Annotated in this window: 92 protein-coding genes (1 of these 92 running past the window's edge); 26 read left to right on the plus strand and 66 right to left on the minus strand. The window is 68.6% G+C overall.

The genetic code is table 11. From position 1 onward, the window contains the following. Positions 1-258: 258 nt before the first annotated feature. The 6 genes from cdd to RIC11_RS13435 form a co-directional block, all read right to left on the minus strand. Positions 259-654, minus strand: coding sequence for a cytidine deaminase (gene cdd / locus RIC11_RS13410; protein WP_350212090.1), 396 nt, complete (start codon positions 652-654; stop codon positions 259-261). A 33-nt stretch (positions 655-687) separates the two neighbouring features. Next, positions 688-1,974 (minus strand): thymidine phosphorylase, encoded by a 1,287-nt coding sequence (locus tag RIC11_RS13415; protein ID WP_502879393.1) that lies wholly within the window; start codon positions 1,972-1,974, stop codon positions 688-690. A gap of 79 nt (positions 1,975-2,053) precedes the next feature. Continuing rightward, on the minus strand, positions 2,054-2,899 hold the full coding sequence (locus RIC11_RS13420) for a purine-nucleoside phosphorylase (protein WP_350212094.1): 846 nt from the start codon (positions 2,897-2,899) through the stop codon (positions 2,054-2,056). A gap of 130 nt (positions 2,900-3,029) precedes the next feature. Continuing rightward, positions 3,030-3,878 (minus strand): purine-nucleoside phosphorylase, encoded by an 849-nt coding sequence (locus tag RIC11_RS13425; RefSeq protein ID WP_350212096.1) that lies wholly within the window; start codon positions 3,876-3,878, stop codon positions 3,030-3,032. 82 nt (positions 3,879-3,960) lie between these two features. Beyond that, positions 3,961-4,662, minus strand: coding sequence for a deoxyribose-phosphate aldolase (deoC, locus tag RIC11_RS13430; protein WP_350212098.1), 702 nt, complete (start codon positions 4,660-4,662; stop codon positions 3,961-3,963). A 33-nt stretch (positions 4,663-4,695) separates the two neighbouring features. Then, a complete protein-coding gene (locus RIC11_RS13435) occupies positions 4,696-5,742 on the minus strand; it encodes an endonuclease/exonuclease/phosphatase family protein (RefSeq protein WP_350212100.1) in 1,047 nt (348 codons plus the stop codon). 251 nt (positions 5,743-5,993) lie between these two features. On the opposite strand from RIC11_RS13435, the gene RIC11_RS13440 reads away from it, so the two are divergent. From RIC11_RS13440 to RIC11_RS13500, 13 genes are all read left to right on the plus strand, one after another. Continuing rightward, on the plus strand, positions 5,994-6,761 hold the full coding sequence (locus RIC11_RS13440) for a hypothetical protein (RefSeq protein WP_350212101.1): 768 nt from the start codon (positions 5,994-5,996) through the stop codon (positions 6,759-6,761). A gap of 205 nt (positions 6,762-6,966) precedes the next feature. Next, positions 6,967-8,613 carry a GspE/PulE family protein gene (locus RIC11_RS13445; protein ID WP_350212103.1) on the plus strand — a complete coding sequence of 549 codons (1,647 nt, stop codon included), beginning with the start codon at positions 6,967-6,969 and terminating at the stop codon, positions 8,611-8,613. A gap of 31 nt (positions 8,614-8,644) precedes the next feature. Continuing rightward, positions 8,645-8,929, plus strand: coding sequence for a four helix bundle protein (locus tag RIC11_RS13450; RefSeq protein ID WP_350212105.1), 285 nt, complete (start codon positions 8,645-8,647; stop codon positions 8,927-8,929). Between the two features lie 106 nt (positions 8,930-9,035). Beyond that, complete coding sequence (locus RIC11_RS13455) at positions 9,036-10,241, plus strand: type II secretion system F family protein (protein ID WP_350212107.1); 1,206 nt, start codon at positions 9,036-9,038, stop codon at positions 10,239-10,241. 110 nt (positions 10,242-10,351) lie between these two features. Further along, positions 10,352-10,774 (plus strand): type II secretion system major pseudopilin GspG, encoded by a 423-nt coding sequence (gspG, locus tag RIC11_RS13460; RefSeq protein ID WP_350212109.1) that lies wholly within the window; start codon positions 10,352-10,354, stop codon positions 10,772-10,774. Then, positions 10,752-11,318: a pilus assembly FimT family protein gene (locus tag RIC11_RS13465; protein ID WP_350212111.1), complete on the plus strand. Its 567-nt coding sequence runs from the start codon at positions 10,752-10,754 to the stop codon at positions 11,316-11,318. Before gspG ends, RIC11_RS13465 begins: the two co-directional genes overlap by 23 nt. After that, positions 11,315-11,749 (plus strand): prepilin-type N-terminal cleavage/methylation domain-containing protein, encoded by a 435-nt coding sequence (locus RIC11_RS13470; RefSeq protein WP_350212113.1) that lies wholly within the window; start codon positions 11,315-11,317, stop codon positions 11,747-11,749. Before RIC11_RS13465 ends, RIC11_RS13470 begins: the two co-directional genes overlap by 4 nt. Then, complete coding sequence (locus tag RIC11_RS13475; RefSeq protein ID WP_350212115.1) at positions 11,746-12,606, plus strand: hypothetical protein; 861 nt, start codon at positions 11,746-11,748, stop codon at positions 12,604-12,606. The genes RIC11_RS13470 and RIC11_RS13475 overlap by 4 nt, the downstream gene beginning before the upstream one ends. Then, a complete protein-coding gene (locus RIC11_RS13480) occupies positions 12,606-14,246 on the plus strand; it encodes a type II secretion system minor pseudopilin (RefSeq protein WP_350212116.1) in 1,641 nt (546 codons plus the stop codon). The genes RIC11_RS13475 and RIC11_RS13480 overlap by 1 nt, the downstream gene beginning before the upstream one ends. A gap of 86 nt (positions 14,247-14,332) precedes the next feature. After that, positions 14,333-15,781 carry a hypothetical protein gene (locus tag RIC11_RS13485; RefSeq protein WP_350212118.1) on the plus strand — a complete coding sequence of 483 codons (1,449 nt, stop codon included), beginning with the start codon at positions 14,333-14,335 and terminating at the stop codon, positions 15,779-15,781. Next, positions 15,778-16,746, plus strand: coding sequence for a hypothetical protein (locus RIC11_RS13490; RefSeq protein WP_350212120.1), 969 nt, complete (start codon positions 15,778-15,780; stop codon positions 16,744-16,746). The genes RIC11_RS13485 and RIC11_RS13490 overlap by 4 nt, the downstream gene beginning before the upstream one ends. Before the next feature lie 201 nt (positions 16,747-16,947). Next, positions 16,948-20,361 carry a secretin N-terminal domain-containing protein gene (locus tag RIC11_RS13495; protein ID WP_350212122.1) on the plus strand — a complete coding sequence of 1,138 codons (3,414 nt, stop codon included), beginning with the start codon at positions 16,948-16,950 and terminating at the stop codon, positions 20,359-20,361. Between the two features lie 24 nt (positions 20,362-20,385). Further along, positions 20,386-21,159 carry a hypothetical protein gene (locus RIC11_RS13500; RefSeq protein WP_350212124.1) on the plus strand — a complete coding sequence of 258 codons (774 nt, stop codon included), beginning with the start codon at positions 20,386-20,388 and terminating at the stop codon, positions 21,157-21,159. A 12-nt stretch (positions 21,160-21,171) separates the two neighbouring features. Here the strand turns inward: RIC11_RS13500 and RIC11_RS13505 are convergent, their stop codons facing one another. Continuing rightward, positions 21,172-21,948: a BON domain-containing protein gene (locus tag RIC11_RS13505; RefSeq protein WP_350212126.1), complete on the minus strand. Its 777-nt coding sequence runs from the start codon at positions 21,946-21,948 to the stop codon at positions 21,172-21,174. Positions 21,949-22,068: 120 nt separating this feature from the next. Here RIC11_RS13505 and RIC11_RS13510 point away from each other — a divergent pair, with 120 nt between their 5' ends. Continuing rightward, the gene (locus tag RIC11_RS13510) at positions 22,069-24,042 is read left to right on the plus strand and encodes a hypothetical protein (protein WP_350212128.1); all 1,974 of its coding nucleotides are present in this window, start codon (positions 22,069-22,071) and stop codon (positions 24,040-24,042) included. On the opposite strand, the gene RIC11_RS13515 is transcribed toward RIC11_RS13510, so the two are convergent. From RIC11_RS13515 to RIC11_RS13555, 9 genes are all read right to left on the minus strand, one after another. Beyond that, positions 24,020-27,232 (minus strand): hypothetical protein, encoded by a 3,213-nt coding sequence (locus tag RIC11_RS13515; RefSeq protein WP_350212129.1) that lies wholly within the window; start codon positions 27,230-27,232, stop codon positions 24,020-24,022. The two genes, RIC11_RS13510 and RIC11_RS13515, sit on opposite strands and share 23 nt — an antisense overlap. A 50-nt stretch (positions 27,233-27,282) precedes the next feature. After that, on the minus strand, positions 27,283-28,398 hold the full coding sequence (locus RIC11_RS13520) for a substrate-binding domain-containing protein (protein WP_350212131.1): 1,116 nt from the start codon (positions 28,396-28,398) through the stop codon (positions 27,283-27,285). A 47-nt stretch (positions 28,399-28,445) separates the two neighbouring features. After that, positions 28,446-30,488, minus strand: coding sequence for a glycoside hydrolase family 97 protein (locus RIC11_RS13525; protein ID WP_350212133.1), 2,043 nt, complete (start codon positions 30,486-30,488; stop codon positions 28,446-28,448). A gap of 47 nt (positions 30,489-30,535) precedes the next feature. Beyond that, a complete protein-coding gene (locus RIC11_RS13530) occupies positions 30,536-31,606 on the minus strand; it encodes a DUF1559 family PulG-like putative transporter (protein ID WP_350212135.1) in 1,071 nt (356 codons plus the stop codon). Between the two features lie 166 nt (positions 31,607-31,772). Next, positions 31,773-33,668 carry a hypothetical protein gene (locus tag RIC11_RS13535; RefSeq protein WP_350212137.1) on the minus strand — a complete coding sequence of 632 codons (1,896 nt, stop codon included), beginning with the start codon at positions 33,666-33,668 and terminating at the stop codon, positions 31,773-31,775. Positions 33,669-33,758: 90 nt separating this feature from the next. Continuing rightward, complete coding sequence (locus RIC11_RS13540) at positions 33,759-34,880, minus strand: hypothetical protein (RefSeq protein ID WP_350212139.1); 1,122 nt, start codon at positions 34,878-34,880, stop codon at positions 33,759-33,761. 196 nt (positions 34,881-35,076) lie between these two features. Beyond that, positions 35,077-35,943, minus strand: a complete 867-nt coding sequence (locus RIC11_RS13545) for a PEP-CTERM sorting domain-containing protein (protein WP_350212141.1) — start codon at positions 35,941-35,943, stop codon at positions 35,077-35,079. A gap of 188 nt (positions 35,944-36,131) precedes the next feature. Next, complete coding sequence (locus tag RIC11_RS13550; RefSeq protein ID WP_350212143.1) at positions 36,132-37,931, minus strand: FecR domain-containing protein; 1,800 nt, start codon at positions 37,929-37,931, stop codon at positions 36,132-36,134. Between the two features lie 74 nt (positions 37,932-38,005). Beyond that, positions 38,006-38,524, minus strand: a complete 519-nt coding sequence (locus RIC11_RS13555) for a sigma-70 family RNA polymerase sigma factor (protein ID WP_350212275.1) — start codon at positions 38,522-38,524, stop codon at positions 38,006-38,008. 518 nt (positions 38,525-39,042) lie between these two features. Between RIC11_RS13555 and RIC11_RS13560 the strand changes: the two genes are divergently transcribed. Then, the gene (locus RIC11_RS13560) at positions 39,043-40,140 is read left to right on the plus strand and encodes a sugar kinase (protein ID WP_350212145.1); all 1,098 of its coding nucleotides are present in this window, start codon (positions 39,043-39,045) and stop codon (positions 40,138-40,140) included. Positions 40,141-40,149: 9 nt separating this feature from the next. On the opposite strand, the gene RIC11_RS13565 is transcribed toward RIC11_RS13560, so the two are convergent. The 3 genes from RIC11_RS13565 to RIC11_RS13575 all read right to left on the minus strand — a co-directional run bounded on the left by RIC11_RS13565 (position 40,150) and on the right by RIC11_RS13575 (position 42,729). Continuing rightward, positions 40,150-41,622, minus strand: a complete 1,473-nt coding sequence (locus tag RIC11_RS13565) for a TolC family protein (RefSeq protein WP_350212147.1) — start codon at positions 41,620-41,622, stop codon at positions 40,150-40,152. Positions 41,623-41,782: 160 nt separating this feature from the next. Further along, positions 41,783-42,121 (minus strand): hypothetical protein, encoded by a 339-nt coding sequence (locus tag RIC11_RS13570; RefSeq protein WP_350212149.1) that lies wholly within the window; start codon positions 42,119-42,121, stop codon positions 41,783-41,785. 188 nt (positions 42,122-42,309) lie between these two features. After that, positions 42,310-42,729 carry a hypothetical protein gene (locus tag RIC11_RS13575; protein ID WP_350212151.1) on the minus strand — a complete coding sequence of 140 codons (420 nt, stop codon included), beginning with the start codon at positions 42,727-42,729 and terminating at the stop codon, positions 42,310-42,312. A gap of 347 nt (positions 42,730-43,076) precedes the next feature. On the opposite strand from RIC11_RS13575, the gene RIC11_RS13580 reads away from it, so the two are divergent. Beyond that, positions 43,077-43,988: a polysaccharide biosynthesis/export family protein gene (locus RIC11_RS13580; protein ID WP_350212153.1), complete on the plus strand. Its 912-nt coding sequence runs from the start codon at positions 43,077-43,079 to the stop codon at positions 43,986-43,988. 91 nt (positions 43,989-44,079) lie between these two features. Next, a complete protein-coding gene (locus RIC11_RS13585) occupies positions 44,080-44,850 on the plus strand; it encodes a hypothetical protein (protein ID WP_350212155.1) in 771 nt (256 codons plus the stop codon). 21 nt (positions 44,851-44,871) lie between these two features. Here RIC11_RS13585 and RIC11_RS13590 read toward each other — a convergent pair whose 3' ends face one another. The 33 genes from RIC11_RS13590 to RIC11_RS13750 all read right to left on the minus strand — a co-directional run bounded on the left by RIC11_RS13590 (position 44,872) and on the right by RIC11_RS13750 (position 86,341). Further along, the gene (locus RIC11_RS13590) at positions 44,872-45,939 is read right to left on the minus strand and encodes a GNAT family N-acetyltransferase (RefSeq protein WP_350212157.1); all 1,068 of its coding nucleotides are present in this window, start codon (positions 45,937-45,939) and stop codon (positions 44,872-44,874) included. A 5-nt stretch (positions 45,940-45,944) separates the two neighbouring features. Then, a complete protein-coding gene (locus tag RIC11_RS13595) occupies positions 45,945-47,162 on the minus strand; it encodes a glycosyltransferase (RefSeq protein WP_350212159.1) in 1,218 nt (405 codons plus the stop codon). Further along, entirely contained in the window at positions 47,159-48,349 is a 1,191-nt protein-coding gene (locus tag RIC11_RS13600) for a glycosyltransferase family protein (RefSeq protein WP_350212161.1), read from the minus strand. Before RIC11_RS13600 ends, RIC11_RS13595 begins: the two co-directional genes overlap by 4 nt. 7 nt (positions 48,350-48,356) lie before the next feature. Then, entirely contained in the window at positions 48,357-49,688 is a 1,332-nt protein-coding gene (locus tag RIC11_RS13605) for an O-antigen ligase family protein (RefSeq protein ID WP_350212163.1), read from the minus strand. 9 nt (positions 49,689-49,697) lie between these two features. After that, positions 49,698-51,017, minus strand: a complete 1,320-nt coding sequence (locus RIC11_RS13610; RefSeq protein WP_350212165.1) for a hypothetical protein — start codon at positions 51,015-51,017, stop codon at positions 49,698-49,700. 85 nt (positions 51,018-51,102) lie between these two features. Continuing rightward, entirely contained in the window at positions 51,103-52,005 is a 903-nt protein-coding gene (locus tag RIC11_RS13615; RefSeq protein WP_350212277.1) for a polysaccharide pyruvyl transferase family protein, read from the minus strand. A gap of 89 nt (positions 52,006-52,094) precedes the next feature. Continuing rightward, positions 52,095-53,495: a glycosyltransferase gene (locus RIC11_RS13620; protein WP_350212167.1), complete on the minus strand. Its 1,401-nt coding sequence runs from the start codon at positions 53,493-53,495 to the stop codon at positions 52,095-52,097. 15 nt (positions 53,496-53,510) lie between these two features. Beyond that, entirely contained in the window at positions 53,511-56,081 is a 2,571-nt protein-coding gene (locus tag RIC11_RS13625; protein ID WP_350212169.1) for an RIFT barrel domain-containing protein, read from the minus strand. Then, positions 56,081-57,256, minus strand: a complete 1,176-nt coding sequence (locus tag RIC11_RS13630; RefSeq protein ID WP_350212171.1) for a glycosyltransferase family 4 protein — start codon at positions 57,254-57,256, stop codon at positions 56,081-56,083. The genes RIC11_RS13625 and RIC11_RS13630 overlap by 1 nt, the downstream gene beginning before the upstream one ends. Position 57,257: 1 nt before the next feature. Next, on the minus strand, positions 57,258-58,166 hold the full coding sequence (locus tag RIC11_RS13635) for an NAD-dependent epimerase/dehydratase family protein (RefSeq protein ID WP_350212173.1): 909 nt from the start codon (positions 58,164-58,166) through the stop codon (positions 57,258-57,260). Continuing rightward, positions 58,163-58,735 (minus strand): dTDP-4-dehydrorhamnose 3,5-epimerase, encoded by a 573-nt coding sequence (gene rfbC, locus RIC11_RS13640; RefSeq protein ID WP_350212175.1) that lies wholly within the window; start codon positions 58,733-58,735, stop codon positions 58,163-58,165. The genes RIC11_RS13635 and rfbC overlap by 4 nt, the downstream gene beginning before the upstream one ends. Next, complete coding sequence (rfbG, locus tag RIC11_RS13645) at positions 58,714-59,853, minus strand: CDP-glucose 4,6-dehydratase (RefSeq protein ID WP_350212279.1); 1,140 nt, start codon at positions 59,851-59,853, stop codon at positions 58,714-58,716. Before rfbG ends, rfbC begins: the two co-directional genes overlap by 22 nt. Then, entirely contained in the window at positions 59,849-60,652 is an 804-nt protein-coding gene (rfbF, locus tag RIC11_RS13650; protein WP_350212281.1) for a glucose-1-phosphate cytidylyltransferase, read from the minus strand. Before rfbF ends, rfbG begins: the two co-directional genes overlap by 5 nt. Before the next feature lie 30 nt (positions 60,653-60,682). Further along, a complete protein-coding gene (locus RIC11_RS13655; protein ID WP_350212176.1) occupies positions 60,683-61,300 on the minus strand; it encodes an FkbM family methyltransferase in 618 nt (205 codons plus the stop codon). 248 nt (positions 61,301-61,548) lie between these two features. Beyond that, the gene (locus tag RIC11_RS13660) at positions 61,549-62,466 is read right to left on the minus strand and encodes a glycosyltransferase family 2 protein (RefSeq protein ID WP_350212178.1); all 918 of its coding nucleotides are present in this window, start codon (positions 62,464-62,466) and stop codon (positions 61,549-61,551) included. Between the two features lie 7 nt (positions 62,467-62,473). Beyond that, positions 62,474-63,529 carry a glycosyltransferase gene (locus RIC11_RS13665; protein WP_350212180.1) on the minus strand — a complete coding sequence of 352 codons (1,056 nt, stop codon included), beginning with the start codon at positions 63,527-63,529 and terminating at the stop codon, positions 62,474-62,476. 5 nt (positions 63,530-63,534) lie between these two features. Next, positions 63,535-64,479, minus strand: coding sequence for a glycosyltransferase family 2 protein (locus RIC11_RS13670; RefSeq protein ID WP_350212182.1), 945 nt, complete (start codon positions 64,477-64,479; stop codon positions 63,535-63,537). A 7-nt stretch (positions 64,480-64,486) separates the two neighbouring features. Beyond that, the gene (locus RIC11_RS13675; protein ID WP_350212184.1) at positions 64,487-65,164 is read right to left on the minus strand and encodes a class I SAM-dependent methyltransferase; all 678 of its coding nucleotides are present in this window, start codon (positions 65,162-65,164) and stop codon (positions 64,487-64,489) included. 81 nt (positions 65,165-65,245) lie between these two features. Then, positions 65,246-66,532 (minus strand): glycosyltransferase, encoded by a 1,287-nt coding sequence (locus tag RIC11_RS13680; protein WP_350212186.1) that lies wholly within the window; start codon positions 66,530-66,532, stop codon positions 65,246-65,248. Continuing rightward, positions 66,529-67,554: a glycosyltransferase family 2 protein gene (locus tag RIC11_RS13685; protein WP_350212188.1), complete on the minus strand. Its 1,026-nt coding sequence runs from the start codon at positions 67,552-67,554 to the stop codon at positions 66,529-66,531. Before RIC11_RS13685 ends, RIC11_RS13680 begins: the two co-directional genes overlap by 4 nt. A 181-nt stretch (positions 67,555-67,735) precedes the next feature. Then, positions 67,736-68,857, minus strand: a complete 1,122-nt coding sequence (locus RIC11_RS13690) for a hypothetical protein (protein WP_350212190.1) — start codon at positions 68,855-68,857, stop codon at positions 67,736-67,738. A 4-nt stretch (positions 68,858-68,861) separates the two neighbouring features. After that, the gene (locus tag RIC11_RS13695) at positions 68,862-70,133 is read right to left on the minus strand and encodes an ABC transporter ATP-binding protein (protein WP_350212192.1); all 1,272 of its coding nucleotides are present in this window, start codon (positions 70,131-70,133) and stop codon (positions 68,862-68,864) included. 33 nt (positions 70,134-70,166) lie between these two features. Beyond that, on the minus strand, positions 70,167-71,084 hold the full coding sequence (locus tag RIC11_RS13700; RefSeq protein WP_350212194.1) for an ABC transporter permease: 918 nt from the start codon (positions 71,082-71,084) through the stop codon (positions 70,167-70,169). An 18-nt stretch (positions 71,085-71,102) separates the two neighbouring features. Continuing rightward, positions 71,103-71,753 (minus strand): acyltransferase, encoded by a 651-nt coding sequence (locus RIC11_RS13705; RefSeq protein ID WP_350212196.1) that lies wholly within the window; start codon positions 71,751-71,753, stop codon positions 71,103-71,105. A gap of 20 nt (positions 71,754-71,773) precedes the next feature. After that, positions 71,774-72,961, minus strand: a complete 1,188-nt coding sequence (locus RIC11_RS13710; protein ID WP_350212198.1) for a glycosyltransferase — start codon at positions 72,959-72,961, stop codon at positions 71,774-71,776. 253 nt (positions 72,962-73,214) lie between these two features. Beyond that, positions 73,215-73,889, minus strand: a complete 675-nt coding sequence (gene nusG, locus RIC11_RS13715) for a transcription termination/antitermination protein NusG (RefSeq protein WP_350212200.1) — start codon at positions 73,887-73,889, stop codon at positions 73,215-73,217. Positions 73,890-74,169: 280 nt separating this feature from the next. After that, positions 74,170-75,432 carry a TIGR03087 family PEP-CTERM/XrtA system glycosyltransferase gene (locus tag RIC11_RS13720; RefSeq protein ID WP_350212283.1) on the minus strand — a complete coding sequence of 421 codons (1,263 nt, stop codon included), beginning with the start codon at positions 75,430-75,432 and terminating at the stop codon, positions 74,170-74,172. A gap of 33 nt (positions 75,433-75,465) precedes the next feature. Continuing rightward, positions 75,466-76,332 (minus strand): XrtA system polysaccharide deacetylase, encoded by an 867-nt coding sequence (locus RIC11_RS13725; protein ID WP_350212202.1) that lies wholly within the window; start codon positions 76,330-76,332, stop codon positions 75,466-75,468. A 231-nt stretch (positions 76,333-76,563) separates the two neighbouring features. Next, positions 76,564-77,442 (minus strand): sugar transferase, encoded by an 879-nt coding sequence (locus RIC11_RS13730; RefSeq protein WP_350212204.1) that lies wholly within the window; start codon positions 77,440-77,442, stop codon positions 76,564-76,566. Beyond that, on the minus strand, positions 77,439-78,134 hold the full coding sequence (locus RIC11_RS13735; protein WP_350212206.1) for an exosortase-associated EpsI family protein: 696 nt from the start codon (positions 78,132-78,134) through the stop codon (positions 77,439-77,441). The genes RIC11_RS13730 and RIC11_RS13735 overlap by 4 nt, the downstream gene beginning before the upstream one ends. Before the next feature lie 2 nt (positions 78,135-78,136). Further along, positions 78,137-82,801 (minus strand): tetratricopeptide repeat protein, encoded by a 4,665-nt coding sequence (locus RIC11_RS13740; protein ID WP_350212208.1) that lies wholly within the window; start codon positions 82,799-82,801, stop codon positions 78,137-78,139. 238 nt (positions 82,802-83,039) lie between these two features. Further along, the gene (locus RIC11_RS13745) at positions 83,040-85,322 is read right to left on the minus strand and encodes a GumC family protein (RefSeq protein WP_350212209.1); all 2,283 of its coding nucleotides are present in this window, start codon (positions 85,320-85,322) and stop codon (positions 83,040-83,042) included. Positions 85,323-85,405: 83 nt separating this feature from the next. Beyond that, a complete protein-coding gene (locus RIC11_RS13750; protein WP_350212211.1) occupies positions 85,406-86,341 on the minus strand; it encodes an exosortase/archaeosortase family protein in 936 nt (311 codons plus the stop codon). Positions 86,342-87,643: 1,302 nt separating this feature from the next. Between RIC11_RS13750 and RIC11_RS13755 the strand changes: the two genes are divergently transcribed. Continuing rightward, on the plus strand, positions 87,644-88,426 hold the full coding sequence (locus RIC11_RS13755) for a hypothetical protein (RefSeq protein WP_350212213.1): 783 nt from the start codon (positions 87,644-87,646) through the stop codon (positions 88,424-88,426). 100 nt (positions 88,427-88,526) lie between these two features. After that, positions 88,527-89,384 (plus strand): hypothetical protein, encoded by an 858-nt coding sequence (locus tag RIC11_RS13760; RefSeq protein ID WP_350212215.1) that lies wholly within the window; start codon positions 88,527-88,529, stop codon positions 89,382-89,384. A gap of 270 nt (positions 89,385-89,654) precedes the next feature. Here the strand turns inward: RIC11_RS13760 and RIC11_RS13765 are convergent, their stop codons facing one another. The 3 genes from RIC11_RS13765 to RIC11_RS13775 form a co-directional block, all read right to left on the minus strand. Further along, the gene (locus RIC11_RS13765; RefSeq protein WP_350212217.1) at positions 89,655-90,566 is read right to left on the minus strand and encodes a class I SAM-dependent methyltransferase; all 912 of its coding nucleotides are present in this window, start codon (positions 90,564-90,566) and stop codon (positions 89,655-89,657) included. A gap of 100 nt (positions 90,567-90,666) precedes the next feature. Beyond that, a complete protein-coding gene (locus RIC11_RS13770) occupies positions 90,667-91,788 on the minus strand; it encodes a nitroreductase family protein (RefSeq protein ID WP_350212219.1) in 1,122 nt (373 codons plus the stop codon). Continuing rightward, positions 91,788-92,738, minus strand: a complete 951-nt coding sequence (locus tag RIC11_RS13775) for a ThiF family adenylyltransferase (protein WP_350212221.1) — start codon at positions 92,736-92,738, stop codon at positions 91,788-91,790. Before RIC11_RS13775 ends, RIC11_RS13770 begins: the two co-directional genes overlap by 1 nt. Before the next feature lie 485 nt (positions 92,739-93,223). Between RIC11_RS13775 and RIC11_RS13780 the strand changes: the two genes are divergently transcribed. Further along, the gene (locus RIC11_RS13780; protein ID WP_350212222.1) at positions 93,224-94,048 is read left to right on the plus strand and encodes an N-acyl amino acid synthase FeeM domain-containing protein; all 825 of its coding nucleotides are present in this window, start codon (positions 93,224-93,226) and stop codon (positions 94,046-94,048) included. A 76-nt stretch (positions 94,049-94,124) separates the two neighbouring features. Here the strand turns inward: RIC11_RS13780 and RIC11_RS13785 are convergent, their stop codons facing one another. The 3 genes from RIC11_RS13785 to RIC11_RS13795 are packed head-to-tail and all read right to left on the minus strand — an operon-like array spanning position 94,125 to position 97,090. After that, positions 94,125-95,186: an HlyD family secretion protein gene (locus RIC11_RS13785; RefSeq protein WP_350212224.1), complete on the minus strand. Its 1,062-nt coding sequence runs from the start codon at positions 95,184-95,186 to the stop codon at positions 94,125-94,127. Then, positions 95,183-95,947, minus strand: a complete 765-nt coding sequence (locus RIC11_RS13790; protein WP_350212226.1) for an ABC transporter ATP-binding protein — start codon at positions 95,945-95,947, stop codon at positions 95,183-95,185. The genes RIC11_RS13785 and RIC11_RS13790 overlap by 4 nt, the downstream gene beginning before the upstream one ends. Positions 95,948-95,968: 21 nt before the next feature. After that, the gene (locus tag RIC11_RS13795; RefSeq protein ID WP_350212228.1) at positions 95,969-97,090 is read right to left on the minus strand and encodes an ABC transporter permease; all 1,122 of its coding nucleotides are present in this window, start codon (positions 97,088-97,090) and stop codon (positions 95,969-95,971) included. A gap of 479 nt (positions 97,091-97,569) precedes the next feature. On the opposite strand from RIC11_RS13795, the gene RIC11_RS13800 reads away from it, so the two are divergent. The 4 genes from RIC11_RS13800 to RIC11_RS13815 all read left to right on the plus strand — a co-directional run bounded on the left by RIC11_RS13800 (position 97,570) and on the right by RIC11_RS13815 (position 103,818). Next, the gene (locus tag RIC11_RS13800; RefSeq protein ID WP_350212230.1) at positions 97,570-98,532 is read left to right on the plus strand and encodes a carbohydrate kinase family protein; all 963 of its coding nucleotides are present in this window, start codon (positions 97,570-97,572) and stop codon (positions 98,530-98,532) included. A gap of 25 nt (positions 98,533-98,557) precedes the next feature. Further along, a complete protein-coding gene (locus RIC11_RS13805; protein WP_350212232.1) occupies positions 98,558-99,694 on the plus strand; it encodes a 2-hydroxyacid dehydrogenase in 1,137 nt (378 codons plus the stop codon). 63 nt (positions 99,695-99,757) lie between these two features. Further along, positions 99,758-102,484: a DUF1592 domain-containing protein gene (locus RIC11_RS13810; protein WP_350212234.1), complete on the plus strand. Its 2,727-nt coding sequence runs from the start codon at positions 99,758-99,760 to the stop codon at positions 102,482-102,484. Beyond that, the gene (locus RIC11_RS13815) at positions 102,481-103,818 is read left to right on the plus strand and encodes a DUF1552 domain-containing protein (RefSeq protein WP_350212236.1); all 1,338 of its coding nucleotides are present in this window, start codon (positions 102,481-102,483) and stop codon (positions 103,816-103,818) included. Before RIC11_RS13810 ends, RIC11_RS13815 begins: the two co-directional genes overlap by 4 nt. A 260-nt stretch (positions 103,819-104,078) precedes the next feature. Here RIC11_RS13815 and RIC11_RS13820 read toward each other — a convergent pair whose 3' ends face one another. From RIC11_RS13820 to upp, 4 genes are all read right to left on the minus strand, one after another. Further along, positions 104,079-105,920 (minus strand): glycerophosphodiester phosphodiesterase family protein, encoded by a 1,842-nt coding sequence (locus tag RIC11_RS13820; protein WP_350212238.1) that lies wholly within the window; start codon positions 105,918-105,920, stop codon positions 104,079-104,081. Positions 105,921-106,251: 331 nt separating this feature from the next. Next, positions 106,252-106,809, minus strand: coding sequence for a hypoxanthine phosphoribosyltransferase (hpt, locus tag RIC11_RS13825; RefSeq protein WP_350212240.1), 558 nt, complete (start codon positions 106,807-106,809; stop codon positions 106,252-106,254). A gap of 75 nt (positions 106,810-106,884) precedes the next feature. Further along, positions 106,885-108,150, minus strand: a complete 1,266-nt coding sequence (locus tag RIC11_RS13830; protein WP_350212242.1) for a NupC/NupG family nucleoside CNT transporter — start codon at positions 108,148-108,150, stop codon at positions 106,885-106,887. Positions 108,151-108,246: 96 nt separating this feature from the next. Beyond that, on the minus strand, positions 108,247-108,876 hold the full coding sequence (gene upp, locus RIC11_RS13835) for a uracil phosphoribosyltransferase (RefSeq protein ID WP_350212244.1): 630 nt from the start codon (positions 108,874-108,876) through the stop codon (positions 108,247-108,249). A 123-nt stretch (positions 108,877-108,999) separates the two neighbouring features. On the opposite strand from upp, the gene RIC11_RS13840 reads away from it, so the two are divergent. Then, positions 109,000-110,202 (plus strand): endonuclease/exonuclease/phosphatase family protein, encoded by a 1,203-nt coding sequence (locus RIC11_RS13840; protein ID WP_350212246.1) that lies wholly within the window; start codon positions 109,000-109,002, stop codon positions 110,200-110,202. A 38-nt stretch (positions 110,203-110,240) separates the two neighbouring features. Here RIC11_RS13840 and RIC11_RS13845 read toward each other — a convergent pair whose 3' ends face one another. Both RIC11_RS13845 and hemQ read right to left on the minus strand, forming a co-directional pair. Next, positions 110,241-111,605, minus strand: coding sequence for a vanadium-dependent haloperoxidase (locus tag RIC11_RS13845; protein ID WP_350212248.1), 1,365 nt, complete (start codon positions 111,603-111,605; stop codon positions 110,241-110,243). A gap of 225 nt (positions 111,606-111,830) precedes the next feature. Then, positions 111,831-112,691 carry a hydrogen peroxide-dependent heme synthase gene (hemQ, locus tag RIC11_RS13850; protein ID WP_350212250.1) on the minus strand — a complete coding sequence of 287 codons (861 nt, stop codon included), beginning with the start codon at positions 112,689-112,691 and terminating at the stop codon, positions 111,831-111,833. 83 nt (positions 112,692-112,774) lie between these two features. On the opposite strand from hemQ, the gene RIC11_RS13855 reads away from it, so the two are divergent. Beyond that, entirely contained in the window at positions 112,775-113,422 is a 648-nt protein-coding gene (locus tag RIC11_RS13855) for a Uma2 family endonuclease (RefSeq protein WP_350212252.1), read from the plus strand. A 1-nt stretch (position 113,423) separates the two neighbouring features. Here the strand turns inward: RIC11_RS13855 and RIC11_RS13860 are convergent, their stop codons facing one another. Further along, a complete protein-coding gene (locus RIC11_RS13860; protein WP_350212254.1) occupies positions 113,424-113,894 on the minus strand; it encodes a hypothetical protein in 471 nt (156 codons plus the stop codon). Then, positions 113,891-115,343, minus strand: the 3' portion of a protein-coding gene (locus RIC11_RS13865; RefSeq protein WP_350212256.1) for a SpoVR family protein. The gene runs 89 nt beyond the window's last position; the window shows 1,453 of its 1,542 coding nt (coding positions 90-1,542); its start codon lies off the right edge, out of view; the stop codon is at positions 113,891-113,893. The genes RIC11_RS13860 and RIC11_RS13865 overlap by 4 nt, the downstream gene beginning before the upstream one ends.

Raw genomic sequence — 115,343 nt, forward strand, 5'->3', positions numbered from 1 at the left:
CCGCACGCCAACGTCGTCATCCGCCCCGAGGTCCGCTACGACTGGACCCCGTCGGACGCCGCCGCCGCGAACGTCGGCTTCGCCGACCAAGAGGACTACAACAACTGGGCCTTCGGCATGGACTGTGTGATCACCTACTGAGAGCTTCGCGTCCGAGAGTGAGAGAGAGGGTTTGCCTGATCCGCCAGCCGCGGGCCGCCATCGGGATGGCGGCCCGCGGCTTCCCTTTGGTAGCTGGGGTCGGCGGGCCGCGTGGCCTCAGCGAGCCAGCCGGAAGCCATCCGGGAGCAGCTCGCCGATGGTCCGCGCCGAGCGGACGGCGCCGTCGGCGCCGACGAGCAGCACGCGGCAATCGGGCCCCAGCTCGAACAGGAACTGCCGGCACGCGCCGCACGGCGCGGCGGCCCCGTCGGTCACGACCGCCGCGGCGACGATCCGCTTCGCCCCCGCGGCGACCGCGGCGCCGATCGCGACTCGCTCGGCGCAAATCGTCAGGCCGTAGGAGCTGTTCTCAACGTTCGCCCCCGCGGTCACCCGGCCGCGGTCGTCGCGCACGGCGGCGCCGACCTTGTATTCGGAGAACGGCGCGTACGCGTTCGCCCGCGCGGCGGAAGCCGCGTCGATCAGTTCCTGCTCGTCTGGAGTGGGGCTCATCATTGTGGCGTGACCCGGCAGTGGGGACGGGCGTTAGTCGATTCGTTCTACGATCAGCGGGGGCGGCTCGACCGGCTGGTCGCCGATTCGCAGGGCTTGCTGCGCAAGTCGCGACGCGTCGTCGCGCCCTCGATCGCCGGCAAACAGACGCAGGAGCGGCTGCCGGGGTTCGACACGGTCGCCGATCCGCGCGAGCATCTCGAGGCCGACCGACGGGTCGACCGGGTCGCCCTTCTGCTTGCGTCCGCCGCCCAGCTCGATGATCGCGTAGCCGAGCGCCTCGGCATCGACCGACGCGAGGAAGCCCCCCGCGCCCGACTCGACCACCAGCTCGGCGGCCCTCGGCCGCGGTGCGTCGAGGTGGCCCCCTTGGGCGTGCACCATCTCTGCGAGCTTCTCCCGGGCGGCGCCGTTGTCGAGCACGGCGGCGATCTTCTCTCGGCCGCTCCGGAGCGTCGGCTCGACGCCGGCGGCGACGAGCCCCTCCGCGCCGAGCTCCACCACGAGCTGACGCAAGTCGCCCGGCCCGCCCCCTTCTAGGCAAGCGACCGACTCGTCGATCTCGACGGCGTTTCCGGCGAGCCGGCCGAGGGGCTGGTTCATGTCGGTCAACAGCGCGGTGGTAGGGACCCCGACCCGTCTGCCCGTGTCGACCAGCGATCGGGCGAGGGCCCGCGCGTCGTCGATGGTCTTCATGAACGCGCCGCTGCCGTGCTTCACGTCGAGCACCAAAGCGTCAAGCCCCTCGGCGAGCTTCTTGCTCATGATGCTCGCCGTGATCAGCGGGATAGAGGGAACCGTGCCGGTCACGTCGCGCAACGCGTAGAGCTTGCGATCGGCCGGCGCCAGGCGCTCCGAGGCGGCGCAGATGACGCAGCCGACCCGGTCGGCGATCCGCTGCGCCTCGGCCGTGGAGAAGCCGGTCCGCAGGCCGGGGATCGCCTCGAGCTTGTCGAGCGTGCCCCCGGTCGCCCCCAGACCGCGGCCGGAGATCATCGGCACGCGGACGCCGCAGCACGCCAGCGCCGGAGCGAGGGGGATCGAGGCCTTGTCGCCGATGCCGCCCGAGGAATGCTTGTCGACGTTGGGCGGCCCGCCGGGGGGTGAGGGCTCGAAGGTTTCGCCGGAGCGCAGCATCGCGTCGGTCAGCGCGGCGGTCTCGTCGACCGTCATCCCGCGGAGGAACACGGCCATCGCCCAGGCCGACATCTGGTAGTCGGGCGCGTCGCCGCGGGCGTAGGCGGCGATCAGCTCGGCGATCTCGTCGCTTTCTAGCTCGGCGCCGTCGCGCTTTCTTGCGATGAGTTGGGCCACGTTCATAGGCCGCAGTGAACCACAAAGGAACGACGGAACGAAGGGCCCGAACAAGAGGCTCGGAGGGGGGCTCTCGGTCCGCGGCTCAGCCGGCTGCGACGACCGCCTCGACGACGGCGCGCAGCTTCTCGCCGGCCGAGGCGGCGGCCTCGACGACCCCTTCGTGCGTGGTCTCGCCGAGCTGGTCGGGCGAGCACGCGTTGGTGATGGCCGAGAGGCCGAGCACCCGCATGCCCGACTGACGGGCGGCGATCACCTCCGGCACGGTCGACATGCCGACCGCATCGCCCCCCAGCGCGCGGCACATGCGGTACTCGGCGCGGGTCTCGTACGTTGGCCCGAGCATGCCGACGTAAACTCCGCGGGGCAGGCCGAACCCACCCGACCGGGCCGCCTGTTCAGCGACCCGCATGAGCGACCGGTCGTACGGCGCCGACATGTCGGGACCGGGCCTCTCGACGTTGAGTTGCTTGAGCGCGTCGTGGTGCTGGCCGACCAGCGGATTGCGGAACATGAGGTTGACGTGATCCTCGATCAGCATCACGTCGCCGACCTTGTAAGCCGGGTTGAGCCCCCCGGCCGCGTTCGAGACGACCAGCGTCTCGACGCCCAGCCGTTTCATCACCCACACCGGAAAGGCCGCCTGCCGCGCGGTCCAACCCTCGTAGAGGTGGAACCGCCCTTGCATGGCGAGCACGGATTGACCGGTCCCACGTAGCACGCCGACCAGCAACCGGCCCGCGTGGCCCGCGGCTGTCGCGCGGGGGAAGTGCGGGATCGAGGCGTACGGGATGACCGTCGCGTCGTCGACCCGGTCAGCCAACCCACCGAGGCCCGACCCGAGGATCACGGCGACACGGGGGCGGAGCGTGCCGAGTTCGTCGAGGATCGCCGAGGACGCGGCGGCGGTTTTCTCGGACAGTCCGGTCACTTGGCTCCCCTTGAAACCATCAAGGCTCTGGCGCCACGGAGGAGGCTCTTCTATCCAGCCGCGGCGACCGTGAGGGAGCGACCGCATGGCTCAACGGCTCGGGTGTCGCTCCCTCACGGTCGCGGCTCGGCTAAGACCTCTCGCCGTGGGCCTTCCCCGCCTCGTAATCGAGGACTCCCTCCACGAGCATCCGCAGCCGGGGCTCGGCCGAGTTCGCAACGCGGATGATCTCCTCCACTTCGGCCACCTCCAACGCGTCGGGCAGGCACATGTCGGTCACGACCGCCATGCCGAACGTCCGGAGCCCACAGTGCACCGCGACGATCACCTCCGGCACGGTCGACATGCCGACGACGTCCGCCCCGATGCCGCGCAGGAAGCGGTACTCGGCGCGGGTCTCGAGGCACGGGCCGAGCACCGCCACCGTGACGCCGCGGTGCACGACGAAGTCTTGCCGGCGGGCGATCGCTTGTGCCTCGTCGAGCAGCTCGGAGTCGTAGGGCCGCGACATGTCGGGGAACCGCGGCCCGAGGCGGTCGTCGTTCACGCCGACCAGCGGGTTGTCGCCCAGCAGGTTGATGTGGTCGTCGATGAGCATCACGTCGCCGGGCTTGTAGTAGGGGTTCATCCCGCCGACCGCTTGCGACACGACCAGCAGCTCGGCGCCGAGCTCCTTCATCACCCGCACCGGCAGCGTGATCTTGTCGAGCGGGTAGCCCTCGTACGCGTGGAAGCGCCCCTCCATGACCATCACGGGCAAGTCGCGCAGCTTGCCGAACACCAGCCGCCCGCGGTGGCTGGTCGCGGTCGAGACCGGGAAGTGCGGGATCTCGGCGTAGTCGAGGGTCGCTTCGACCTGGATGTTCTCGGCGAAGTTCCCCAGCCCGGTGCCGAGGATGATCCCCGCGTGCGGCGCCGTGTCCCAGACAGTGCGGACCTTGGCGGCTGCTTCTTGGACCTGCTCGTAAACGTGCAGCATGCGAATCCTGGCTCCGGTCGGGCCTCGGGGGGGGCACAGAAGGGGCGGCTTTGACCGCCTCGGTGAACGCTAGCGCGGGGACTTAGTACGACTCTCCGGACGCGTGCGCCGCGATCGCTTCGGTCGCGCTCGTGCCGAGGCGCGTCGCGCCGGCCTCGATCATCCGCAGCGCGTCGGCGTGCGAGCGGATCCCGCCCGAGGCCTTCACGCCGACGCCGGGGCCGCACGCGGACCGCATCAGGCGCACGTCGTGGACGGTCGCGCCGGTCGAGCGGAGCGCGCCGTCCGGTCCCTTGACGAAGCCGAAGCCGGTGGAGGTCTTCACGAACGCGGCGCGGGCCGCTTCGCTCAGCTCGCACAGGCGCCGCTTGTGGCCGTCGTCGGGCAAGAGGCCGGTTTCGAAGATCACCTTGGTGATCGCGCCGGCGTCGCGGGCCGCGTCGACGACCGCGCGGATGTCTTCGCCGACGAGTTGCCACTCGCCGGCGAGCACCCGGCCGAGGTTGACCACCATGTCGACCTCTTCGGCGCCGTCGGCGCACGCGGCGACCGTCTCGGCGACTTTGGCGGCGGTGCTCGTCCCGCCGTGTGGGAAGCCGATGACCGTGCTCGGCGCGACGCCGGAGCCGTCGAGCAGCTCGCCGGCGAGCGCCAGGTGCGAGGGCTTCACGCACACGCTCGCCACGCGGAGCCGCACGGCCATCTCGCACGCGGAGCGCACGTCGGCCGAGGTCTGCGTCGGGTGGAGCACGGCGTGGTCGATCTTCCCCAGCACGTCGGTCATGGCGGGGATGATATCGCCTGTGTCGGGGCGGGCCTAGTCGCCCTCGCGGTGCGGCAGCTCGAGGTCGACCACGATCGGGAAGTGGTCCGAGGTGTCCAGCGACACCGTGCGGCAGATGAACACCCGGCGCACGTGGTCGGCCAGCTCGGTCGGCAAGAGCACGTGGTCGATCATCGTGTAGACGTCGTCGCCGTCGGCCGCGCCGTTCTCGTTCCAGTCCCAGTGCGACGTGTAGCGGTCCGCCTTGCGTTGGACCCACTTGGCCGCGTTGACCAGCTCGGGGCCTTGCCGGTCGGGGTCGAAGTCCTTGATGCTGCGGAGAACGTCGGTCGAGGTCGAGCGCGAGTCGTCGCGGTCGGGCACGTCGGGGTCGTAGTCGTTCAGGTCCCCCAGCACGACCGGCAGGAAACCGCGGGCGACGATTTCGGCGCGGATGGCCCGGCGCACGACCTCGGCCTCGCCGGTCCGCTTCGCGTTGGAGTAGTCGTCCGACGGGTTCGACTTCAGGTGCAAGCCGAAGAAGCCGAGCCTCCACCCGTTCACTTCGACAAAGTACATCGAGTTGCGCGAGAGCGAGGTCGTGCCCTTCCGCTGGTCGCCCTCCCAGCCGACGAACGAGAAGGCTTGCCGCCAGGTGGGATCGTCGGCATCGGAGTAGATCGTTTGCAGGTGCTCGCTCTGTCCGGCCTCTGCGCCGACATCGCTTAGCGCGAGCAGCGGCACGCGGCTGATCACGCCGACGTCCATTCCGCTGAACGTGTCGTGCGACTCTACGTGGTAGCCGCGGTAGTCGCTGAACCCCTTTTCATGGAGGATTTCGACTAGGCGATCGACCGCTTCGACCGAGGTCACCTCGACCAAGTTCAAGAGGTCCGGCGACAGGGTCTCGATCAAGCCGGCCACCCGCTCCAGATGCCGCTCGCGGGCGTAGTCGAAGCGGTACTTGTTCAGTTGCCCTGCGCGGACCCGCGGCGCGGTGAGGATCTCGGCGTTGAACGTCACGACCCGCAGGTCGACCGGCTGGGCCGCGGGGGCCACGAGCGGAGCGGAAAAAGCGAATAGCAGGAATAGCTTGCGCATGCAGTTGTCGGTGAGCTTGAGGCCGGGAGGGCCGCGGGGGTGGGTAAAGCAGGGCACTTTAGCTGCTGGGGGCTCTGGGGGGTACCGAACGCTGCCCCCCCCCGCCGCCGGCCCGACCAAAAAAGGGCGGCGCCCTCCGCCGGGGGGCGGTGTTTAGGCTCTTAGAGGGACACACAACCTCGTGGTGATCCGGACACGTCCGCCGTGGCAGCGGCCGGACGCCACCCAGCACTCGTCGGAGAAAAGCCTTGATGAAAGCGATCCCCCGCACCCGCGTTCTGCTGACGGCGGCCGCCTGCACCGGCCTGGCCGCCGCGGCGCTGGCCCAGCCGCCCGGCAGAGGCGGTCCCGGCGGCGGCATCGGCGGCCTGCTCCGGTCGGACGAGGTCCGCTCGGAGCTGGACATCACCGACAGCCAAGCCGAGGAGCTCCGCACGCTCGAAAGCGAGATGCGTGACAAGATGCGTGATCAATTCCGGCAGATGCGCTCCGGCGGCGAGGTCGACCGCGACGCGATGCGCGAACAGTTCCAACAGATGCGCGAAGAAGCCGAGCAGCGCGTGGCCGGCGTGCTCAGCACGACCCAGATGGACCGCCTGAAGCAGATCAACCTGCAGCAGCAACTCGACCAGGGGACGGGCCGCGCCTTGATGGGCGGCCCGCTCGCGGAGGAGCTGAACCTATCGCAGGAGCAGCAAACCCAACTGCGGGAGAAGCTCCGGGAGGTCCAAGCGGAACTCGACGAGAAGATCCGCGAGGCTCGCGAAGCGGCCCGCCAGGAGCTGCTGACCGTTCTTACCAGCGAGCAACGCTCCAAGCTCGATTCGATGCTCGGCGAGCCGTTCGCGATGAGCGAGCAGGACGGGCCGCGGTTCGGCCGCGGCGGAGACCGCCCGCCGCGCGGGCCGCGCGGATTCGGCCGGGGCGACCGACGTGGACCACCGCCGGGGGGCCCAGAGGGTCGCCGCGGACGGCCGGGCCCGCCGCCACCTCCGCCGGGGGGTGAGCCGGAACTCTGAGCCGAAGCAGCCCTCCGCATGACGGATCGCCGCATGCAATGGGGGCAAACACCGAAACGCCACGCCGGGCGGCGGTTTGCCGCCCGGCGATGTGGCGTTGATAATCGCGGCAGTTGATCTCTGCCGGAACACCCGGGCGGCGTCTGTGGATTCACTTGCGGTTTTGCTGAAACACGGCGCCCTGACACCCGAGGGAGCTACCGAATTGCGCGGCCTGAACGGCGACGCGCACGGGCGTCCGCCGCACGAGTTGGCGGTCGAACGGGGTTTGGCGACCGAGGACGCGGTGCTCGCCGCGTTGGCCGACGAGATCGGCGCGGAGTGCGTCGACCTCAACAAGCTCGACCCGGACCTCTCGCTCCTGACGACCTTCCCCCAGCGGTTGATGCACCGCAACGGCCTGTTCCCGGTCAGCCGAGAGAACGGCACGCTCTGGATCGCAACGAGCGACCCCCTCGACTTCGAGGCGCTCGACGAGGTGGCCGCGGTCACCGGCCTGGCCGTCGAACCGCTAGTGGCGACACGCCGGCAGATCGCCGAGCGGTTGAAGGCCCACTTGGGCGTGGGCAGCGAAACCGTCGAGGGGCTCGTCGCGGCGCGTCAAGCCGACGGCGGCGTCGAGCTCCTGGAGGACATCGACGCCGACGCGGCCGAACTGGCCGAGGGGGCGCAAGAGGCTTCGGTCGTGCGCTTGGTGAACGAGATCCTCCTCGAAGCGATCCAGACCCGCGCAAGCGACGTGCACATGGAGGCCGAAGCCAACGGCCTGCGGATCCGCTACCGGATCGACGGCTTGCTCGTCGAGCAACCCACCCCGCCAGAGATCAACCACTTCCGCGCCGCGATCACCAGCCGCCTGAAGATCATGGCGCGGCTCAACATCGCAGAGAAGCGGCTGCCGCAGGACGGGCGGATCAAGCTCCGCGTCGAGGGGCGCGAGGTCGACGTGCGTGTGTCGGTCATCCCGATGGTGCACGGCGAGGGGATCGTCATGCGTCTGCTCGACAAGGGCCGCATGAACTTCTCGCTGCAAGGCCTCGGCATGGGCGACGCGCTCTACGAGCAGATGAGCGAGCTGATCCGCGCGCCGCACGGGATCGTCCTCGTCACCGGGCCGACCGGCTCGGGCAAGACCACCACGCTCTACAGCGCGCTGACAGAGATCCGCGACGAATCCACCAAGATCATCACCACCGAGGACCCGGTCGAGTACCAGCTGCCGGGGATCGCGCAGATCCAGGTGCACCCGAAGATCGGCTTGACGTTCGCGGCGTCGCTGCGGTCGATCCTCCGCCACGACCCGGACGTGGTGCTGGTCGGCGAGATCCGCGACCACGAGACCGCCGAGAACGCGATCCAGGCGGCGCTGACCGGTCACTTGGTGTTCAGCACGCTCCACACGAACGACGCCCCCAGCGCGTACACGCGGCTGATCGACATGGGGATCGAGCCGTTCCTGGTCGCCAGCACGATCGAGGCGGTGATGGCCCAGCGCCTGGTGCGGAAGCTCTGCTTGAAGTGCCGCCAGCCGACGACCCCGCGGCGGGACGACCTGCCGCGGGATTTCCCCTGGGAGGATTTCGAAGAGACAGGCGCGACGCTCTACGAGCCGCGCGGCTGCCGCGATTGCCGCGAACTGGGCTACGCGGGCCGGCAAGGCATCTTCGAGTTGTGCGCGACGACCGACCCGGTGCGCCAGCTCGCCCACGACCGCGCCAGCAGCTGGGAGATCCGCCAAGCCGCGCTAAAGACCGGCATGCGGACCCTCCGCCAAGACGCCTGGCGCCAGTGCCTGGCGGGCGTCACCACGGTGGAAGAAGTCGCCCGAGTAACACGAGGCGACCAGGTATGATTTGGGATTGGGGATCTCGGATTGCGGATTGATGAGCGAGCAAGCCAATGAAATCCGACAGAGGACGCGCGAGTTTGGACTGAGAGCGATTCGGCTTGTTCGTTCGCTGCCGAGCGACATGGTCGCGGACACGCTGGGCAAACAACTGCTTCGTTCAGCAACCTCAGTCGGCGCGAATTACAGAGCGGCGTGCCGAGCCCGCAGCGCTGCCGAGTTCCGCTCGAAACTCGGCATCTGCGAAGAGGAAGCCGACGAATCGATCTACTGGATCGAACTCCTGGTTGACTCGAAGCTAGTCGACGCCCTCCGAGTTTAAGACCTCTTACGAGAAGCCAACGAGCTGACAGCAATCATCGTGGCGAGCATCAAGACCTCGCGCCGCAGCTAATCCGCAATCCGCAGTCCCCTATCCGCAATCCCCCGTGCCCGACTTCGCCTACACCGCCCGCAGCCTCGCCGGCGAGCTCCTCCAGGGGACGCTCTCTGCCGGGTCGCAGCGCGAAGCGCTGGCGGCGCTGTCCGCTAAGGACTTGTTTCCGGTTAAGGTCGAGCCTGCGAAGGGGTCGGTCGTCACGAACGACGGATCGATCCGCGTGCCGTCGGGGAAGGTCACGCCGGTTTACAACCAGCTCGCCGCGCTGTTGCGGAGCGGCGTGCCGCTCTTGAAGTCGCTGGCGGTGGTGCGCGAGCAGGCGTCGCACGCGGGGCTCGCCGCGGTGCTCGACGACCTCTACTCGCAAGTCGAGCAGGGCGCCAGCTTGGCCGAGGCGATGGCGCGCCACCCGCGCGCGTTCGGCGAGCTGGCCGTGAGCATGGTTCGCGCGGGCGGCGAAGGGGGCTTCCTCGAAGACTCGCTCGACCGCGTGGCCGCGTTCACCGAGCAACAAGCCGAGCTCCGCGGCAAGGTGATCGGCGCGCTGGCGTACCCAATGATCTTGTCGGTGATCGGCGTGCTGGTGGTCACCGGTTTGGTGGTCTTCGCGGTGCCGATGGTCGCCGAGATCTTCGAGCGGATGCGCGAAAAGGGCGAGCTGCCTTGGTTGACCGAGGCCCTGCTGGCCGTGAGCGGGTTCTTGGGCGCCTGGGGCGTGCTGATCCTGGCCGCGCTCGCCGCGGCCGCGTACGGCGTGTCCAAGTGGGCCGCCACGCCGCGCGGACGCGACACGCTCGACCGGTTGCGGATCAAGGCGCCGCTGCTGGGCCCGATCGCCCGCAGCCTGGCGGTCGCGCGGCTGTGCCGCGTGCTCGGCACGCTGCTCAAGGGGGGCGTGCCGATCGTCAGGGCGCTGGAGATCTCGGCCGACTCGGCCGGCAACCGCGTGCTGTCGCGGGTGGTGACCGACGCGTCGGACAACATCAAGTCGGGCGAGTCGCTCGCCGCGCCGCTGGGAGCGAGCGGCGACTTCCCACGCGACGTCGTCGAGATGATCGCCGTGGCCGAGCAATCCAACAGCCTCGAAGCGGTCCTCGAGCAAGTCGCCGACTCACTCGAGCGCAGCACTTGGCGTAAGATCGAGCTCGCGGTCCGGCTGATCGAGCCGCTGATGCTCGTGCTGCTGGCCAGCGCGGTGCTGGTCGTCGTGATCGCGCTGCTGATGCCGATCGTCAACGCCGGCAGCGCGTTGTGACCGGAAGGCAAAAACACCAAACCGCGTACGAGAAACCCGAGGCGGCGCCCGCGAGTCAGCTCGCGCTACCCGCCAGAACCGCTGAAACCCGAATAGTAGAGAGGCACTGGATGAACAAGCGAATCCGCCGACGGAGCGCCGCACGCGCCTTCACGCTGCTGGAAGTGTTGCTGGTGCTCGTGATCCTGGTGGTGCTGGGGTCGATGGCGTCGGTCGCTGTGCTCGGCTCCCAAGACCGCGCGCTGAAGAACGCCGCCAAGAGCCAGGTGCAGACGTTCCGCCGCGCAATCGACATGTACCAATTCAACATGAAGAAGCTCCCCGAGTCGCTCGACGACCTCGTGAAGAAGCCGAGCGACGCGAAGCTTGCCGAGCGTTGGGGCACCAAGCCCTACCTGGATAAGAAGACCATCCCGCTCGACCCGTGGGACAACGAGTATCGCTACGAGGTCACCAGCGACGACTACCGTGTGTGGTCGACCGGCCCCGACGGCAACGACGGCACCGACGATGACATCTCGACCGACGAGTAATCGGCCTAGCGGCTTCACGCTAATCGAGCTGTTGCTCGTGCTCGTGCTGGCCGTGACCATCGCCGCGATCGCTGCGCCGTCGCTCACCGGCACGATGGCCCGCGTGCGGCTCGACGCGGCCGCCGAGCAGGTGCGCGACGCTTGGGCGCAAGCCCGGCTGCAGGCGATCCGGGCGGGCGAGCCGGTGGCCTTCCAGGCGCAGCTCGGCACGGGAGACTTCCGGCTGTTCGAGCTGCAGGCCGACCCGGCGGCCGCCGCGGCCCAGCCCACACCGGCCCAGCCCGCCCCGGCCCCGGCGACCCAGGACGATCCCGACGAGGGGCTCGGCGATGTCGTCTTCACGCAGGTGTCGGCCGGCGCGCCCGACGCGCCCGCGACCGACCCCACGCTGAGCGCCTGCATCGTGTTCCGGGCCGACGGTTCGACGGACGATGCGTTTGCGGTGATCCAGGCGGCCGACGGGCGGCGCCGCACGATCGCGTTGCGGGGCTTGACCGGCGCGGCCCGGATCACCGACGACGCGCAAGCGGAGGTCGTCCCGTGAGCCGGCGCCGCCAACCTGCCGGACGCGGTTTCACGCTGCTCGAGGTGATCCTCGCGCTGGCGATCCTGGGCCTCGCGCTGGCGACCCTCGGCCACGCGGTGGGCAGGTCGCACGAGAATGCTCGGCGCGTGGCCGACGAGTCCGAGCTCACGCAGATCGCCGCGAGCGTCGTCGACGAGGTGGCGGCCGGCGTGCGCGCGCTCACGCCGGCGGCCGGACTGCCGATCGCCGACCCCGACGACCCGGCGGCGCCGCCGCGAGCGGTCGTTTCGATCGCGATCGAAACGACCCCTTTCCAAGGCCTACAAGCGGTGCGCGTCCGCGCCAGCACGCCCGAGGGCAACGCGGCCGATTTGCTCGACTCGGTCGAGCTCGTGAGGTGGATGCTCGATCCCTCGCTCACACAGTCGACCACGGAGGCCGAGCTGTGAGCCGCGCCGCCTTCTCGCTGATCGAACTGCTGCTGGCGATCGCGCTGTCGATCACGCTCGTGGCGCTGCTCGGGTCGGCGATCAACCTCCACCTGATACGCCTGGACGACAGCCGCACGACGGTCGATCAGGCGCACCTGGCGCGGGCGGTGCTCGACCTGATCGCCGCCGACCTGCGGGCGGTCACCACCGCGCCGACGCAGGACGTGTCCGAACTGATGGCCGCAGCCGAGGCGGCCGCTCGGTTCGACGTGGACGAGGTCGACGATCCGGCCGAGGACCCGGAAGCGGACGCCGCCGGCGCGTCGGCGGACCCCGCCGCGGACGACGACTCCATGCCCGGCGTGAACGGCACGGCCGACACGATCACTCTCGACGTGCGGCTGCTGTCGCAGTCGCTCGTGACCGCCGCCGACCCGGCCCTCCCGCCCACGGCGCGGATCGACGCGGGTTGGTCGCAGGTCGTCTACGGCATGTCGCAGGTCGCCGGCCAGCAGGGCCTGGTGCGGACAATCGCGCCGCGCGACGCGGCTCTGTGGCTCGTCGAGCAAGGACAAGCCGCGCCGGTCGCGGCGCCGATCGCTCAAGAAGTCATCGGCTTTCAGCTGCAGTACTACGACGGTGCGCAGTACCAGCCGGTGTGGGACATGAACGAGCAGCAAGCGGCGCCCCTAGGCGTGCTGGTGACGATCCAGTTGTTGCCCGCCGACGAGGCGAACGACCCGACCGCGCCGCTCGAGCGCCGCAACCCGCGCACCTACCAGCGATTCGTGCGACTCCCCGCCGCGGCCGACCAGCAGCAGCCCACGGAGGAGGCCGACGCGTCGGCCGACGGCCCGCAACCGGAGGCCGCGTGATGCCCGCCCGACGCTCCCCGGAGAACCGGCCGACCGGCGTGGTGCTGCTCGTGGTGCTGGTGGTCATCGCCCTGCTGTCGATCGTCAACCTCGCCTACTACGACTGGACCTTCGCCGAGCGCAAAGCGGCCGACGCCGCCACGCGTCAAGAGCAGGCGCTGCTGGCCGCCGAGTCGGCGGTCGAGATGCTCAAGCTCTACCTGTCCGAAGAGCCGACCAGCATCGAGCAAGACGGCGGACTGTGGAGCAACCCCGGCCGCTTCCGCGCGATGCTTATCGCCGACGGCGTCGAACCCGAGCTGAGGGTGCGGGCGTCGGTCGTCGCGCCGATGTGGGGGCCGCTCCGCTTGGAGGGCGCCCGCTTCGGCCTGGAGGACGACTCGGGCCGGCTGAACCTCAACACGCTGCTCGTCGCCGAGACGAGGCAAGAAGGCGCCGCACGCGACCAGCTGATGGCCCTCCCCGGCATGACCGAAGCGATTGCCGACGCGATCCTCGACTGGCTCGACGACGACGACACCCCACGCACCCTCGGCGCCGAGCGCGACTATTACTCGACGCAGACGCCGCCCTACGCGCCGGCGAACGGCCCGCTAGCCACGATCGAGCAGTTGCTGCTGGTCAAGGACGTCACGCCCGAGCTGCTCTGGGGTGTGGACGTTAATCGCAACGCGGTCGCCGACACGGCGGAAGTTGCCGGTGTCCCGTTGCCGGTCGACAATTCGACCGGCGCGCTGGACGGCGGCTGGGCGTCGATGCTCACGCTCTACAGCGCCGAGGCGAACGTGCAGCCCGACGGCACGCCGAAGATCAATGTGAACGCCGACGACCTCGAGCAACTGCACGCGGACATCGCCGGCTTGCTGGGCGAGGGCGCCGCCAACTTCGTCGTGGCCTTCCGTCAGGGCGGGCCGGAAGACTCGCCTGACGACGACCAGGCCGGACTCTCCGCCGGGGGCGGCGGCCAGGCCCCACCGCCAAGCGACTCTGGCGGCGGAGGACCTTCTAACGGCCCGCTGCCGACGAAAGCGCCCGAGTCGATCCAAGTCGATTTCGACACGCCCGCTGCTGTCGCGGTGCAAGACCTCTTCGAACTGGTCGGCGTGACGGTGCGGGTCGTCGAGAAGGGCGAACTGAGCCCGACGCTCGTCGAATCGCCCTGGCAAGAGGCCAGCGGCACGGTGGCCAACGGCCTGACGGATCTGATGCAGACCCTCACCACGACGGACGCCGAGTCGATACCGGGCCGCGTGAACATCAACACGGCGCCGCGGCCGGTGCTGGCGGGCGTGCCCGGCATGCCCCTAGAGGCGGTCGACGCCATCCTGGCCAGCCGCGACCCGGCCGCGGGCTCGACGCGTATCGACCGCTTGCACGCCAGCTGGCTGCTCGCCGAGGGTTATCTCGACCTAGAGACCATGCGGGACATCGCCCCCTACGTGACCGGCCAGGGAGCGGTCTACCGGGCGCAGGTGGTGGGCGGGTACGAGGCCGGCGGGCCGGTGCGCAGGCTGGAGGTCGTGCTCGACACGACCGCGTCGCCGCCGCGAATTGCGCTACGCCGCGACCTGAGCCCTCTGGGTGCGGGCTTCGACCCGGCATTGACGCTGTCGCCGACCGAGCAACCGATCGCCCCCTAAAGCGGCCGCTGCGGCGGTGATTGGCGTTCGGCGCGACTGGGAGCGTAAACTAGAGGACTCCCACCGCCCCTTTTTCGTCCGAAAGTTTGCAGACCTTAGCCCTCCAGATCGACAGCCGCGGCGTCGGCGCCGTGCTCGCGGAGACAGCGAGCGGCGATCCACGGCCCGTGGCGGCGTTCATCACGCCCCTCGCAGCGGACCCCGCGGCCGTAGCAGAAGCGTTGCGCAGCGCGGCGCCGACGCTGCGCGGCGGCAAGCTGCAACTCGCCGTGGCGCTGCCGCCGAGCGAGGCCCGTCTGCGGCGACTCGCGGCCCCCCCGGCGCCCGACGAAGAGCTGCCGCACCTGGTGAAGCTGCAAGCCGCCCGCGAAGCGGCCGCCGACGCGGACGGGATCATCGTCGACTTCGTGCCGCCGAGCCGCCCGGCCGAGGGGCCGCTTGAGCTGTTGGTCGCCTGGGCCCCGTCGGCGACGATCGATTTCTGGCGACAGGTGGCTGCGAAGCTCGGCGGCCGTTTGGCGCTAGCGACTCCCCGGTCGCTGGCCGCTTGCGGATTGGCGGCACAGGAGCGGAACACCGTGGTTGTCGTCACCCGGGCGGGCGACGAGGTCGACATCGTCGCGACACGCGGCGGCGAGCCGGTCGCGGCGCGGTCCGCCCGACTCATGGGCGACAACCCGGCAGCGTCGGCCCGCCGTGAGCTCCGCCGCACGCTGCTGTCGCTCCCGACCGAAGGGGGCGAACCGACCGTCTATTCGGACTGGGACGGCGACTCGCTCAGCGAGGCCGCGCCGGGCGAGGGGCTCGACCCGCAGCAGGCCGCTGCCCTTCAGCAGAACCGCGCCGCATGGGGGATGGTGCTAAGCTGCGCCCGAGGCGACGCCGTCATCAACCTGGCCGACCCGCGGCGGCCGCCAGAGAAGCGCGGCTCGCGCCGCACGACCGCGCTGCTGGCCGCGGCGGCCGGTTCGGTGCTGCTGTTTGGCGGATGGATGGCCTACGAGCGGCTGGCCGCGCTCGACCGCGAAATCGCCGAACTCCAGACCGAGCTGAACGACCAAGAGCTGTACGCCGAAGATTTCCAGCCGCAGCGGGAGCAGGCCGCGGCGCTCGACCGGTGGCTCGAGTCCGATGTCACGTGGCTCGACGAGCTCGAGCGGCTGAGCGTGAAGCTGCGGCCCGAACCGCTCGACTCGGACGATTTCCCCGTCGCAACCGACGTGCGGCTCACCCAACTAATCGCCACGTCCTCCGGCGATGGCGCCCCCGGCGGCCGCATGCAACTCCGCGCGCTCGCCCGCACCGCTTCGACCAGCGACTTGGAGGCCCGCCTGCGAGACAGCAGCCGCCCGGTCGAACCGATCTCGACCGCCGAGGCCGACGCCGAGGACGCCTACCGCTACGAGTACTCGGCCGTAGTCCGCACGCCGCCGGCGTCCGAATCCGAATCCGCCGAGGCGCCCTCCCCAGAACCGACGGCCGCTAGCTCGCCCGCCCCCGACGCCGAGTCCGACGCCGAGGAGGCCGCTCAGTGAACCAGCGCGAACGATTCCTCGTCGGCGTGGTCGTGTCGATCGTCGTGCTCTGGCTTGGCTGGCAAGGCTGGCAGTCGTACCAGGGCGCGTACGACCGTCGGGTTTCAACGGTCGACCAACTCGAAGAGGCCCTCTACGACCAGGAACTCGAGGTCCTCCGCGGCCGCGAGGCGCGCGAGCGGCTCGAGTTGTTGCAGACCCGCTCCCTTCCCGCCGACGCCGACGTGGCCCGCTCGGCCTACGCGGACTGGCTCAAGGACACGATCCGCGAGTCGGGCCTCGAGCTCGACAGCGTGCGCGGCGTGGCCACTCGCCGCTTCGACGACGCCGCCACCGAGCTGACCTTCAACGCCGTTGCGAGCGGCCCACCGGAAGCCGTCGTCCGCTTCCTCGACGCGTACTACCGGCTCGGCGTGCTGCACCAGCTGACCAACCTGCAGCTGCGCCCGGCCGACGACACGGGCGAGCGCTGGCGTGTCGTTTCACTCACGAGCGCCGCGTTGGTGGTGGACGGCGCGTCGCGCGAAGCGGGTTTACCCGAGGAACCACGCGAGCCGCCCCGGCTGCGGTTGGCCGAAGCCGCCGCCTACGCGGAGCGGATCGGCGCCCGCAACCTCTTCGCTCGCTACACCCCGCCCCCGCCGCCGAGGCCCGACCCGCAGCCGGTAGCCAGGAGCGAGCCGCGGCCCGAGCCGCCGCCGTTCGACGACGCGAAGCACGCGAAGCTGACCGGCATCGTCCGCGACGGCGCCGAGCTGCAGGCGTGGGTGCTCGTCCGCACGACCGGCGAGCAACTCCGCTTGAAGGCGGGCGACAAGCTCGAAGTCGGCTCGCTCACCGGCACGGTGAAGAGCGTCGGCCCGCGCGAGATGACCGTCGAGTCCGAGGCCGGCCAGTGGGCCGTGTCGCTATCGGACGACACCCTCCGGCAAGCCGCCGACGACGCTCAAAAGGCCGGCAGCTAGCACCCGCTCGCTCGCCGGCGCGGCCGCCAGAATATCTGGCGAGGCCTGGCAGACTTTGCCGATGATCCGGGTGGCGCCGGTTGTACCGGCCAACGCGAAACCAGTGCGCGGACGCGTCGCCGAGTGGGTGGCGGCGCGACCACCGCACGGCTGGGGGGGCCGATGCCGCTTCTGCTCGAGCTCAGACGACACGCCGCGCCAGTGCGATGGCTGCTGGCCGGCCTCCTCGCCGTGGGGGCCGCTGCGCCGTCGCTCGCCCAGCCCGGCGACGACGTGCTGCAGACGCACGCGGTGCCCGACGATCGGCGGACCGCGGTCGAGGCTTGGCGGTCGGAGCTGCCAGAAGAGGTGCGATCGGTCTGGGACGAACGGACCGGCCGGCTGCTGCTGTTCGCCCCGCTCGAGACTCACGGCGACCTGCTCCGGGTGCTTGCTGCCCCGGCGCCAGCGCCCGCCCCTAAGCCGGCGCCCGCACCGATCGCCCCGCCGCAGCCGGCGGCTCCGCCCGCCCAACCCGAGGCTGCGCCCACCGCCGACGGCCCGCTGCGGCTGAGGCGTTTGACGCCGAGCGAGCTGCACCAGCGGATCGAGCGGCTCGCCAAGCGTCCGCTGCCCGCCACCTGGAGCGCCGACCGGTCCCAGCTGACGTTCCCGGCGCCCTTCGGGGGCGCCCGGGCGACGCGCATCCGCGTCCGCGCCGCCGACGGGGCCGTAACGATCGACGGCGACCCCGAATCGGCCGCCGCTTGGCGGGACGTGATCGCGGCGATCGAGAGCTCTCAGGCGCCTCCCGACCCGAACTCAGCCGACCGGCGGGGCGCGGTGCGTGTCGTCTCGACAGCCAATGCGTCGCCCGGACGCGTGCGTTCCGCGCTGCAGGCGATCCAGGCCTCGGACACGGCGGCGGTCGCCGATTCGCCCGACGAGCAAGCCGAAGGCCGGCCGGCGCCGGCGCAGCAACCGAGCGCAGCCGGTGTCGCCCAAGACGAGTCGATCCTCGGGCCGGTGCGTATCGAATTCGTCGAAGGGCTGGACGTGATCGTGCTCCGCGGCGATCAAGAAGACGTCGAGCGTGTGATGCAGATCATCGATCAGATCGAGCGACTCAGCGCCGAGACCACCCCCGAGATACGGGTCCGCCGGCTAGACCACGTCGACGCGGACTCCCTCGCCCGCTTGCTCTCGGAAGTCTACGAGGAGGCGCTCGGCCCGCGCGTGGGCGACCTGAGCGTGACCGGCCTGGCGAAGCCCAACGCGCTGCTGCTGATCGGCCGCGCCGAGAACGTGCGGCTCGCGCTCGGCCTCGTGGACCAGCTCGACCAGCCCGTGGAGCCGGCGAACCAGTTCGAGGTCTACCCGCTGGAAAACGCCTCGGCCGGCGCCGTCAAGGCGCTGATCGACGAGTACTTCGAGCAACAGGTCGAGGCCGGCGGCGAGGAGGCCGCGTCGCTGCTCCGCTCGCGGGCCTTCGTCGTGGCCGACGTCCGCAACAACCTGGTCATCGTCAGCGCGGCCCCACGCGACCAGAGGGAGGTGGCCTCGCTGATCCAGCAGGTCGACGCGGCCCGCGGCGCGGCCGTCGACGAGGTCCGCGTGTTCCCGCTGCGCAACGCCCGCGCCGAAGAGCTGGCCGAGCTCCTCCAATCGGCGATCAACCCGGCCGAAGGCGACGACGACCCCGAGGGGCCCGGCGCGCGATCGGCCGCGCTCCGCGTGGGAGCGCTCGACGGCAGTTCGCTCGAGTCGGGCGTGCTCTCCGGCGTGCGCGTGGCCCCCGACACACGGGGCAACGCGCTGGTGGTCACCGCTCCACCCAGCGCGATGGCGCTGATCGAGGCCCTCGTGCGCCGCCTCGACGTGGCGCCCGACGCGGAAGCGGAGCTGAAGGTATTCGAGATCGCCAACGGCGACGCCGAGGCCCTCGCCGCGATGCTCAACTCGCTGTTCGGCGCCGACGAGGACTCCGACGAGCCCGGCGGCTACGGATCGCGTGGCCTCGCGCCGCTTACGGTGACCGTCGATCCGCGCACCAACAGCATCATCGCCGCGGGAACCGCCGAGGACCTGGCCGTCGTCGAGGCGATCCTCTTGCGGCTCGACGACGCGGAGGTCGGCGTGCGTCGCACGACCGTGTTCCGCTTGCGGAACGCGCAGGCGCTGGAGGTCGCGCAGGTGCTCAACGAGTGGCTCGAAACCGAGCGCGCCGCGGAGGCCGACGCGGGTCTGGCAATCAGCCCGCGCGAGCTGATCAACCGCGAGGTGGTGGTCGTGCCCGAGTCGGCGACCAACAGCCTGATCGTCAGCGCGACGCCGCGCTACGAGGACGAGCTCCGCCGGCTCATCGAACAGCTCGACCAGCGGCCGCCGATGGTGATGATCCAGGTGCTCATCGCCGAGGTGGGCCTGAACGACACCGACGAGTTCGGCGTGGAGCTCGGCCTGCAGGACTCGCTGCTGTTCGACCGCTCTCTGCTGTCCGAAATCGAGCGGATCACCACCACGATCAACGAGCAGTCGCCCGGCGGCGCGACCGTGTCGACCACGACCGAGAGCGTCATCTCGAGCGACCTCGCGCCCGGCTTCAACTTCAACAACCAGCCGCTGGGCAACAACGGCTCGGACCGGGCGTTCGAACGCGCGGGCAACGTGGGCGCGCAGGGGCTCTCCAACTTCGCGCTGGGGCGTGTGAACAGCGACTTGAACTTCGGTGGGTTCGTGTTCTCCGCGAGCAGCGGCAACGTCAGCGCGTTGCTCCGCGCGTTGCAAGAGAACCGGCGGCTGGAGGTGCTGAGCCGACCGCAGATCATGACCCTCGACGGGCGGCCGGGCGAGATCCAGGTCGGCGCCCGCGTGCCGCGTATCACGAGCGTGAACCAGACGAATTTCGGCAGCCAGGTTTTCCCCGTCGAGTACGAGCCGGTCGGCATCATCCTCCAGGTCACCCCCCGGATCAGCCCCGACGGCCAGGTCGTCATGAACGTGTTCGCCGAGAAGTCCGAGGTCGGCGAGGAAGAAGACGGGGTCGCGATCAACGTCTCGCCCACGGGCGAGGTGATCCGGGCGCCGCAGATCGCGACGACTACAGCGAGGACAACGGTCAGCGCGGCCAGCGGCCAGACGATCGTGCTCAGCGGCTTGCTGACGAAGCGGACGTTCGACGTGCACCGCCGCGTGCCGCTGTTGTCGAACATCCCCCTGTTGGGCGACCTGTTCCGCTACGACGCGGTCGAGCAGACGCGGTCCGAGCTGCTCGTGATCCTTACGCCGCGTGTGGTGCGTTCGGAAGTGGACGCCGAGATGCTCAAGCAGGTCGAGTCGTCGCGGATGAGCTGGGTGCTCAGCGACGTGATCGAACTGCACGGCCCGTCGGGGCTGCGCACGCGGGGCGACGCCTGGAACGAAGCCGACGCGTGCTACCCGACGCACGTGCCGTCCGAGGTGGAGCTCCTTTCGCCCACCGCCGAGCCGGCGCCGCCCGAGGTCGACCCGCTCCCGGCGCCCGGCGCGCCGCCGACGGTCGAGCAACCGGCGTTCGTTTCGCCGGTGCGGTCGGCGTCGTACCAGCAAGCCGATCGGCCGCCGCGCCGGCTGCCGGCGACGGCCGCGTCGTACTGAGGCGGTTTCTCCCAGTTGGATCTGATGAAGGCTATGTGCGTCCACCGAGCAAACCGGCCCCTCGCGACCATCGGCCTGGCGATCGCCGCCGCGGCGTCCGGCTGCCAGACGCTTTGGACGCCGAACCCGTCGGCGACCGAAGCGAACGGCGCGGCAGTCGCCAAGGCAGAGAAACGGTCGCTCAACCCGCTCGACTGGGGCGCCGAGAAGGACAAACCACGCGAGGGCGAGCCCAGCCGCATCGTTGCTACCTGGACCGACACGGTGCGGCACGCCCCGGGCGAGCCGGCGGAGCGGGGGTTCGGCGGCCGACTCTACTTCTACGATCGGGGCGCCGATCCGATCGCCGTCGACGGGCGGCTGGTCGTCTACGCGTTTGACGAGAGCGGCCGAGAACCGACCGACCACAAGCCGACCCGGCGGTACGTGTTCCCGGCCGAGCAGTTCGGCAATCACCTCAGCCAATCGGAGATCGGCGCGTCGTACAGCGTGTGGCTCCCGTGGGGCGGGGTCGGCGGCCCCAGCACCGACATCAGCCTTATCGCCCGGTTCGAACCGGCCGGCGGCGGCGGCCTGGTCGTGAGCGACCAGGCGACCCAGCGCCTCCCCGGCCGGGATGTCGGGGCCCCGCCCGGCGAGGGCGTAATGATCGCCGGCAAACCGGCGCCGCCCGTGCAGCAAGCCGGGTTCCAGTCGCCGCCACCCCGCGCGGGCCAACCGGCCGCGTCGGCCACCGCAGAGGCCCCTCCCGCCCCGAAGCGCCGCCTGACGACGACAACCATTAACCTGAGCCGCTGATCGGCGCGGCGACTAACGCGGCGCCGGGAGCAGCTCGGGCGGCTCGGCGGCGACCACCAACTCGTTCTCGACGCGTTCCACGCCGGGCTCCATCTCGGCGAGCTTCTCGGCCACCATCCTCTCCGACTCGCTGGCCACGGCGCCGCGCAGCGTCAGAACGCCCTCGGCGGCCGACACCGACACCTGCCCGTAGCCTTTGCGGCGGAACAGGTCGGCGACGTTCGACTCGGCCGCCCGCACGCTCGGCGCCGACCTCGCCACGGTCTGGCTCAACCGGTCCGAGAGGGTTAGTCGGACGCGCACCGCGGGCCGACGCTCGGTGTCGCCCTCGGCGCCACCGCCGCCGGCGTCGCGGCCGGCGCGTTGGCTCCGCTGCATCGCGTTCCGGAACTGCTGCTGGCTGGCGCCGCCGAAGAAGTTTTGCATGTCGGCGCCGCTGCGACCCACGAAGCCCTGGCTCTGCACGCCGGCGGTCTGCGCCCCGAAGCCGCCTGCTGCTCCGAACGGCGACGCCGACAGCCCGCCGGACGACTGCCCCGCGCCCGAACGGCCGAACGACGACTGGCCGAAGCTAGATTGGCCGAAGCCCGACTGACCAAAGCCGGATTGGCCCATCGAGGAGCCGCCGAACGACGACTGGCCGAAGCTAGATTGCCCCAGTGACGAGCCGCCCCCCAACGAGCCGAACGAACTGGCGCCCCCCGCGCGGCCCTGCCCCTGCGCGTCGGCCGCGAGAGTCAAGATCGCCGCGGCCGCGACGAAAACTAGTAAGATAGGCCGGCGGCCCATGGCGAGCCCTCTCGCAACAGGGAAGGTTCTCGAAACCTCTGCTGCCCTATTCTAGCCACCCATCGACGCCGCTGGGCGCCGAACCGAGCGGGACAAGGTTTTCTCTCTAGGAGACACTCCGTGACGCGCAACCTTCTGTCCGCCGCCGTGCTGCTCGCGGCGGCCGCCTCGGCTCTGCCGGCCCTAGCACAGCGGCCCACGGCGATGCGGCTCTTCCCGAGCCGGTCGGTCGTGTTCTTCCGCACGCCCGAAGCGGCCACGCTGGTCGCGAAGGTGAACGGCTCCAACTTCTTTACCGACCCGGAGATCGCTCCGTTTCTCCTAGCGCTGTACTCCCGTATCGACGACGCGTTCCGCTCGGGCCCGGGACAAGTCACCGGCGGCGGATTGGACGAGTTGCTCCTGTTGTTCCAAGGCGAAGTGGCGGTGGCCGTCGTGCCACGCCGGAACGAGCCGCCGGGCGTGATCGCGCTAGCCGACACGGTCAGCCAACTCGCGGCCGAGGACGACGGGAGCGGCCGACAGCGGGCGCAGGAATTGATCGACTCGCTCAAGCGATACGCGGAGCAACAGGGGGGCGGGCAGGTCCGCGAAGAGCCCGTCGGCGCCACGACGGCCACTGTCTTCCGGCCCGACAACGACGCGTCGAACGCGTGGGGGATCGCCGAGCGGGAGGGGGTCCTGCTCGCGTCGAACGACCCCGTGCTGCTCGAGTCGGCCTTGCTCAAGTGGGACGAAGCAGACGGCGTCGCCTCGGCGCCGGCCCCCTCCCCTGGTCCCGCCGAGCCCGACGCCGACGCCGGCGACGACGAGGCGACCGCCGACGAGCAAGCGGAGGAGCGTGTCCGCCGGCTCCGCGATCGATACGCGGCGCCGCTGGCGGAAAACGCCGCATTTACCGAGGCCCTGCGCGAGTGCGTCGAGAGCCGGATCGGCGGCGGCGACGCCGTGCCGCCCGACGCGGCCGCGTTCGTCGACCCGATCGGCATCTTCCGCGCCGCGTCCGACGGCAATGTCGGGATGCGTTTCGCCCTGGCAACGCTCCCCGTCCTTGGGCTCGACGGCGTCGGGGGGGCCGCCGCAGCAATGTGGATCGACGCGGGCGAATGGGACAGCCTCATCCGAGCCCACCTGTTGCTCGACAACCCGCGGGCGGGGGTGCTGAAGATGGCGCGGCTCGAACCGACCGACCCCACGCCCTGCGACGCGATCCCGGCCGACGTGGCCAGCTACACGTGCGGCGCCGTCGAATTCGGCGCGATCCTCGACGGCGCCGAGCAGCTTCACGACAAGATCCGCGGCGAGGGGACCTTCTCCACGCTGGTCCAAGAGCAGTTCACCGACAAGGTCGGCGCCACGCCCGGGGAGCTCGTTTCGCTGCTCGACGGACGGTTCGCCACGATCCAGGGCTTCGGCGACATCGAGCAGGGCGAGGCGCCGCGCGTCGCGCCCGCTCGGGCGGTGCTGCTGCGGGTGAACGACCCGGCTGTGGCCGACGAGGCCGTCCGGAGGCTGCTGGACAATGCCGACGTGAAGGTCCAATGGCGCGAGCACGCCGGCGTGCCTTATCTGACGAGCGACCGCGAGCCGACCGACTCGCTCCGGGTCGAGCAAGAAGGCGACACGACCCGTGTGCAAAGCAGTGCGGACTTCGGGTCCGCAGCGATCTTGGGCGACGACCTCGTGCTGTGCCAAACCGAGCGGCTGCTCGTGAAGATGATCGAAACCCACGCCGGGGAGCGACCCCGGCTGAGAGAGCACCTCACGTTCCGGCTGACCTCGAGCCGCGCCGCGCGGCTCGGCGCCGATACCGTCGGCGGCGAGGAAGGGCGCCTGCTTATCTACGAGGACCCGGGCGAGCAGTTCCGGCGGTGGCACGCGGCGGGCACGTCGGACGAGAGCCGCCGGCAGCTCGACAACCTGGCCGAGATGGCGCCCCCGATGCGTTGGCTCCGGGACGCGCTGGACGACGCGGGCGTGCCGTCGCTCGAGGCGCTGATGCGTCACGCGGCGCCGTCGGGCTCAACCGTCTACGACACCCCCCGCGGTTTCCGTTACGTTCAGTTCACGTTCAAGCTCGACGCCGGCGAGTAGCCGCGCCGCCAGCCGCCAGCACAAGTGCGGCGAGCGTTAGGGAACCGGGCTCGGGCGTTGCGTTCGAAGCGGTCGCGAGCTCGAGCGGCTCGCGGAGTGCGCCGAACGCGTCGCGCCAGAGTCCATAGTCGTCGGAGTCGGCGTCGCCGTCGAAGTCGGCGTCGCCGAGGCCGGTGAACGCGCCGCCCTGCGCGTCGCGCCAAAGGGTGTAGTCCGCCGCGTCGACGGCGCCGTCGAGGTTGAAGTCGGCCGGGTCGGTGCGGGCTAGTTCGGTCACCAGCAGGCGGGCGTCGCTGGGGGTGACGAGGCCGTCGACATCGATGTCGAGGAGCCAGTCTTCGCCGCCCAGGCCGGCGTGGATGGCCGCCAGGTCGCCGGCGTCGGTCTGCGCGTCGTCGTTGACGTCGCCCCGGCGGAGCAGCACCTGCTCGAGCCGCTGCGGGACCCTCGGGTCGGTCGCCGCGGCCAGCACGACGCTCGGCAGAGCGATCAGGTCGCGGGTGTCGACGAGGCCGTCGGCGGTCAGGTCGGCCGCCGCGTTGAACAGCGAGTTTCGGGAGTAGAGAACCGTCTCGAAGCCGACGGGGCCGATCAAATCGGCGTTGTTGACCGAACCGTCGGCGTTGAGGTCGCCGAGCCCGAGCCCCAACTCGGTTTGGGTGAACAGCCCGGCTTGTCGCTGGATGTTCGTCGTGCCGGTGGGCTCGATCGAAACGATCGTCGCGACGTGGTTGCCCGAGGTGACGCCAAACTGGCCAGTGATGAACTTGTCCCGGTCGTAGTACCCGGCGCGGCCCTGGTCGGCGTCGACCATGGCGAGGATCTGCTCGTCGGTTGTCGCCGCGGGCAGGTCGAGGAACACGTGGACCCGCTCGGCCGTTTGGTCGCGCGAGGTCACGATGAGGTCGCGGTTGTTGGGATTGCCCGGGTCGCTCGCGAAGGGGGCGAAGCTCGTGACCTCCGACTCGGGCGGCAGGAGGTCGACGTAGAGCGTCTTGCGGAAGTCGGTGAACACAGCCGGCCCGCCGTCGCCGCCGGTGGACGCATCGCGGTGGCGGAAGGCCCGCGCGGTGAGGTGGTGCCGCCCTTCGGACAACTGCGTGGCGTCGACGGCTTGCTCGTAGACGCCCTGCCCCGACCCGACGTTCTGCAAGCCGTTCCACACGTAGCCGGGCGCATTGGTGGTCTGAAACTCTTCGAAGCCGTAGGCCACATCGCCGGGCGTCACGGCGTCGACCGCGCCGTTGCCGTTGAGGTCCAGTCCGCCATCGATACGCAGCATCGCGCGGTCCGCGTCGGCGTGGGGGTCGCGGACCGAACCGGGGCCGCTCGGGTTGGGCACGGAGACCGGCGACGTGTCGAGCCGCACGGTGAACGTCGGGTCGCTGATCACCTCGACGTCCGCCAGCCGCGCCGAGCCGTTCGTCGACGTGCTCGGCGGCGCGCCGGGGAGGACGCCGCTGGAGGTCACGCCGAGCACGCCCTCGGGGGGCGCGACGCCGTAGACGACGTAGCCGCGGCCGTGGCCGCCCGAGCCGGGAACCGTCAAGTCGATCTGGCCGCCGGGCCCAACGACCAAGGACTCCGGGATGTCGCCGGAGGGGTCGACCGCGGGGTCGGCCGCGTTGCCGGTTAGCTCGACCAGGATCGTGCCCGGCGCGAAGTCGGTCTGGACCCCGTTGCGCCGGAGGGCCACCGAATCGTTGCGGCTGTTGAGGCCGACGATGGCCGACCGCGACCGCTCGTACGCGTAGAAGTTCGAGAAGCCATTCGGGTTGAACGCGTCGTCGATCCAACGCTCGCGGAACTCGCCCCGCCCGTGCGAGTTGCGCAAGCCGACGAGCGTCGTGATCGTGTCGCCGTAGGCGCCGCCGAGGGCGTCGAGCTTGCCGGGCTGAGGGAACGAGTCGCTGGGGATCGCCTTGGCGTTGAAGTAGACGAGCGCCTCGCCGGGAAGCATCAGCGTGTACGCGTGGGCCACGTTCTCGAGGAACGAGCCGCCCTCGTCGTGGCTCTGGGTGAAGGCCACCCCTTGGCTGCCGTTGATGAGGCCGTCGTCGTTGAGGTCCATCGCGGCGCCGCGCACGCCGTGCCAGTTGTTCGCTGCACCGTTGGCGGTGAGGTTGTCCTTCAGGCGATTGAACAAGCGGAAGTCGAGTGCGTCGCGGTTGCCGCCAACCCGAGAGAGGTCGCCGTTGTCGATGTCACGCCGGATGAAGTCCTGCAGGAAGCCGGGGCTGTCGAAGCCCGTTTCACTGAACGAGTACGCGTGCCGGGGGCTGCCGTCGAGGTAGGGCGTTCGCTTGGCCAGAAAGGCCGCGTTGTCGAAGTCGTTGAGCACGTCGCGCGGGAAGTGCCGAGCCGCGTCGATGCGAAAACCGTCGACGTCGTACTCCTGCAGCATCCAGCGAACGTTCCGCTGCAACAGCTCGACCGAGTTCTCTAACACCGGGTCGCCGGCGGTGGGATCGTCGGCGTTGAAGCTCCAGAGCGTGATCGTCTGGCCGCGCCGCGGGTCGAACACTTCGACGCCACCCAGATCGCGGTCGGGATAGAACCTGGTGTTGGTCGGGTCGGGCCGGTTGAAGAGCGTGCCCGCGGGGATGTTCTGGGGATTGGCCGGGTCGACCGGGTGCCGCACGAATCGGTAGTCCTTCTCCTGCGCGATGTCGTTCAGCCCGGCGAGCTGCCCACGCAGCTCGTCCTGCGTGAAGTCCAAGAACGGCGTGTGGAAGTCGCCGTCGATGTCGCCCGGCAGTGTGAGCGCGAAGCCGGGGTAGCCGCCCAGGTTGACGAAGTTTTGGTCGGTCCGGTTGCCGACGCCGTTGTGGTTCCACAACAGGTCCGGGTGCATCGTGACGCCCGCCTTGTGCGACGCGTCGATCATCGCGCGGAAGCTGGCGTCGGTCCCGTAGCGGGTTTCGTCGCGCGGCGCGCCGAAGCTGAACCGGTCGAACACGTCGTAACCGACCGACAGCACGCCGCTGGCTCGGTTGGGCGGCGGGACCCACATGCGTCCGTAGCCGGCCGCGTGCACGTCGGCCATCCGGTCTTCAACAAGGTCCCAGCGGGCCTCGAAGAACTGCAGGATGGCCGGCGACGACGCGTCGACGCCCTCCGCGGGCGCCGCCGCCAACGCAGCAACCACCGCCGCAAGCAACCCTATCCCAATCCCACGCGGTGTCTTCATCAAAGCGAGCATCTCTCAGGACAGCCCAGCCGCGGCTTTGCCGCGGCGGTTCAGGTGGAGTCGGAGCGCGCCTGACCGAGCCGGTCTTCGAGGCGCTTCTTAAAGTCATCCAGGTTGTCGGCCCGCACGGGGATGCAGTGCACGCCGACATCGACCCGCCCCGACACGGGCAGGGCCAGGTAGCGGCCGGAGCGGACCTCTTCGAGCATGCGGATCGCCTCGTACCCGAACATGAATGGGTCCTGCGCGATCGTCGCGTGCGCCCGGCCCGAGCGGATCGCGTCGAGCACGCGCGGGTCCTCGTCGAACGCGATGACCTGGACGGCGTCGCCGCCGTCGATGCCGGCGAGCGTCTCGAGGGCGATCGGGCCGTGGTAGCCGAACGTGCAGACGATCGCGTCGAGCCCCGGGTTCTGCTCGACCGCCTTACGCACGTTCTCTCGGCAGAGTTCGTAGTCCCCGCGGTCCATGTAGGTCGCGACGATCTCGTACTCGGGTTGTTCGCCCGCCTCGCCGGCCTCCCCGCCGGCGGCGTCTTCCTCGCCCCGCGGCGAAGCGGCGACTCTGGCGGAGTCGTCTTTAGCCGGGGCGGCGAGCGCCTCCTCGAGGCCTTGGCTGCGTTCCGCGGCGTTGGTCTTCGCGAGGCTCGCGATCAGCACGGCGACTTGGCCGCCATCGGGCAGCGCCTCGCGGACGAGCTGCGCGGCGATCTCGCCAGCTTCGTAGTTGCTCGATCCCACGTAGAACATCCGGCGTGAGCCCGGCGCGTCGGAGTCGACCGTGACGACGGTCGCCTTCTCAGCAAGCGTGTTGATGGGTGTGGTCTGGCGGTCGGGATCGATCGGGCCGATCGCAACGCCGTCGACGCCGCCTGCGGAGGCCACGTCGCGCAGCCAGCCGAGCTGTTCCCTGAGGCCCTCCTCGCCCTCGCCGGTCGGCATGCGGACCTCGACCTCGGCCCCCGACCGGCTGGCCGCTTCCTTTGCGCCCGCTACGCAGAGTTCCCAGTACGGGTCGGCGCCGCCAGCCAGAAAGACGTACCGGCCGGGCTCGCTGGCCGCGGGCGCAGCCGCCACGCTGGTCGGCGCCGTGTTCAGGTAGTAACCCACCGCGATCGCCGCCAGGATCACGATCGGCCAGACCACGTAGCGGATTCCGGCGCTCATAGCTCTACCCGCGGGAAGAAGGAGAAGGTCCGTTGATCGAATGGGTTTCAGTTCGGCGTGAAACGGATGGCCTGCCCGCCGCCCGGCGCCAGCTTCAGGGTCAGCACCGTGTCGGACGTGACGCCGCGCTCTTCGACGGCGTACGCCGTCGGGTTATCGCGCCAGTGGGCGTCGTCGGCGTCGCGCCAGATGCGGGCGGTGTAGGTCTTGTCGGGATCGAGGAAAGAGAGCGGCGTGTCGAGTGTGCGGGCCTCGTCGTCGCCTACGGCGCCGAGGTACCAGCGCTCGCCGTCGCGCTCTTGGCGGGCGACGACGCAGTGGTCGCCGATGCCCCCGCTGAGCGCCCGGGTTTGTTCCCAGTTGGTGGGCACATCGACGATCCAGGCCAACGCGTCGGGCTCCTTCTCGTACACCTCCGGGAAGTCGCACGCCATCTGCATCGGGCTGTAGATCACCACGTACAGAGCGAGCTGCTTCGCTAGCGTGCTCGGGATCTGGTTGCCCGGCTTGTCCCCTGTCGTGAGCTTCAGGTCGAACACGCCCGGCGTGAAGTCCATCGGGCCGGACAGCATGCGAGTGAAAGCGAGCACACTCACGTGATCGGGCGGGTTGCGGTACTCGCCGCTCCACGCGTTGTACTCCTGGCCCCGGGCGCATTCGCGGCTGAGGAAGTTGGGCCAGGTGCGGCGGAGGCCCGTGTCTTTGATCGCCTCGTGGGCGACCACCATGATCTTGTGCTTGGCGGCTTGTTCGACCACGTGCTGGTGGTGCCGCACCATGTACTGGCCGTGGTGCCACTCGCCGACCTCGTTCCCCCGCTCGTCGATCCGCTCGATCCCGGGCCCGAAGTCGACGTACCCGGTCTTCACCGCGCGGACGCCCAAACGCTGGTAGAGGTCCAGCGCTTCGTCGAGCTGGCTCTCATAATTGGGGATCGCGCCGGCCGTCTCGTGGTGACCGATCAGGAAGACCCCCCGGTCGTTGGCGTACCGGGTCACTTCCTCGATGTCGAAGTCGGGGTAGGGCTCGGTGAAGCTGAACTTCTTTCCGTTCTGGATCCAGTCGCCGTCCCAACCCTGGTTCCACCCCTCGACCAGCACGCCCTTGAAGCCGTGCCGCGCGGCGAAGTCGATGAAACGCTTCGTGTTCTCGGTGGTGGCGCCGTGCTTCTCGCCCGACTCCCAGGTGGATCGCCCGACGTGCATCTCCCACCACACGCCGACGTACTTGCCGGTCTCGATCCAGGAGGTGTCCCCGAGCTTCGAGGGCTCGTTGAGGTTGAGCAGCATCGCCGACTGGTAGAGCCCCGCCGGCGTGTCGGCCACCTGGATCGTCCGCCAGGGCGACTCCATCGGCGTGGCGGCGCGCACGAGCACGCCGTCTGACCAGGGGTAGAGGGCCGCCTTGAGCGTGGTCCCTTCGGTCCGCTTCAGCGCCATGCTCGAGAAGTCGACGAGCGCCGCCTCGTGCAAGCTGACGTAGCAGCGATCGCCGGCGCGGAAGGTCACCGGCGTGTGGACCGCGTCGGTCTTGCTGGCGGGCGTTTGCGAGTAGATGTACTCGTACCGGTTGTCCTGGAAGGCGGGGATCCACCAGGCCGGCCAGTCGCCAGCCAGGGCGAACTCGGTGAGCTCGTCGGCGACCACCACGTCGGTCAGGTTCTCCTGCTCGGGCAGCGTGTAACGGAATGCGACTCCGTCGTCGAAGACCCGAAAGACCACGCTCATCCGCAGCCGATCCCCCCCGGGCTGGGCGAGGCCGACACGCAGCTCGTTGTGCCGGTCGTGGACCGCCTCGCACTCGCCCCATGGCTGCGTCCAACTCGTGTCGACGGACTTCCGGCCCTGGTGATCGATCGCGAAGCCCTCGGCGAGCGACACGCCGCCGCGCAGCAGGAAGCCCATGCGCGAGGGCGCCACCAACGGCTCGCCGCGCCGGGTCACCTTATACGACGGCTCGCCGGTGTCGCTTAGTTCGAACTCGACGACGATCGACCCATCGGGCGAAGCGACGCGGGTTTCGGCCGAGGCCGGGCGGCAACAAGCGATCAGAGCCGACGCGGCGATGAGTGGGACGAGAAGTTTCGTCATGCTGTTGGGATGACCGATGAGGTTCGCGGCATGGGGGCCGCAAGGGCTCAGTTCGTGCCGGGGTAGACGTCGCCGTCGTCGTTGCGTCCGCCGTAGAAGAAATAGATCTCCGGCTCGACGTCGTACGCGATCGACTGCACGGACCCGTCGCAGTACGCCATGTTCATCGTCGACGGGTGGGCGGCGCCGAAGATCGGCGCGAACGGGTCCGCCGGGTTGTTCTGCACCGGCAGCTTGTCCTGGCCGGCGGTGACCGCTGAGGAGTTGACGCCCACCGGCCGCAGCTCGGGGCTGTCGGCAGCCGGGCCGATCGCGCCCAGGTTCGGCAGGCCCGTGTACCGGAGGTTGTCGTAGTCGTGGCCGACGAAGATGTTTTGGTCGTCGCCGTTGGAGTAGCCGTTGTCGTAGAGCGCGCTGCTGAGGTACTTCTCTCCGGCGAGCGCTGTCTTGCTCGTCCCGTCGGTGATCTGGGCGACCCGCACCTCACTCCGCTGGAAGATGACCCCGTTGTGCTGATCGGTGATCCACTGGACGTTCCCCGTTCGCACAGCGGCCAACGAGGGGGGGCCCGCCGGGCCGGTCGACGCGGTGCTGTTTCCGGCGTTGCCCGCGTAGTCCGTGCGCGCGACCGCGCAGTCGCCCGCGCGGCAAGTGCGAAGGTTGGTCGCCAGACCGGCCTGCACGCTGTTCTCGAAGGTGTAGAGCCGCGCCTCGCGTCGGCTCGGGCAGTTGTAGAGGGAGATCGGAGTCTGCACGAGTTCGAGCATCCGGCGTTCGTCCTCGGTGCGATCGCCGGTCGGCGCGGCCGCGTCGCGGAGGCTTTGCTCTTCGATGAACGGCAAGATGTTGAAAGTCCAACCGCCCGGCTGGTCCCGATCGAAACCGGCCTCCGGGTCGGGCTGCCAGCGCCAGCCCCAGCCCGATGTGGGCATGTGGCCGGTGGTGCTCTCGTGGTTCAAGCAGCCGAGGGCCATCTGCCGGAGTTGGTTCTTGCACTGCGTCCGCCGCGCCGCCTCACGGGCGGCTTGCACGGCGGGCAGCAGCAGCGCGACGAGGATGCCGATGATGGCGATCACCACCAGCAGCTCGACGAGCGTGAAAGCGTTTCGACGGGTCACGTTGGTTCCTCCCTAACCTTTAGCGGACGCTGTGTTCGTGGCGGCCCGCGGCGCGAGCCGTGGCCCGCACAGCAGGACCAGTTTCATCTACCCACGCTTCCGGCCGCCCTCCCCCCGCGAGCGCCCACCGCCTAAGGGCGCCGCCCGGGGGTGCGCGACGGCTCGGCTACTCCCGCGGCTTCCGTGCGCCGGCAACGAGTGCGAACACAGCGAGAAGCAGCGTCGACGGTTCGGGCACGGCCGCCGACGAGCCGAAAGCCACCACCGGGCCGTAGACGACCTTGCCCGTGAGCAACTCGCCGCCGAGGCCGGGGGTCGCGCCGTAGTTGTCGGCCCAGACCTGGTAGTCGGCCTGGGTCACGCCGTCGACGCCGTCGCCGTTGCCGCCGAGCACCGAGTCGTCCGGCGCGCCGAGGTTGTCGCGCCACACGGTGTAGTCGGCCGCGTTGACGAGCCCGTCGCCGTTGAAGTCGCCATCGCTCGACGCGACCAACGCGAACTGGAACTCCAGGTCCCGCCGTCCGGTCGTGCTGAACGGCGTGCCCAGCGAGACCACCGAGTCGGGCCCCAGGGTCCGACCCCCATCGACGAGGAGCTCGGCCAGTTGCGTCGGCCCGGCGTTCGCTTCGAACCACCCGCCGCCGTCGGCGTTTTGATCCTGCAGGCTGCTCCACCTCGTGTTGCTCGTGAGCAGCGAGCCGCTCTCGGACAAGACCGTGTACGCGTCGATCGCAACGGTGAAGCCCGTGGGGTTGACCAACTGGGTCTGACCGGTTGCGGGATCCACGTTGAGCACGAGCGTGTTGTTCGGCAGACCCTCGTAGACGACGTCGCCCTCGATGAAGCCCCCGCCGGGCTTCGCGTAGCGGAAGGTGATGTCTTCGTTTTCCTCGCCGAACGTCGAGGGCGCGGCCGGGTCGAAGACCGCGCCGAGCGACACCGAACCGGACGCCGCCACGGTTCCCGACCCGAGCGGGTTGAGCTCGGAAATCGCGGTGGCGGTTGGGTTGGCGTCGTACCAACCGCTCGCCTGGCTGAAGCCGCCGGTGAAGGCCTGCGGGTCGAGCGCGCCGAGGTTCGACCCCACCGAGTACGCGTCGATCGCGGCCGTGGCGACCCCGCCCGGGTTGGTGATCGTGACCTGCCCGGTCTGGCGGTTGACGCGGAGCACCGGTTGCTGCTCGAGTGTCAGCCGGGCGAACACGCCGTTCACACTGGCGCCGCTCGCCACGGTGTTAACGGCGAAGCGGGCGCCGGGGCCGAGCGACGCGTCGGCCGTCGTGACGACCGAGGCGAAGTTGGTCGGCGTCGCGTCGTTCGCGTCGACCGACGCCGCGTCGATCAGGTTCCAGGTCTGACCGAGCGCCGGCGTGACCCCGTCGAACTCGATCCGCAGCGCGCCGCCGAGGTCGGCGTTGCCGGCGACCCGCAGCGTCGATGCGCCGGCTGCCGGGATCACCCACGTGTGGGTCCCCGCCGCCCCGAGGATCAGGCCGTTGTTGCTCGAGTCGGGGGTGGTCGCGTCGAAGTTAACATTGCTGCCAACCACCCTGAGCCCGCGATCGATGAACGCGTTAGCGACCGTGACCTGCGCCGAGCCGCTGAGGTTGATCGAGCTAGACGGGGCGCCGCTCGCGGAGGTCAACGCGTTCTCGACGTCGAGCGTGCCGCCGGTGACATTGAGGATGCCGACGCCGCCGTTCTGGCCGACGATCATGTCGCCCGCCCCCAGGCCGGAGAGCACGTTGAACGTGACGCCCGTCGGGATCGTCAGGGTCCCGTTCGTGCCGCCGCCGTCGCCGAGGATGACCGACGGCGAGTCGATCGTGCCGCTCGTTTGGACCGACGCGGTGAGAGCCGCGCCGAGGACCGGCGAACCGACAATCGCGACCTCGTCGAAATCGGGGTCGGGGATCTCGAACAAGTCCCAGTTCGCGGCGTTGTTCCACTGGTCGCTGACCGCGAAGTCCGGGTCGATAAAACGGATCTGCGCCGCCGCAGGCGGCGCGGCCGCGATCGCGGCCGTCAACGCCGCGGCGGCGAGGAGTAAGTTTCTGTTCATGACGGTGACTGGCTTTGCTGGGTGTGCGGGTCTGGGCGGCGCCGCGTCGGGCGGCGTCGGCGAGGGGCGGGTCGGTCCGGTGCGGTCAGGTCAACGGCGTGACCGACCCAACCAAGCCGGCGCCGCGGCGAGCATCGCCAGGGCCGCACACGCGGGTTCGGGGATCGCAGCCAGCTGGGCAAAGGCCTCGGCCACCAGGGCGGGCGAGCCCTGATAGGCGTTCTTCCACTCGCGGAAGTCGCGCAGGTCGACCGCCCCCGACAGGTCGAGGTCGCCGTCGGACCGGGCCAGCGGTCCGCCGAAGGTGGCGTTCGTCTCGAGCCAGTTGTCGCGGATCGGGAAGAAGTCATCCTCGAATTCAACGACGAAGTCGCCGTCGGTGTCGCCCGGGATGAACGCCGGGACGTCTTGGGTGACGCTCTCGTAGGTCGGCCCCTGGCGCAACTCGTCGAATTGGAACACGCCGGCCGCGCCGAACCGCGCGAAACTGGTGGAGTTGATGTTGATGTTGAAACCGGAGGCCGAGAAGTCGGCAACCGACGGCTCCGCGGCCAGGCTCGGGTTCCGCCACACAGAGACCGCGTCCATGTTGTCGGTGTCGCTGAGCTCGAACTTCGCGACGAACAGGTTGACGTTCCCGTCGTTGACGCCGAGGTCGCCGAAGAACTGCTCGGAGTCCGAGTTGAACAACACCGCCTGATAGTTCGGCGACTGCGACATGCCGTTCGTGTTCTCACCAACCACGATCTGGAACTGGCGATCGCCGTCGCCCAGGCCGTTGGCGTTGTGCAACTCGAACCCGCCGTAGGTGATCTGGCTGCCTTCGACCGCCGCGTCGGCCTCCATCAGGAAGCTGAGGTAGAGCGTGCGGCTGTCTGTCGCGCCGGTCACCGGGTTGCTGAGGTCGCGGCCGATCCGGCCGTCGGCGTCGGTGGCGCCGAACTGGACCGCGCCGCCCGAGGTCGGCAGACCAGGGTACGTAAGGCCCGTGCCGATGACCTGCGCCCTGTCGCCCTGGAAGCCGTCGCGCCAGGCGCCGGTCCATCCGATGATCGTCGGGTTCTGGCCCAACAGGTTCCCGGTGTCGTACTCGGTTGGGCCGGGGCCAATGTCGAAGTTGTCGATCGGCTGCGCGGTCGCTTGCGCGCCGGCGGCGACGATCGCCGCGGCCGCCGCCCAGCACGCGAGCCGAGTGTTTACTTGTGCCTTCATCTGTAATGCTCCTGGAAGAGGGTGCATGCTGCCGGACTCGATCGGCGCTCGGGGCGTTCCGCCCCCCAGCGACGCCGCCTCGAGAGGCGGCCGTTCGGTACACACCGGACGCGCCGGCGCCCCTGCGCGGGGCGCCGTGTCGCGACCGGCACGGTTCGTTTTCTCTAGGGCGGCCGATCCCCGGCCGCGCCGGAGTTCAGCGGCGACGCGACGCGGTCGCCAGGGCGGCCAAGCCAAGCAGGGCCGCCGCCGTCGGCTCGGGGATCGGCGCGCCCGGCACGACCGCCACGGGGAGCGTCTGGCCGCTGGGGCTGCCGAGGTTCGATGCGCCGTTCAAGCCCGGCAGCGCCTGGTTCGACAGGAAGGTGGCGTCGCCGCTGGTGATGATCGCCGAGATGCCGATGTCGCCCTGGGTGGCGCCGAAGGCCTCGATGAGGTCGATCTCGAGCTCGATGCCGGTGGTCGCCGTGCCCGCGCCGGCCGCGCTCGAGCCGTCGACCCCCGCGGCGTTCGAGTTGTCCCATCCCACCATCACCGCGGAGTTGCCCGCGGCTTCAGCCGGCAAGCTGCCCGGCCCACCGGCCGTAAAGACATCGCTCGCGGTGTTGTCGATCAGGTCGAAGAACCGCACGCCGAGGAAACCGCCGCCGAGCTCGAACCGCAGCCCGTGGTCCATGGTGGCGCCCCCCTCGAACATCAGGCCCTGGAGGTTGTTGATCTCGCCGAACCCGCCATCGGCGTTGTCACCGGCGAGCGACGCCTCGCCGCCATCGGTCGCGTCGAAGAAGATAAACAGCTTGTTGAAGTTGGCCTCGAGGTTGCCGGTGATGCCAATCGTCAGCTTCCGCCCCTCGATGTCGGCGTACAGCGCGTTCAGCTCCGACCCTCCCAACGACTCCTGCGTGCCGGAAGAGTTGCCGAAACCGGTCGGCGTGTCCTGGGTGGCCTGCAGCGTCAAGCCGCCGGTCGGGATATCGGCGCCATCAAGGTGAGCCGCGTCGGCGCCGAGGCCGATGAGCATCGTCAGCGCGACCGCCGAACAACGGAACGGGAACCGATTCATGGGTACCAACCTCCTGAATAAACAAAGGTGCGTAACAGAGACCGCCCAGGCCGAATCAAGCCACGACCACCCCCGGGCGCGTGTCGTGGCGCTACAAGACGTTGCGTTGGAATTGAGCTTCGGAAGAGCCGCCTGTGGCTCACTGCGAAGAGTGTTTAGCGAATTGCGATTTCCCGACCGACGGTCCCTCAGTATACGCAGGCGCCGAGCAATGGCGAAAAGCCCGGGGCGCAATACAGCCTCGCCAGGTCGTCGGCCGCGGCGCCCCTCTGCTCCCAGGTGGCGGAGCCGCCGGTGACCGCCTTGAAGGTGGTGCCGATCCTCAGCTCGTCGATCTCGTGCTGCTTGCTGCCGTTGTAATTGCCGATGCTCACCCGATCGAAGCCGAAGATCCCCTCGATCTCGGCGGTGGGCGTGCAGAGGGACTCGTCGGTCAGCGACTCGGGGTTTCGGTAGACCCGCGCTGCGTCCCGCTCGTGCTCGCCGTAGTCGATGCGTACGACGATGAAGTTGATCCTATCGTCCTCTTCGCCTAGCGACACGAACTTCGCGTCGCCTGGCCTCTCATTGAAATTGACCGCCACCCCGTAGCCCTTGTAGTCGACGTCGTTGCCAATACAGAGCACCCTGTTGTAGTTGCCGTCGCCGCGGTGCAGCTCGAGGCCGTAAAAGCCGTCGTCGGTCTTGGAGATCCGTTGCATGAAGCTGAGGTAGATCGAGCCCCCCGTGCGACGGACCATCGGGAATCCGTCGATAACCTCCATGCAGCCGGCCGCGTGGAACACGCCGCCGAGATTCGTGCTCAGCGTGCGGCGGATGCGGTTGAACTGGCCGTCGAGCAGGCAGCGGTTGCCCAGGGCCACCACCTCGGGCGTGGTCAGGCTGCCGCGGGCGACCACGTTCGTCGAAGAGCCGCCGACCGCGTCGTCTTCCGATTCGAGCTGGACCCAAGCCCCGGCCCAGCCGAAGCCGCCGTTCTGCCCCGCCACGGGACCGGGCTGATAAGCGAAGTTGTCGAACGCCAAAAGGCCCTCTCCGGGGCCGCTGCGTGTGTCGAGGCTGCGGACGAAGCGCTCCTCGTCGGCCGCGAAGCGAGAAAACCGGTCCCCCAGGTCCGCCAAGCGAGCCGCTTGCTGCGGCGCCAGCTCGACGACGCGCCGCACGTTGCCGAGTCGGTCAACCGCCTTCGCCTTGACCCCGCCCTCGAAGACGTGCACCTCCGACGCGCCGCCGTCGGCGACCACCCCGTACTGCACGCCCGACTCGTTGACCACGAGCCGCGGCGTGCGGAGCGAGAAGCTGCTGACCCCTTCTGGAACCGCCGCCGAGGCGCGTCCGCTGTACAGCTCGACGGCGCCTTCTTCGGCCACTCGGAAAGCAGCTGGTCCCTCGAGCACCAACCGGGCGCCGTCGGCGAAAGTCAGCTCGGCGAGGCCCGTCTCCAAGTTCAGAAGCTGGCCACCGGCCACCTCCGCGCCAAAACCGAGATCCTGTCGCTCGCCGCGCCAGCGGCAGTTCCTTGTCGCCGCCACAAGAGCGACCGGCGCCGCAACCTGCTCGGCAGCGCCGTCACCGGCCGGCCCCAATAAGCTGGCGAGCGGGCCGTTACCGCGCGTGCCTTCGAGAGTCAGCCACGACGAGCACGCCGCGCTGATCAAGACCGACGCCGCGATCGCCCAGGCGAACCGCGAGAACCACGCCCTCTGCCGGCCGCCGGACGCCACGCCGGCGCGGTGTGCAAGGACAGGAGAGGGCGCGGCGTCGTCGACGCGCCGGTCGGTCGACGGCAGGTGCATGGCGCCGAGTTCGGCCTCGATGCGCATGAGCTCCATGTAGCGGCGCCGCGACGCTGGGTCGTTCTCCAGCAGCCGATTGAGCTCGGCCGCCTGGTCGTGGCTGATCGAGCGGTCGCTGAGCGCATCGACCAGCGCTCCGAGCCGACCCGACGGCGAGTGGTCCTGCGATGGCGTGCCCGGCGATCCTGCCACGTGGGGCGTCCCTTGTCTTCTCGAGGTGGATAAAAGTCTCTTGGGCGGCGGATCGGGCGAGCCCCGGCCGCGGCTCAGGCTCTGGCGTTGACGGTCCGGTCGACGCAGTCACGGAGCGACCGCCGCACGCGCTGCAGCGCCTTGTACACCGTGTTGACCGGCTGTCCGAGTTGCTCAGCGACCAAGCGAAACGAGCGATCGGCCTCGCCGTAGCAGCGGGCGATCAACTGGCGGTCGGCCGCGGATAGTTTTTCGAGGCACCCGTGGAGGGCGAGGCGTCGTTCCTCCATCAGGTCGGCTCTTTCGATTGCTTCTTCGGCGAGCAGGTCGACGGCCACGTCGCTCAGCCGCTTGCCTTCGCGGCTGCGTTTCGTGCGGAAGCCAAGCACTCGGTTCCGCGCCACGACGCTCGCCCACCTGCGGAAATCGGTCGTCAAGTCAAACGCTTCTTGGTCGCTCCACAAGGTCACACAGACCTCCTGGAACACCTCCTCAGCGTCCGCCACGTTGCCGAGCAGCGTCACCAGATAGGCGTAGAGCCAGCTCTGGTTTTTCGCGAACAACCTTGCGAAGGCGTCACGCCGTTCGTCCATAAGCAGCAGATGAGCAGTCGTCGCAGCTTCCACGGCCGAACTCGGCTACCTTCACGAGCACAGACGGCGGCCGATTTGGTACGACAAAAGCCTGAATGCCCGAAAATGCCCGTCTAATGTCGTGGCAAACCTTCCCAACGGGCACTCAACAACATTAATCCACGACAAACCCGACATGAACCGACGGGCGGGGGCCATTCATCCCGGTCCAGAGGACGCCCCGCTCTCGCCCGGCGTTCCAGGAGGAAAGAACGGCGCTCGCCATCGTTGCATCCCCTACCAGCGCGCTGTCGGCGGGCGGGCGGTGCGGGGGTCCACAACGGTTCCCCCGACGGCGATAATGCCTCCCGCCGAGGGCTACCGGGCACTTGCCAGCGTTTTCGGACGCGGCCGCTTGCCTCTGCCGCCCCGGCCTGTTGGACTGCCATGAGTCGCCCCCCGGGTCGGCTCGTGCGGCCGACGGCGCCTTATCGATCGGTCCGCCTTGGCCCTCATCCCTCCTTCGCTCAAAGCTCGCAATGCTCGACCTTCGCCCCGCCCAAGACACGAGCCTGGACTTCCTTGCGCTCGGCTCGCTAGTCCACCGGCTCGACCCTGGAAAGACGCCGTTCCGCGCGGCGAGGTCGTTCGATGTGCACGTGTCCGGCGGCGAGTACAACGTCGCCGCGAACCTGGCGAGTTGCTTTGGCCTGCGAACCGCGGTGGCGGCGGCGATGGTCGACAACCCGATCGGCGAGCTAATCGAGCGACAGGTCCGGGAACGAGGGGTCCGACCCTTCTACAAGCGGTTCCAGCACGATGGCGTGCGCGGCCCTAACATGGCGACCGTCTACAGCGACCGGGGCCACGGCGTCCGCGCGCCGATCGTGTTCTACAACCGCGCGAACGAGGCGGGCGCCATGCTCGCGCCGGGCGACTTCGATTGGCCGGCGATCTTCTCCGAAGGCGTGCGGTGGTTTCACTCCGGCGGCATCTTCGCGGCGATCGGCCCCCGCACGGCCGAGCTCGTCGTCGAGGGGATGAGAGCGGCCCACGAGCACGGCGCGATCACCTCGTTCGATCTGAACTACCGGGCCAAGCTCTGGAACACCCTCGATCCCGACGATCCTAAGCGCGGCGAGGCCCGCGGCTTGGAGCTGATGCGCGACATCGCGAAGAACGTTGACGTCCTCATCGGCAACGAGGAGGACCTGCAGAAGGGCCTCGGCCTGGAGGGGCAAGACGTCGAGCAGAAGTCGAAGCTCGACCCGGAGGCCTTCTTCAACATGATCGGCCGCGTCCGCGAGGCTTACCCCAACGTCAAGGCGGTCGCCACCACGCTCCGCGAGGTGCACACCACGAACCGACACAGCTGGGCCGCCGTGCTCGGCATCGGCGACCAGCGGTTGGTGAGCCCCACCATGGAGCTCGACGTGCTGTGCCGTATCGGCGGCGGCGACGGTTTCGCGTCGGGGCTGATCTTCGGCCTGCTCGACGGGCGCAAGCCCGAGGACGCCCTGAGGCTCGGTTGGGCCCACGGCGGGCTTCTAACGACCTTCGCGGGCGACGTGTCGCAGGCGCGGCTGTCGGAGGTCGAGGCGCTCGCCGAGGGGGGGTCGGCCCGCGTGCAGCGCTGACATCGCCGCCTACGGCGCGTCGCCCGACGCCGCGTCTGCGGGCGTGGGCAACAGCTCGATGGTGGGCGGCGGTTCGTTGGCGGCAGCCGGTGGCTCCACTTCTTCCCCCGGCGACAGCGCCGAGGCTTCGGCAGGATCCCCCGCGTCCGCGAGCGTGGGCGCCCCGTCGTAGGTCGGTACGAGCGCCTCGTCGGTCAGCCGGCCGGCGACGAGCCTCAGACGCAACTGGGCGAGAAACAAGTCGGTGCGGGCATAGAACTGCTCTGCCTGGGCTTCTGCTAATGCGGTCGCTGCGTCGGCGCACTCGGACTGGAAGACCATGCCGCTAGAAAATCGCTCGCGGACCCAGCGTTCGTGCTCGGTCGCGTAGGCGACGCGTCGCTCCGCGACTTGCACGGCCGCTTCCCGCTCTGCTCTGCCGTTCCAAGCGTCGAGGACCTCCGCGGCGACGATCGATTGGAGCTCACGCAGCCGAGCGTGCGCAGCCGCGGCGCGACTCGAGGCGGCCTCGGCGGTGTGCCGCCGCTTGCCGCCGTCGAGCAGGGCCCAGTCCAGGTAGACGCCAGCCGAACCAATGGATTGCGGCGTCTGGTACGGGTTCTCCTGGTAGTCGAACGACACCTCCGCGGATACCTGCGGCCGCCGCGCGGCCGACCACGACGCCGACTCATAGCGATGGCCGGCGATCACCTCGCGCACCTCGGCGAGGTCCGGCCTGCAGGCGATCGCGCAGTTCGTTAGATCCTGTAAAGGATCCGAGAGCCAGACCACCGAGGGCTCGACGAGTTTTTCTACACACGCGTCTCCGCGCCCGAGGGCGTGTTCGTACTCGAGCAAGGCGCGCGACAGGGAGTTACGGCACTCGAGCAACCCCAGCTCGTCGCGGGCCACCTGCAGCCGTGAGCCGGCCAAGTCACGGTCGGTGGCGTGCTGGTTGGCCTGCCGCCGCTGGGTGTCCGCCAGCCGTTGGCGGCTGGCGGACAGACGCTGCGCCGCCACGCCCACCGCCCGTTCCGCCTGCAAGATCCCGATGTAAGCTTCGGCCACGCGCATGCGCGTTTGCATGCCCACCCAGGTGCTGGCCTCGGTCGACGCGTCGTGCCGAGCGTCGGCCGCGGCGATCGCGCTGCCGACTCGGCCGGCCGTCCACAACGGCGCCGCGGCCCGCACCGAGAAGGCCGCGTTGTTCTGCGGCGCATACGGGAGTTCGAACCGCGACGGCCCGCCCGGCAGCGGGGCCCCCGTCAGAAACCGCGCGTCGCTGGTGCGGGTGGTGTATCCGGTCCTGAGCGACGCGTTGGGTCGCGCCTGGGCCGAAGCGACAAGCAGTTCTTGCCCTGCGGCCGCGGCCTCGGTCCGGCTCGCTTCGACTAGGGGTGCGTCGCTAAGGGCGATCCTCCAAGCGTCGCCGAGGGTGTGCGCCGCGAGCGCCGGTGCGGCAGCGACTATCGCCACGAGCGACACGGTGCGGCGCAAGAGCATGGCAGGCGCACAAAAGAGGACCTCTCCGGGCGATAACGGCGGACCGCTTCCCCCTCATAGTTCGACCCGCGACGCGCCGCGACGCCTGGCCACGGCGGGCCGCCCGCAGGGTTTGGCCAAACGCCCGGGGCCTCGCTAGCAGCCAGCGGGAGCCGAGACGTCACGAGGGATGGTCGTGGGGCGCGTCGGAGGTAGAGGGCGGCTTGGCCAGCGGGTCGCCAAAGTGCGGACCGAAGTCGCGGCGGGACTCTTTCAACCTGCCGACGTTTGCTTCGCTGAGATCCGCCGCCAAGTCGCTCAACAGGCGGTTGATGCGGGACAGCTCACGACAGTACACGCTGTTCGAACGCTCTCCCGTACCCAGGCCGAGTAGGAACGCGATCAACACGCCAGCGACCGCGGCAACCACCCTGGCGAACGGACTCGTAGACACGGCCACGATCACCACGCAGCCAATCCCGCAGGCGACGGCCAAGACCGCAAGCGCCCGTGTCGTCATCCGCTTGGCCCCTCGGGTCGTGGCTCATTGCTCAGAGCCAGCGCCGCCTGCGCCGGACGAGTCCCGTAGCTTGGTCGCTCTACCGGAAGTCTACGCCGCCGGAACCTCGGCGCCGTGCGGTTACCTGACATGCCCCCCCTGCTCCGCGCCGGTGGACTCGGGGCGGATTCGGGGCCGCACGACGGGGCTTAGCGCCCGCCCCCGGCCCGCGAGTAGTACCTCGAAGTGTTCTGGAACTGCGAACGTGAGCTGGGCTGCTGAAACCAGCTAGAGCTGCCGGTAGCGGGGCCTGCCGCTTCCTGGGTCCGCAGCAGGTTGGTCCGCAGCTGGGTGAGCTCTTGATTCTGGAGCAGCTGAATTTGTTGCGTTTCCTGTTCGAACTGGAACTGCTGCAGTTGCGGCCGGACGAGCGAGTAGTAGTTCGGCACCGGCGAACGGTTCTCGCGCAGCAGGTTCAGGTAGGGGCTGACCGTGGGCCGCGCGGGGCTGTACCGCTGCCGGACCTGCGCATGGGCGCCCGGCGCCAGCACGGCCCCAGCTAGCAGCACGATCGCGCCGACGGCCAGCGCCCGGCCGGCTGCCCGCTGAGTTCGATAGTCAAGTCGCATCATTACCCCAGTATGCGAGAAATGGCCGTGCCGAATGGACCAGAAACTCCGTTTAACTGCGTTTTGATATCGGTAACGTAGAAAATGATCTGAAGGAATCTGCCCGACGCTTCCGATCTCCCGATTGTACAGCGTTATCGCCTCGACGGGCGAGTGTGTGCGACGAGCCCTTTCTCGGATTGTCCGGAGCCACGATGGCGGCGCCAAAAGGTCTACTGCTGCTGCGGATCTCCTTGGCCACGCTCATGGCGTGCCCAGGCTGCGGCTTGGTTTACCCCGGCACACGACCGCACGGACCCCGCGGGGCCGTGCCGGCGAGCGTCCCTCGGGAGCTCTCCAAAGTCACGATGCCCGACTACCTGATCGAGCCGCCAGACGTGCTCGAGATCGCCGCGATCAGGCTGGTTCCCAAGTCGCCGTACACGCTGCAGCCCCTCGACTCGGTGGTCATCGCTACCTCCGGCGTGCTGCCGGAAGAGGACGTCACCGGCGAGTACACGGTCCAACCGGACGGCACGATCCAGCTCGGCTTCAAGATCGGGTCGGTGCAGGCCGCCGGCCTCACCGTGGACCAGCTCGAGGAGTACCTGCTCTCGCGGCTTAGCGAGATCTACCGCGAACCCCAAGCCTGGGTGACCCTCAGCGCCCTGGGCGCCCAGCAACAAGTGGCCGGAGAACACCTCGTCGCGCCCGACGGCAAGGTCAACCTCGGCACGTACGGGCGGGTCCGGGTGGTCGGGCTGACGATCGAAGAGGCGCGGGCGACGATCGAGGCCCACCTGTCGAACTACCTCGAGGAGCCGCAGATCGCGGTCGACGTGCTGGGCTACAACAGCAAGGTCTACTACGTGGTGACCCAGGGCGCCGGGCTCGGCGACCGGGTCGCCATCCTGCCGGTCCGCGGCAACGAGACCGTCATCGACGCGATCGGGCAGATCGCCGGCTTGACCTCGCTGCAAAGCACTCGGATGTGGGTCGCGCGGCCGGGCGGCAACCACTGCGGCGGCGACCAGGTCTTGCCGGTCGACTGGCTGGCGATCACCCAACGGGGCGACACCACCACCAACTACCAGCTGATGGCCGGCGACCGGCTGTTCGTCTCCGAAGACAAGCTCGTGGCTTTCGACACCCAACTCGGGAAGCTGATCGCACCGGTTGAACGGGTGTTCGGCTTCACCCTGCTGGGCAACTCGGTCGTCCGCACCGTCGGCCAAGGCAGTGGCGGCGGCAACGGGTTCGGGGGCTTCGGCGGGTTCTGATCGACGGCTGGCGTGGCCGGGCGCCGCGGCGCGACGGCCTGTGTAACTGACGAATGTGAAATCACCTTAGCGTGAAAGGCCGGAGTCCACTGTGGTCACTCGACTCGTGATGCTCGCGCTCACCGCCGGCTTGGTGCTAGGCTGCCGCCACGGCGCCTTCACCGTGCGAGAGCAGGAGCTGTGCTGCCCGACCGACGTCCGCCAAAAGCACTGCTGGTGCTGGGGAGAAGACTCCATCTTCGACACGCCGTGCGCCGTCGACGAGGCGTACCACGGCCACAAGCCGACCTGCTGGCGCGAATGGGACGCTCCGGCCGCTGTCTGGCGAGACGAGTTCTGCGGCGTGCGCGCCTGCCAAGCAGGGATCGTCCACGAGGGACCAGTCGGCGGGACCATCGTCCCCGGCAGCGAGGTGATCTCGGATCAACCCACGTTGCTGCCGCCGGAGTCGTCGCCCGCGGCGCCATCGGCAGAAGCGGTCGCGTCGCCGCCGCCGGCAGAGCCAAGCCGACGGCTCGACAGCGCGCCAGCTCCCGAGCCGGCCCCCGACGATCGGCCGGCGCCCGAGACGCGGCCCGCGCCAGCTCAACCCGATCGGATCGACACGATCGAGCTGCCCGAGCTGCCCGCGGCGCCGCAGTCGCGTCGCGGCGGAGCACCCGCGTACGGCCTCCCGACCGACGCCGAGCTCACGAACGGCCCGCTGCCGACCGCGCCGGCCTTGGCGATGCCCTCGACCGATCCGAAGACCGACCCGGCGCCCGAGAAAGAGTTCGAGCTCCGGATCATCCAAGAAACGGGCTACACGCCGAAGCCGCGGAACTCCTCGCGGACGCCGTACGGGTTCGACTTCGTCAAGTGATGCCCCGCGTCGTCCGGCGCGTCAGGGCGCGTTGCTCACGATGAGCGGGCCCAAGCGCCGCGACACCGACAAGGGCAACCGCCGCCAGACTTGCTGAGCGGCGTCAAGCGCGCGGCTAGGGGCGTCCGCCGGCGAGCCGTCGTCATCGGCGACGCGGCCGTGGCGGAACCAAGCGAGCGGCGCATCCTGCGCGCCCCATTGCCGCTTGAACCGGTGCTGCCCGGAGTCGCGCGTGCTGCGGCCGAAGCGGAACCACGCCCGACCGTCGTCGGCAGCGTCGGCCAGCACTCGCCAGTAAAGGCCGTGGTTCACGCACAGCGAGTTGCTCGCCCGCAAGCTCGACGCCCACGGGATGTCGGCGGCGTCGCCGTTGGCGAGCACCAGCCCGGCGCCGACCGGTTCGCCCGCCGCCCGTGCGACATAGACCGCCGCCGCATCGCCGAGCGCTCCGCAAAGCTCTTCGAAGAAAGCGCGGCTATGCGACGGGCTTCCTAGGTCACGCATGTTCTGCGAGTAGATCTTGTAGAACGCCCCGACGAGCTCCGCCCCGCCGCGATCGACTTCGACGCCACTCTTTTGCGACTTCCGGACCTGGTTGCGGACCTTCGCCGAAAGCCCCGACCAGAGCGCGTCGGCCCCCGCGGGCAGTCGCAGCCGCGCCAGCACCTTGTCCGCCCCGTCGACTCCCCATCCCGCCGGCGGCGCCGCGGCGCAGGTCGTGGGCTGCTTCGTTACGACCTCGAAACGAGCGCCCTCGCTCCGCGCGAGTGCGACCGCGTGGCTCAAGAGCTGTCGCACCGCCTCCGGCGATCCGACGGCGCCGGCTTCGTCGACCCACGGCAGCGACGTGAGCCGCGCCCCGAACACCCGGCTGCTTTGTCTCACCAACGGCATGACCCCGGCCGGTCGGCCCCCTGCCGTCGCAACGAGCCACCACGACTTCAGCCCGTACGTGGCGAAGGCTTCTCTCCAGCCCGGGTGGTGGTAGATCCCGCCAAACTCCGACGACGCGGCCGCGTAGCGCCGGTGGTCGTCGACGACGGTGACCGCCGCGACGTCTTGGGGCGCAGGCTCCGTCGTGTACGACATGTCGCTCACTCGCGTTCGGGCGCCGCAGCGGGGCCGGGCTCGACGCCGAGACCCTTGTAGACTTGGGCCATCTTGTCCATCCGCGCTGCGAAGCTGTACCGCGCTTCGACGACGCGTCGGCCTTCTCGGGCCAGACGCTCCCGCAGGGCCGGGTCTCCGACTAATCGTGTGAGGCCCTCGCGCAGCGCTGCGTTGTCTCCGGGCGGCACGACCAGGCCGCTCTCCCCGTGTTCGATGAGCCGCGGCACGCCGGCCACGCGGGTTGCAACGACCGGCGTGCCCAACGCCATCGCTTCCAAGACCACGTTGGGCAACCCCTCTCGGAGGCTGCTCAGAGCGTACGCGTCCATCGCTTCGAACCACGGCGCAGGGTCCGGTTGGAAACCGACCAAGCGGACCCGCTCGCGCAGCCCGTGAGCATCGATCTGACGCTGCAACGCGTTTCTCTCGCCCCCCTCGCCCAGGATCACCCCCTGGATCGGCAGGCCCGCGTCGACCATTTCACCCAGCACGGCGATCAGCCGGTCGAATCCCTTCTCGGGCGACAGCCGACCGACCGCGCCGATCAACAGCCCCTCGGCAGGCAACCCTAGCGCCTGCTTCGCAGCGTGCGGTGCGCGGCGCCGACGGAACCGGTCGGTGTCGATGGCGTTCTCGATCAGCACGAGCCGCTCCTGGGCTACGCCAGCCCGCCCGCACCGATCGACGAGGTCCGGCGACACGCACACGACGCGCTCGTATCGCCGCAACGCCCAGCGATCGACCGCGTAGTACAGCGGCGTCACACGCGTGTGGTGGACCCACCCATGCACGGTCGACACCAGCCGCATCGGGCGCCGACGCGCGACCAACAAACCGAGCACGTTGGTCTTGTAATCGTGGCCGTGCCAGACATCCACGCCCAGCCGCCGACAGGCCTCCGCCGCACGCCGCACGACGCTCGCGTCCCAGAAGCCGCGGTCGTCGATCTCGACGAGGTCCGCTTGGCAGTCCAGCGCACGCTGGCGGATCCTCTCAAAGCCCGAGTCGCCCGGCGACCGCAGGTACATGCAGACCGAATCGTAGCCCCGGGCGCGGAGGGTGCGCGGCGAGTTCAGGACCGTCTTGTCAGGCCCTCCCCCTTCACCTGCGACGACCCGCGCGTGGAGGATCATCGGCCGCCTCACGCTCGTGGCTGGCTCGCTCGCCGGGCCTTGCAGCGTTTCTAGGGAGTGATAGCTCACGGCCGGCGCCCGCTCACGAGGGAATCGATCGCCGCGGCGAACGCGGCCGACTTCGCGTCCCACGACTCGTCCTTCAACCGAGCCCGCGCCGCCTTCTGCTCGCTCGGCAGCCCTTGCTCGATCCGCCGGAGGGTTGCGGACACGAACCCCTCGGCGGTGTCGACCACGTCGAGGCAGTCCGCCCACGGCGCCGTGGCGGGGAGCCTCCGCACCACGCAGGGCCTCCCGGTAGCCAGGTACTCTTTCATCTTCAGCGGCTGCATCGCTTGCGTCGCGGGCAGGTCGCGGTAGGGCATGACCAGCGCGCCGGCCGACGCGGCCAACGCGGGGAGCTTGTTGTAGTCGACCGGGCCTAGCAGACGGACCCTCGGGTGAGCCGTCACCGCGGCGTCGATGCTCTCCACCGGCCCGGCGAGCACCACCGCGCCGCGTCCGAGCTCGGCGAGCCGGTCGGCCAACGCACCAACCCAAGCGGACTCCATACGCCGGTCGATCAAGCCCCAGAACAACGCGTCGGCGTGCTCGCCGGCGCCCGACCCGCCCTCCCAGTGCTCGAGGTCGACGCCGTGCGTGACGAGCTCCGCGTCGCGCCCCAGGCGCCCCAAACGCCGCTGCAGGTGCTCGCTGACACAGACAACGCCGTCCACCGCCCGAAGCAGCTCGCGTTCCATCTGACACAGGGTCGACCGATCCAGCCCAGGCCACTCCGCCAAGTCGTCCACGCAGTAATACAGCCAAGCGTCGACGTCGAGCCGCCCGACCAGATCGGCCGCTAGGGGAAGAGTCGTCACGGCCACGCGGGGGCGCGGCGAGGGGGCGATACGTTGGTTGATGGCTCGCGTTAGCAAGTCGCGGTTCACGCGGCGTTGGACCCGGCCGCCAAACGAGGGCCACATCACGGGCGAGAGCACTTGCGGGGCGCCCCGGCCGGCGGCGTCGGGTGCGTCGGACCGCGGGTTGGCGGGCTTTAGCCACCCGGCCGCTTTCTCGGCTCCCCTCCGCAAGGTCGCCAAGTCGATCGAGGGCCTCCGTGTGCCGATGGTGTTCACCCAGTAGACCGCACGCGTCGGCAACAGGCGCCGCACGAGGTGCTGACAACTCGAGGGGTGCCGCCCCCAGTCGTCGGCGAACACAACCAGCGTGGCCGGTGCGCTTCCCTCAACACGCGCCCCTTCGCGCCGGTCCATCAAACGCTCACCTCGCACCGTAGGCCGGCGCGTGGGCGTGGCGGGGCGCTTGCTCGTAGACCTCGTGCTCTATCGCAAGCGGCTCTTCGATCTCGCCCTCCGCGTCGAGCCGCAGCAGCACACACGCGACCACCGGGAGCAAGTAGCACGACTCGATGAGCGTGCCGGCGCTGAACATGCTGCCCACGAAGTAGGCCGGCGCCCCGGAAAGCACCGCAATCGTCGCGGCGCACTCGGTCGGGCCCGCGGCCAAGTACCGGCGGCGGTTTTTGTAAACGGCCCAGAACGGGATGAAGAAGTAGCCGAGATACGCGATCAGGCCCGGGATGCCGGTCTCCGCGCCGACCTCGAATATCAAGTTGTGCAGCGCCTTCATTTTGCGATCCAGGCCCCCCTCGTAGTAGATCGGCACGTAGTACCGGCTCACGTACGGGCCGACTCCCGTGAACGGGTAGTCGGCGATCATCCGTGCGCCGGCCGACCAGAGGTAGAAGCGGCTCTCTGCCGAGCTGTCGAGCTCTTCGGTCGGGGCGAAGGCCGAAGAGAACTCCTTGACCACCGGGGGCCCAGCCAGCACGGCCACGAACACGGCGGCCGTCGCCGTCAAGCGGATATTCCGTTTGGTCTTCGGCATGAACCACAGAGCCAACACCGCCAGGACCAACGCGGCGAGCATCGCGCCGCGCGACTCTACCAGCATGAACTGGTGCGCCTGAAGCGTGGCCGCGGCCAGGCAGCCGTACACGAGGTACTTCTTCTGGAAGCCCAACACGCCCCCCACGGCGATCGCCATCATCGGGAGGGTGAGCAGCGAGTAGGTGTTGTTGTCGAGTTGGCTGGAGCCCCAATTCCGCATGATCCAACGGGTCACGCCGGTCTCGAAGTAGTCCAGATTGATCTGGTAAGCGTTGTAAGCAGACCCGACGACACAAGCGATCAGCAGCATCTTCAGGTGCTTGCGGTCGTCGATCAACCAGATCGAGAGGGCCGCCACCAACGCGATCTTCCAGATCACGCTCATGTAGTAAGCGCCTTCGAAGTGGTACGCGCTCTGCTGCCAGCTGGCCCACGCGAGTGCGAGGAACAGCAACAGACTAGCGATCGCCCACCTACCGACCCCGCTCGGCGGCCGCACCCTGCCTAGCGTGAGCGCCGCCCCGGCCGCCAGCGAGAAGAAGATCCACTTCTGATAGCCCGGGTCGGGGGGGAGGGCCCAACGCCAGTTCCAGGCCGGGTCGAGCAGCGCGATGAAGTAGAACAGAATGCACCCGACAGCCGGGCGAGTGACCGCGGTCACACACCCAGCGACGATCAGGCCGATGATGACATAATGCCCCACTCTACACTGCTACTCCGTAACGCCCGGGCTCACATCGGGCCGGGCAGGTTTGTCCTCTGACTCGCGTTCAGCCGCGCTGACCGCAGACGCGCGGTACGCTATCACAACCGGGAACCGCTCCGTCGCCGACTGATTGGGCTTCCACACCTGCGGGTAGCACACCCAAAGCAGGCCGGTTCCCTGATCGATCGTGATCGAACGCCCGATCCGATTGATCCCCTTTTCTGCCTCGTCGAATCGGTAGAACTCGTAGTACTCCCTCGGGCAGCCCAGCGGCCAACGCTTAAGCCGTGCGACGTCAACGAATGCCTCGGCGTCGTAGATATAAAGCACGTTCTTTACCGGGGCGCCCCAGCCCTCGGTCTGAGCACGGTATTTCTGTTCACCAGCCCCGTACGCGGCCAGGTAGAGCACACCCTCGAAGCCATCGATTTTTAGCCAGCATCCGTTTCCCTTGATGGTGCCGGTCCAGTATCCGACGCCCTCGTGTACGGGGTAGTACCAATTCATATCGGTTGTGTAATCGGCGAACGCTTCCGGGACATACCGCTTGCCCTCGGAGAATGGCACCCCCCCTACTTCCGCGGTCGCCAAGTGGTCGAGCAAGACCACGGCCTCGGGGTTCTCCTGCGGCTCGAGGCTCATCGCCGCGAGCGTCGGGCCGATCGCGGCCCCTTGCCCGCTGCTGTACCCGCCTGCGATGAATGCGAAGCGTTTGCCGTCGAGGTGCTCGGTGGCGAATCCCTCTGGGATCAGTCCGAAGCCGCCCGAGAACTTGTGCATCGGCAGCGGAACGCTCGGGGTAACCGGGAGGACCTCGCCCGAGTTGTAGTCGACGACAGCGAGCCACTGCTCCGGGTCCGATTTGGTGTGGTACCAGATGTCGGTGCCAAACCACAAACGCTCTACCGCAGGGTCGAACAATATCCCCCCCGGAGAATGGTATCCTCGGGGCCCTCGGTCGCCGTACAGCTCGTGCTGTGTCCACACCCGGTCGGGGGAGGAGGCCTCCGTGAGCAGCGGCCACTTCGCCGGGTCGCCGTCCATCGAGCCCATCTCGGCGACGGTGTGCGACTCCAAGAACTGCTTGCCGATCTTGCCGTTCTCGTGCCAGAAGACGGTCCGGCCGTCCTCGAAAGTGTGCACCGCTATCGAACCGTTCGTGTACCCGGTGCTGCGACTGGCGCCGGCCTCGTGGGGTCGATGGAAGCTCGAATATACCGGGACCCGGTAGCCACCGACCGGCGTGAGCCGGAGGCCGCCAAACTCGGCGGCGCAGGCGACTCCGCCCAGAGCAGCGGCGGCGAGCAGCGTCGCGCAGGCCTTCACTAGGACGCGCCGTTCGCTAACGAAGCTTCGTGTTCTCCCCATTCGTGCTTTACCCTCTCGGCAGTGTTGGCCGCGCAACCTTCACTTAGCTGTCTTCCCACTGGACGCACGGGAATCGATGCCGCAGCGAGAACTCGAACACCGCGCGGTTCTTGTAGTAGCTATTGGCATACATGCGAACACTCTTGCCAAGTAACGCAGCAGCGATGGTTACGTGCAGTCGATTCGTGCGCACTTCCCGGTAGTGCTTTACACGCGTCAGGAGTGTGTGACACGCCCACTCAGCGGAGCGAACGTCTTCGTATGCGAACGGAATCCGTGCGGGCAGGTCCCAGTTGCCATACGGAACAGGGGTTGGCGTACGCTCGTGATCGCTTCGCATGCAAATGAGACAATCGCCACGATAAAGCGTTCTCGTTCGTAGTAGCTCGTCCTTGAAATAGCTGACCGTAGGTCCCTTTGGCAGCAAAGCTTGTCTGCCGGGCCGATTCGCCAAGTCGCTGAACAGCCTGCGGAGCAAGCGGCCGGCAACTGAGAAGGGCGGGCTGCGTGTCAGTATTTCCTCCGCATCCAACTGCAGCGCTAGATCTTCGGCCAATGCGATTTCGCAACCGCCTGCATGTGCTACGACGTGCTGATAGCTCGGTACTTCTCGACAATACAGAACTGTTCCAGGCCCAAGGCTTCTGAGCAACTGTTCGCAGCCAGTGACGGTGTGTGGAAGCAACACACTAAGGCTTGACTTACTATTGCAGTGCGTCAAGAACTCTGCTGCAGGGCTGCTTTCACTGCCGAGATTTCCGCCCCCCCCGTAAACGACAACTTTTCCCGCTGGGTTGAAACCGACGAGAGTTTTCTCGATTACGTAGGGCACTCGGTACTTCGAAAACAGCCGCACCGCAGCAAGCATGATTAGTGCATCGCCTGCGTTCCCTGGATTCGGAAAGTAATGGACGATCTGGCCCTCGGCCCGCAGCCGTTCGAAGATCTCGTCGGGCGGAACCACGGGGATCTCGCGCTCGCCGACGAGCTCGGTCCGCTTCGGCTCGGCGTGTAGCGGCGGGGTCGGGGCGGGGGTCATGTTCGTACGCAGCCGGCGAGCCACTGGTAGTCGCTGCGGTGGCGCTCGGCCTCGGTCGGGTTCCAGTATCGCATGTTGTTCAGCGTGTTGACCTTCACGGCCAAGGGGCCCGCGTCACCGATGGGCTCTCCGGCGGTCTCGGCTATCTTCTTGTGCAACCGCTGCACCGCGGCCTGTGGCGACATCCGCTCGCTCACCCAATCTTCGGGCGAGGCCTCAGCTGTCGCGTCGGCGTAGCGGAGGAGCGTGTCGGGGAGCGACCGCTCGTCGGCGAAACAACCCGTCTGCTCGTTGACGTAGTCGTGGTGGTGGCCGTAGTTGAAGCCCTCTCGCATGACGATCGGGGTGTCGCTGAACAAGGCTTCGATGACGGCGCGGTTGAAGCCTTCGCGCCGCGACCAAAGGACCTTCACCTTCGCGCGCCGGACTCGCTCCGCGGTCTGCTCGGGAGTCAAGCGGTCTTCGAAGGTTATCCAGTCAGACACTCCGTACAGCCGGGCCACGGCTCGGACCTCCTCGACGCTCCGGCCCTGCGGGTAGCCAACGCAGACCCCGTTGAGCCGGCGCCCCCGCCGCTTCACCTCGGCGAGCGCCGCAAAGAAGCGGTGGTGCCGCTTGAAATCGGACCAACTCGCGACCATCGCGAAGTCGTAGGGGCGATCGCCGTCGGCTGCTGGTGCGAAGACCCGGGGGTCGGTCCACCAGTTCGCGGCGATGGCCACCGGCGTCAAGTTGCCGCCGACTCGCTGCAGATAGCTCGCATCGTATGGCTCGATCGCCTGCACGAACACCGGCTGCGAGAGCCGCGTGAAGGTCAGTATCTCTGGGGTGCAGAAGCCCGCCCAACTCGGCTCGAGCACGATGTGGTATCGGCTGGCGACCTTCTCCACGTCGTAGTGCTTGTGGAACCACGGGTAGACGTACGAGTACGACAGGTTGAGCACGCCCTTGTGGCGTTCGCCGGGCGATCGCAACACGATGGCCAGTGTCGGGAACACGTTGCGGGGGTCTTTCCGCAGGCCCGCCGGGATGTTCGCGTCGGCGGTCGCGATCGCGTGGTCGATAGCGGCCGCCACCGGCTTGGCGCCCTGCCGCGCGTGCCGCCTGACCATCCCCTCCACCAGCCAGTTCGTCGACCGCAAGCGGCCGCTCCGGTGTGTCGCCGCCAACAGGCCGAATCCGCGCCGGCGGGCGGGCGTGTACACGAGCGCCGCTCCGGCCGCCCACGCCGCCAACCGGATCGCCGGGCCGAGAACCGGTGACTGGTACTCGAGGTACTCCCGCGCCCTCAGCTTCAGAAGCCGCAGCCGGATCCGCCGCCGCTCGCGCGCGCCGAGGGGATCGGCCGCGGGCGACGTGGTCTCGCTCGGCCGCTTTTCGACGGGTTCAACAGTCAAATCGGACACGCTGGCCTACGAAGCGAGAAGGGCGACCACGCCCACGAGGATCAGCGCTGCTACACCGACGGCGCCCCCGGCGACGATCAGCTTCGCCCGCCGCACCGCCCGCGCCTTCTGCGGCGTGAACCGCGGCTTCGGGGGCGGGTCGATCTCCGGCGCCGGCGCGGTGGACAGCTCGCCGGCCCCCGCGCGGATCGCCCGGTAGCTGAAGCCCGAGCCGAGCAGCAGCGCGAGCGGGCGCGTGTAGCGGGCCGCGGGGGTCGCCAGCAACTCCTCTACCGCGTGGGCGAAGAAGTACTCGCCCCGCTCCAGGTAACGCTCCCGCCGCGACGCGTCGGCCGCGTGTCGCGCGGCGAAGTGGAAGACCTCGCTCTTGCGGACGTCCTGCGCGCTCCAGGTCTCGGTCGGGTACTCGAGGATGTCGGGCTTCGTGAGGTAAGGGTACTCGTGCTCGGCCATCCAGTCGGCGTAAGCGAGCAGTGTCTGCCGGCCGTACGCGTAAGCCTCGTCGTGCTCGCCGTGCTCGTGCTTGATCTCCAGGTACCGGCCGAGCGCCTGCAGGTACAGGTTGTAGTACCAGCGGGTCTCGGCGTCGAGCAAGTCGAGCGCGTGTTGGTCGTCGCGCGGGTGGACGACGCGGCGCATCAACTCCTCGACGCGGTCGAGGTAGCGCCCGTCGCCGGTCAGCTCGAACGCGGTGAGGAGCGTTTCGGTCGCGTTGCCGGGGCCGCGGCCGGGGCCGTGGTAATCGGGGTTCCCACTCGAACTGGACAGCCCGGTCGGCCCTCCCGCGAGCCAGCGGAAGGGGGTGCGCGACCCGTCCTCCATGGCGAGGACCCACTCGGCGCAGGCGACGACGGCGTCGCGGGCCGCGCGGTCGCCGGTCAGGTAGTAGTAGAGCCGCAGGCCGCGGGTGTAGGTCTGTTCGGCGCTGGGCCCGCCGCCGATCGTGCCGGAAGGGTAGCTGCGGTGGTTGGCTTTGCCGGCGTCGAGGTAATGGATCGTGTGCCAGAAGAGGCCGTGGTTGTAGGCCGCCTTGTCCTCGTCGGTGTGGTAGAGGTCGATGTCGATCACGTGCCGCGCGTGGTCCTCCATCAACTCCCACCACCGCGGGTCGCCCCCACCAAGCGCCCTGACGCCGAGTCCGAACACGAGGTCGTACTGGTTGTTCCAGTGGGACACGAGCGGCGGTTCGGGGGGAGAGAACGCGGCCTCGTGGTCGCCGTACGCGTCGCCGAAGTGGCGCCAGCCGTACTCGTCGATGACCTCGCGTTTGGCCAGCAGGCTCGACTCTCCGTCGACGGCCTCGGTGACAAGGCGGCGGTAGCCCCCGTGCTCGCCGTCGGTGGGGCGGACGAAGCGTTCGGCGCCGCTCGCCGCGACGCTCTCCGGGTCGGGCCAGAACGGCGCGGTGTGATCGACCGAAGCGAGCACGTCGGCGCCGCTTGCGTGTTCGGCGATCCAGACCACGTGGGTCTTCTGCTCTCCGCCCTGCAGCTCGTGCGGCGCGGCGGCCTCGCGCGGGAAGAGGCCGACGCGGAGGCCGTCGCCGCGGCTCTCGATCGCCTTCGGGAAGTTCTGCCAGAACCGCTCGACCGCCACGGCGAACGCCCCGCCGGCGTGCGTGCACGCGACGACCGGCTCGGCGCGACGGCCTTCGGTCGTCTGGCCGTCGGCTTCGAGTCGGTAGCCGCGGAACGGCAGCGGGACGACGCCGTCGCGGTTCACGTGGTTGCTCGAGTCCCACCGCTCCCCGCCGCTGGAGGCCTGCAAGAGCGACAGCTTGTCGGCCGCGGTGGTGGAGCTCCCGGCGTCGCCGAGGTCGCAGCGGAACGAGGTCGCGTCGGCCGGGGCGGTGACGGCGAGGGAGAGGTCCCGGATCAACACCGACCCGGCGTCGCCCAGCTCCCACACGCCGCCGGCGTGGGCGGCGCGGCGGCGGTTGCGCACGGTGAGATGCGTGCGTCGGAGAGTCGAATCGGCGTAGAAGTGCGACTCGGCGAAGACGTCCAGGCCGGTATCGTAGCTACCGGCGAGCAGCCGCCCCGAAGTGCGGACGCCCACGCGCACCGGTCCCTCGGCAAGAAGCTCGACCCCGGTGACGTCCACCCGCACCGAATCCGATTGGGGCAGGCTGGCTTCGAGCAGCACACGGACGGCGTTGTCCGATTGCCCGAAGAGCGCGCCACCCGGCCCGAAGCGCCACGCGGACGCGTCGCGGCGCACGACGATTGCATCGCCTTCCCGCTCGACGGTCGCTTGGCGGTCGGGCGTGTTGGCGGGCGTGGGGGCGTCGTCGGTCAGGCGGACCTCGTCGGCGCCGTCGTGCAGCCACTCGCACAGCAGCCACTTGACCGACGCGTCGGGCCAACGCTGCAAGACCGCCGCTTGCAGCGGCAGCGGAGAGTCGCCCCGGCCTATCAGCCGGAGCCGCGAGGCCTCTCGCACGGCGCCGCGCGGGAGCGGGACGCCCATCCGGCACGGTGTGCCGAGAGCGACCGCCGCCCGGCGCCGCAGCACGAGGCTGCGCTGCGCCCGCGTCGACTCGTGTTGCCCGGTCGGGGTTGCGCTCTGGGTCGGCATCAGGGGGTGGCTCTCGAATTCGACAGGGCGGTCATGGCGATCGCCGCGCACCGGCGCCAGGAGTGCGTCTCGGTCACCCACTGCCGGGCGCCGGCGCCGAGCTTGGCCCGGCGGTTAGGGTCGTCCCACAGCTCACCGAGGGCGGCCGCCCACTGCTCGGCGCGTTCGCACCGCACGACCGTCTCGTGCCCGGCGAGGTTGAGGCCGGCGACCGCGGTCGGGCTAACCACGATCGGCCGCGCCATCGCGGCCGCTTCGAGGAGCTTGTTCTTGATCCCCGCGCCGCTGATGAACGGGAGCACGACGACCTGACGCTTGGCGATCTCGTCGCGCAGGTCGGGCAGGTCGGCTATCACCTCAACGCCCGGCGCCTGGCAGAGCCGGCGGACCTCGTCGCAGGGGTTGAATCCGAAGACGCTGAACGTGGCGCCGGGGCGCTGCTTGATGAGCCGCGGCCAGACCGTCGTCAGGAACCAACGGAGGGCGTCGATGTTGGGCTCGAAATCGAGCCGCCCCCAGAACACCGCGCTCTGAGAGATCTCCTCGCTCTGGACCGGTTGAAAGTGCGTCGCGTCGACGCCGTTCGGCACCACGTCCACCGCCCGCACGCCCATCACTCGCCGCACGGCGCGGGCGTCGGCCTCGGAGACCACCCACACACGATCGATGGCCGGCGCGAAGGCGCGTTCGTAGAAGCCCTTGACGGCGGCCGCTTTCAGATTGGGGTACGTCTTGGGACGCAACGCGGAGAAGAGCGTCCAGTGGTGCAGGACCCACTCGTCGGCGGCGTACCAGACGCGCTGTGCCCCGCGAACGGCGGACAGATAAGGGAGCACGCCGAGCCCCACGGCGACCACCGCGTCGGCCTCGAGCTCGCGAGCCAACGCGCCGACCCCCGCGATGTGCTCGTCGGGCACGCCCCAGTACGACGCGAACTTCCGCTGCGCCCAGGTCATGTCCGAAGCGGCGGCTCCGTTCGGTTTCGGCGCGTTGCCGAAATCGCCGCGCCAGGCGAGGTCCAGGCCGCTCGTCGCCTCGTCCGTGGCTGGCTCTCGCGTCAACAGCGCCACCTCGGCGCCGCGCGCGGCCAAGGCGCGCATCATCTCGTAGGTGTGAACGTCGTGCCCGCTCGAGCGGGGGTACGCGAGGCCGGGTTTTACAAACAGGAAACGCAAGTCAGTCCACCACGCTCATCGATCGCCGGGCCGCTTCGACGGTGAGGCGTACGCCTTGTTCAATGGTTGTGCTCGGCGACCAGCCGAGGCGCTCGAGGGGCTCGATGTTGGCGACCGACCGGGGTGGCTCGCCCGGCCGTTTGGGGAGCGCGCCGAAGTTGAGGGTCGCCTTCGACTCGCACAGCCGGTGAATCGTCTCGACGAACCGACGCACGGTCAGGGCCTCGCCGCGCCCTACCTCGAAACTCGTCGCGCCCGGCGGCAGGGCCTCGCGGTGGGCAAGAACCGTCTGGCACGCTTCGGCTACATCACCCGCGTAAATAAAGTCCTTCTCTTGGTCTCCGGCTGTCAGGTCGATCGGCCCCGTGTCGTTGAGGCAGCGCTCGATGATCCACGGCACGAACTTGCCGGGCCGGTCGCCGGGGCCAAAGGGATGCTGCAGCACGAGATTCACGAACCGCGTCGGGGCGTCGGCGTCGCAGAGCGTTTGGCCCCACGCAACGAACTGCTTCTTCGAGAGTGTGTAAGCCCGCAGGTAGGGATAGTCGGGAGTGAAGCAGGTGTCGGCGTTGACGAACACGCCCACCCGCCGGCCCATCGCCCACTCGAGCAAGGCGACCGAGCTTCCGACGTTCGTGCGCACCACCTGGGCCGCCGACGCGTCGCGCCCGTACTCGACGGCGAAGTGCAGGACACCGTCGATGGGCTCTTGCCCCAGGGGATCGACGGCTTCGCCGATGTCACCGAGCGACCGCAGCGGAAGTACGGTGACCCCCCCGTGCGCTCCCCCGAGCCGCGCCGTTTCCGATCCGAAGCGGCACGGGGCCAGCACTTGGTGTCCCTCCGCGGCTAGCCGCCGCGCGACCACACCGCCGAGGAATCCCGTCGCTCCGGTAACGACGAATCTCACGACCCCACTCCCCGGAAGTCGTCGGCGAGCAGCGGCGCGTTGGCGTCCTTCTCGCTGAGGATCGGGTTCTCGATCGGCCATAGCACGCCGACCCGCGGGTCGTCCCAGCGGAGCAACCGTTCGCAGGCAGGCGTGTAGGGGGCGGACGACAGGTACTCCACAACGGCGTCGTCGCTCAGCGCGAGGTATCCGTGGGCGAAGCCGGTCGGGATGTACACGGACAACCCGTCGCCGCCGGTGAGTTCCTGAGCGTGCCAGCCGAGGAACGTCGCGGAACACGCCCGCACGTCGACCATCACGTCGAGCACCCGCCCGCTGACGCAGTGCAGCACCTTGGCCTCGGCGGCGGGCGCCACCTGGTAGTGGAGCCCACGCAGCACGCCACGCGACGAGCAGCTCGACCGGTTCATCTGAGGGAAGTGCGAGGGCAGCCCCTCGCTGGCGAAGGCTTCGGCGCAGAACAAGCGCGCGAAATCGCCGCGGTCGTCGCGCACGACGCGTCGGTGCAGCAAGCGCGCCCCTTCCAGAGGTAGTTTCGCGAACTCGATCACGTCGGCGCCCACGCGCACCCGGCCCGCGAGGCCGCCGCCACGTACTCGGCCAAATCGGTGTGTGACGCGACTCTCTTCTCTCGGTAGTAGTCGCGGTACCAGGCGGCGGTGCGGCGAACGGTCGTCGGCCAGTCCCACACGGGCCGCCAGCCGAGCCGCTCGCGCGCGGCCGCCGAATCGAGTCGCAGGCAGTGCGACTCGGGCGGCGCGTCGGTGATGTCGGGGGTCTCGTATTCGAAGTCGGGCCACTCCTCCCGGAACGCGTCGACCACGTGACGCACGCACACGTGCCCCTCCTCATCGGGGCCAAAGTTCCAAGCGGCGGCCGCGTCCCGATCGCCTTCCAACAGTCGTTGGCCGACGAGCAAGTAACCCGCGAGCGGTTCGAGCACGTGCTGCCAGGGGCGGATAGAGCCCGGGCTGCGGACGGTGAGCTTCCCGCCCGACGAAGCGGCGCGGACCGCGTCGGGGATCAGGCGGTCGGCCGACCAGTCGCCGCCGCCGATCACGTTGCCGGCCCGGACCGAAGCGAGCAACGGCGCGCCGGCCGCGCCGGTCGCCTCGTAGTACGAGCGCCGGTAGCTCTCGGTAACGAGTTCGGCGCAGCCCTTGGAGCAGCTGTAGGGGTCCGAGCCGCCGAGGCGATCGCCCTCCCGGAACGCCGCGCCCGACTCGTCGTTCTCGTAGACCTTGTCGCTCGTAACAATCACCACCGCGCGCACGCTCGGCGTTTTGCGGCACGCCTCCAGCACGTTCGCCGTGCCGAGCACGTTCGTCTGAAACGTCTCGAGTGGCTGGCGGTACGACTCCCGTACAAGCGGCTGCGCCGCCAAGTGGAAGACGATCTCCGGCGCCGACTGTTCGATCGCAGCTTCCACGGCGCGCGCGTCGCGGATGTCGCCCAGGCGGGCCGCGTCGTCGGGCCAGTCGTGCAGGTCGAAGTGACACGGGTCGGTGATCGGAGCGAGGGCGAAGCCAGCCGGTCGGGCCTCGAGCGTGCGCAGCCACAGGGCCAGCCAGCTCCCCTTGAAGCCGGTTTGCCCAGTCACCAGCACCCGCCGGCCGCGGTAGGCGCCGCCGAACGCGTCGGCGACCGCGGCGGCGTGCGATCGGGCTGGGGCGGTCGGTGCGCTAATCGTCGTACCCCCCCTGCCAGACCTTCCACGGCGCGGCGCCGCTGGCCCAGGCGTCTTGCAGCGACTCGAGGTCGCGCGTCGTGTCCATGCACTGCCAGTAGCCGGGGTGGCGGAACGCCATCAGCTCGCCCTCTTCAGAGAGCCGGTGCATCGGCGCTTTTTCGAGCACGCATTTGCGGTCTTTTTCGAGCGTATCGAGAACGCTGCGCTCGAACACGTAGTAGCCGCCGTTGACCATCGCCTCTTGCTGCGGGTCCTTCTCGGCGAAGTGCGTCACGCGGTCGCCTTCGAAGTGCAGCGCGCCGAACCGCGGCGGGGGGAAGACCGACGTGAGCGTCGCCGCCTTGCCGTGGTCCTTGTGGAAGGCGACCAGCTCGCCGACGTCCAGGTCCGTGACTCCGTCGCCGTAGGTGACCATGAATCGCTCGTCGTCGCCCAGGTAGCGGGCCGCCCGCTTGATCCGGGCGCCGGTCATGGTGTCTTGGCCCGTGTAGGCGATCGTCACGCGGGGCGAGAACCCGTCGCCCGCGTCGTGCACGTCGATCCGCGGCGCTCCCCCTGCGGCGAAGCCGATCGTGAAGTCGTGCGTGTAGGTCGCCAGGTTGAGGAAGTACTCCTTGATCAACTCGGACTTGTACCCGCTGCAAACGATGAACTCGTTGTGCCCGAAGTGCGCGTAGTAGCGCATGATGTGGCACAGGATCGGGAACGGCCCGATCGGGATCATCGGCTTGGGCAAGAAGTCGGTCAGCTTCCCGAACCGGGTGCCGTACCCGCCCGCTAGCAGTACTACTTTAATGGGAGCCGCCTCGACGTTGCTATGTTTTGACTATTTCCGCTGTGCATACATCATACCCCACTTCCCATCGCCATCCTCTTTGACATCGACCCGATGATGCTTTTCAAGGCGTGACCGGAGTAAGTTGGTAACTCCGGGGCGAAGGTGCTCGTGCCATTCGATTGCGCAGCGATCGATAAGCCGGAGGTCTTCATCTTCAGCCGAGGCGAAAACGTCGTACTCACTACCTTCGATATCGCATTTGAACATCGCGATAGGTTTTCGACCCACTAGAGCAACGATATCTGATAGCGAGACCGTGTCGACTGATTTTCCCTGGCCTGATAGATCGGAAGCAGCTTCTTGCTCGAGTCGGTGATCCTGAGACCTACCGCCAACCGGTCGGATAATCGCTTGCCCCTCGGTTCCCGACAACGCCTTGTTAAACGACTGCACATTCCTCGCACCAGCGGCATCTAAGTTCGATTGCAAGATTGCGAAATTCTCAGGGAAAGGCTCGAAAGCGAAGACCTTGGTTTGCGGTTCAATCCGAGCGACCAGGAGACTAAATAGCCCTACGTTCGCACCAGCATCTATCACTACGTCGGACGCCTTCGGCACGTAGAAGTCTCCCGTGTAGACTTCGTCATACCAGACCTCTAGGATCATTTTCGCGAATCCACCTGTGCCATCAGGATGTCGCACAGTGGTCCCATCGCGCAATTGTGCGTTGTCAACGATTGAACCATCTACGTAACTATCCGCAAGCTCTTTTCCGTTTAGGAACTTACGTCTGAGGTATCGCTTACGAACAGCGACGTGACGACGCCACGCAATTCCAGTACGGACTCGTGTTAGCAGATTCAACTTGCTACGACTCGAGTAAACGTAAGGCAACGATGATACGCGGGCATTCGTTATTGCCGGACGGTTAGGTGCAGCAGCCAGTGCCCCACCGCGCTTCCCCGCGCCCGCAAGCCGACCCAGAAGTACCGGGCGTTGGCCGGCGTGGGCCGCTTCAGCAGCGAGATCAGGCCGACGTCGTGCGTGAGGCCGTACCGCAGCGCCATCGCGCGGCGGCCGAAGGGGCCGAAGTGCTTCAGGAACAGGTAGAGTGTGTTCCGCAGGTGGTTCAGCCGCCAACGCTCGCTCCGCTCGGACAGGTCGGTCCGCGGCTTGGCCAGATGAACAACGGCGATCGTCCCATCGTAGATCACTCGGTAGCCGAGCCGCCGGGCGGTGAGGCAGTGGTCGGTTTCGATCCTGTTCCCGCTGCTGTAGTCCTTGGCCAACAGCACCTTATCGTGTCGGCCACCTCGCTCGAGCAGCTGGCGGCGGTACGCGTAGCAGAAGCCGTAAACGTGCTCCACCTCGACCGGCCCATCCGTCTCCCGGTCGAAGTTGCCGCGTACGGTGAGTGCATCTGCGTCGATTGCGCCGATCGATCCGTCGTCGGACGCGTAACCCTCTTCGATCGCGCGAAACCCCACCACTCCGACCTCCGGTCGCCGAGCGAACAAGCCGCCGACACGCGCGAGGAAATCGGGCGGCACGAGGGCGTCGTCGTTCAGCTCGACGATCAACTCGCCCAATGCGGCCTCGGCCCCGCGACCGAGCGAGTAACCCATGCCGTGGCCTGGCTCGTTCTCGACGTAGTAGACGTTCAGCCGTTCGGCGAATTCCGCGATCACGTGGCCGCTGGTTTCGGGCGCGCCGTTGTCGAGCACGCGCACCTCAAACGGGCCCTCGCCGGGCTGCAGCTCGCAGAGGTGCTCTAGGCACTGGCGCAGCACGTCCGGCCTGCGGTAGGTCGGTATGACGAATGTGGCGAGCATTAGATTTTCAGCCACGCCTGGCATCAGATGCACTGAGCGGTCGTATATGAGAAACGCTCTTGAGATCTCCAGGCCCTTCTGACAGCGTCTCTGGAGATTGGTAGTTCACGTCGGTTGCTGGATTTTGCTTCCCTCGCTTCCCGGTGCAAGTATCATAGCGGGCGAAGACAGCCGTGCGCAAAAGGCTTGCAAAGCTAATAAGCTTAAGCTCCGCTTGAAAAGCTCTCGCGCGGTCTGCGCGAATGTTGCTGAACAGCCACGCGACCATTTCACGAGTGTGCTGGCGATACATGTAGGCCGGCAACCCGAGAATCGTTCGACGGCCGCCTCCCGCTTGCGTCAGCATGCGATATTGGCTTGATCCTCCGCGCCACTGGCGCCGGCGGAAGTATCGCTTCCGGCAACGCTCGGCGGGGATGAAGTGCCGGACGCTCGCGGAGCCCGCGTACGCGGTCCTCACGCCCGCTGCGATCGCACGCATCACCAGCTCGGTGTCCTCGCCGCCACCCCCCTTGTCGCCGACAACGCCGAGGTCGGTGCGGTAGCCGCCGAGGCGCTGGTAGACCGACCGCGCGACGGCGTGGTTGGCCCCGTACCCGCTCTGGCCGGCTTCGGAGAGCAGGTGGGCGCCTCGGCCCCGGTCGTACAACGCGAACCGCCCGGCCAAGCAGTCGCCGAACCACGGCGGGGCGGCGGTCTCCCACCAAGGGTGGACCGACCCGAAGCAGACCTCGGCGTCGAGCCCCCGCATGGCAGCGAGCGTCTCGGTGAGCCAGTGCTCGTCGACCAGCACGTCGTCGTCGGTCCACAGGATGATCTCGGCCTGGGAGACCTCGATCGCTCGGTTCCGCGCGTAGGACAGCCCCGGTTGGCTCTCGGTGACGATTCTCAGCGGCAGGGCGCCCACGTGCCGCTGGAGCACTTGCTGGGTGTGGTCGGTGCAGTTGTTGTCGACAACGATCAGCTCCCACGACACCGACTCCGGCACCCGCATCGAGGCCATCCTCCGGAGCGTCTTGTCGAGCAGGTCGGCGCGGTTCCACGTGCAGATGGCGACGCTCACGTCCACTACTTTGTCGCCCCCGCGTTTGCTAGCTGCGACCCGGCGGTAACGCGGTCCCAGAGCCGATGAGCGAAACCAAACAGTAACGGCCTCTTGCAGAGCTGGGAGTAGGCGATCGGATCGACGCCCAATTGCCGGAGGCCGTCACGAATCCTGCGGGCGGTTTCGAAGTCGCGGCGCCAGTAACAAGCGTCGTGGCTACGCGCCAACCGGCGGGCGAGCCCGTCACGGAGGCGCTCCAGCCTTTCGGGCTCCAGCTGGAGGTCGGCCCGCTGCCTCCAAGCCCACAACGACCGCACCGACCGCAGGTTGTGGTCGGCTTGCGCCGTTTGCTGGCCGGCGTTCCGGCGGTAAACGCACAACGGGGAGTCCACGTAGGCGAAGGGCCCGCGGCGACGCAGATCGGCGAAGAAGATCATGTCTTCCGAGTCGCGCGTCCACTCAGGAAAGCGAGTGGACCTAGCCGCGGCGGTCCGCACCAGGGCCGAAGATGGCAGCACCGCCCAGTGCAGCAACATGTTGACGATCGGATCGCTCGACTCGTCGCTCCGCGTGCGCGGCTCGACTGGCTGGATCTGCCCGTCGATCAGCGCGTCGAAGCGGCAGTGCACGCAGGCGATCTCTCCGCCTGCGACTTCCAATTGGGCGGCAAGCTTCGATGGCCGCCACAAGTCGTCCGCGTCGAGAAACGCGACCCACTCGGCGCGGGCCTCGTCGATCCCGCGGTTGCGAGCGACCGACTCGCCCTGGTTCGGCTGGCGGATCACCCGCACCGGGTCGCCGTACGACTCGGCGACGGCGGCCGAATCGTCGGTCGACCCGTCATCGATCACAAGGATCTCCAGCGGCGGCGCCGTTTGCGCGAGGACCGAGTCGAGCGTCTCGCGCAGGAAGGGCGCGCCGTTGTAGCACGGGACGACGACGCTGTAGGTGGGGGTTCCCGCGGCCATTCGACGCTCAGATGCCTCCCTCTCCGCCAACGCGACGCAGCGCCCATTGACGGATCGCCTCGTCCGCCGCGACGAACTCGTAAGCGTCGCGCGCGACGGCTTCTTGCACCGCGCGGTACACGCCGTGGTGGCGGTGGTTCGGGTCGGGCCGCCAGTCGTCGCCGGTCACGAGGCCGCCCGGCTTGACCTTGTTCAGCAGCAGCTCTAGCTCGTCCACCGTGTGCTGGTAAGCGTGGCTCGAGTCGACGTAGGCCCAATCGAGCGACGCGTCCGGGAAGCCGCGCAGTACGGCGAGGTCGTCCCCCAGGTGGACCATCACCCGACCGGAAGCGATCGCCGACTTCTGCTGCTTCAGGATCTCGATCAACGCGTCCACCGTGCTCCGGCTCCCCTCGCCCCAGTGCCACTCCGGCGTGAGGTGGAACCAGGGGTCGATCAGGTGCAGCCGCTTGGGTCGGAGCCCCATCAGCAGGCAGGGCGAGAAGCGGCCCTGGAACACGCCCAGCTCCGCGCCGACGGCGCCGGGGGGGACGTGCCGGCTGAGGAACTCGATTCGCTTTTGGTTGTAGGCGTCTTCCAGCGCGGCGCCACGCTTGGCGGCGCTGCGGCGCTGCCATGCGGTGAGGCCGGTCGCGTTCTTGACCGCGTCCACCGTGCCGTCGCCGAGCACCCGGCGTAGCGTCATGCCGTTCACTCGGCGCGTTCTCCCGGGCTCGCTCTTCGTGGCCGGACCGGCGGGGATGGCGTGGGATCGATCATACAGGCCTCACGCGTTCGCCTGCAGGGTCGAGGAGCCTATCAAACTGCCGTTTTCCGTTCGCTCACCGTTCGCGGTTGGCTCGCTAGGCCGATTCCCACTTAACGCGTCGTCATCAATATATGGAATCTTGTGTCCAGTCGCGGCGGCTTCGAGCACAGTACGGAGGCGAGTTAAGCGACTTCGCCGCTCGTAGCAAGCGATCATCCGTTCTCGCCCCGACTGCCCGAGCCGCTGGGCTTTCTCCGGCTCGGCGATCACGCGGAGCATCCGATCGGCCATCCCGTCGACGTCGTACTCGTCGATCAGGTACCCGGTCTCGGAGTCGACCACCGCGTCGGCAATCCCGGCGTGCCGTGTCGCCACGACGGGCAAACCGCTGGCCGAGGCCTCGAGCACAGCAACGGGAGTCCCCTCCGCGTCGCCGTTCGGAGCAGTGACCGAGTGCTGAACGAACGCGCGCGCTGCCGCCATCTCTGCGGCGACTTGCTGGTGAGGCTGAGGGCCTAGTAGCTCCACGACTGAACCAATTCCCGTCGCTTCCAGTATATCGTCACAGACCCCACGTAGGGGGCCATCGCCGATGACCCGCAGCCGGGCATCAGGGGCTTGCCGGAGCACCCGCTCGAAAGCCAGCAGCAACAGGTGCGGCGCCTTCTTCTCTACCAGCCGCCCCACCGCCAGCAGCGTCGGCGGATTGTCGGCCGGCGTGGTGGCGCGGAAGGTTTCGGTGTCGATGCCGTACGGGTTCAGCACGAGCTTCTCTTCAGGGCACCCGAGCGCGAGCAAGTCGCAACGCATCCGCCGCGATACGGCGACAACCGCCGACGCGAAATCAAACATCCGGAGGTAATCGTCGCGGTGGAGGTCGAGCACGTCGTGCTGGCTCGCGTCGTGGCCGTGGAAGTGGACGACCAGAGGCGTCTTAGTCTTGCGGCACGCCGGAAGCACGCGTACTCCCATCTGTCCGTATTCGGCAAGCACTACGTCCGCTTGCCGGAATGCCGCCGCGTACGCGTAGTCGATCTCGTCACTCCACGGCTTTCCGAGCAGCATCCGACGCGCCTTGCGTGCCGCGCGGAGGACATGCGCTTGCGAGCACACGAAGCGTCCGTCGATCACCGGCAGCCCGTAATTCCCTTGCTCGATGGCGATCAGCCCTGGCCGGAGACCCTCCGCATGCGTTTGGATAAAAGTCTCGGAGACTTTCCCCAACTGCTGGGTGCACAGTGCGATACGCACAGGCACGCCTCTCTTTCCCATTTCTGACACGTTTTCTTTTTGGGCGCGGGTCACGTCCGGTCGTCGTTTGCCGACGCACGCGACCGATTGGCGCTAACGCGTGCAGGCCGATCGAGTAAGTTCTTCGCACTCCGCAAGCATAATTGAAGCCATCGCGGGCTGCTATCGACGAGCAGCCAGCGGGCCTCGCGATTCGACGGGGACCTTCGCAGCACGGCGGCCGCATTCCTCACCGCGGTCGCCCAGTTGCCCGCTCGGCGCGCCGCCCTCGCTATTTCGAGCTGCACGTCGTCATGGCTGGCGCCGACAGCCGCGTGCGGCTGCTCCCCGACGCTGCCGCCGGTAGGGAGGGCCTCCGAGCCGAGGTGGCGACCCAACGCGGCCAGTTTGGCGGCTCGCTGCTCTGCGGCGCGTGCCTTCGTTATGCTGCTCTCGTGCAATCGGTATTTTAGAAGAAACTGATCGAGGTTTTCGATCCGCCCCTCTTGCCGAATCCTCAGCAAGAAATCGAAGTCTTGGGCCGTATTGTAGGCCTCGTCGTAGCCGCCGATGCGGCGCGCGGCTGCGGTGCGGAACATGAACGCCGGATGCATCACCTGCCCGCCGTGGCCCGCAAGCAGGTTGTCCACGATCTGCCGCGTGTCGGTTGGCAAAATCAGCTTGTCAATCTCGAATCCGGCAGAGTCGATCCGAGTGAGTTGACAGCCTACCAGAACCAAGTCCGGGTGGTCTTCTAGGGCCTTCACTTGCTCGGCGAATCGTTGCGGGTAGCAAACGTCGTCGGCGTCCATCCGGGCGACGTACTCACCCGACGCTTCGGCCAGCCCCTGGTTGAGTACGGCCGGCAAGCCCATCCCCTCGTACTGTTTGCACACGATACGGGGGTCTCTCTTCGCCTCGCGAGCGATGATGCGGCTGGTGTTATCGGTGGAACCGTCGTTGAGCAGGATCAACTCAAAGTCGCGGAAAGTCTGCCGGACGACGCTACGGATTGCTGCCTTAAGGTACTTTTCTCCGTTCCGAACGGGCAACAACACCGAAACGCGCGGCGGCGTCGCGGCAGACCGCTTGGACATAAAGCTCTGACCGCAAACGACCCTGTTGGAGCCCCGCTCTCGGCTCACTAACCCTCGTAGACTGTCAGGTGCTTTGCTCAAAGCGATTCTCGGTCTCTCGCACCGCACGAAGGTAAACATGCTGAATTATGACAGAAGAAGTCATCATCTTACTCTGAAGCAACACCAGTTCGCTTAGCAGCTATGAAAGCGTCTTTGTTGCACTCACTTCGTGAGTCTCTCGCGTTCTAACGTGGTAACCGCTGACAAGCTGCTGTATGTAGTCCGCATGGCCTCTACTATCTTCCGCCGCTCGAGAAATACGCTCGGTAAACTCGGCGCGTGTCGCAGTCAACCGCAACGGAACCGACCTAACTGCATTGGGGGGCACTACGTATTTCTCTAAATCGAGCGACAAGTCCTCGAAGAAACATGCAACCTTCTTTTGCGGTGTCAACGCGAGAAACTGTCTCCCGATCGCAGCCGCAATTACACCAACATGCAATCGATTGCATACATACGCTTTACTGAGAGCGATGAGCTCGATAGCTTCCGATATCGTTGCCGCTGAACTCATCTCCTCAGCAATTGGGTCAAACTTGGCAAACGTCGCATCAGGCACCATTGACGAAGCCGGAGTGTCGACCAGTGAGTACTTCGGGATGATGCGCAACTTGCGTAGCCTTCGCAATTTGGCCCTTAACTTGAGATCTGAAATCTGGAACGCGAGGTCCAGCTGACCGTGACTCTCACGTTCGCGGAACGGCATCCAACGTGGCATGTCTAGAACTATGTCTGGACAATATTTCATGGCAGCATCGGTCAAGTGTTCTAGGCACTCGCGATCTTGACGTAGCCGGTATGTCCCGCCCCTAAAGTTTGGAGACGTAAGTAGCGCGATAGGTCCCGGCCGCAGTGGTCGAACCACATCAGCACTATCACCGCCAATCGATATTACGTGCAATCTAATGCCGAGGCTTTCCGCAAAGCGCACGACGCTCAGAAGGTAGGTTGAGTACTCGTTGCCCACCGCGTTTGGATTGGGCGAATTAAGCGGCAACAGCACACCACCACCACCTACAAGTATGCAATCGACGCGCTTACAAAACGTCTCTAAGTTCTGCTCGCACTCGCAGCCGCAATCAATAAACACAGGCGAGTTACCATGGATTAGTGCGTCACCTCCTGCGCGCTCAATCATCCTAGCGATCATCACCGCCATAAGATCGTCGCCAAGGTTTAAGCGCCGGTAGTACCCAACGATACCTACGCGAGGCCGTTGCGGACGCACTTGATCGTCGCAGTCTTCAGCAGAATGGCTCATGAGTTTAGTTGGATGACTCTTGATCGCTGCTGGTGCAGATTACGTCGACTGGAATTCGCGACACACCGTTGCGGCGCGCGGTAAGCACGGCAACCGTATTTCGCGCCGCACGAGGTGCTATCGTCACCTGCCCCGCGCATGTCACTTCATGGAATTTTTCTATACCAGGCGCACTGACCCAGAGGTCTACGAGGTAGTCACCTCCATTTACTCGCTCGGCAAACTCGCGTAAGCGGAGAGAGAACGTCGCTGTCTGACCGGGATTAACGACTACAGCGTTACTTACATTTGCGCCTTGTTCGCATACCCTTGTTCCGTCCGGCGCACGAACTCGAAAGCCGCAACCTAGGGATCCCAGTTTTGTGCGCAACGTTGCCGTTACATCGATGTTTAGGTCGGATTCAGAAATTGCGACAATGGCAGCAGATATGAACGCATCTGCACCATTGTCGCGCCCGAGCTGAATCTGGTTCTCGGCGGGCATCGCGTTTAGTTCTTGATAAGTTGCAATGGCTTCGTCTGTGTCATCGAATTCCGTCACGTTTCCCGCTTCCACAACGTTGCAGCGTTTGCAAAGCGACCTGACTGCATTCAAGTTGTGGCTCACGAACAACACGGTCCTGCCGCTGGTTGCGACGTCCTGCATCTTCCCCAGGCACTTCGCCTGGAACTGCGTGTCGCCGACGGCCAGGACCTCGTCGATGATCAGGATCTCCGGCTCCAGGTGCGCCGCCACCGCGAACGCCAGGCGCACCTGCATGCCGCTGCTGTACCGCTTGGTTGGCGTGTCGAGGAACCTCTCCACGCCGGAGAAGTCCACGATCTCGTCGAACTTGCTGTCGATCTCCCGCTTGCTCATCCCGAGGATCGTGCCGTTCATGTAGATGTTCTCTCGGCCGGACAGCTCCGGGTGGAAGCCCGTGCCGACCTCCAGCAGGCTGCTCACCCGGCCGCGGATCACCGCGCGGCCCGCGGTCGGCTCCGTGATCCGGCTGAGGATCTTCAGCAGCGTGCTCTTCCCCGCCCCGTTGCGGCCGATCACGCCCACGACCTCCCCCTCGGCCACCTCGAACGACACGTCGCGCAACGCCCAGAGCACGTCGTCTCCCCGGTCGTCGACGGTCAGTCCGGTCTGGCGCCGCAAGCGGTGGAAGTTGCGGAGGGGCGCGCGGAGCACGTCCGCCAGCGCTCCGACGGCCGTGTCGGCGCGCTCGGCGAACTCGCCAAGGCGGTAGGCCTTCGACAGGTCCTCGACGGTGATGGCCTTGGTGGTCATTCGGGGAGAGTCACGGTTGGCGGCGTCAGTCGGCTAGGCCACGTCGGCGAAGATCTTCTCTTTGCTGCGGAAGAACACCAGACCGCTCAGCAACGCGACGGTCGTCGTCGCGGCGCCGACGGCGATCATGTCCCACGGCATCGGGCCGGTTCCCAACAACGTGGCCCGGAAGCCCTCGATCACCCCGGCGATCGGGTTGATCGCGTACAGCAGTCGGTAGCGGTCGGGCACGGAGATGGCCGTGCTGTACACGACGGGCGACGCGTACATGCCAAGTTGGATGAAGAACGGCGCCGCGTAGTTCACGTCGCGGAACTGCACGGCGAGCGCGGCGAGCCACAGGCTGATCGCGGTGGCGGCGGCGACCAACAACGCGATCAACAGCGGCAGCAAGACCACCGACCACGACGGCGGGCGCCCGTACACGACCATCAGGGCCGCCAGACAGAGCATCGCGATCAGGAAATCAACCAGCTTCGCCGACACGGCCGACATCGGCAGGAAGAGCCGTGGGAAGTAGACCTTCCGGATCATCGACGCCTCACCGACGAGGCTGCTGATCCCGTCGGTCGTCGCGTTGGCGAAGTAGGTCCACGGCACCAACGCGGCGAAAACGAAGAGCGGGTAGGGGACGCCGCCCGTGTCGATCCCTGCCATCCGCCCGAACACGATCGTGAAAACGATCGCCGAGAAGACCGGCTGGATGACGGCCCAACCGACGCCGATTGCGCTCTGCGCGTACCGCACGCGGATCTTCCGCCAGACCAAAAAGCGAAACAGGTCCCGGTACGCGTTCAGCTCCTTAGGATCGAACAGCCGCCAGCTCTTCCGCGGCTCGATGATCGTCTCGGCGACGACGGCCGCCGGAGCGTCGGAGGTCCCAGGCGACTGGCCGGGAGCGGCCTGGGGGCTCGTCTCGGCGTTCGGTTGGGGGAGGGTGGTTGTGGGCATCGATGCGGGTCGGCGGATTTAGGTCGTCGCAAGGCGCAGCGTGTTGGCGTCTGCCTGGGGGGACGGCGGGGTGTCGGCGTCTGGCTGGCTGGCGGGCGCGTCGGCTGCGGGATCGACCGGCCGCACGACCCTGGCCGGCGAGCCGACCGCGACGACGCCCGGCGGCACGGGCCGGGTGACCACCGAACCGGCGCCGACGACCGATCCCGCGCCGACGTCGGCCATGATAATCGCCCCGGCCCCGATCCAAGCGCCGGGCCCAATCGTCACGCGCGCGATGTCGCCCCCCTGCTCTCGGATCGGCTTGTTCGACTCGCCGACGTGGTGCGTGTGGGCGCCGCTGAGCACGTGCACCGAAGGGCCGATGAGGGCGTCCTCTCCCAACGTGACAAGGCCGAGCGAGCTGCGCGGGCCCACGTACGCTCCGCCACGGATGACGACGTCCGCCTTGCTCAGCAGCACCCCGAAGCCGATCCGGCAATCGGGCGAGCAACCCTTCGCGGCGCATCGCAAGAAGGCCACCCGCGCGTACGCGCCAGCCGTCCCGGGCCACAAGGCCGCCCACTCACACGCGCCGGCGAAGGCCTCGTCGCGAGGCAGCGCCAGGCGCGCCGCGTAGTAGGCGGCCACCAGTGGCGACGCGACGACGAGCGCCGCGGCGCGGGCCAACGATTTTGCGGCAGGCTTGATCAATTCTTGGGGGCGCCGCCGAGGGTCTCTCGGAAGACCGCCGAGTACGCTTCGACAGCCTGATCGAGCCCGAAGCGGTCGAGCACGCGCTCGCGACCGGCGCGGCCCATACGCTCGGCGGACGCGGGGTCGGACAACAGCCGGAGGATGGCGTACGCCAGGGCCGGCGCGTCGCCGCGGGGGGTGAGCAAGCCATCGACGCCGTCGCGGACCAGCTCCGGCGTGCCGCCAACGCGCGTGGCGACGATCGGCAGTTGGCTCGCCATCGCTTCGAGGATCGTGATGGAGGCGGCCTCGCTCACGCTCGAAAGCGCGAACAGGTCGGCGGCCGCGAGCACCCGGTCCACGTCCGACCGGACGCCCCAGAATTGCACGCGGTCAACGAGTCCGAGTTCGGCAACCAAGCGCTCGACGCGTTCCCGCTCAGGCCCCTCGCCCAGCAACAGCAAGCGAGCGTCGTCGCGCGATCGTGCGACCGTGGCGAAGGCCTTCACCAGCGTCGGGTGATCTTTGACGGGATGAAAACGTGCCGGCGTGACGACGTATTGCAAGCGCTCGTCGAGGCCCAGTTCGGCCCGCAGCCCGCGTCGGGCTTCGGCCGAGAGCGACCCGCCGAACCGGTCCGCGTCGATGCCGTTAGGGACCACCCGGACCTCCCGGCTGCGGATCCCTTCGGTCTGGACGATCGCGTCCGCCGCGAAGCCGCAGCAAGCGGTCACGGCATCGGCCTGGCGGCCAAACCACAGTCGGTTGGCCCAATGCCGCTTCCAGCCGACCACGTCGGGGTAGTGGCGGCCGTGTTCGGTGAAAACCAGTTTGACTTGTGGCGAGTGTCGCTTGGCCAGAGCGCAGTAGAAGAAAGGCGTGTACTGGTGGGCGTGCCAGACCTGCACGCCCCGCTCCGCAGAAGCCCCCGCCAGCCTGGCGGGCAGCGTGCGGTCGATCCCCTCCCGACGCCCGAGAGCGACGACCTCGACTCCCTCGTCGATGAGCTGCTCGCCAAGGCGTCCGACACTGTCCAGGCACAGCACGGTCGGCTCGATCGCCCCGGCCAGCCGACGGATCATCTCGGCGACGAGCACCTCCGCGCCGGCGACCTGCATCTTGTGCAACACGAATCCGACGCGGATCGCGTCGGTGCGCGGCTGCTTAGCGGGTTCGGTGGTCGGGGCTTGCGAAGTGATCACTGGATGGGCGCGAGGGGGACCGCCTCCGAGGTGGAGCCGATCGGGCTAGGCGAGCCGGGCGTTCGCCGGGTCGGCGCACACTCCGTTCTCTTCGATTGCGCGCTTGCTCGCAAACGTTCCGCGTCGGGGCGGCTCGGCCCCGCGAGGGGCCTTCGGGGGTTAGGGCGTCGCGTCGTCCCAGTCCGGGAGGGCGCGACTAGTCAGCTCCATGGTCTCACGCCGAGGCAGCCAGCGACAGGCGGGCGGCCGGGGCCTACAAGCCCCGCCGGCCGACGATCTCGACCGCCGGGGGCTCGTCGAATTCGGGCGGGTCGATCGGTTCCAGGAAGCAGTCGGGTAATTCGAGCGAAGCCCCTTGCTTCAGGAAGTTCACCGATAGCAAGAGGTTGGTGCGGCTGTGCCGTCGCAGCACCATTCCTTCGAGCCCCGCGTACAGCCCCGACCGGACCCGCACCCAGTCGCCCGGCTCGAGCTTCGATTCGAGCGTCAGCGAAGCGCCGGCCGCGATCGACCTGGCGACCTGCGCCAGTTCGTAGCGGAGGCGGCCCGCTTCGGCGACCGGCGTCGTCGAGCTGATTCGGTTCGTCGAGAGGGCCTCGCGGCGTTGGTCGTCGTCGCAGCACAAGAACAAGTAGCCGGCGAAGAGGGGCTCTTCGACCACGCGCACCCGTCCTCGTGTCGCCGCCTCGCGCGTGTGCACGGGCAGGTAATGGGGCACTCCCATCTCGCGGAGCTGCTGCGACAGCCGCTTCTCCTGGCGGCTCTTTGTGTAGACCATCCACCACAGCGCCCCGTCGTCGACCGGCCCCGCCGCGACGCCGTCGTCCAGGAGACCCGCGGGGTACAGGTACCGACGAACCACTGCGGCCAAGGGCGCGTCGGCCCACGAGCTGTGTCCGCAGGGGGCGGCATCGCCGATAGCAGCCATAAAGGTTACGAGTTGCTGGCTCGGCGTCGGGGAGGGGGCGAACGAGCTGGGCGGTGGATGGCTCGACCGAGCCGACGACCGACCTGTTGGGCAGTGGGGGAAACCGCCGCGAGGGGGGGCCCGGCGGGCTGCGAAAGCCTAGCCCGCCGGGATGCCGCTCATCCTAACTGGGGTGGGCCGGTTGGCAAGAACTCACTCTTGGTTATCACAGCCGTCGGTCGAGCAGTATTTGTGGCTTGCGATGCGGGGGCCGGTGGCGCGGTTCGCGCCGCCCGGTTGCTCATGGCGCCGCCGAGGTGGCCACTCCGCTGCCAGCCTGTTCGATCGGGCGCTGCCCAGAGGGCTGCGCCTGGCGACGCTCCGCTATCTCCGTTGCGGCGTGGATGATCGGTCGAAGCGTCTCTTTCCAGACGTGCCGTCGCAGCACGTAGGACCGCGCCAACCGGCCCATCTGCTCCCGCCGATCAGGCGCATCGAAGAGCCCGATCAGGACGTTGGCCCAATCCTCCGGTGACTCGGCTCGGAGCAGGTCCTCGCCCGGCGTCGCGGAGATGCCGGTCAACGCCGCCCCCGACGCGACGACCGGCCGCTGCATCGCCATCGCCTCGAGGACCTTGTTCTGCACCCCCCGAGCGATCCGCAGCGGCGCAACCGCTACCGCGCTCTGCGCAATCAACGGGCGAACATCGGGCGGGCTAGCGACGATCTCGATGCCGGGCGCGTCGCCCAACCGCCGCACGGCGGGCGAAGGGGTCCGGCCGACGATCCGCAGCCGAGCCGCCGGCCTCCGGCTCTTCAAGAGCGGCCACACGGCGTCGACAAACCAGCACATCGCGTCGACGTTCGGCTGGTAGTTCAGCACGCCCACGAAGACGCAGGTCTCCGGGTCGGGCGCTGTGCCGGACGGCAGGGCGAAGTAATCGGCGTCGACGCCGTTCGCCGCGACCACGGCGTCCGCCCCCGGCGCGACGCCGCGGAGCACCTCGCGTTCCTCGTTGCTGATCACGAACACCTTCGCTGCCTCGGCGGCGATCCGCCGCTCGAGCCCGCCAACGCGCCGAGACTCCAGCGCCTGCAGCCTGGCCGCCCAGCCGCTAGAACGCTCCGCGCAGTCGGCCCACTTCCGGCTGTCGACATCCACCAGGTCGACCAGCTGGGGCGTGTTGCGTAGGCCGGGCAGCCGCGTGTACGGGTACATCCCCGAACAGAAGCAATAAACTGCGTCGAACCGGCTCTCCTCCGCCCAGCCGCTCACCTTCCGGGCGAGTCCGCGGCTCCAGAAATTCCCTTCGGTCGCCGATCGGCCCCGAGCGAGCGACACGACGCATCCCGCCGCCCTGCCAAGCCGAGTGGTGTTCACGGCCGCGACGCCTTCACAGAGGCGACGGATCGACTCCAAGTGCTCCGCGGGCGTTGGCTCTTGAGTGACGCACCCCAGCGACACCTTGGCGCCGGCCGCGGCGAGCTCGCGCAGCACGTTGTACGAGCGGATCCGGTCTCCGCGATCGGGCGGGAAGGGGAATCGGTGCGATAGAAAGAGCACACGCAAGGGCGGACCCGGGAGCGGGCGTAAGGACTAGCAAGCCGCCGCGAGCTGCGGCTCGAAAGCCGCATCGACGCGGTCGAACGGGAACCGCTGCAGCAGCCGTTCCAGGCGCGACTCGGTCTTTCGGAGATTGGTGTAGTGCCGCAGGCGCGACTTTGTCGAAGCCCCGACCACCCGGGGCTGCTCGGGGTCGAACTCCCATGGGTGAAAGTACGTCACCACGGGGCTCCCCTCTGCGTTGATCCGGCGGACGGCCCAGTCGGACACCCGTGCCGGCGCCAGGCGGAAGTGGCCCCCGCCGACGACCTGCAGCGTTTGACCCGCGACACGCACGGTGCTCGGCGGAATCTCGAGCAGCCCTTCGTCGCGGCGGTGGGCGAATCGCGGCGAGTCGCGCACGCCGTAGCGGTCGTGGAGCGAGGCGGGCGACAGGCTCGAGTCGTACTCGAAGCCGGCCGACTTCAGCTCTTCAAACGCCCACGGGGTTTGCTCGTTGATCGAAAAACTCGGCGCCCGGTAGCCCAGCAGGGCCGCGTCGGGCACGGCGGATCGGATCGCGTCGGACGCCCGACGCAGGTCTTCGCGGAAGCCCTCGCGACCGAGCTCATAGACCGGCTGGTGGAGGTGCCCGTGGCTAGCCAGCTCGTGCCCCGCGGCGTGGATCTCTTGGACGAGTTCCGGCGCGCGTTCGGCCACCCATCCGAGGACGAAGAAGGTGGCCCGCGTTTGCGTCCGTTCGAGCAGCCTCAGGACGCGCCGCGTGGAGTCGACGACCCGCATCGGCCAACGGTCCCACTCGCGGAGGTCGATGACGTCGCGGAACGCGTGCACGTGGAAATAATCTTCCACGTCGAAGCTCAACGCGTTGGTAATCGTGGTCCCGGGGTCGCGGATCATTCTGGCTTTGCGAACCTGCTGTGGACCGGCGAAGTGCTGAGGGGTTCGCAACGAGGGGAACGACGCTGAGCGTCACCCTGAGCTTCCCCAGAGTGGGCTGCGCTTGGCGCCGGTGCGGCGACGAACAGGGGGGGGACCGCGTCGGGGTTTGAGAACGCTTGCCAACCGCTTGGGGGGGGCAAGAGAGGGCAAACAAATCGCTGCGCCGCCAAATCGCTGCGCTGCGCCGAGCTAGCGGGGCCGCCGGGGTCCCCCGCACGCGGAAGCGACGGCCAATGGGCGATGGGCGTCGACGATCGTTTCACCGATCGACACGAACTCGCCGGTGTCGTCCAGCGCGCTGTCGACGCGGTAGCGCGGGTCGTCCGATTCGCTCGCTGGGACCGGCGGCACGTACTGCACGCCGAGGAGCTTCGCGCCGCGGAAGTACCGGATGCCGCAGAACCTGAGGGCCGTCGCGAGCATCAACCGCAGGTCCAGCCACGCGGACGCGTTCTCGATGTAGTAGAGGTCCGCGGCCAGCTTCCGACGAACGCAGTCGAGCGTCTCGTCGGGGGGCAAGTTCACTTGCGCCACGCCGGTCACACCCGGCAGCGCGAAAAGCCGCTGGCTATACGAAGGGAGGATCCGCTCCAACCGAGCGGCGATCTCCGGCCGCTCGGGCCGCGGACCGACGAAGTCCATCTCGCCCCGCACGATGTTGAAAACCTGAGGCAGCTCGTCGAGGTGGAAGTAGCGGAGCAGCTTGCCGATCAGCGTGACGCGCGCGTCGCCCTTGGCCGACCAGACCGGGCCGGTCGTCGCCTCGGCGTCGACACGCATCGAGCGGAGCTTGTAGATCGTGAACTCTTCACCGTTGAGTCCGAGCCGGCGCTGGCGGTACAAACCCGGCCCGGGCGACGTCAGCCGCACGACCGCGATCAGCACGAGGATTACCGGCAAGAGCACAACGGCGAGTATCGCCCCGAGCACCCGCACCGCGATGCGCTTGCGGCGAAGGTAAGCCGGGACCTCGATCGTGTGCTCCGGCAGCCGGGCTTGCGACGCGGGCGTTGGCTCGTGGTCGTTCGCTGCGATCGCCTTCGGCGCAACAAGGCTGGACGTGGTCATGGTAGAGCGCTTTTGCTAGTGGGTCGCCAATCAGTAGAAAGCAAGTCTCTTAAGAACCGCTCGCCGGTGTCTTCACTCGTGCCGTCAGTCGCTTGCGAGGCCCGATCGTGGGAGGGCGTCGCTAGCTGGAGCTTGTACAGATAACGTCCGCCTGCGAACTCGTAGCGAGGCGCCGCCGAGGCTTCCCACGGACCACCATCCGACCACGCATAGTAAACACTGACGGGAGCTTCTCCCGCGCGTTTCGGCTCGAAATGCAGAGCCCAAAACTCGTCACCGCGATCGGACAACCGAACTTTTTTGCGCGGCGCCGCGTCGTCCGTGTTGTAATCGCGGCTCGAGAAGCAGATCTCAGGCGTGTGAACCGAGATCGGGCCTGGCGGGCCGGCGAGGATCGCTAGGTTGACACGTTCTCCCGTTCGGCTGTCGACGTAGGTGCGATTTACCGAGTTGGCGCACTGGAGCACCTCCGCCACGTCGGCATCGAGTTCCAGGACAGAATCGACGCGCCACGGACCGATCGCCTCAGGGAACGTGTCCAATCGGGCAGCCGCGGCGTCGAGCTGCTCGCCTGCTCCCCAGCGCTGCGAGAGCACACCGTGGGCGTAGCCCGCTCCCGCGATCAATCCCACCCCGAGCAACGCAAGCAGCGCGACGTTGGGGCGGTCGGACTTTAACTTCGGATGTTGCATGCTCAGCTTGCCGGGTTATTGGAGGCCGACGACCCGGCCTGGGCGGCGAGGCTTTCCTCGATTTCTTTGAGCAGCTCGCGGTCCGACGCGGTCAGCACCGACTTGTGCAGGTCGCGTTCGACCGCCTCCGCGTAGTTCCGCTGTGCTTCCTCGAGCCGACCGGCCCGCAGGTAGGCCGCCGCCAGATGGAAGTAGTACCGCGGGTCAACATCGATCGCCGCGACCGCCGACTCTAGCGCGTTGATCGCTTCCTGCTCGAGGCCCATCGATAGGTAGATGGACCCCTTGGTGTCGAGCAGCATCGACTGCTGCGAGTGGATGCCGGCGGTGAGCTGCAACCCCTGTTCCGCGAGCGCGAGGGCTTCCTCCCGCCTGTCCGGGATCTCACCGAGCAGCGTCGCGAGGTTGTTCAGAGCGTTCACGTTCTCCGGGTCGACTTCGAGGACACTCCGGAATGCCTCGATCGCCTCGGTCTGTTCGTCGCGCGTGGTGTGGAGCACGGCGACCGACATCAACAGCGGGACGCTGCTCGGCTGCTCTTCGAGCACCGCCGCGATCCGCTCCCATCCACGCTGGTAGGTCGACTCGCTCGAAGGGCCCGACGACAGCACGACCGACAACAGCACCGCCTCGTTGACGCTCGGCCGTTCTGTTCCAGACGACTCCAGAAGCAAATTGACCGCGTCGTCGATCCGGTCTTGGTTCACCAGCGACTGCAGCACGAGGTTGCGCGTCGTAGGCGACTCTCGAGCGGCCGTTCGGAACCAACGCTCCGCTCGCTTGTGCGCATCGACCTTCGAGTAGCTGCCCCCGAGCTGGATCGCCAACTCCAAGCGGTCCGCTGCCGCGAGGTCAACGCTGTCGATGGCCTCCTCGGCGAACCGATCCAACCGCTCCGCGGCGGCTTCTGCATCGCCGTTGGCCGCTAGCAGACGCGCGTCCTCCGACACGATCGCGAGCCGCGCCTTGAGGTTGGTCGCTTCGGAGTCAACGGGGACCTCGCCCAGCAGTTCGGAGAGGACCGCCCTGCCCTGGGCGACCATCCGCTCGCGCAGCTCGGCGGTCTCTGGTTGATCGCTTAGGGCCTCTACCGACCGGATCAGCAGCCCGGCGTACGCCGGTCGGTACGGCCGGCCCTCCTCGCCCTTCTGGACGACGAAACGGAGCCTGTTCGCCGCGTTCTCGTAGCTTAGGGGGTTGTCGTTGTCGAGCTTGGCTTCACGCTCGTAGGCGGCCGCCAACAACACCTGGTCGACCAAGCCCCCCTCGGGCGAGTCGACCACCTCTTGCAGCAATCGCTGGCTCCGCCGGGTGTCGCTCAGCCGCTCCTCGACAGAGCGGCCACGCTCCATGAGCAAGACCGCCTTCAGGCGGCGAGCCCCGGTCGAGGCGTCCTCGTCGCCCCCTTCGAGGGCGCCGACCAGCAACTCGATCCGGTCCCAGTCTGCGGCCGGCCCCGCCATCGCCAGCACGGTAGCGAGCGTCCTGCGGACCGCCTCGTTGTCCGGCGCCTTATCGAGAGCCTCTTCCAGCACCGGTTGGGCGGCCCGCGGGTCCACGCTGAGCAACAGATCGGCCAGTTGCAGGCGCAGCTGCACGTTGTCCGGGTCGGAGGCTTGAGCTCGCTCGAATGCGTCGCGCGCCGCGGCGATGTCTCCCAAAGATTGGTAGGCGCGTCCGGCCCAACTGAGCCGGACCGCCTTGTTGCTCTTGATCGCCTTGGGGGCCTCTTCGAGCAACCGGTCGATCGCCGAACGGTCCTTCCGCACCGTGGCCAACATGAACGATTGCCCCCACAGCAACGCGTCGTCGGGGTTCGCTTCCCGGCCCTCCGCGACGACCCTCTCGGCCTCATCCAGTTGTCCACTGCCAAAGAGCACCTCCGCCAGCAAGGCGCGGGCTTCTCTGTCGTCGGGACGCTCTTCGACTAGCTCCCGGGCGCGTTGCTCGGCCTTGTCGGCGTCGCCCAAGCGGAGGTCGGCCATCGCGAGCGACGCCTCGACGTTGAACGACTGTCCGGCCGGCGCCCCCTTGCTCAGCTGCTGCAACAAGCCGCGCGCCTGCCGCATCCCGTCGGGCGTCGTGGACAGCAGCCGGGCCAACGCGAGCTGGCTCTTCGGCTGTATCGGGCCGAGGCTCGCCGCCCGCTGCAGAGACTCGAGCGCCGCGCCGGCGTCGCCGGTCGCTAGCGCGAATTTGCCGGCAAGCTCGTGCGCGGCCGCCCATTCGGGGCGTGCCTCGACCATCTGCGACACGAGGCTCTCGAGCTGGTCGACGAGCGCCTTCCGGTCGGCTTTCTGGCGAGGCTCCAGCCCGACGAGCCTCAGCAGCAACAGGTTCGCTTGACTGTAGGCGACTTCCGCCTCGCTAAAGATCCCCGAACGGCGGATCCGGTCACCAAGGTCCTCCGCAACCGAGAGCTCCCCGTTTTGGAGGGCAAGCACCATAGCGGCTTGCAGCAGCCACCGGTCGTCGGGGTGCGACTTCAACGCCTCCCGCGCGTGCCGCAGCGCACGCTCGGCGTCGCCGGAGGCGGCGCTCAGGCGCACGCGGGCCTGGGCCAGGTACGCGGAGTCCTTGCCCCCGGCCGCTTTGTTGGCTTCGTCGAGGACCTGCTGCGCTTCGTCGGTCTTGCCAACCCGGCTGAGAAGCTCAACTCGCAGCAACCGCGTCGCGTCCTCGCTGGAAGAGAGGCGCTCGTACGCGTCGATCGCTTCGAGCATCTGCTCGGGCTCTTCCGCGGCGGCGAACGCTTCGGCCGCTGCGCGCCAGAAACCGGCGTTGTCCCCCAGGCCCTTCGCGTACTCGTCGACGAGTTCGCTGAGGGCCGCGCCCTCTGTTCCGGCGCCGGCCGAAGCCGTCAGACGGCGCGCTGCTTCGGCACGAAACAGCAGCATGCTGGGCCCCGTCTGCTGCTTGACCTCGGCGAGCTGCTTGTCGAACTCGCTCCAATCCCGCTCTTCTTGCGGCGCCGAGGTCTGACGCTTGGCCTCGACCAACAGCCCCAACGTCTTGGCCGCCATCGGGGCGACGCCACTCACTTGTCGCAGCTGTAAACTGGCTCGCTCGTCGCGATCCGCCCGCAGCCAGTCGTTGGCGGCCTGCAGACGCAATTGAGCGATCGCCCGCTGGGCCGAGACCCCCCAAACCTCCGCGGCGGCGCTGTCCGAGTTGGTCGCGCCCTGCAGGGCTTGAACCAGGTCCTCCAGCTGCGAAGCCGCCTGGTCCCAGTGGCCGAGGCTCTCCAGCGCCGCGACCAGGCTCTGCCTCGCCTCGACGCTCTGGCCGTTCAATGCCGAGTCGGCGGGGGCGCCGTTGAGGTACGACTTCAACAGCTCGGCGGCGCGTCCCGGTTGGCCTTCGAGCGCCGCCAGACGGCCCTCTTGCAATTGGACCAGGCGGTCCCTCTGCTGCTGCTCCGCTAGCGACACCCCTTGCGACTGCGACATATCGCGGAGCCGGACGTCGGCGGCGATCGCCTCCCGCAGGTCGTCGATCGCGTCGCGGGCGGCCGGCGCGTTCTTCGCCCGCAGGTGCAGGTCCACGAGCAGTGCGTGCGCTTCGACGCTGTGCTCCGGCAATTGGTCGACCGCTCGCTCCGCGGCACCCAGCGCTTCTTCGAGCTTCCCCTGTCGACGCAGCAGCCGGCCGAGCACCACGTGCGCAGGTTCGAAGTCGGGCGCGACCTCGACCAGCCGGTTCAGTAGCCGCTCCGCTTCGGCTTGCCCGGCGGCGTCGGCTTGGCGGAGCGCCGATTCCATCGACAGCCACAGGGCGTCCACGTTGTCGGGGTCCGCTTCGAGGATCTTGCGGAGGTCCTCGTCGGCGCCGTCCAAGTTGTGTTTGCTTCGGTAGGCGTACCGCGTCAGCAAGGCCTCGGCGTCGCCGGGGCTCGCGTCGACGAGTCGCTGCATCATCTCGTCCGCTAGGCGCGTCGCCTCGGAGTCGTCGTCGCCGAAGATGTCCGGGTACTGCCGATACAGCTCGGCTGCGACACCGACCAGCTCGGGGTCCGCCTCGTTGAGCGCCAGCGCGTTCTGCAGCAGCTCGGCGAACGACCGGGCGGGCTGGTCGGACTCCTCTTGCTCGGGATCCAGCGAGGCCAGACTCGGCACGACGGCCTCGGTCTCGAGGTCGCCCGCATAAGCATCGCGGCGGCCTGCCTCGTTGAGCGACAGGTCATTCTGGATGCGGTAATGGTGCGCGAGGGCCTCGACCCTGGCGATCCTCGCCGGTAGGTCTTCGCCTTCGACCTCGTCGGCTCGGACTTCCGCCGTTTGCTCGAGGGCGCCAGAGAATTCGTCGAAGTCCAGCAGCAGCTCCGCCAATTGCGTGCGGAGGCGGTTCGCCTCGGCTTGTTGGTCGCTGCTCGCCAAGCCGATCGTCTCGTAGAGGAGCCGGAGCAGCTGCTGACGGTTGCCCGGCGACGTCTCGAGCGATGCTTCGAAGATATCGATCAGTTCTAGCCGCGCCGCAAAGTCGTCCGGCCGCAGCTGCAGGTACTGCTGCTGATAGAAGGCGGCGCGGCTGAAATCCTCTTCGCCGAGCAATTGTTCGGCGCGCGCGGCGAAGTCTTCGGCAAGGCGCTCCTGACGCCAGCCACGCAGGTAGTAGATCGCCCCTCCCACGGCGACCAGCGCTACCAGCGTGCCCAACAGCAACGGCACGTTCAGCAAGCGGGGCGCGGGTCGACCCCGCGAAGCCCCGCCACGCGTGTCGGTTCGCGGTTGTTCCGCGTTGTGAGGGGTTGAGTCCGCCAAGGGTCCGCCAGGATGGGTCACGTGTGATTGGAACCTGCGTCGCGCCGCCCGCCTGAGCGTCGCGGCGCCTCGGAGCTCATCGACGCGAGGCCTCGCGCGCGAGTCTCTGATCCGGCCGTTTCAGGCGGCCGCGTGGTTGGCCGAGCTAGTTGGAGGACGGCGCTTCGAGGTGCTCGCGGCCGTTCTCCCTGAAGCCGTAGCCGTAAGCGTACGCGTAGCCGTAGCCGTGGGTGGGGATGCCGCTGAGCACCGCGCCCACCACCTCGGCGCCGGCCGTCTCGAGCTTGTCGACGGCCAGGCGCAGCTGCCGCACGCGGCTCACGCCGCGCAGGCTGCACACGGCCGTCGCGTCGGCCGCCGCGCAGAGCGACAGCGCCTCGCTGGCGCCGAGCACCGGTGGCGTGTCGATGACGATCACGTCGAAGTTGCTCCGCAAGAAGCTCATCAGCTCGCCCAGCCGGCCGGGCCGGACCAGCGCGTGCGGCGACTTCTCACAATCGCCCGCGCGGATGACGAACAACCCCTCGACGCCCGGCGCCGGCTGGATCGCTTCGTTCACCTTGCAACGCCCGGCGAGCACCTCGGCCAGACCCGGCGTGTACTTCAAGTCGATCAGGTCCTGCACGCCCGGGTCGCGGAGGTCGCCGTCGATCAACAGCGTCCGGATGCCGGTGACGTTGGCGAAGCTCATCGCCAACGCCACCGAGACGCTCGTCTTGCTCTCGCCCGACACGCCGCTCGTCAGGGCGTACACCGAGGCGCCTTCCTTGTCTTCGGAAACGTGGGTCAGGCTCAGCCGCAGCGCGTCGATCGACTCGGCGAACGCGTACATCTCACGGCGCAGCGACCTGGGCAGCTGCCTCGGGTTGGCGGCGACCCTCCGTGTGGGGAACGAAGCAATCTCGCCGAGCACCCGGAGGTGGGTGTCGCCGTAGAGCTGCTCGGCGTCCATGACCCGGCGGAGCGAGGCCTCGCGCAGCACGGCCAGGCCGAAAGGAAGCACCAGCGCGGCGCCGCAAGCCAGGAACAGCTGCTTCCAGGGCGCCGACTCGATAGGCTGGTTCGACGCGTTCGGCGGGCTGAACAACGAGACCTTCGGCGGGGCCTTCGCCTCGGTCTGCAGCGACAAAATCTTGCTCTCTAGCATCTCTTGGATACGCACCTTTCGGGCGTAGTCGGCCTTGGCGAGCTCGAGCTGAGCGCTCTGGCCGCTGCCGACCTTCAGGTCGTCTAGCTTAGCGTCGTACTGCCGCTGGACAGCGGCCCGCTCGAACTCCATCCGCCGGATCTCGTTCTGCTTCTCGCTCGCCAATTTCCGGGCCTCTTCGGTGCGGCGCCTCTCGTTCTCGGCGATCAATTCGGCGCGGACCTCGGGCTCAGCCGTTTCGAGCTCCTGCTTAGCGCCCTCCAGCTCCGCCACGACCTGCTGGTAATCGGGGCGGGAGGGCGGGTCGACGAATTTCTCTTCGAGCTGCTGCTTGAGCTGCGTGAGGGCATCGATCTTCTCGTTGAGCGCGCCGATACGCTCGTCCTGCTGCACCCGCATCTCGAGCAGGCCGTTGGACTCCGTCCGACTGCTGGCGACGGCCACCGCGTCCTCGATCGCCTGCCTTTCGGCGTTCGCGACTTCCATCGCGACTTGAATGCTCGCCAGCCTCCCGTGGAGCCCGGCCAGCGGATTGGCCGCCTTCTCCGGGTCGAGAACCGTTCCGCTGAAGTAGTCGCGCCCGGTAACTTCCTTCGCCAGCGAGACGATTTGTTCCTGCGCCTTTGCCAGGCCCTCCGACTCCTTCCGCTCGAGCTTCATCAACAGCTCGAGCACCTTGCCCTGACGCTCCATGTTGTCGTCGCGCATCTTGCTGAAGTACTTCTCGATGATCGTCGCGGTCATCACCTTGGCGTCCGCCGGCGACGGCGCGTTGTAGCTGATCTGGTACAGCTCCGAGCCGCCGATCGAGCGGATCCCCAACCGGTCCCGGATGGCCCCCAGCTTGTCGTTGGCGCCCATCACGTGAGGGACCTTGGCGGCCTTCGGGTCGCCGATCACCTCCAGCAGCACCGGGTCGCTCCGCATGGTCTCCATCTGCGTGCGTACGTAGCGGCCGTTGCTCGAATCAACCGACACACCGTTGAAGATCAGCCCTTGCGACCGGTCCTCGATCCGCAGGATCGCCGTCGCCCTGAAGTTCGGCTGGTACTGGTAGAGCAGCACCGACGCCACGCTGGCCGCCAGCAGCAAGCCGACCGGCAGCACCACGCGCCACGACCGGCAGAAAACCCACCAGAGAAACTTCGGGGACAGCTGCATCGGCGCCGAACCGCCCCCGGCCGCTCGCCCCCCGGGCGCCGCCGCGGTCATCGACCGCGGCGTCGTGTCGACGCGCCGCAGCGCTTGGTTGCTGGGTGTCGGCTCGTAGTGGTGATTCATGACTCGGTCCGCAAAAGACGGCTGAAGGCTCAAGCCTCCGGCTTACGACTATCTCAACAGCACTCGTTGACTTATCTACTCGCTCAATCCTTCGATCCAGCAACCATCCGGTAGGGCGTCACCGCTTCGACACGGGGGAACAGTCGGTCGAGGTACAGCAGCAGCAGCCAGAACAACCCCGCGGCGACGGGAATCATCACAAAGCCGGCGAGGTCGTGGCTAAACGTGTGAGCCACCTCGCCCGAGAACGTGCGTTGCAGCAACGCGGTGCCGACGATCCGCATCGCGTTGGACAGCAGCGCCACGGGGATCGCGGCGATCAGGACCAGGGCCTTCTGCCACCACGCCCAGCTAGAAAACAAAACGAACGCGAACGCCAACGCGAAGACGCCCACCAAAATACGCAGCCCCGAGCACGCCTCGGCCACCATCAGCGGGTGCTCTTGCAACCAGATCACGTTGCCCTCGGCCAACGCCGGCTGGCCCATCAGCTGCAGCGTCTCGGTGCTGAGCTTCGTCGCGACGCGCTGCAGCGGCACGCTCAACCAGGTCTCGGCCGAGAACGGGATCGGGATCATAAAGTACAGGAACGCGATGCTCGGCGCGGACCAACGCAGCAGCGGCCAACCGCCCACCGTCAGCACCGCGCCGGCGATCGAAAGGGGCAAAGTCCAAGCGTCGACCGGGCCCAGGAAGAACAAAGCCGCCAGCGCCCGAACCACCAGGCAGCCCGCGAGCACGGCGAGGCCCAGCGCGCTGGGCGCCACGGCCGCTCGGTTCAGTCGGTCTCGGCGCGACCACAAGAAGAACAACGCGATCGGCACGACGAGGTACCCGTGCGAGTAGTCCGGGTCGCGCCCCCACGCCGCGAAGATCTCCTGCAACGCGGGCCAGTAGGCCCAGCCGATCGCGCCGAGCAACAACGCCAGCGCCGCCGTGTGTGGCGCAAGCGAGCGCTCCGCCGCCTCGGCCGACTCTCGTTGATTTGCTTCGCTCTCTGCCATATGCGGTCTGAACACGATGCTTCAAGAGGCGATCGATAATCTCGCGGCGCGCCGAACACCAAGCTGGACTGCGGCGCCATTGCGGGTCACCGATCTCTCGAAAGTCGTTCGATTCCTCTGGATGTCAAGTCGCTGAGCGACGGCCGCGCCTGAGCCGCCTCGCGACGCGTGCCGACCACTCAACCCGCACATCCGCACCCACGGTCGCCGCCCGACACGCCTCACGGCTATCCGCTAATTGAGCGGATAACCCAGGGCGTTCAAGGGAATTCCGCCCCAATTCGAGCAAGATAAAACGCTCGCGGCGGAGTTGGTTAAAACCGCTATGCGGGTCCGTCTTTGCGCTCACCGCAAACGAACTCACCTCTGCGAATTCCAACTCTACGCTCGACGAGAAACCGGATGCTCAGCGATCGCCGTGACACAGAGAGAACGACTCGGCCCGACGCCCTCTGGCGACGGCGCCGACAGTCGCGCCGCCGACAGTCACGCCACCGCTCGCATCAGCGCCAACCCGACCGACGGGATGGGTGTCAACTAAAAGTTGTCTAGCAAACGCTGTTCGGCCGGAGGGCGAATGTCAGATACGACGACGGAACGGCAGGTCGTACGCGTGAAGGGTCGCAGCCTCGAGGTGGGAAATGGAAGTTTCAGGCGGGGCTGCCGCTCGGAGGCGACTCGCTGCCCAAGTCGAGAAACATCCTGCGCCCGCAGTGGCATTCGCCGTAGCGCAGGCGGCCCCTCGGTTGACGCCGCACCAGCGTATTCGCGAGGGAACGGAAAAACAAACTCCCGGACAGAAAAAAGTGCTCCGCACCGACAAGCCCGCGGGACTCCGCCGGATGGGCGCAACGGCTATCTGACGACCTCCCGGGCGACAGGGCTCCCCAATCGATAGGGCTCCCCAATTAACAGGGCTCCCCAATCAAGCGCCTAGTCGAGGCGCAAGAATTTCGTGGGCATTTTTCCCCGCGACCATTGCTTACGGGCCCCCGCTGCCGTTAGTCTGTAGCTGGCTGCATTGCGTGGAGCATTGCGCTTGTGCAGTCGTCGCTCCCCGATTGACCCACTAAGTTTCGCGAAGAAGGCAGCGTGTCGCAACGAGCCGACATAACGATCTCCTCCTCGTCCGAGAGCACTCGCGGGAAATTCCCCGCTAGCGCTCCCAGTCGACTGGCGGGGCTCGTACGTCGATCGGCGGCTGGTGGCCAGTTGACGGATCGTGGGCAGCTATCAGGACCACGCCCAACAGGATCACGCCAACAGCGGCCACGCAAGTTCTCCGGCAGATTCTCCAGCATCGGCGCGGCAGCGGCGATGTTGGCCCTTGCCGGGCTGATCGTTGTCTGCCAGGACGCTCGGGCGAGCATTCATGTCTCGCTAGCCGAAGTGGTCGGAGCGTCATCAACAGCGTCATCGACCGTGACGAGCGACGGCGGTGCAGCTCGATTCGGCGCTGCAAAAGAAGCCAACTCAGCGACAACAGTCGACGCCGCAGCGGGATTCGCCGCCGGATTGGCTGGCCTCGACTCGCCGGCTGCGCGTAACTTGGCCTCTGCCGACGGGCGCCTCACCACGTTGCTGCAGATTGCCAGCGGCTGTCTTTCTCCGGAGTCCGGCCCAACAGCGCTCGACTGGCAGGCGTCGCTCGGCTCAGAGCGACTCGTTTTGAGCCCGGCGTCGAGCTTCAACCCGGTCGGGTCGGCCTCGCTGTTGGTGTCCCTGCGTGAGCTTGCGCCCGTGCACGCACGCCGAGCCGCGAGCCCGACTGAGAGCCGGGCGCACGGCGACACGCCGGCTGACCACGCGGACGATCCCGACGAACCGCTCTCTGCTCCGTCGGAGCCGGAAGAGCAGCCAGAAGAGCAGCTCCCGGACAGCGCCCTGGTTGCCCTGCTGACGCCGCCCTCGAGCGGACAACAAACGACTTCCGGAGCCGGATCGAACTCCGCGCCGGGCAGCGGGCCCACGTCCGTCGCGATGCCAAGTGAAAATCTGACGATTCTTTCGAATGCGAAGCTTGTGCGGGTCGCCACAGAGGCTAAGCTACGCCTGCCCGTCCCGCCCGGTTCCGAGCTCCTCAGGCCGCCGCGGGTATGAGTGTTGGCCGCCGCCCGCCGGACAAGCGGGCCGCGGTGAAGCGATTGCTACATCTGATTACGACACCAAACTACTCGTACCTTTGACGGAGCTTACATCCATGCGTTACTTCATTTTTCTGGCGCTGATCGCAGGGTTTCCCTGCGTCGCATCAGCGTCGATCACGGCGGGTGACCTCGTAGGCGGGCAGCTCAATGCACTCGAGGACGACGACTTCGAGATGCTGGTGAACGCCGGCGGAACGGTCTTGGCGCCCGGCGCGAATACTGTTCTGGACGTTGGCGACTACCTCGCCGGCGTGATCCGTTTCACGGCGGTTGAAGCGCCGTTCGGGAGTGGCACCCAAACTGCCAATGCGACTTCGACTCAGCCGACCATCACGGCTTTGTTCCTGACTCGCATCACCAGCGTCACCGGTGACAACGACAACGACGGGCAAATCGACACGAACTTCACGTTCGGAGCCCCGACGGTCGCCGAATGGGCGGCAGTGTTCGCCGGAACGGGGGCGCCGATTGCCACCACCGATGGTTCGATCGCCGTCGTCTTCCAGGACCCGACCAACATCGACCCTTCTATCCCGACTTGGTACCTGACTGCTGACGGCACCGAGCTCTGGGAATGGGGCATGCGGGGCGACGCGAACGAATTCTGGCAAGCCGCGGCGGACTCTGCCGACATCTCGACGGCGTTCGATGTCGTCACGGACTCCGGCCTTTTCTCGGCCGCCCTCAACGTGACTGAGCAGGGAGCCGGCCCCAAGTTGGGTCCCACGTTTGGCCCTGGGTCGGCGGAAGTGTTGCTCGTCGGTGGTTCTCTCGCGCCGTCGTTCAACCCGATTTTGCCGGTGCGTAGCGACGTCGACATCCTGATCCGGCCGATTCCGGAGCCGGCGACTGCCTTGACCTGGATTGGCTTGGTCTCGGCGGCCGCGGCGATGCGTGGCCGTCGCCGCTAGGCGACTGACCGATCCGGCGTGGCCCTCGGGTGACGCTTGATCCGCGAGCAGTGTTCTTGCAGCTAACGAAAGAGCCCGGTCGGAATCCGACCGGGCTCTTTTTTTGCGCCTGCCAAACCACCTCGACTACTTCTACTTGGCAGCTGATAACGGACGACGGCGGATGGCCAACAGGCCGCGAGCGCGAACCTCGGCGCGCCGGGGCTTCAGACCCGCGTCAACAACGAAACCGCCTAGTCTCACCGTCACCAAAGCCCGTGGGCAGGCCGGTCAGGCGATACGGCGAGAGCGGCTCCGGAACAACAGTTGGCGCAACAGCTGCCACTCGTTCCACATATGCCTGGGCGCAATGTCGGACGACTTAGAGATCCTGCTTGCGCCTTTCCCAAGCAGCGCGCGCCGCTCGACGGGAACGCCGCAAATGAACTGGACGCATGGCATCGCGAAGGAGACGATCTGGAACCAAGCCTTCGACGTGCTCCTCGGCACGGCTTGCTGGAGTTCCTGCGCGGTCCACGCCGCGTACATCGAATCCCTGAAGTCTTGCTTGAACGCAGGCAGGCCTAGCTCGATATAGTCGCTTCCTACCAGCTCCACGTACTCCCGCGTGATCGCCGCGGTCTTGAGGCGGACCAGGTCCATCAGGACGACGACGCCATCGCTGCGCGTCACCCTTTCCATGGCGCACAGCGTCGTCGAGACGGCATCCAGGTCCGACAAGTGGTGGGCCGCGTCGGCGAAGCAGCAAAGGTCGGCGGACCCGTCCGGCAGTCCGTCTGGGTTCGTGATGTCGCCTCGCTGGAAGACGACGCGGTCGGACAGCCCCGCCGCAGTAGAGTTCTCGGTCGCCCTTTGGACCATGTTTGGCGCCAAGTCGATCCCGACGACTCGATCGAATCCGAGGTGCGTGTGCAGCATCGCGGTGAACCGCCCCGGACCCGACGCGAAGTCGTACGCCAGTTCGCGCCGACCTCCTACCACCCGGTCGATGAGTTCGAGCCCAACCGCATAGGAAACCATCAACCGCGTCTCGCCGACGCGGTTGTATTGCTCGACGTGGTCGGCCTCGTTGGTCTCAGCGACGGGCTCCGGCGTACGCCCCAGCGTCTGCCGCGAAAGGTTCTGCCGCACGATGAGCGGCGCCAGCCGGTGCAGCGGCAGCATGCTTTGCTTTGTCGACATGTCTGTTGAGCGTTGAGGACTTGCGGGCCGACTGCGACGCTCCGCTGCGTCAAACCGGCAAAGCCCGCACAAGGTCCCGTGGTGCACGAGCAAGCGGCGACTAACCGATCGGCCTTCGTAGGGAAGCCACCGCCGGCCTTGGCCCGTAACCCACGCGAAACATCATTTGGGGTGTTCGTCCCGAGGCTGCCGGAGCGAGCGATCTAAATCGGCCAGCTATCTGCCGAGTCTTCTCTATCAAATCTGGCGGCGACTCAATGGCGTCTGGTCGCTCACCGTGGCCGACGAACACCGTCAGCCCCGCCACGGGGTGGAAGGCCAAACCAAGGCGCGTCGCCTCCAGCCACACACGCTGGAAATCTCTCCCCCCACGCAGGAAAGAGCCCGGGTCGGGCTCCTCAACGGTGAGCATTCCCACGGCGCCGCTGCCGGCCACCTCTTTAGCCGCGTGAGAGCCGATACCTCGCGAATAGCCTAATAGGTTGCCTACCCGCGTCCGCGACCACTTTCGGAAGAACCGCATCACGCTCGCGACGCCCGGCGGCAGCTGCAGGGTCGCCACGTCGAGGCCGTCGCCGGTCCGCTCGGCTTCGTCGCGCGTGAACCGCAGGTTCTCGTAGAACTCCCGGTGGTACTCGGCGTGCTCGAACCGCAACCGAGTGGCGTCGCCCACCAGCGCCGCGACGTCGCGCACACGGCCGGCCGGTATCCAGTCGATGCGAACGCCCGGCTGGCGAACGGCCCTCGCCATCGACTCGAGAAGGTCGCCCGGGACCGGCTTGTCGGCCGCCATACGCCGCGTCGTGCAGCGGGACGCGAGGAACTCGCACAGCGGGTCAGGCGCGCCGCCCGGCGCGAAGCGGATGTCGGCGACGAGCGGCAGCCGATCGTCGTCGTCGCGCGGGGGCGGCGCTTCGACTGTCGCCAGCAGGCCACGCCCGGACGCCGCGAGCACGATCGACTCGATCAGAGCCCCGAGCCCCGTGTAGTCGAGCATCCCGCCGGGGTCCGAGGGCATCCTTCGCGAGCGGTCGTAGCGGACGAGCACCCCCGTCCGACCGCGCTCGACCCGCCACGGCTGCGTGTTCTCCGCGGACGGCGCCCGGAGGGCGGTCTGGAGGATCGCTTCGGTGTCGGCTCCGGTGTCGGCTTCGGGGTTGGCGTTGGGCGAGCGTCCGTCCGGTCGGCTCGCGTCAAACTTTTTTTCCAGATTTCCGTTCATCAGGCGTAACCAAGGGACCGCATTTTTTGCTTGAGGAGGTGAAGCTTGGCCCGTTGCACCGGGCCGCGGTTTCCCCATCGCAACACGCCGTGTTTCACCTGCTCGAAGTATGCGTCGAACTGCTTCCATGCCGGGGCGGCGGCCGGTTTCTTTCTGTCGCAGATGATCCGCATCGCGTCGACCGCCGTGTGCGCCGCACACAGGCTGCAGGCCGCCCCCGACGACGGGCCGCGGGTCTCGCCGCGGTCGACCTCGCTCAGGTCGAGATAACGGAAGTGGGTCCCCGCCGGCGCGAGGCCGAGCAGGAAATTGCAGAACCGGTCGAGTTCGGGCATCTCGTCCAGGCGGCCGAAGTACTCGTCGAACGACATCCCTCCTGGGTCGAACACCAGGCGGGCCGCGCTGAAGCCCAGCGGCGCGGACGTGATCGCCCAGATGCTGCGTCGCCGCGCCTCGCGGAAAACGAGCGGCCTCACCGAGAAGGCCCAGAAGTCGAGCCCGTCGATGTAGAGGTCGGCCCCGTCGAAGAAGCGGTCCAGGTTGTCCGGGCCGATCGGCTCGGCCATCACCCGCAGGTCGAGCTCGGGGTTGATGTCCAGCGCGGCTTCGGCCATCGCCTCGGCCTTGCCGCGCCCCTGATTGGACAACTTCGCGCCGAACTGCCGGTTCGTGTTCGCGACGTCGAACGTGTCCGGATCGGCGATCGTGAACCGACCGAAGCCCATCCGGACCAGCTCGATCAGGTGGTTCCCCCCGACCCCGCCGAGGCCGGCGATTGCCACGCGCGTGTTCCGCAACACCTCTTGGTGCTCCCGGCTGATCAGGCCCCGGTTCCGCGCGAAAGCAAGGTCGTAGTCCCAGCGGACGGAAGCGATTCCTTCGCCGCTCTCGTTCCGCGGCGGCTGCGGAGTGGATTGGCCCACTCCGGGCGACGTGTCATCGACGACCATACAGGGCTCCGTAGCGGCTCCGGCCTGCGAGTCGACTCGCGCGCTGCGAGGGGGTGAGGTGATTCAACTGTCGCCTGCTGAAATCCACAAGCCGGGCAATTTGCCGAAATTGGAAGCAGTTTACGGGTTAGCCCAATTGCGTCGCTACAACAGCCGTGATAAGGCTAGCACTGTGTTCGCGGAAGGGCACGGTCGCCCTAGGCGTTCCGGTGGGCCGCTCTGGCCCGTACCACCCGCAAGACCAGCGGTGCAACCCTCGATGTCGCCCGATTCGAGTCTTTCCGATTTGGCGCCAAGGGTTCCCCGAGCTATCTGTTCAGCAGCGGAGGGCCCTGCCTTCCGCCCCCTTTTCCCAAGACTTTTGCTCCGGCGCCGCTCAACGGCCGATCCTCTTCCTACGGGGAGAGACTTCCGAATCCGGATTGCGTTCCGGGTGCGGAGAGATCGGGCGGCGGCAGACGACCCTGCACCAAGGAAAGGTCGCAATGCTCGCGAAAACTGCGCCCGATGTACGCCCTGATCGATCCCTCGGCACGGCTCCTAGCCAGTCGAACGCGCCGCTGCCGGTGACGGTTGCGTCGTCGCGTCGCGACGTGCTGAACGCCCTGCGGCTGGTCCACGACTCGTATTGCGACGCCGGGCTCATCGAGCCGAATGAATCTGGCTGCCGCGTGCTGCCCCAGCACACTCTCCCGACGACCGACATCCTTGTCGCGCTCTGCCGCGGCGAGGTCGCCAGCACGCTGTCGCTCGTTCGCGACAGCCACTTCGGAGTGCCGCTGGAGTCCGTCTTTCCCGAGTTTATCGAGCAGCGCCGGCTCGCGGGCGTGCCGTTCGCCGAGGTCTCGTGCCTGGCCGACCGGCGATCGGACCGGCACCGTTCCGGTGGCCTGCTGTCGTCGCTCATGGCGTTCACGGCTCAGTTTGCGGTCCAAACGGGGGTCGATGAACTCATGATCACCGTGCACCCGCGGCACGCGAAGTTCTACCAGCGGCGGCTCGGGTTCGAGATGCTCTGCGACGACGTCCGCAATTACGGCGCCGTTCGCGGCAACCCGGCCGTGCTGCTGATGCTCGACCTGCCCGCACTGCAGGCCATGGCGTCGCCGGCGCACCGGCGGCTCTTTGTCGAGCAGGTCTTCGGCCTGCACGCGATGCAGCGGCCCCCGTACAGCGACGCGCTCGCCGCCGAGCTCGCTTGGCTGGCCGGCGAGCAATCGCCCGAGTGGACTGGTCGGATCGAGCCCACCGGCTTGGACGAGGAGCCCGTGATCTTGCCGTTCGAGCCGCAGCGCCAGCTCGCCGGCTGAACACGCTCCGCGGAGCTTGCCTGCGGACGCTCGCTGGCTGCAAGCCACGCTCCCGGCGGAGTGGTCGACCGACGGCCTACTGTGCGGAGGTGTTGCTCGCTTCGCGACGCGCCTCGCGCGCGGTGGGACCGAGCCGCACGTCGACGCGCAGCCCGACGATCAGGTTTGCCGCGCCGCTCAGGTCGATCACCACCTCGCGGACCTTCGTGTCGTACAGCTCGTTCGGCTCGCCGCTAAACAAACTCTTGGCCGTCATCCGCGGGCCCACCGTCGCGACGCGACCCGCGTAGGCGGTCTCGGGCAAGCCGTCGGCTCGGACCTCGGCGGTCGCGCCGGCCTCGACCCGCGGCGCGTCGAACTCCTCCACGTACGCCCGCACACGCAGCCGGCTCGTGTCGGCCACCACCGCGACCGGCCCCTGGTCGGGCGACACGAGCTCGCCGACCTGTGCGTCGAGGTCGAGCACGCGGCCGTCGATCGGCGACACGATGGTGGTCTTCTCCAGGGCCAACCGGGCGACCTCGACGTTCGCCTCGGCCGCCGCGATCCGCGCCCTGGCCAGGCGGACCTCGTCGTCACGGGCCGGGGCCTCCAGCATCGCGACGCGCGCGTCGGCGGCCGCTAGCTGCGCGACCAGGTTCTCGACGTTCGCCCGCGCGTCGTCCGCTTCTTGGCCGGACACGGCGCTCTGCCGCTCGAGTCGCACGAGCCGGTCGAGGTTCGTCTTCGCTTGGTTCAACCGCACCGAAGTCGCCTGGCGGAGGGCGCGGGCCTCTTCGCGCTCGTGGGATCGCGCGCCGTTGAGCAGGCGATCGAGTTCGGCTTGGGCCGACGCCAGCTCGGCCTCCGCGGAACGCACCGCCAGCCGCGCGCGGCGGTCGTCGAGACGCAGCAGCGGTCCGCCACGCTCTACGCGGTCGCCCACCTCGACGAAGCGTTCCACCACCAGCCCCCGCACCTCGGGGCGGAGCAGCACGTCGGCGCTCGCTCCCTCGACGATCCCCGGCGCGCTGATCACGTCGGGCAACGCGATCGCTCGGCGCGTCGGCGGCGCGGGCGCCGAGGAGCGTCGATCGATCACGGCCGCCGAGGCCCCGATGACCGCCACCGCGATAGCCAACCAAATAAAGCGGCTCATCCTGGTCGCCCTCCCCGTTTCGCCCGGCTTTCGGTTTCCGACACGCGGCCGCTGTCCATCGCGACGATCCGCTCCTTCGACCCCGCCGCGGGAACGATCCGGTGGTCGTGTGTGACCACCACCAACGTCCGGCCGGCGTCGACGGTCAATTCCCTCAGCAGCCGCATCGCCGCCGCTCCCGACTCCGCGTCGAGCGACGCGGTCGGTTCGTCGGCGAGCACGATGGTCGGCTCGGCGGCCAACGCGCGGGCGATCGCCACCCGTTGGCACTGGCCCACGCTCAACCGGTGCGGCGCCTCGTGCGCGCGGTCGGCGAGGCCGACCCGCTCGAGCAATCCGGCCGCCCGCTTCGAAGCGGCGCCGCTCGACCAGCCGTCCAGCCGCAGCGGCACGGCCACGTTCTCCGCGGCCGACAGGCCGCGCACGAGCTGGAACCGCTGGAACACAAACCCCAGGCGCCGCCGACGCAGCGCGGCCCGCTCGTCGAGCGACAGGCGCGTCACGTCGCGGCCGAGGACGCGCACCTCGCCCGCGTCGGCGGTCAGCAGGCAGCCGACGATCGACATGAGGGTCGTCTTGCCGCTGCCCGAAGGGCCGAGCAGGAAGACCGCCTCGCCGTGGGAGATCGCGAGCGACACGTCGCGCAAGACCGGCGTTGCCGAGCCGCCCCGCTTGTAGGCCTTGTGCACGCCGCGCAGCGACACCGCGAACTCTCCCTCGCGGGGCGGGGCGGGCGACGGTTGGGGAGCGAGGACGGGCATCGCGGGTCCGGGGGGGGACGGCTACTGCATCACCAGGCCGGGGTCGACCCGCCGCAGCTTCAGGTACGGCGCGAGCGAAGCGAACAGACAGATCACCCCCACGAGCACCACGCTGCCGACACTCACCTGCCACGGGATGGTGATCGGCGCGCGGGGCGTCGCGCAGGCTGTTTGCGCCACGGCGACCAGCAACAAGCCGCAGGCCGAGCCGGCCAGCGCGAGGGTGACCGCCTGGCAGACCAGCACCGAGCGGAGCTGCGCCTCGCTGGCGCCGATGGCCTTGAGCGTCGCGTACTCCGGCGCGCGGTCGAGGACCGACGCGTAGAGCGTCTGCCCCACGACGATCAGCCCCACGACCAGGCCCAAGCCGGTCGCCGCGCCGAAACTCAGGCCGATCCCCGTCCGACGCAGCCAGTAGTCGATCGAGGCCACCGCGTACTCACGGGCGGTCATCGTCTCGGCGTCGGGCAGCCGGGCCTCGATCGCCTGGCGCACGCGGCGGGCGTCGGCGCCGGGCGCGAGCCGCACCAAGAAGTAAGACACCCGGTCGGTCGGCTTCCGCAGGTACGCCGCCGACCGGTCCAGCGTGGTGAACACGTACGGGGTCACCAGGAAGCCCAGCACGCCCCGCGTGTAGCCCACCACCCGCGCGCGCCGGTGGCCGACCTCACGCAACTCGCCGATCGCGGGGTGCTCGACCTTGTCGAGGTCGTCGGCGTCGAGCAGCACCGCGTCGGGCGAGCGGATCGCGCCGACCTCGCCGAGGGCCATCTGCGCGGCGGCGCCCGCGAGCGAGGCAGAGTCGCACCCGACGACCAGCACCTGCTCGAACGCGCCGGAGGGGAGCGTCATGATGGTGTGGCCGATCACGTAGGGGTCGGCCCGCTCGACGCCGTCGATCGCGCGGATCCGATGGACCCACCGCCGCGGGATGTCTTGGGGGAAGTCGACGTTGTTCATCCGCAGGTGGCCGACCCACAGATCGGCGCCGCTCTGGTCCACGAGCAGGCTCGCCTTGCCAATCAGGCCCAGGAAGAGCCCGCCCTGCACGTTGACCAGCACGACCGAAAAGACCACGCCCACCAGCGCCGTGAGCAACTTGCCCCGGTCCGCGACGAGCATCTTGATGGCTAACTGATCCATCGCCTGGGCTGTGGAGGGCGCGCTCGCGCTGGTTTGCCGCTGCGCAGCAGCGACCCCGGTCGGCGCCGGCCGCTGGGGTTCTTTTTCGACCGATCCGCGACGCCGGCCGCACTCCGAACGCGCCGAAGGCGCCCCTTGCTGGCGCCGCCAGCGGCGCCCTCCCAAGGCCGTTTGGTGCTTCCAGCCCGGACGGTGGGTCGAACTGAGCGATCTACCAAAAGGCGAGAGGGTCCGCCGCGACTGGACCTCGAACAAGATCCTTCCGTATTCCGCCTTCCGCCTTCCGCTTTTCCTCAGCACGAATTTTCCTCAGCACGAAGTTCGAACCTCACCCGCCCAATCGGACATAAAACACCCAGTTGCCCCGGGGGGCCTCCCTGGGCGGCGCGGCGCGCAAGGTTTACGGTGCAAGCGTGGTCTCCGCCCCACTGCCTGCCGGCGGACGATAGCCGTTGCCGCGCACCCGGAAGTAGCAAGCCGTGCCGCCCGAACCTTCCGCCCAAACGTTTGGCGCCCCCACGCCGTCGCCGCTGGTGATCGGCCTCGGCGAGGCGCTCTTCGACTGCTTCCCCGACCGCACGGTCCTCGGCGGCGCGCCGGTCAACCTGGCCGTGCACGCCGACGCGTTGCTCCGCCGCGACGGCGGCGCCGGGATGCCCGCCACCCGCGTTGGCGACGACCCCCTCGGCAAGCGCTTCCTCGACGAGCTGACCCAGCGGGGCGTGTCGACCGACGCGGTGCAGATCGACGCCGAGCGGCCGACCGGCACGGTCCAGGTCCGAGTCGACGACCAGGGCCAAGCCGACTACGAGTTCGCCAGCAACGTCGCCTGGGACCGCCTGGCGCTCGACGGGTCGTGGCAGGGGCTGGCCAACCGGTCGAGCGCCGTCGCGTTCGGCACGCTCGCGCAGCGGAGCTACCCCAGCCGCGAGACGATCTACTCGTTCCTCGAGGCGGCGCCGCAAGCGATCCGCTTGTTCGACGTCAACTTCCGCCAGAGCTTCTACTCGCCCACGGTGGTGCGTCGTTCGCTCGAGCTGGCCACGGCGGTGAAGCTCAACGCCGACGAGCTGGACGAGATCGTCGGCCTGCTGGGCACGCAATGCGACGACAGCGTCGACGCCCGCGCGCTCGCCCTGGTGGACGGGTACGACCTGGAGTGGCTCGCGCTCACGCGCGGGGCCGACGGCACGGCGGTGTACGCCGGGGGCAAGCAGCACGTGGCCGACAGCCCGCCGCCGGACGACTTCCAGCGCGACCCCGACGCGGACACCGTCGGCGCCGGCGACGCGTGCTGCGCCGCGTTGCTCGTCGGCGCGCTGCACGGCTGGCCGATCCAGCAGCGCATCAAGCTCGCCGACCGCGTGGGGGCGTTCGTCGCCTCGCGCGCCGGCGCCACGCCCGAACTCCCGCCCGCCCTTATCGAAGCGGCCGCCCGATAGGTCGCGGCCCGCCGCGCGAGTCTCCATGACCAACCAGCAACGGCTCGAGGACCTCGTCGCGCGCCTGCAATCGCTCGGCGGTGTGGACGCGCGCTCCGCGCGGCGGCTCCTCTCGGCGATCGACTCGGCCCGCGCCGACGGCCCCCAACGCGACAAGCCGAGCGTCGTGATGTTCGACGCGAAGAGCTACGACCGGGACGCCTTCGAGCGGGCCAACGACGACCGCCTGGTGATCCAGCCGGTCGAGGCCTCGCTCGACGCCGACACCGCGTCGGCCGCCGCCGGCGCCGACGCGGTCTGCCTGTTCGTCAACGACCGCTGCGACGCGCCGGTCGTCGACGCGCTCGTGGAACTCGGCGTGGGCCTCGTCGCGCTGCGGTGCGCGGGCTACAACAACGTCGACCTCGCCGCGTGCCGCGACGCGGGGATCGACGTCGTCCGCGTGCCCGCCTACTCGCCCCACGCGGTCGCCGAGCACACCGTCGCGCTCGCGCTGATGCTCAACCGGCGCCTGCACCTGGCCTACCTGCGCAACCGCACCGGCGCGTTCGTCCTCGACGGGCTCACCGGCTTCGACCTGCACGGCAAGACAGCCGGCGTGGTCGGCGCGGGCAAGATCGGGCGCTGCGTGGTGCGGATCCTCAGCGGTTTCGGCTGCAACGTGCTCGCCTACGACACGCAGCCCGACGAGGCGTTCGCCAGCGAGCACGGCGCCCGCTACGTCGACCTCCCCGAGCTGCTCGCCAACTCGGACCTGGTCACGCTGCACTTGCCGCTGTTCAAGGAAACGCACCACCTCATCGACGCCGACGCGATCGCGAGCATGAAACGCGGCGCGATGCTCATCAACACCAGCCGCGGCGGCCTGGTCGACACCCGCGCGTTGATCCAGGGGCTCAAGACCGGGCAGGTCGGCGCGGCGGGGCTCGATGTGTACGAGGAAGAGGCCGGCATCTTCTTCCACGACCTGTCCAGCCAGGTGCTCACCGACGACGTCCTCGGCCGCCTGATGTCGTTCAACAACGTGGTGGTGACCTCCCACCAAGCGTTCCTCACGCACGAGGCGCTCGACGCCATCGCTTCGACCACGATCGACAGCGTGTTGGAGCACGCCGCCGGCAAGCGCGGGCAAGAGCTCACACACTTCGTCGCCGCCGACTAGGCCGCGGCCAGCCGCAGGGGCGTGCTTGACGCTAGCGGCCCCTGGATCGCACGATAGGGTGCAGTGATCCGCACCCCGCCACCGCCGCGCGCCCGCCCCGCGAGGCTCTGCCGACGCCCCGCGAGGCTCTGCCGCCGCACGGCGGGCTGGTTGCTGCTCGTGTTGTCGATCGCCGCCGCCGCCGGAGCGAGCCGGGCGAACGAGAGCCCTCCGCCGGCCGCCCACGCTCCGCTCGAAGCCAATTGCTTCGACTGCCACGGCGAGTACCTCGAGGAGGGCGGCCTGCGCCTCGACGACAAGCCATGGGGCGTCGACCGGGCCGAGTTCTGGGACAAGGTCCGCACGCGGGTCGCCAAGGGCGAGATGCCGCCCGCCGAGATGGGCCCCCTGCCGGCCGGAGACAAGCTCGAGCTGCTCGGCGCGATCGAGCGGCTTCTCGACGAGGCGCGGGCCGCGGCCCCGGGCGGAACGCGGCTGCGGCGCCTGACCAAGACCCAGTACCAACACTCGCTCGCGACGCTGCTCGACGTGCCGCCCGAACTGGCGGCCGACCTGCCCGACGACGCGAAGTCTCCCCTCGGCTTGAAGGGTTCGATCGCTGCCCAACAGACCTCGCCGCTGCACGTCGCTTACTACGAGCGGATCGCCCGCGAAGCGCTTTCTAGGGCGATCGTCGTCGGGCCGCGGCCCGACGGCTTGCGGGTCCGCGTGGTGCTCGGCGAGAACCGCTCCGACGACACCGACCCCGCCACCGGCGCAGCCGAGATCGACGGCTACCAGGCGGCGCCGATCGCGCGAGAGGACTTCCGCGTCGAGTTGCTCGACGCCGACGGCCGGCCCGCCACCGACCGGGCGAGCCTCGCCGAACTCGCCCGCGTCCGCCCCGACGTGGGGATCGGCATGCGTGGCTCTTCGCCGGAGCGGTACCGCGTCGTGGGCGACGGCGTCGAGCTCGACGCGGCCCTGCCCCACCGGGAGGTCTCGCCCCACAGCTGGCGGGGGCCCTCGCCGAATCTGAAACTCCTGCTCCGCCGACTCGCCACGCCGGAGGGCCCGTTCGCGATCCGCGTGCGTGTCCGGTCGACCGGCGACCCCAGCGGCGAAGACCGCCAGCCCTACCTGCGGGCGTTTGTCGGCAGCCGGACCGACGACGGCATGGAGTACGGCACGGTCGGCGAGTCGACACCCGTCGCTACGCCGGCGGACGAGTCGCGCGAGTACCTTTTCGTGGGCGACTTCGCCAGCGTCCCCGCTCCGATCGTCGACCCGAACGACTTCGACCCGCTGTCGGGCATCCTGATCGTCGGCGTGTGGAACGACCACCTCGTCAAGGACCCCGACGACCCCGGGCCGCGGCTGCTGGTCGAGTCGATCGAGTTCGAGGCCCCCTACCACCCCCAGTGGCCCCCCGCGAGCCACGAGCGGCTGCTGTTCGACTCGCCGCTCCGACAGCAAGACCCGCGCGCCTACGCCGCGGAAGTGATCCGCCGCTTCGCCGAGCGGGCGTTCCGCCGGCCGGTCGACGCCGCGGAAGCCGAGCGTTACGTCGAGTACTTCGACGCCGTCCGCGGCGATTACGACACGCTAGAAGGGGCCCTCCGCGAAGCGCTGGTCGCGGTGCTCTGCTCGCCCAATTTCCTTTACGTCGATCGCCCCGAAGCGGCCCCGCACGCCGAGCAGGCCCCGCACGCCGAGCACGCCGAGCACGCACTCGCGTCGCGGCTAGCGTACTTCCTTTGGGACGGGCCACCCGACGACGAGCTGCTCGCGCTGGCGTCCGAGGGCCGGCTTAGCGAGTCGCTCCAGCAGCAGATCGACCGGCTGGTCCAAGACCCCCGCGCCGACCACTTCGTCCGCAACTTCGCCACGCAGTGGCTGCGGCTCGACCGCCACGAGTCGATGTCGACCGACGTGCGCCGCTTCCCGGACTACACACGGTTCGTCAAAGCGGACCAGACCGAAGAGACCGTCCGCTACTTCGCCGAGCTGCTCCGCGCCGCGCGGACCGTCGACGACCTGGTCGACCCGAGCGCCGGCGCAGCGGTGCTCAACCAAAACCTCGCCGAGTTCTACGGCGTGTCGGGCGTGCGCGGGAACCACTTCCGCCTGGTCACTGGCGCGCGGCCCGGTGGGCTGCTCGCCCAGGGGGCGATGCTCAACGGCCACTCCGACGGCGCGCAGCCGCACGCGATCAAGCGCGCCGTGTGGCTCCGCGAGCGTCTGCTCGGCGACCCGCCCCCGCCGCCCCCGCCGAACGTGCCGGAGCTAGCCAAGGCCGGTGAGCACGGCGCGCCGGATTCGCTCAAGGAGCGGCTCGAGCAGCACCGCGACAACCCGAGCTGCATGGCCTGCCACGAGGCGATCGACCCCTACGGCTTTGTCTTCGAAGGCCTCGACGCCGTCGGACGGCCCCGCCAGACCGACGCGGCCGGCGCCCCCATCGACGACCGCACGACCCTGCCCGACGGCGCCGTCGTCGATGGGGTCGACGGCTTGAGCCGATACCTGCTCGCCCACCGACGCGACGACCTGATCCGCGCCCTCGCGACCTACCTGTTCGCCTACGCGACCGGCAAGGAAGTCACGTTCCGCGAGCGGCCCGAGATCGACCGGATCGTCGCCGCGGCCCAGCCGCGTGGTCGCTTGATTACAATCGTCCAGGGGGTCGTCGCCAGCCCGTCGTTCTCCGGCGCCGCCCCCGGGGGTGAGCCGGCCTCGCCGCGGCAGGCGCGAGCGCCCCGGCGCCAATCCGACCCCCGCCCCGCCGAAGCCCCAAGGCCCCCACGATGAACGGCCGCTCTTGGCGCATCGACCGACGCACCTTCCTCCGCGGGGCCGGCGTCGCGTGCGCGCTGCCGCAGCTCGAGGCCATGGCCTCCGGCGCCGCCGCCCCCGCGGCGCGGCCCAAGCGGCTGTGCTACGTGTACTTCCCGAACGGCGTCAGCCTCCCCCCCGAGGACGACTCCGTGAACGCCCGCTGGCGGTGGTTCCCCGAGGGCCACGGCGCCGACTACCGCCCCACGGAGGTCCTCGCTCCGCTGGAGCGCCACCGCGACGACCTGACGATCCTCGGCGGGCTCAGCCACCCGAAGAGCCGCCGCCTGCTGGGCCACCTGGCGGGCGACACGTGGCTGACCGGCGGCGACCTCCGCGGCGCGCAGTACCGCAACCAGATCTCGGCCGACCAGCTCGCCGCCGCGACGCTCGGCCGCGACACGCGCTACCCGTCGCTGGTGCTGTCGACCGACGGCGGCGTCGGCTACAAGTCGCGCGTGGCGACCCTGTCGTTCGACGACCGCGGCATGCCGATCCCGGCCGAGCACCGCCAACGCGCGATCTTCGAACGCTACTTCGCCGGCGGCGGCGACAAGACCGATCGCAAGAAGAGCCTCGCCCGCGGCAAGAAGATCGTCGACCTGGTGCTCGAGGACGCGCGCGACCTGGCGCGCTCCCTCGGCGAGGCCGACCGGCGGCAGATCGACGAGTACCTCACGTCGGTCGGCTCGGTCGAAGACCAGATCCGCCGCAACGAGCGTTGGCTCGGCCAGCCGCTCCCGACCCCCCCCGGCGGCCCGCCCGACCTGTCGGTCGCGCCGGCGGTCGACCCGTCGGGCTACCTCGGCGCGATGTTCGACCTGATCAAGCTCGCGTTGCAGACCGACCTCACGCGGGTCGTCACGTTCATGATGGCGCGCGAAGACGGCATCGGCTTCGGCGAGAACTTCCCCAAGCTCGCCGTCGGGATCGACAAGGGCCACCACACCATCAGCCACGACGCCGAGCCCGGCCACTGGGAAGAGTGGGGCCGCTACGACCAGTGGCTCACCAACCAGTTCGCCTCGTTCCTCGACCGGCTGAAGGGCGCCCCCGACGGCGACGCCACCCTGCTCGACAACACGCTGACCCTCTACGGCAGCGCGTGCAGCACCACCCACAACGCGGTCAACTACCCGCTCGTTCTCGCCGGCGGCGCAGCGATGGGCCTCCGCCACGGCCGCTACCTCCGCCAAGAGGAAGAAACGCCGATGGCCAACCTCCTGCTAACGATGCTCCAAACCGTCGGCGTGCCGGCCGAGAGCTTCGCCGACAGCACCGAGCCCCTGCCGGGGCTGGTGGGAGCGTAGCCGCGGCAGAGCTTGTCGCGAATTGCCGGTGGCGCAGGGATCCCAACCCAGCCATAGAAGCGCGAGGGGCGTAACGCCTTCCCGCATCGGTTGGCCCGCGAATGACGCGAATAAGCGCCAGTCTTGACTCCGGGGGCCTGGGCTTTCCGCGCCGCGTCGTACAGCTTTCCTCTCTCTCTTAATCCCCGCGTATTCGCGCCATTCGCGGGCAATCACTTTCGCAAGAAGCAAGACGGACAGCACCAGAGTCGCCAGGAGCCTCACGGCTCGGCGCTCGCCGACTTCGGCCCGACGCTGCCGGCCACTTGCAGCAGCAGGCGGCCTACCGGGGACAGGTCGCTCCACTCGTCGAGCGACCCTCGGGCGAGCGCCGGGTCGTCGGTGATCAGGCCCGCCACGCCCAGGCTCGCCAGCGAGGCCATCGCCACCGGGTCGTTGACGGTCCACGCATAGACCTCGCGCCCCTGCCGGCGCGCGACGCGCAGCGAGCGGGCGTTGATGAACGACGCGTTCATCGCCAAGAAGTCCGCCTCCAAGTGGCTCGCCCGGCCCACGTAGACCGACAGCAACAGGCCGACCCGCCAGTCCGGCCGCAGCGCCTTCAGCCGCCGCACGCCCGCGCGGTCGAGCGACATGAACATCGTTTGTGGCGCCATGCCGGCGGCCTCGACACGATCGGCCACGCGCCGCTCCAGGTCGACGTTGTGGCCGTAGTACTTCAGCTCGACGAGCACGCCGATGCGGTCGCGGCACAGCTCGAGCACGTCGCCGAGCGTCGGGACGCGCTCGCCGGCGAACTCGGGGCCGACGCGGGCGCCGACGTCGATCCGGGCGAGCTCCTCGGCGGTCACGTCCCAGACCTTCGTCGCCACGCCGGCCGCCTTCATGAAGTCGCTGTCGTGGAAGACGATCACCTCGCCGTCGCGGCTCTCTTGCACGTCGATCTCGACCCAATCCGCCCCGGCGTCGATCGCCGCCCGGACCGAAGCGAGGGTGTTCTCCGGCGCGGCGAGCGCGGCGCCGCGGTGGGCGATCACGGCGATGTCGTCGTCGACCGTCGCCGCGCCGATCGCCGCAAAACCGGCCACAGCCGACAACAACACCAGCAGCACCGCCCCGGCCGCCACGCGCCCGCGCGTCAGCCAGCTCGGCGCGGCGGGGCGTTCGTCGGGAGACACATTGGTCGGCAGCATCGCGGCGGCCAAGCCGGCGAGCGCCGCGGTGCTGAGGAGGTTGCACGCCAGCGCGGCCGCCCACCCGGCAACGACACACAGCCCGAGGCCGATCGCGATCGCGGTGAGGGAGCGGGGCCACCACGGCGCGGCCACCGCGAAGACGCCGGCGCCGAGCGCCGCGAGCGCCACCGGCGCGAGGGCCGAAGCGGCCAGCCATTGGCCCAGCGCGAGCCGGGCCCTCGGCGGCGGCGCGCCGCGCGCCGCCACCGCGCGACGCGTCTCGCTCGAGCCCAGGCCGTCGGCCACCATGCCCGGCGCGGCGAGCCACCGCGCTAGCAGCTTCGCCATGCCCCACAGCGCGTACCCCGCCGCCAACGCGGCGACAGCCGCCGAGCCCCAGAACGCGGGCGGCTTCTCGGTCAGGTAGTAGTTGATGTCGTACCGCCTCAGCAGCGTCAGGTACGCCGCCGCGATCACCACCACCAGCGGGCCGAGCCACTTGGCCGACTCGACCAGCACCCAGCCGGAAAGGCGCGCGATCGTGTTGGTGCGGGCGAGCGTGTCGCGGATCGCCGGCCAGGCGCCGAGGGAGCGGCCGCGCAGGACCGACGCCATCGCCACGAGCTCGATGGCCCAGCCGGTCACGCCGAGGACGACCGCCGCGGCCGCCGCAACGAGCGCAACCGGCGACCGGGCGATCGACAACAGGTCCAGGTCGGTGACGACCGGTTCGCCCCCGAGCCACAAGCCCAGCTGGAGCACCACCGCGGCGATCGGCCCGAACGCCGCCGCCACGAGGACCTTGGCCGCCACGCTGACCGCCAACAGCGTCGGCCAATCCCGCCGGAGCAGCCGGAGCACCTCGCGCCACACGCCGGCGGTAGTCGGCGTCGGTTGACGGCGCTGCGGGGCGGCTAGGCTATCCACGTCAGACCCGCTGGTTGGCGGCTGTCCTCAACTGGTGAGAGCTGGCTTTGGGGCATGGTTGCCGTGGGAGGCGACCCCCAAAGCCCCAAGCCTAGTGGTCAATTCTTGGATCTGTCGACGGAACGGCCGCGAGAATAACGAGTTTTGTTCCGACGCAACCGGCGCCGAAATCGCGCGATCGGCCGAGGGCGCGGCGTGTGGGTGTAACGAAACGACAAGCGCCCGCGGCGGAAGGGCTTAGCTCGGTTTTCGTTACAAGTTTCGTTACATCACGCGCCTCGCGCGGCGCGTGTCGTGTTTGTCTCGTTTCGAAACCGCGGGGGCGGTTGGCTTATTGCTTTTCCGACGCGGCGAACAGCTCGTGGTGGCGGTCCAGGTCGGCCTGCTCCAACACGCCCAGGTACGGCAGGTTGCGGTAGTGGTCGTCGTAGTCGAGCCCGTAGCCGACGACGAACTCGTCGGGGATCTCGAAGCCGACGAAATCGGGCTGCGCGCTGACCTCCTGCCGGCCGTGCTTCCGCAGCAGCACCGCGGTCCGCACCGACGCGGCGCCGAGCTCCTGGACCTTCTCGACGACCTTCACCAGCGTGTGGCCCGTGTCGAAGATGTCGTCGACGAGCAGCACGTCGCGGTCGCGGATGTCGAGCAGCAGCTCGGCGTTGACCGTCAGCTCGCCGCGGGTGGTCCGCGCGCCGCCGTAGCTGCTGGCCTCGATCACGCCGACCCGCAGCGGCATCTCGAGCATGCGGATCAGGTCGGCCAGCAGCACAACGCTGCCCGTGAGCACCGACACGATCGTCAACGGCCGGTCGCCGTAGGCGTGGGCGATCTCGCTCGCCATCCGCTCGACCCCTTGCCGCAGCTGCTCTTCCGTGTGAAGCACCCTCATAGATCCGCTCAGCCTTTGCGAATAAGTATCGAAAGAGCCCCCGCATTGGGCCGGGCGCCAGCCACCCGCCGCCCCCTACAACAGCATCCCCGCGATGCACGCCGTCATGAAACCGGCCAGGCTCCCGCCGATCATCGCCCGCAAGCCGAGCTTCGCCAAGTCGGCGCGGCGCTCGGGGGCGAGGCCGCCGATGCCGCCCACCTGGATGCCGATCGACGCGAAGTTCGCGAAGCCGCACAACGCGTAGGTGAGGATCGTCACCGTGCGGGCCGACAGCTTTACCGGGCTGTCCGCGGCGGCCCACTCGCCGAGCCGCTGGTACGCGACGAACTCCGTGGCGAACCACTTGATCCCCAGCAACTCGCCCGCGGGAAGGCACTCGCCCCACGGCACGCCCATCAACCAAGCCATCGGCGCGAACAGGTAGCCGAAGGCCGCCTCGAGCGTCCACGCGGGGGGCGCGTCGCCGCCGAGCAGGCCGAAGCCGTGCGCCTGAACGCCCAGCCACCCGAGCAGGCCGTTGACGACCGCGATCAACGCGAAGAACACGATCAGCATGGCGCCGACGTTCAGCGCGAGCTGCAGGCCGCCGGTCGTGCCGGCGACGATCGCGTCGAGCACGTTGACGCTCGGGTCCTTGACCTCGATCTTGACCGCGCCGAGGGTCTTGGGCTGCTCGACCTCCGGCTGCATGACCTTCGCGATCAACAGGGCGGCCGGCGCGGAGATGACCGACGCGGCGAGCAGGTCCTTGGCCCCCACGCCGAGCTCCTCGTAGCCGGCCAGCATGTCCGCGTAGCCGGCCAGCACGCCGCCGGCGATGGTGGCGAAGCCGCCGACCATCACCGAGTTGAGCTCGCTCATCGTCATCGACGCCAGGTACGGCCGCACCACGAGGGGCGCCTCGGTCTGGCCGACGAACACGTTGGCCGCGGCCGACAGGGTCTCCGCGCCGCTCGTGCCGAGCGTCCACCGCATGACCCGCGCGAACAGCCCCACCACCCACTGCATCACGCCCAGGTAGTAGAAGATCGACATGAACGCGCTGAAGAACACGATCGTTGGCAGCACGCTGAAAGCGAGGTAGTGGTCGCGGAAGTCGTCGCCGAAGAGCGTCCGGCTGCCCGCGTCGGCGCAGCCGATCAGGGCCATGAACGCCACGTCGATCGCGTCGAACAGCCGGATGCCCACGCCGGTCCGCATCACGAAGAACGCGAACGCGAACTGCAGCACCAACCCGCCCACGACCACCCGCGGGCTGACGCGGGTCTTGTGCGTGCTGAGCAGCCACGCGAGGCCGATCATGACCACGAGGCCGAGCAGGCTGATGAGACGTTCCATACGGAGGGTGGTCGGCTGTCGGCCGTCGGCTATCGGCGAATCCCGTTACCCCACCGTCAGCCGATAGCCGATCGCCGACAGCCGATAGCCCGCCATTCACGCCGGCGTGTTGAAGATCCGGTCGCCGGCGTCGCCGAGGCCGGGCACGATGAACTTGGAATTGTTGAGGACCGGGTCGATCCGGCACACGTAGATCGAGGCCTCGGGGTAGGCGGCCGCCACGTTGCCCACGCCCTCTTGCGCGGCGAGCACCGCCAGGATCTTGACCCTCCCCACTCCCCACTGATTGAGGGTCTCCATCGCGGCCATGATCGACCCGCCGGTGGCGAGCATCGGGTCGAGCACCAGAGCGGTGTCGACCGGCCGGCCCGGCGGGAGCTTGCTGTAGTACTCGACCGGCTCGGCGGTGGCCTCGTCGCGATAAAGGCCCAGGTGCCAGACCTCGGCCGTGGGGATCAGGTCGAGCACCGGGTCGACCATGCCGAGCCCGGCCCGCAAGATCGGCACGAGCCCGACCCGCTCGGCCAGCCGCGCGCCGTCGGTCTCTGTCAGCGGCGTGGCGACGCGGGTCGGCTCGGTCGCCAGGTCCTGGGTCGCCTCGTACGCGAGCAGGGTCGCCACGCGGCGGATGAGCTGGCGGAACTCGTCGGCCGGCGTGCGCTCGTCGCGGAGGCGGCTCAGGTGGCAATCGATCAGCGGGTGCTGGACTTCGACAACGCCGCTCACGTGCTGCTCTCTCCGCTGGAGTCCGAGGTTGCCTCGCCTGGCGTGGGGCAGTCTAACGAGGAGGGCGCCAGCATGGTAGCCGCTCACCCCGCCGTGCCCTCTGCGAGCCACACTCCCGACGACATGAGAAGCCTGCTCTTAGCGATGGGCTGCGTCGCCGCGGCCGCCGCCCACGCCAGCGACCCGCCGCCGCCGGCCGGCGGCGCGATCCGCCTAGCCACCTACAACGTGTCGCTGTACCGGGACCGCCCCGGACGGCTCGTGCAGGAGCTCGCGTCGGGACGCTCGCGGCAAGCGCGGCGGATCGCCGAGGTCGTCCAGCGGGTGCGGCCCGACGTGCTGCTGCTCAACGAAATCGACTACGACCCACGCGGCGAAGCGCCGCGCCTGCTCGCCGAGCGCTACCTGGCCGAGCCGCAGGCCGACGGGCTCCGGCCGCTCGATTACGGGCGCCGCTTTACCGCGCCGGTCAACACGGGCGTGCCGTCGGGCCTCGACCTGGACCGCGACGGCGCCGCCGACGGCCCGAACGACGCTTGGGGCTACGGCCGTTACCCGGGGCAGTACGGGATGGCGGTGCTCTCGCAGCTGCCGATCGATCGACAGGCTTCGCGAACTTTCCAGACGCTCCGCTGGAGCGACCTGCCCGACGCACGCCAGCCGGTCGACCCCGGCGGCCCGGGCCCCTATTACCCGGAGGCCACTTGGCGGCGGCTCCGCTTGCCGTCGAAGAGCTTCTGGGACGTGGTGGTCTGCACGCCGGGTGGGGCGCCGCTGCACTTGGTTTGCTCGCACCCGACGCCGCCGGTTTTCGACGGCCCCGAGGACCGCAACGGGCGCCGCAACGCGGACGAGGTCCGCCTTGTGCGCGAGTACGTGGAAGGGACCCTCGGCGGCTACTTCGTCGACGACCAAGGCCGCCGCGGCGCCCTGCCACCGGACGCGGCGTTCGTCGTGCTAGGCGACCTGAACGCCGACCCGGCCGACGGCGAGGGCCGCGAGCACGGCGCGATCGGCCGGCTGCTCGGCTCCGGGCGATTGGCCCACGTCGCGCCGCCGACGAGCCGCGGTGCGGTCCGAGCCAGCCAGAGGTTCGACGGGCTCAACAGCGGCCATGCCGGCAACCCGGCGGCCGACACCGCCGACTTCAGCGGCGATGGCCACGGCAACCTCAGGGTCGACTACGTGCTGCCGTCGGATCAGCTAACGGTGCTCGCCGCGGGCGTGTACTGGCCGGCGCCGGGCGAGGCCGGCGCCGACGCCGTCCGGGCGACCGACCACCGCCTGGTGTGGGTCGACATCGCGGCGCCGCACGGCAAAGAGTAACCCGGGCTAGGGTCGGTCATCGATTCCGGCCAACCGGCTCAGCGCCGTCGGCCCGCCATGCCCAACGCGGCGAGGGCGGCCAGGCCGAGCGCGGAGGGCTCGGGCACGGCGGTGACGAACGGCCGGTTGAACAGGTAGTCAGCGACCCGCAGGCCGAGCTGTTGGCCGACGGTGTCGTCGAAGTTCCAGTGGATGCCCAGGTAAACTCGGCTGCGGCCGTTCTCGGCCATCGCCTCGCTGAACGAGTCGTAGTCCCGCAGCACGCCGGGCATCTCTTCCGAGGCGAGCGTGAAGGCGATGTCGTCGGTCCCGTAGAACTCCTGCAGCACGCCGAACAGGGCCCCGCCGAAGGTCGCATGGCCAGACACGTACGTGGGGAACGGGGGGGTGAAGTTGTTGTTCCCGTCGCCGCCGGGGGCGCCCAGCGGCGTCCAGTCGGGGTCGGCCTCGGTCAGCGGGTTGCCGTCGAGGTCGGCCTCGCGGATGCCGGTGACCGGCCGCCAAAAGTCGTACTGGAACTTCGAGTTCCACGCGACGACGCCCGCGTCGGCCATCGCGACGGTCGCCTTGGCGAACAGCTCGGCGTTCTCCTTCGGCGTGTTGGCTTGCTGGGCGGCGATCGTCTGCAGCACGTCGCCGAAGAGCCGGTGGGGCGTGCCCATGCCGGCCCGGTCGTACGCCCAGAAGTTGCCGATCTCGGTTTGCTCGGCGGTGCGGGTCGTGCTGTCGGCCGCGCCGAGCTCTTTGACCTCGTTGAAAGCGTCGGCGTAGGCCTTGCTGGTGAGGGCCGGCATACGGCCGGGCATGAACTGTCGGTTGGACGCGAGCGCGAACGGCGTCACCTCGCCCCAGGCGGGGCCCCAGGCTTCTTGGCCGGGATTGATGGGGTCCGACTGCCAGTGGCCCGGCTCGTCGGTCGGCAGGTACTGCGACAGCGAGTCGTAGCCGTCGGAGGCCCGCTCGGCGAGGATCGAGTGCCCGATCATCGCGCCCATCGCGATCCCCTCGGTCTTGGCGGCGCTGTCGGGCACCGCGGACAGGCTGGCGGACAGGGCGCCATTCAGCGTGGCGTACTGGTCGTCGTAGATGCCGCTGAGCACGGTGTAGGCGGCCTGAGCGGCGGCCGCCTTGTAGTCGGCCGTCATGCCCGGCGATTGGTGGCCGCCGCCGTAGTTGAAGAACATCGTGTCGCCGGGCGTGGTCATCGCGAAGGCGTCGTAGATGGCCAGGTTCATCATCGCCAACGACCGCGACGCCATCCCCGGGTTCTGCAGCGACAGGTTATCGCGGAGCACGTCCGACGCGACGCGGTTCCAATCGAGGACCACGTCGGCCCGCACCAGCGAGACCGACGCCAACAGCAACAACACAGCGACCGGGTAGCGGACGACAGAGAGCTTCATCGAAAAGGCCTCAGCGGGGCGGATTCAGGGTGTGCATCGGGTCTCTTGAAGAGATCGCGCTGCCCCCCGCGCCGAGTTCGCCCGCGGGGCGATGGCGGAGGTTCCCACGCCGCCGCCCGGTCCCCCGATGGGCGGGGGTTCTGATAAGCGGTGGGCCGGCCGGCACGCGCGTCAGACGGCGCGAGCCGGGGGGCCGGGGAGGTGTTGGACAGCGGAATCGCTTCGTTAGCGTCTCACGTGGCAGTGCTCAACTAGCCGCTCAGCGTCGCAAACGTATCCAACCAGAAACGGGCCGAACTCGGCGTACCGAGCGGAGGCCTCGTCGAATCGCATCTGGTAAACGATGTCCTTTAGATAAGAAGGATTCGCTCCCCATAGCGTAACCCCCCACTCCCAATCGTCCAAACCAATCCCGACCGTAATCAGCTGGCTCACCTTCCCCGCGAAAGCCATCCCGCTGCGGGCGTGCTCGCCCATCAGGCGGCTGCGTTCCTGCTTACTAAGGGTGAACCAGTTTTCGTCTTTTACCCGCTTCTTGTTCATCGGGTAGAAGCACGTGGACGGGTAAGGAGGGATTTCCGGGGTCAGCCGCTGGCGGTTCATCCCCCCCAACCGGTCCGAGTAGGCCTTCACCTTCGCCACGAAGGCGGGCGAGCCCTCTTGCTCCCCTTCCTCGACCAGCCGGCGGCCGTAGTCCTCGGGGCTCGGCACGTACTCGCTGATCTCGGTCACCGACACGAACGAGTAGCCGGCCGTGAGGACCGCGCCGGCCGGGCCGGCCATCAGCGCCTGGTGCACCGAGTCGATCCGCAGCGGGTTCGGGTCGAGCATCATGACCCCGAAGTCCGCCTTGTGGCCGCTGGTGATCGACAGCTGCATCCGCGCCGGGGCGTGGGCCGCCGCGGGGTCGAGGACCTCGGCCAGCGAGCGGGCGATCGCTTCCCGCTGCGTGGGCGCGAGCGCGTTCAGCCGCGGGCGGTCCAGCGAGTAGTACAGGTGGCTGCAGTGCCAGCCGCCGTCGTACGGGGCGAGCGGGTCGGCCTGCGCGGCGCCGTCTGGGGAAGTCGCTATGCTCGCTTCGGTCATGGTATTTGCTCTGATGTCCTGTCGCTAACCCGCTAGTATACTAAACGAGCCTGCTTCTCAGGAGCCGCCCAGCAGGACAGCCTGTGACCCAGCACCCTTCGCTCCCCGCCGACTTATCGAATCCGGGCGACTACGCCTGGGAGATCGCTACCCGTTTTCCCACGCAGGGGCATTGGAGCGAGAGCGACTACTTCGCGCTTTTGGACCAAGCGGGCTCGAAAGGGTTTGAGCTGGTCGACGGTCGAATTGAGGTGCTTCCCTTGCCGACGCGTATTCATCAGCTCCTCGGGAAGTTCCTGTTTCTTGCCCTGAACGCTTTTGTCGAGTCGGCGGGGCTTGGCGAGGTGCACTACTCGGGTCTGCGTTTCCGCGTCCGCAACGGTCGGATCCGCGAGCCGGATGTCATCTTCCTCTCCGCGTCGCGGATGCACCTCGCGAGGAACAAGGCCTTCGACGGCGCGGACCTTTGTATCGAAGTGGTGAGCGGGTCCGCCGAAGATCGCCAGCGCGACTACGTCGACAAGGCGACGGACTATTCCAGCCGCGGGGTCGCGGAGTACTGGATCGTCGATCCCGACGAGCGGCACGTGATCGTGAACCGGCTCGAGGGCCAACGGTACGTGGAGCACGGCCGCTTCCGCGAAGGGGACTCGGCTGCGTCGGTCTTGCTCGACGGGTTTTCCGTCGACGTGGGCGAGCTATTCGCCGTGATCGAGGGGGTCGAGGGCTGACTCAGGCCGTGCTCGCGACGAAGTCGTCGACAAGCCGGCCGAGCACCTCGCGGGTCACGGTGGCGTCGATCCCCTCGCGCATCGCGCCGCGCGGCTTGCGGTACCGCCGCAGCGACAGGCTGCCGCCGGCCCTCACGAGCAGCTCGTAGTACGCGCTCTGCTCGTTGTCTTGCTGCGGCGTGGTGCTCCGCATCTGCACGACGGCCAGCTCGTGGTCGATCTCGACCGGCGTGAGCGGCTCGAGCAGGTAGGTCAGCCGCCGGGTGAGCGCGTCGGCCACCGAGCGAACGCGGTCGACCTTCGCGCCGGCCAGCCGGTCGGTCGCCAAGCGCAGCTCGGTGAACGCCACGGCCATCGCGTCCGCGCGCGACAAGCCGAGCGACACGCGGTCGCCGCCGTCGACGACCACGGCCGTGTCGCCGGGCGCCGCCGCGGCGAGGCGCTGGATCAGGTTGTCGGCGAGCGGGGTCATTCGTTGCTGATCAGGTCCTCGATGGGGGCCGCGTCGGCGGGGTCGCCGTGCTGGATCTCGCACTTCTTGCCGTCGTACGACACGACCGCGCGGCTCTCTTCGAGCACCGTGGCCAGGCGCACCGGCCGCTTCCACAGGCGGTGCAGCGCGCGGAGCGTGTCCTGCGCCTCGCGGAGGTCGAGCTCGGCGCCGGCGAAGCGGTGCTCGAGGTAGAGCTCCGCGCGGTTCTTGTAGTTGCCGTCGACCACCTCGATGATCGGCCGCCCCGCGTTGGTGAGGCTCGCCAGGAGCTGCTGCTTCACCTTCGGGAACGCGCGGCTCTCGATCTCGTACTGCTCGGCCGACTCGTTCCAGCCGAACTTGAACAGCCGCTGCTCGCGCACGAAGTCGAGCGTGAGGAACGTGTCGATGAAGGTCAGGTCGTTGTGGACCTTGCGGACCTCGAAGATCTTCTCCCGGCCCGCCCCCTCCTTGGTGTCCCACTCGCGGCGCTCGCGGGCGTCGTCGCAGTCGTCGTAGGCCCTGCCGTGGGCGCCGCGGTTCCAGCGGTCCTCGATGTCGCGGAACAGCTCGATGCCGAGCTTGTACGGGTTCAGCCGGTCCGGCGCGCTGGCCATCGTGCCGGAGTGGTGGTCGCAGTAGCAGATGAAGTCGCTGGGGGTGAGGCCGTGGCGGGTCATGATCGTGGAGTGCCAGTAGCTGGCCCACCCCTCGTTCATGATCTTCGTCTGGCCCTGGGGGGCGAAGTAGTAGGCCTCTTCGCGGAGGATCGCGAGCACGTCGTGCTGCCACGCGGCCAGCGGCGCCTGCTCGAGCAGGAACAGCAGCACGTCGCGTTCGGGGCGCTCGGGGTTCTTGGGGGCGGCCTCCTCTTCGTCGGGGCGCTCCTCGGCCGCGCCGCGGGGGTTGATGAACGCGTCCATGTAGCCCTTCGCGGCGAAGCGTTGGGCCGGGTTCTTGCGTTTCTTCGGCGCGTCGGCGTCGAAGTCGTAGCGGCTGCAGTCCTCGCGGCGGCGGATGTGGGGCGAGTGGATGTCGATCAGGTCGTCCAGCGACAGGCACGCGTCGATAAACTCCTCGACCGGCTCCACGCCGAACTCGTCCATGTACCGCCGGATCCGCGAGCCGTGGTTGGCGGTCTCGTCCATCATCTTGCGGCTGGTCTTCGCGAACCAGGCGTTCTGCTTGAAGAAGTCGCAGTGGCCATACACGTGGGCCATCACCAGCCGCTGGTCGACCGCCATGTTGCTGCGCATCAGGTACGCGTAGCAGGGGTCGTTGTTGATGACCAGCTCGTAGATCTTCCCCAGCCCGTAGTGGTACTGCTTGCTGAGCTTGTCGTACTCCATCCCGAAGCGCCAGTGCGGGTAGCGCGTCGGGAAGCCCCCCTTCGCGGCGATCTCGTTGAGCCGGTCCGCGTCGACCAGCTCGAAGATCGTCGGGAAGAAG

The sequence above is a fragment of the Botrimarina sp. genome (genome assembly GCF_040219535.1).
GTDB lineage: Bacteria > Planctomycetota > Planctomycetia > Pirellulales > Lacipirellulaceae > Botrimarina.

Coding starts and splice junctions, on each gene's coding strand:
- cdd (WP_350212090.1), bottom strand. CDS start 654: ATGAGCCCCACTCCAGACGAGCAGGAACTGATCGACGCGGCTTCCGCC.
- RIC11_RS13415 (WP_502879393.1), bottom strand. CDS start 1,974: ATGAACGTGGCCCAACTCATCGCAAGAAAGCGCGACGGCGCCGAGCTA.
- RIC11_RS13425 (WP_350212096.1), bottom strand. CDS start 3,878: ATGCTGCACGTTTACGAGCAGGTCCAAGAAGCAGCCGCCAAGGTCCGC.
- deoC (WP_350212098.1), bottom strand. CDS start 4,662: ATGACCGACGTGCTGGGGAAGATCGACCACGCCGTGCTCCACCCGACG.
- RIC11_RS13435 (WP_350212100.1), bottom strand. CDS start 5,742: ATGCGCAAGCTATTCCTGCTATTCGCTTTTTCCGCTCCGCTCGTGGCC.
- RIC11_RS13440 (WP_350212101.1), top strand. CDS start 5,994: ATGAAAGCGATCCCCCGCACCCGCGTTCTGCTGACGGCGGCCGCCTGC.
- RIC11_RS13450 (WP_350212105.1), top strand. CDS start 8,645: ATGAGCGAGCAAGCCAATGAAATCCGACAGAGGACGCGCGAGTTTGGA.
- gspG (WP_350212109.1), top strand. CDS start 10,352: ATGAACAAGCGAATCCGCCGACGGAGCGCCGCACGCGCCTTCACGCTG.
- RIC11_RS13465 (WP_350212111.1), top strand. CDS start 10,752: ATGACATCTCGACCGACGAGTAATCGGCCTAGCGGCTTCACGCTAATC.
- RIC11_RS13480 (WP_350212116.1), top strand. CDS start 12,606: ATGCCCGCCCGACGCTCCCCGGAGAACCGGCCGACCGGCGTGGTGCTG.
- RIC11_RS13500 (WP_350212124.1), top strand. CDS start 20,386: ATGAAGGCTATGTGCGTCCACCGAGCAAACCGGCCCCTCGCGACCATC.
- RIC11_RS13505 (WP_350212126.1), bottom strand. CDS start 21,948: ATGGGCCGCCGGCCTATCTTACTAGTTTTCGTCGCGGCCGCGGCGATC.
- RIC11_RS13515 (WP_350212129.1), bottom strand. CDS start 27,232: ATGAAGACACCGCGTGGGATTGGGATAGGGTTGCTTGCGGCGGTGGTT.
- RIC11_RS13520 (WP_350212131.1), bottom strand. CDS start 28,398: ATGAGCGCCGGAATCCGCTACGTGGTCTGGCCGATCGTGATCCTGGCG.
- RIC11_RS13525 (WP_350212133.1), bottom strand. CDS start 30,488: ATGACGAAACTTCTCGTCCCACTCATCGCCGCGTCGGCTCTGATCGCT.
- RIC11_RS13535 (WP_350212137.1), bottom strand. CDS start 33,668: ATGAACAGAAACTTACTCCTCGCCGCCGCGGCGTTGACGGCCGCGATC.
- RIC11_RS13540 (WP_350212139.1), bottom strand. CDS start 34,880: ATGAAGGCACAAGTAAACACTCGGCTCGCGTGCTGGGCGGCGGCCGCG.
- RIC11_RS13545 (WP_350212141.1), bottom strand. CDS start 35,943: ATGAATCGGTTCCCGTTCCGTTGTTCGGCGGTCGCGCTGACGATGCTC.
- RIC11_RS13555 (WP_350212275.1), bottom strand. CDS start 38,524: ATGGACGAACGGCGTGACGCCTTCGCAAGGTTGTTCGCGAAAAACCAG.
- RIC11_RS13560 (WP_350212145.1), top strand. CDS start 39,043: ATGCTCGACCTTCGCCCCGCCCAAGACACGAGCCTGGACTTCCTTGCG.
- RIC11_RS13565 (WP_350212147.1), bottom strand. CDS start 41,622: ATGCTCTTGCGCCGCACCGTGTCGCTCGTGGCGATAGTCGCTGCCGCA.
- RIC11_RS13570 (WP_350212149.1), bottom strand. CDS start 42,121: ATGACGACACGGGCGCTTGCGGTCTTGGCCGTCGCCTGCGGGATTGGC.
- RIC11_RS13575 (WP_350212151.1), bottom strand. CDS start 42,729: ATGCGACTTGACTATCGAACTCAGCGGGCAGCCGGCCGGGCGCTGGCC.
- RIC11_RS13580 (WP_350212153.1), top strand. CDS start 43,077: ATGCCCGACTACCTGATCGAGCCGCCAGACGTGCTCGAGATCGCCGCG.
- RIC11_RS13590 (WP_350212157.1), bottom strand. CDS start 45,939: ATGTCGTACACGACGGAGCCTGCGCCCCAAGACGTCGCGGCGGTCACC.
- RIC11_RS13600 (WP_350212161.1), bottom strand. CDS start 48,349: ATGGACCGGCGCGAAGGGGCGCGTGTTGAGGGAAGCGCACCGGCCACG.
- RIC11_RS13625 (WP_350212169.1), bottom strand. CDS start 56,081: ATGCCGACCCAGAGCGCAACCCCGACCGGGCAACACGAGTCGACGCGG.
- RIC11_RS13655 (WP_350212176.1), bottom strand. CDS start 61,300: ATGATCCTAGAGGTCTGGTATGACGAAGTCTACACGGGAGACTTCTAC.
- RIC11_RS13660 (WP_350212178.1), bottom strand. CDS start 62,466: ATGCTCGCCACATTCGTCATACCGACCTACCGCAGGCCGGACGTGCTG.
- RIC11_RS13670 (WP_350212182.1), bottom strand. CDS start 64,479: ATGGCCGCGGGAACCCCCACCTACAGCGTCGTCGTCCCGTGCTACAAC.
- RIC11_RS13675 (WP_350212184.1), bottom strand. CDS start 65,164: ATGACGCTACGCCGGGTGCTCGGCGACGGCACGGTGGACGCGGTCAAG.
- RIC11_RS13685 (WP_350212188.1), bottom strand. CDS start 67,554: ATGTCCAAGCGGTCTGCCGCGACGCCGCCGCGCGTTTCGGTGTTGTTG.
- RIC11_RS13690 (WP_350212190.1), bottom strand. CDS start 68,857: ATGAGCCATTCTGCTGAAGACTGCGACGATCAAGTGCGTCCGCAACGG.
- RIC11_RS13695 (WP_350212192.1), bottom strand. CDS start 70,133: ATGACCACCAAGGCCATCACCGTCGAGGACCTGTCGAAGGCCTACCGC.
- RIC11_RS13700 (WP_350212194.1), bottom strand. CDS start 71,084: ATGCCCACAACCACCCTCCCCCAACCGAACGCCGAGACGAGCCCCCAG.
- nusG (WP_350212200.1), bottom strand. CDS start 73,889: ATGGCTGCTATCGGCGATGCCGCCCCCTGCGGACACAGCTCGTGGGCC.
- RIC11_RS13725 (WP_350212202.1), bottom strand. CDS start 76,332: ATGATCCGCGACCCCGGGACCACGATTACCAACGCGTTGAGCTTCGAC.
- RIC11_RS13730 (WP_350212204.1), bottom strand. CDS start 77,442: ATGACCACGTCCAGCCTTGTTGCGCCGAAGGCGATCGCAGCGAACGAC.
- RIC11_RS13735 (WP_350212206.1), bottom strand. CDS start 78,134: ATGCAACATCCGAAGTTAAAGTCCGACCGCCCCAACGTCGCGCTGCTT.
- RIC11_RS13745 (WP_350212209.1), bottom strand. CDS start 85,322: ATGAATCACCACTACGAGCCGACACCCAGCAACCAAGCGCTGCGGCGC.
- RIC11_RS13755 (WP_350212213.1), top strand. CDS start 87,644: ATGTTGGCCCTTGCCGGGCTGATCGTTGTCTGCCAGGACGCTCGGGCG.
- RIC11_RS13760 (WP_350212215.1), top strand. CDS start 88,527: ATGCGTTACTTCATTTTTCTGGCGCTGATCGCAGGGTTTCCCTGCGTC.
- RIC11_RS13765 (WP_350212217.1), bottom strand. CDS start 90,566: ATGTCGACAAAGCAAAGCATGCTGCCGCTGCACCGGCTGGCGCCGCTC.
- RIC11_RS13770 (WP_350212219.1), bottom strand. CDS start 91,788: ATGAACGGAAATCTGGAAAAAAAGTTTGACGCGAGCCGACCGGACGGA.
- RIC11_RS13775 (WP_350212221.1), bottom strand. CDS start 92,738: ATGGTCGTCGATGACACGTCGCCCGGAGTGGGCCAATCCACTCCGCAG.
- RIC11_RS13780 (WP_350212222.1), top strand. CDS start 93,224: ATGCTCGCGAAAACTGCGCCCGATGTACGCCCTGATCGATCCCTCGGC.
- RIC11_RS13785 (WP_350212224.1), bottom strand. CDS start 95,186: ATGAGCCGCTTTATTTGGTTGGCTATCGCGGTGGCGGTCATCGGGGCC.
- RIC11_RS13790 (WP_350212226.1), bottom strand. CDS start 95,947: ATGCCCGTCCTCGCTCCCCAACCGTCGCCCGCCCCGCCCCGCGAGGGA.
- RIC11_RS13795 (WP_350212228.1), bottom strand. CDS start 97,090: ATGGATCAGTTAGCCATCAAGATGCTCGTCGCGGACCGGGGCAAGTTG.
- RIC11_RS13805 (WP_350212232.1), top strand. CDS start 98,558: ATGACCAACCAGCAACGGCTCGAGGACCTCGTCGCGCGCCTGCAATCG.
- RIC11_RS13815 (WP_350212236.1), top strand. CDS start 102,481: ATGAACGGCCGCTCTTGGCGCATCGACCGACGCACCTTCCTCCGCGGG.
- hpt (WP_350212240.1), bottom strand. CDS start 106,809: ATGAGGGTGCTTCACACGGAAGAGCAGCTGCGGCAAGGGGTCGAGCGG.
- RIC11_RS13830 (WP_350212242.1), bottom strand. CDS start 108,150: ATGGAACGTCTCATCAGCCTGCTCGGCCTCGTGGTCATGATCGGCCTC.
- RIC11_RS13840 (WP_350212246.1), top strand. CDS start 109,000: ATGAGAAGCCTGCTCTTAGCGATGGGCTGCGTCGCCGCGGCCGCCGCC.
- RIC11_RS13845 (WP_350212248.1), bottom strand. CDS start 111,605: ATGAAGCTCTCTGTCGTCCGCTACCCGGTCGCTGTGTTGTTGCTGTTG.
- hemQ (WP_350212250.1), bottom strand. CDS start 112,691: ATGACCGAAGCGAGCATAGCGACTTCCCCAGACGGCGCCGCGCAGGCC.
- RIC11_RS13860 (WP_350212254.1), bottom strand. CDS start 113,894: ATGACCCCGCTCGCCGACAACCTGATCCAGCGCCTCGCCGCGGCGGCG.